The organism is Nocardiopsis sp. CC223A, from assembly GCF_030766825.1.
GTDB lineage: Bacteria > Actinomycetota > Actinomycetes > Streptosporangiales > Streptosporangiaceae > Nocardiopsis.
Genome location: NZ_JASFDV010000003.1, coordinates 1 through 115,343 on the forward strand (window position 1 = coordinate 1; position 115,343 = coordinate 115,343).

Sequence of the window (115,343 nt, forward strand, 5' to 3'; positions counted from 1 at the left end):
ACCTATTCAAGACTAGATTGGGACTAGACTTGGGAGTGCGGGAGGTCAACGGTTCTCGTCGGCCGGGGTCACAGGGAAGCCGAGAAGTCCCTGAGGTGGTCGCGGCTGGCCGTCTCGTCCAGGGCGTGCTCGGTGAGGACGGTGTGAATGTCGCGGTACTGGCCTACCTCTTCGGGGTCGGTGATCGCCAACTCCCGGGTGAACGTCTCGACGATGACGGTGGGTTCATCGGGGATCTCGAACAGCAGGAACCCGTTGCTCTGGAGATGGCCGAAGGGCGAGGACAAAGGGAGGACCCGCAGCGCGACGTTGGTGAGCGTGGCGACCGAGAGCAGGCGGTCCACCTGGGCGGCCAGCAGGTCGGCGTCATGGGGATGCCAGCGCAGCGCGGCCTCGGTGAGGGTGAACTCGAAGCGTCGCCCGGAATCGTAGAGGGCCTCCTGGCGACGCATCCTCGCCGCGACGGCCTCGGGTACATCACGCCGCCCGGAGAGGTCGACGGCGCTGAGCACCTGCCGTGCGTACTCGGCGGTTTGCAGCAGGCCGGGCACCAGGGAGGGCTGGAAGGAGCGAACGACCTCGGCGCGCTGCTCCAGTGCCCGAACCCCGGCCTGGCCGGCACGCAACCCGCGGGCGTGCACCGCCCTCCAGTGGCGGGATTCCACCAGTGCGGCCTCGGCCAGTTCGGAGCTGCGCCGCACCATGTCCGCCGAGGCGCGGCAGGCGTTCGACCAGGCCTTGACATCGTCGGCGGTGGGTCTGGTACGGCCGTTCTCGATCTTGGAGACCTTCGACTGCGACCAGCCCAGGGCGTCGGCGAGCTCCTGCCCGGACAGGCCGCGGTCCAGTCGGGCGGACCTCAGCAGGGAGGCGAGCTCTTTTCTGGTGCTGTCGGCCCTCTTGCCCCGGGGCGTGGACTCCTTCATGATATTCCTGTTCAAGTCTTACTAGTCTGCGCTATTGATCGAGATGCGAGGTGTACAGACTAACGTGCATACGGCTGCCACCGACCTTGGGAGCCCACAGTGGTGAACGTGCTGGCGATGCCCGACTTCCTGCGGACCTTCGACGACTTCCACACCCAGGTCTTCCGGATGGAGACCCTGGACTTCTACGACTCCCCGAGCGAACGCGTGCCCTTGGCTGACTTCCGGGAGGGGCGCCCCCAGGACGCCTCCTGGCTCGGGCCGTGGTCGGAGCGGGTGCGGTCCGCGCGGGACCGGGGCGCCCTGTTCCGCCGCGTCCACGTGGTGGACGAACCCCTGTCGGAGTACCTGGTATTCGAGCTGACGTGCGCCTATCCCTCGAACATCAGGGCGGGGGAGGAGATCGGGATCCTGTCGCGTGAGATCGCGAAGGAGCTGGACGTCCCGGATGAGGACTACTGGCTGTTCGACGATGACCGCACCGGGATCATGCTCTACGGCGACGACGGCGCGCTCAGGCACGTGGAGGTCACCACGGACCCCGTGGTCGTCGGCGAGCACGTGCGCCGGCGCGAGGCCGTTCTGGACCGGATGATTCCTTTGCAGCGGTACATGGCGGAAGCAGGGCTCACACCACAGGTCTGAGCGGCTCAACGCATCCTGGAGGCAAGAGATGAACCCCCCGTTCAATGACATGGACTTCCGCAAGGCCAGCGGAAGCGGAAGCGGTGACTGCGTCGAGGTCGCCATCACCGGGCACACCCCCGACACGATCGGCCTGCGCGACTCCAAGAACCCGCGGGAAGCCCTGGTGCTGCTCACATCCGCGGAGTGGCTCGCGTTCACGCGGGTCACGGCGCACGACTACTCCATGACCTCCTGACCCGCACGGTCGTCACCTTGGATCAGTGCCTGTTCCCGGACCGTTCGTGAGGCTGCGCCCCACCTTTCGGTCGGCCGTGCCGGGTTTCCGACCCGGCATGGCCTTCACCTGTACACAGGGGGGCGGGCCCCACCTGCCGGAAGGCCGCAGACAGGGCTTGGCGGTGCTGCCGCCCGGGTCAGGCGCCCTTGGCGGTGTCGAGGAAGGCCTGCCACTCGTCGGCGGCGAAGAAGAGCGCTCCCAACTCCCGGTGCTTGGTGTCCCGGACCCCGGTGACCGGCCCCTCCGAGACTTCCACACAGGCCCCTCTGTCATTGGTATAGCTCGCCTTGTGCCACGGATGCGCGGGAACGAAGGACGCGTTGGTGGTCGTGCCCGGAGTCATGACGGCCTTCTGTACTCGGTGATCAGCGTCTTGAGGAAGGTTCGGGTCTCCGAGGTGGAGAGCGCGGACGCCTGTAGTTGGTCAAACGCTATCTCGTGTTCCAACAAGTCCTCCTGGTCCTCGAAGAACAGCCCGTTCGGAGGGACGTCCACGAACAGCGCGCGGTCGGTTTCATCGAAGGTCAGCAGCGAGAAGCCGTAGGTGCGTGACATGCCCACCGCCGCCGGGAGCACCTGGACGTTGATAGCTGGCCGGGCGGCGAGTTCGAGCAGGTGGGCGAGCTGCGCGGCCATCACCCCCCGGTCGCCGATGATGCAGCGCAGACAGGACTCGTCGAGGAATGGGAAGAGGCCGAACGCGGTCGGGGCCTGCTCCTCATCGACGCCCTGGCCACCTGCTGGGGGTCCCGGGCCGTGGTGGACTTCCCCTTCTGCGCGGGGCTGGGCACCGCGGTCTGGGCTGAGTTCACCCTCCCGGTCCAGGCCCGGGACACATCCCGGTGAGCGCCGAACCGCTCTCCTCCGGGGTGCGCGCCGTGCTGGGCACATCCCGAGGGCGCCGCTTCTCCCGCCCGGGAACCCCATCCCCCGCTCTGTCCACTCGGGAGCAGCGCCTCCTCACCCAGATGCCCGACAACCCCCGGGTCGCTTACCGTCAGGCCCGTGGCCAGAGCCCGCCCTGGATGGACCTGCACTTCGCCCGCATCACCACAGACGACACCCCGCGCCCGGTTCGCCGACGCGAACCCGCACCGGCCCCGGAGCACGCCCCGACACCCCGGGTTCCGCGCCCCCGGCCCGCCACGGACGACGGCCCGGCCAGGCCACGCCCGCGCAGGGAACCCCCGCCACTGCCACGCCGTCGCCCGGGCCGTCCGCACAGCCACCGCAGACCCCGAAAGCGCGGCCGCACCGCCTGGCGCCTGACCGCCTACACCCTCGCCCACCACCTGACCGCGCCCCTGTTATAGCCACCCATGACCACCCCCGCCCCGGTGGGAGTGGTCCGCCCCACCCGTGGTTCCGCACAGCCTCTCGCCCCGGAGTGCGGTCCCGCCGCGCTCCTCACCACAGTTCCGATCCATGACGGATTCCCCCACCGCACCGCCGCGGACGATGATGAACTCCTGGAGAGGCTGCACGCAGGTGCGCGGGAGGGGAGACACGATCCCCTCCTCTGGGCACCTCCCGGACGAACCCTTTCCGCCTCTCACGATGGCCGAGGTCGAACAGGCGGAACACAAGCCGGGGTCCGCCTTCTTCAGTAGGCCGTTCAGGCCTGGCGCCAGCGGAACCTGCTGTCCGTGGCCGTCGTCGTGCACTGCATGAGGGTGCCCGCGGACGTGTAGCCGAACTGCCAGTGCTCAGAGCAGAATGCCCCGGGGTGCACCCCTTGTACGTGGGACGGCGCCTCCGGTTCGGGCTCCGGCTCCGGCTGGGGGGCGGGTTCAGGCTCCGGCTCAGGTTGCGGGGCCGGAGCGGGTTCGGGCTCAGGTTCAGGTTCCGGCTCGGGGCTCGGGTCCCCGATCTCCTCAGGGCACTCCTCGTCGGGGCCGACGACGTGCACCTTCACCACCATGGAGTCCCGATAGGGCGCCGTCGCCTCGTCCGGGGACTGCGCGCACACCAGGTGGTCAGCGGCCTCGTCCGCGTCGGGATCGTCGACGTCACCGAACGCGGAACGCACATCGACGCCGGAGATCCCCGCGTCCTCGCTCCATTCCTGCACCTCGGAGACCGTTCCGCCGACGAAGTCGGTCAGGGCCGGCCATTCCTGCACCGCCGCGGTGTCGTCTGGACAGTCGGTGCCCTCCGGGACGACGCTCAGGTCCACCACGGTTCCGTCGGCCCGCTGGAAGCACACCAGCATCGCCGAGCGGTTCCATGCCGACCCGTCCTCCGCGGTGGCGAGCACGACCTCGCCCAGGGTGAAGTCGGCGTCACCGAGCTCGTCCTCCGCGTCCGGCAGGGCGAGGCCGATCACGTCGGGGTCGGCGGGTGTCGGCGACGCACTGGGGGACGGCGACGGGGCGGCCGCCACCGGTTCCGTTTCCGGAGGAGGGCCCAGGAGCGCTCCGAGGAAGATCAGAAACAGAAAACCGGCCATGGCCACGGATGCGCATCCTCCGCATCCGATACCGATCTTCGCAAGGGTCGACCCTCTCGGCTTCGGTGCCGGTGACAGGGAGGGGTGGGGGATGGTCATGTGCACTCCGGGATCCACGTGCGGCAGGGCGGACGGGCACCAGGAGAGGGGAGCGCGGGCTGGTGCGGTCGACGCGTGTGAAGCTACACCGATCAGCCATCCGATTTGCGAGAAAGGTAAGAAAAATACCTATCGTCACGTGAAGGTTATGCGGACCGCCGCGACATGCCGCCGTCGAATCGAGGCAGGGGAGCATCGGTTGCACGGCCTCGCGGGGCCTTGAGCGGAAGTGACTTCTCAGGGGTGGCCCTGCCCTTCACAGCCACGGGTCGACCCCTCCGTGAAGGCTCCACGGCCCCTCTGGAACAGCGGGCGACCTCTGGAGAACCGCCGGTCCTCCGGGACGCCTCACCGGAGGACCGGTCCACCTCGACCGAGACGCCCGATCAGCGGAAGCCTGCCAGTCTGGGCACCGCGGAGGCAGGGTACTCACGCAACAGGACCGCCCCCGGTACCGCTCGGAAGGTCGAGGGCCCGACCTCCTGGTCGACCTGCGCGACACTGAGAATCTCGGTGGTGTCGACACCGACGGGAACCGTGACTCTGTACTCCTCCCCGGACTCCCAGTCGAACACGGCCATGTCCTGTTCCTCTCCTTCCTCTACCATCCGGAGTTTCAGCAGTGCTTCGTCCAGAACGAGGAAGTTGTTGACATGGCCCCGGGCAACGTCCGTTGTGGTCTCCAGGCGGTTGCGCACCGTTCCATCGAATTCCCGGAACTCATAAGTGACCGGGCCTTCTTCCGCACCTGCGGAGATCGCGGCCAGGTATCCATCGGGGAGCACTCGCAACAACGCGTTCTCCGGTGTACTGGGCAGAGCGTCGGCCACCACGCGCCCGGCCTCGGCGTTGATCACCACGGTGCCGCGTTCATGCGAGATGTTCTGTAGGACCAGCAGATCTCCCACGGCACCGAAGCCGAGGTCTTCCGACGAGGCGGGGGGAAAGACTGCACCCCCGCCGTGGTAGTCCCGGCCTTCCCGGAACCGCCACATTTCCTCACCGTCATCGAGGTCGAGCCCGACCACGGTGGAGCTCTCGCCGGGACATTCGAATACCACGGCCGCCTGCCGTGCGGTGACCACACCGGACGAGATCACGGCCTGTTGTGAGTCGGAGCAGGCGGGAAGTGTGTTCTCCCAAGCCGTCGTGCCCTCTTCCCAGGAAGTCAGTGTCACGCGCAGCTCCGGCCCTGCCTGTGCGGTGAGTAGACCTGTGGAGTGAACGAGACCTGCACCGTCGATAGAAAAGGATCCGGTTCCCGTGCCGTCGCGGTCTGAGCGGAGGAGTTCCTCCCCCGTCGCGGTGTCGAGCAGGACCAGCGCACGCCCGGCAGTGAAGGCCGCTACGGTGCCGTCCGGGGACACGGCCGCGTCGGTACCCACGTCATCTCCGGATACCTCGGGAAGTAGGAAACTCCAAGCCGTTTCACCGCTCAGGGTGTCCAAGCCGATGACACCGTTGTCGAGTTCCAACACCGCACCCGAGGGGGTCGCGTGCACGGCCAGGAGCCGGGAGGTTTCCGGGCCTTCCCACACCCATGCTGCTTCGGCCACGGTCGCCGGCACCTGGAGATCACCGGGAAGAGGGGGTGCGGTGCGATGCTCGACTTCGTAGCCGGCGAAGGGAGCAGAGTCGGGATCGTTCTCCTCAGGCTTTTCGTCGAAGTGAGAACACCCGGTCACGATCGTGCATACGATGACCAGGAGTACGGCAGGAAAGCGAAGGCTGAAGTTCATGGTCTCTCTGAGAACGGTATATCTTTTCTTGCCCGATCGGCCTGGTCAGTCCTCGTTGTTCTCTTCGTTCATCTTTTCTCGGGTGTCGGAGTAAGCTTCTGTGAAAATGCCCATGGCGTCACTATAGTTCATTTCCCCATGTGGCCATTTGTCCTGCGAAATAGTAGTCCATGCATCGTCCAGTGCAATGGATTCGAGGCCGGGTTCGAATTCCCAGTCGCTGGGGTTGACCGGAATAAATTTCTCCCCGTTTCTTTCGGCCACCATGCCTGAGGGCATATCTGCCAACCTTGGATCGCCAGATTCAAGAGATCCAAGGGTGAGGAGTTGGAAGTTCTCCTTTGCCTCCCAGGTCCCGGTGGCGTTTGTTAGATTCTGTCCGGCGAACACGGTCTCAAACTCTGCGTTTTCTTTAAGGGAAACCTTGATCCCCTCTGAAAGGACGGAAGCCCCAGGGTAAGGAATTTCTGAAATTGCAGATCCGAGCAAATCAATCCCGTTGGTGGTGACTTTCTGTTCGTAGGCATTGTCCTGATTGTTCTTGGTCTCTCTGACTGCTGCCTCCTGTTCCAGTGCTCTATCGATGAGACCTCTCAAAACGCCTGACTCAACTGCCCCTTCGGTGCTGGTCCCATTCTCCCCCTGGATGAATTCATCAATTCTTTCCATGTTGAAGTTTATGCTCTCGGCGTATATGTAGGATGCGGCATCACCGTCTCCCATTGCCAGCTGAAGAAAGCTTTCTCTCTGGTGAGGATCGAGATAGAGGCGACCGTCTTCCAGCTTGCTTCCGTCTCTTTGTCCGTCCGGAACTCCCGTGGATCCGATGTCCAGACCATATCCGCTGGAGAATTCATCGATATAGGCGACGAAAAGCTCAGACCAACCCCAAGCCAGTTCTGGGTTCACCAGCCCTGCGGAAGCGTCATGCCAAGTCCCATCCACCAACTCTCCCATTTCATTGGTGACTTTCCCTTCCACATCGTGCCCGGTTCCGCTAAGTGCATCTACAAATTCCGGAGAGTCAAAGAGTTCCATGAAAGAGGCCATAGCCTCTTTTGCGCGCTCCTGCTCCCAACCCTCGCCATCGGACTGCTGCCATATCCAGTCCGTGATGCCACTGGCGGCAGCACCTTCATCCTCCCAGTCAAATGTGTAAAGTCCGCGAAGGGTCATTTCGGGATCGAGTCCGTGCACGGGGTGCTCGTACTTCCCTTCTCCTGTCAAGATGGCGTGATTGGCGTCTTCATTCCTGGTAGAGACATCAATGAGGCTCTCGAGCCACCAGGAAGACATGTAAGGATGGTCTTCAGGCGAGCCATCGAGCGCATATCCAAGAGATTGTGTCAAATTAATAGAGAACTCTTCTCCGCCTTGGACGTGGGCGTTGGCGCTACCCAGAAGCCTTCCGAGTGTCGCGGCGTTGGCTTGCCATTCCGCAGAAGGAGAGTTGTTGTCAACGGGGCCTTCCACTGTTTCTCTGATGCTTAGTGGAAGATTATCGTAGCCGCCGGTCAGATTTTCATCCGAGAGAACAAGAAGGCCTCCTCCGAGTCCACTCAGAAGTTGTTCTCTGATGCTATCATCTATTTCCACATTATAAATGATATCATCGGTTATCTTCAAGACTCCAGGGGGTTGTCCCCCTTCCCCGACCGCTTCTTCAAGGCTCGCGTAGAAATCTCTCAGGAAGTTCAACTCTTCGCCCGTTAGTTTCTCGCCGTCATTCTTTTTGTCCACGGCAACAAGGGCAATATTATTCAGGATGGCGGACAGGGCGGTGATGTCGCCGTCGTATCCTTCGGGATCGTTCAAGTATTCAATGAGCTCATCAGACGCTTCTTCCGGGTCGAGATCAATCGGCAGGGATTCTATATCTCCACCCAAGTTGAAGTAGGACCACGTCATGTAGCCGTTATCGATGAGGCGTTGCACTGCTTCTGGAGTGGGGCCATCGTTGAGATCTCCTCTCAATTCCTCAGATCTTTCGTATAGAGAATTGAAAGCGGAAACCTCTTCTTCCTCAAGTTGCCCTTTGAGTTCTGAGAGAGCCTGGGAAGCCTTCTGGGAAGGTGTCTGCTGGTTGACGAAGCGGAAGGCTACCTCTGTCTTTTCCAGATCTTCCTCGTGTGTGGGAGCGATTTCATTCCATCGATTGATGATGCGTCGCCTCTCCTTCTTATACTCATTCACACAATCGGCCCATTCTTCTGTTATTGAAGCGCAGAATCTGAGTGCAGACGATACTTCCATCCAGACAGCAAGATCCTCCTGTCCGAGCCCGCTGATACTCCATTTGATCACCTCGGTGAACTCTTTTGCCGCACTGTCGATGTCGTCGTTCAATCCGTCTGCTCTTCCCAGGATCCTCCTCTCGAGCATCCTAATGTCCTCTGCGCTTTCTCGAATTTCTGAAACTTTCATTTCCGGATCGGGGTTGAGTGCGAGTGTGAAAGATCCAACGGAGACCGCATTAATGGTCTCCCCATTATATGTAACGGTTGAACCGGACATTTTTCAACTCCAGATCGGGGTGTCTCTGTCTTTATTGGTGTCAGAAGTTTATCTCTGGCATCTCATGCCAGGATTCAACGAATCCATCGCTGGATTCATGATCGTTCCTCGCGATCTCGGAAGCTCCTGATTGAATGCTGTCGGCCAAGGAGAGTCCATTTCTTTGGACTGTTGCTATTTCCGGCTCGAGTTCGAACTTGAAGTTCAGGTATCCAGAGGCTATCCAGCCAGCTTTTCCTGCGATGTCGTCCATGAGCGAGCTGAAAGTCTCATCCAGCCCGACCATGGCTTCGGCCAGCGCCGCTGCCTGCTCGCCTTTCGTCGCCGCTTCCCAGGTGTTGGCTCCGGTTCCTTCTGTGCTCATTTATCCACATACTCTCTTCTTGGTTTATGAATTGGATTTTTAATCCACGATTCAAAGGTCGTGTGTGCCTGAAGTTGGCGCTGCTGTAGGGGTCAGGGCGCTTCGTCATATCTTATTCGCTGATGACCGGCTTCGTTCTGGCCACATGTGGCCAGAACGGCCGGTGTCTGATGTGTCCGCTGATCAATTCTTCCTGGATCTGGGCTTTTGTGATTTTGGAGGAGTAGAAGATCTACCCGTGGTGAACCGCCATCTCATGTCAGTCCGAGAAAAATCAGGCTTCCCTTGTCGCTATTTTCTGAAGAATCGACGACGACGGATCTGTGAATGGCGAGCAAAGATACATCGGTCTCGTCGTCTTTCAGGCCTGCGCTGCTCACGTCGATCACTGAAGGCTCGGTGCCGCTTTCCCAGGACTGGAACCAGACCCGGACCTCCGAATTCTCCGAGTCTCGACCATGGCTGACGACACCGTCCTGCAAGGCCACCGGATATTCAGGACCGGCCCCGGGGCAATGGGTATCGCCTCCAGGACGTGCCCTGACGAGTCCTCTCTTCGATACTCGCCGCTCTCCGTGTACCGAACCACGACCGACTCGCCCTCCAGAACTCCGGCCACCGCCCCGTCCCACTCGCCGAGGGGGGCGCCACTCACCACATCGAACACCTGCGTGGGACCGTTCAGGGTCCGCACGGCCGCATGGCGATCAGTGAGGGGGGCATAACGGCGTTCAGGGGGGCCTAGGTCGGGGTCCGAGGGGCCGAATTGCTCCTCGAACCGCCAGATCTCCTCACCCGTCGACAGGTCACGGCCGAGCAGGCCGCCGCCGTCTTCGCCGCCGGTGCAGAAGAACCCCTCCAGAACCGTATCGCCGAGGAGCGTGCCCGCGGTGGTGTCCTTGTCCGGACCGTCGACCGTGGTGCACTCGGGTGGCTCTTCCCGAGTCCACAGGGCCTCTCCGGATCTCCAATGAGAGCGCTCTCAGTGCCGGATCGTCGAAGGGGTCGCGAGCAATCCTCACGCCATCCGCCACGTTCGGGCTGAAAGACTCCTCGTCGATGCCGCTCTCACTGCTGCTCGTCGTCCCGAGCGAGACCTCCTGCAGCACCTCGCCCGTGGACGGATCGAGTTCGATCAAGGCGGGTCCGTTCTCAGGGCTCCCGATCTGGACGGCCAGATAATCACCTAGGCGCGAGGCGTACGCCGCGCGGGAATGCTCTCCCACACGGTACTCCCACAGTTCCTCACCCGTGTTCCCCGCCAAAGTGACGAAGCCGTCGTTCAGGACGCGTCCGTTGAGGTCCTCGAAGTCGGTGGTCCGGGCCCGGATCAGGGCGGGGATCGCGTCGGTGGTGCGCAGGGTGAGGGAGAGGTCGAAAGAAGCCACGGGGGGTTCCTCATCGGGGAAGCGGGGTCGGGGGGAGGGGTCAGTAGAAGTTGACGTTGCCCAGGCCGGGCGGCACGTCCTGGGTGGCGCCGGACAGCTCCTCGGAGCTGTCCAGGTCGTTGAGGGCGATCTCGCTCGCCCCGGCCTGGATGTTGTCGGCCAACTGGAGGCCGTGCCCCTGCACGTCCACGAACCCCTGGAGGTGGTTCTCGCGGAAGGACCGCCATCCGGCCTCGACGTCCTCCTCGCCCGCCACCCGGATCGCGTCGTCGACCGTCAGGTCGAACGCGTCGGCGAGCCCGGCCATCGCCGTGGCCAGTGCCTCGGCGTCCTCACCGCCCTGGCGTGCCTCGTTCGGATTCGCACCGGTTCCACCGCTCATGCCAAGCGTGCCCCTTCCCAGAGCGCGGTTCGAGCCCTCGTGACCCTTGTGTCACGAGACTCCTGCTTGTCGCCATAAGTTACCGCTCTCCACTGAGAGCAATGGATCCGCCCTCAGGTTCATGGCTCGCGACCTGGGTTTCCAATGGAACTCATGACCACTTTCGGCCAGTCGAAGGTGCTCGGAGCAGGGAATCCACATCGGTTTACAGGCTTTGCGCGCTGGACTCGCGTGAGCCGAGTCCGACCTTGTGCGCCTCCAGGTACTGCGTGAGCAGGTGCTGTCCCGGGACCTGGGCCTGCTGTGGTGGCTGGAACGGAACGGGACCCCGCAGGGAGCGTAAAGCCCGTTGCGGTGGACCAGGGAGCTCATCGAGGGCCACCGGGAGCTGGTCGCCGCGCTGCGTCGCGAGAGCGCCGTCGCGGAGACGCAGGAGGGGGCGCTGTTGAGAGCCAGGGTCGAGGAGGCCCTGGCCCTGGTGGAGGACCCCGAGACCGCCGCCCGCTTCGCCCGCCACCTGGGCGACTACATCGCCCACGTCCCCGCCAGGCCTCCCGGTGGGTGAGGCGTGCGATCCACCCCCGGTTGTCCGCGACGGCTGACATCATGGCGGAAAGCCGTGTGCTCACCCCGCTCCCGCAGTACCACCCCCGTCCCCCGAGTGCACAGGAGACTTGGTGCAGTCCAACACCTACAGCCCGACCGCTATCTTCGGCAGCCACACACGGTACGTCGTCCCCCTCTTCCAGCGGCCCTACGTCTGGAACCGCGATGAGCAGTGGGAACCGCTCTGGCAGGACGTGCGATCGGTCGCCGAGCGACTGCTGGAGCCCCAGGCCGTGACCGCCCCTCCGGCACCGCACTTCCTCGGGGCCGTGGTCCTGGACCAGCAGAGCATCCCCACCGGGTACATCGCGGTGCGCCGGGTCATCGACGGGCAGCAGCGGCTGACCACCCTCCAGCTCCTCCTGGACGCGGTGCGCAGGGCCGTCCAGGCGCACGGCTTCCCCGCGGACGAGCCGGCGCTGCGGATCCTGGTGCGCAACGAGGCGCAGATCGCCGGAGACGCCTCCGAGATCTTCAAGGTCTGGCCGACCGACCGGGACCGGGACGGCTTCCGGGCGGCGATGGGGGAGGACGAGGTCCCCGGCCAGGAGGACTCCCCGCTGGTGCGGGCGCACGGCTTCTTCTTCGAGGAGATCACCCGGTGGGCCCTGGACGACGGTGAGGGGGTGCCCGGCGGGTCGCCGCAGGAGAGGCTGAACGCCCTGGTGCGCACGGTCCGCGACCACCTGCGCCTGGTCGTCATCGACCTCGAACCCGGGGACAACGCCCAGGTCATCTTCGAGACCCTCAACCACCGCGGCAGCCCGCTGCTGGCCGCCGACCTGATCAAGAACCTGCTCTTCCAGGTCGCGGAGCAGCAGGGCGCCGACGTCGAGCGCCTGTACCGGGACCACTGGGCGCCGCTGGACGGCGACCGGTGGCGGGAGGAGGTCAGCCAGGGGCGGCGCAAGCGCCCCCGGATCGACATGTTCTTCCAGGCGTGGCTGACCATGCGGCTGCGCCGCGAGGTCCTCCAAGACCGGCTCTTCGTGGAGTTCCGGGAGCTGCTGGCCACCGGGGGGACGACGGCCGCCGCCCTGATGGAGGAGGTCGCCGCCGACGCACGGGTCTACCAGGGCATGGTGGACGCCCCCTACGACTCCGTCGAGGGCCTGTTCCACTACCGGGTGGTCCGGGCCCTGGACACCGCGGTCGTGGCGCCGCTGCAACTGTGGCTCATGCGCTGGGACGGGTCGGACATGCCCGAGGAGCAGCGGCACCTGGCACTGGGGGCGCTGGAGAGCTGGATCGTGCGCCGCTCCCTGTGCAGGGCGACGGTCAAGGACATCAACCGCCTGGTCGTCGTCCTCCTCCGGGCCGTGCACGAGGCGGGGCCCGCGCAGGCGGGTAAGGCGGTCCGGCGTGAGCTGGAGCGGCAGACCGCCTCCTCCCGGTACTGGATCGACGACGATCAGCTGCGGACGATCCTGCGGACCGCCCCGCTGTACCGGCAGCTCACCCGCCCCCGCATGCGCATGCTCCTGGAAGCGGTGGAGGACACCCTGCGCGGCCCGTGGGGCGAGGGGCAGCCCTGCCCGCGCCAGCTCACCGTCGAGCACGTGATGCCCCAGCAGTGGGACGAGCACTGGGGGGAGGACGTGCTCGGTGATCCGGAGGCGGAGCAGGCCAGGGAGGACCACGTCCACGTCCTGGGCAACCTGACCCTGGTCAACGACAGGCTCAACCCCGCACTGTCCAACCGCCCCTGGACCGACGAGACCACGGCCGCCCGGGGGATCAACGGCAAGGGCAAGCGCTCCCTGCTGCTGGAGCACAGCACCCTCAAGCTCAACGCGCTCCTGGCCGTCGGCCATGAGAAGGAGTGGACCGAGGCGGACATCGACCGGCGCACCGAGGAGCTCATCGACCACATCGTCCGGATCTGGCCCCGGCCCGAGCAGGAGGGTCCGGGCACCGCGGTGGTCACGGAGAATACCGCGGTGGGGGAGGGGCACGGGGCCTCCGGCCGGAACGCCGCCGCCGTGGACCACCACGGCAAGTACCGGGGGCTGTGGCGCTGGCTGCGGGACCAGGAACAGAGCCGGATTCCGATGGGCTTCTCCAAGGTGGCCGAGGTCGCCGGGGTCCCGCTGCCCGACTCGGCCTACAACCACATGCCCCACTGGTACTCCTACGAGGGGAGTGCCCTGTGCCGGGCCATCCGTGACGCAGGCTGGCGTGCCACGAAGGTGGACCTCGACGCCAGGACCGTCTGCTTCGTCCGCTCCGACCCGGAGGGGTGACTCCGACTCCCGCGGCCGGTGCTGCGACGGGTCCCTCGCGACCCCGGCCGCGGGAGAGCCTACCGGGCGCCCGTTCGGTGCACCGGTCCGATGCCGTGCCGCTAGGATCCGGTGGGTCCGCGGGAGCCGTCCCGCACAGGCCGCCGCGGCACCGCCCCTACCCCCCGACCGCAGGTGAATAGAGCTTTCAACGTGGATATCAGCGACCCCAGGGCGCGTAAAGCCGCGGCACTCGCCGAGGAACGCCTCCGACTGGCCCGCATCCGTGAGGAACGGGAGCGCGGGCGCAGGGACAGCGTCTGGCAGGAGTTCGGAGCCGAATCCGAACGGATCCCCGACCTCCGTGACACGGTCGAGGCCGTGGTCGCCGAATCGGGAGACGACGCGGGCGGCCCGGCTCGGGGGCTGCGGGCGATGCTGGAGGGGCGGATGTGCCCCGGGGCTCCCGGGCTGCTGCTGGAACTGCTGCGGGACCTGCCTCCCGGTGTCGCCGCCGGCCATCTGGCGCGCCTGCACGCCATCGGGGTGCCCGCACTGGCGAAGTGGACGCGTCTGGGTGAGCTGCTGCACGGGCAGCGTGAACCCTCTACGGAGGAGCTCCAGGGCCTGCCCTCACTCGATCCGGCGTTCAGCCTGTGGCGCGATGGCGAACTGCTGCGCCGGGGCAACAGGCTGCGGAGCCTGGAGCGGTTCCTGGAGAACGCGCCCCTCTCCCTGGTCGACGACCTCGTGGACCGGGGAACCGCCTTTCCCCTCGGCGGACAGGAGCGCTTGGACCCACAGGAGAACCTCTACCTGTTGGCGCGCCGCAGCCCGGAGAGGTTGACCGACGCGCAGGTCGAATCACTCGGATGGCCGGAGGAGGTGTGGCGCAGACGCCTCCTGGAGGATCCCGCATGCGAGGTGCCCGACGACGTGCCCGAGCCCGTCCGCGACCTCGCCGCCGTGGGAGGAGGCGACCCCGAGGCCCTGGCGAGACTCGTGCCCACCCTGGACGAGCGCTCCCGGCAACTGGTCCGCCAGGTCCTCGGTGAACCGGAGCGGCCTTCGGTCTGGCCCAGGGCACTGTTCAAGGACGCCGATCTGTGGCCGGTCCTCGAACGTCTGTGCGAGGGCTGGGTCCTCGAACCCTCGCAGGAGGCAGTGGTCCCGTTCGTCGCCTGGCGGGATCTGCGATCGGCGCACCGGGAACTCCTCGACGTGCGCCCCTCCGCATACGAGTACCTCGCCCCCCACACGTCCTCATCAGAGCCGTGGGTCCGGGAGGAGGCGGTGGCGATGGAGGTCTACCTCGATCTTCGCTTCTCCGAGAGCGGGGACTCCCAGGTGCTGCACAAGGCCCTGGAACGCCTGAACGCGCTCCCGGAGCGCAGCGCCGTCACCGAGGGCAATATCGCCTGGATCCACTCCCGGCTGGCCATGGACCGCAACAACCGCGGTCCGCTCTTCAACCCCTATCTGGAACTGGGCGTCGCCCACGGCTCCGACCAGCGCGTGTGGCGGGAGGCCTGGCGCAGCCTGCGCCGCCTCCTCCAGGGGCGCAAACAGGAACTTTCGGACATCAACCAGGCGCGTGACCTCATCCGCGACATAGAGGCCACCGGCGGCTTGGGGAACCACCCCCTCTACGTTCTCCCGGTGTTCCCCGACCGCCTCTTCCCCCGGCCGCGGGTCCCGCGGAGGTTCGTCGCCGAACCCCGACCCCTGGCGCGCCGGAGCGGGCCCGTGTCACAGGAGCTCAGGGAGCGCATACGTACCGATGCCATCACGGCACTGCTGAACCGAGCGGTCGCGGAGAGGACACCATGAGGCAGCGAGAGTACGAAGAAGACACCGACGAGAAGATCGAGCGCATCCTCAGGGAGCTGAGCCCGCAGGAGAAGGAACGGCTGATGGCCGTCGTGGCGGTCGGCGTGGAACCGAAGCGGCTCATCGCTCCGCTGACGGACCGGCTCGTCGAGGTCTTCCGGGAGCACACCGAACACGAACTGTCACCACAGCAGGCGCGGGAGATCGCCCGTCTGGCCCTGGTGGAGAACATGGGAGCGCGGCAGACGCACCTGTCCCAGCTCGCCCAGCTCCTCCAGGACGTCGAGAAGCAGAAGGGAGAGGGCGACCCGCGGGTCCTGACCCGCAGGATCCTCGACTTCTGCCGGGCCAGCGGACTGAAGAAGGTCACCGATACCGAGGACCTGTCCCGCTACCGGGTGATCGCCGGGCATCCGGGGCCCGGCACCACGGTCAAGGTCGTCTCCCCGGCCTTCGTGGACGAGATCAGCGGGCGCCTGATCGTCTCCGGGGAGATCCGCTTCCTGGAGGCGAAGTCCGAGAAGAGCGGCAGGGGGCGCGCATGAGCTTCGGCATCGACTTCGGAACCACCAATTCGGTCCTCGCCCGCTGGAACGGGGAGGAGGCCGAGGTGGTCGCGTTGGACAGCACCAACCTGGACCACTGGAACTACCCGGCGTTCGCGTCGCTGTTCCCCTCCATGGTCGGTGTCAGTTCGGTGCGGGAGGAGGTCCTGTTCGGCTGGGAGGCCAAACTCCGGTCCCAGCAGGCCACCGCGGCCGCCAAGCGCCTCCTGGCCGGTGATGAACACGTCCAGGTGGGGCAGCGCTCCTGGCACGCCTCCACCGTGGCCGCGGGCATCTTCCGGACCATGCGGGACCGGGCCGAGGAGGAGCACTTCCTGGAGCTGGACTCCGCGGTCGTCACCGTCCCGGCCAACTCCGCCGGAGCCGCCCGGTTCCGTACCCGGGCCGCGGCCCGCGAGGCCGGGATCAAGGTGGACTCGCTCATCAACGAGCCGACCGCGGCCGCCCTGTACTACAAGCAGCAGCTCGGCGACGACGGGCTGGAGAACATCGTCACCTTCGACTGGGGCGGCGGCACCATCGACGTCACGGTCATGGAGGCGGAAGGGGACGGCGGCCTGTTCGAGGAGCGGGCGGCCCGCGGCGTCCCCCGTCTGGGCGGCCTGGAACTCGACGACAGCCTGGCGCGCCTGGTCATGGCGAAGGCGGGCAGGCGTCCCAAGGGCCTCGCCGAGAGGACCGTGTTCGCCCGCGAGATCGAACTGGCCAAGATCCGCCTGTCGAACGAGGCCGTGGTCGCCGTTCCCGCGCCCGGCGGCAAGACCAACGTGGAGGTCACCCGCGAGGAGTTCGAGAAGGCCATCCGCCCCGTGGTGGAACGGGCGGTCGAACCGCTCCGCCACTGCCTGGCCGACCTCGACCTGGTCCCGGAGGACGTCGACTCGGTCCTCATGATCGGCGGCAGCAGCCAGATCCCCCTCGTCCGGCGGATGGTCGGCGACATCATGGGAGACCGCATCGTCTCCTCGGACCTGTGCGACCCCATGACCTCCGTCGCCCAGGGCGCCGCCGTGGCCGCCGCCATCAACGGCGGTGACGTCGACATCGACCTCGCCGTGGGCACCACGCATGCCCTGGGCACCGTTTCCACGCGCAGGATCGGTCCGGGTGAGGAGGTGCGGTCCTTCAGCCAGATCATCCCCCGCAACGCCACCCTGCCCCGGTCACAGGAAAAGAACTACCGGCCCAACGGTGTCGGACAGAAGCGCATCGGCGTCGAGATATGGGAAGGGGACCCCGCGGACCCCGTCTCCGCCGAGACCGGAGCCGACAACAGGTCGAACATCTGCCTGACCAGGCTGCCCATCGACCTGCCGCCGTTCCGGGACCCGGAGGAGGCCTCCTTCACGCTCACTTACACCTACGACCTCAGCGGGCTCCTGGGCGTGCGGGCCGTCATGGACCGGGACGGCACCGTCCTGGTGGACCGTGAGATCGACGCCTTCGGCCTGTCCACGACCGGTGTGGGGGTCAGTGCGGCGAGCCTGCGCGAGTTCCTCCAGACCCGCCCCCGGATTCCGGGCGACGACCGGATCGACGAAGGGGCGGTGCCGGTCGCGCAACCGACCGCGCAGCCCGCCGTGCCCTCTCCCGTCCAGGTGGCCGCCGCCGTCGGCGGGCCCTCCTCCGAGACCGCCGGCATGCCTTCGGGGACGACCGCCCGCGGACACGGGTCGCTGGTGGTGGACGGCTCCAACCTCTCCTACAGCGGCCGGGGTGAGGCCAGCCTGGCGCGGTTGCGCTCGGCCCTGGAGGAACTGCGGGTGCAGAACCCCGGGGTCGAGGTCGTCGTGGTCGTGGACGCGAACTTCCGGCACGTCGTAGCCGAGGAGGAACGGTCGGAGGTGGACCGGGAGGTCACTGCGGGGACCCTGCACCGGGTGCCGTCCAGGACGGTGGGCGGGGCCGACGTCTACCTGCTGGAGATCGCCCGACGCAAGGGCGGGACCGTCGTCAGCAACGACGGTTTCCGCGAGCACACCGACCACCACTCCTGGCTGTCCGAGCCGGGTCGGCTGCTCGGCGCCGAGGAGATCGCCGGGATGTGGGTGTTCAAGGAGCGCCGCCCCGCCTCCTGAGGCGCTCTTGGGGGTACGGGTGGTCTCCGGAGCTCACCGGAGGCCGCCCGTGCCGGACCGGACACGGCAACGGCCCGGGGAGGTCCCCGCCGTGCAGCGGCGCGGTTCGGATGTTCGCCTCACAGGAGGGGGAGTTCGCCCTGGCCGTGGCGGGGCGGGGCCTTGCGCGCCTCCCGGTGGACCGGGAGGACCTTCGCTTCGGTGAGCTCGTCGGTCGTGATGAGCGGGGAGGACCGGATGCGTTCGAGCAGGTCCGCCTGGGCCGGTTCCAGGTCGGTGAGCCGGGTGAGTACGGTGACCAGCCGCAGGAGCTGGTCGGTGAAGGCGGGGGTCCAGCGCTCGGGGCGGATGTCGTCCAGCGCCGACCCGCGCCGGACGTGCCGGGGATTGCGCCGGCGGGCGGTGAACCACTTGCCGATCACGTGCATTCCGCCGACCCGGTAGTTCCAGGCGGCCGCCTCCACGGGCGCGATCACGCCCTCGCCCACGTACAGGCGGCGGCCGTCCGAGCCCTCGTCGCCGTCATGCCGGATCAGGTCGGGCAGGCGTCCCCTGCCGTCGGGGATCTCGACCAGGACCTGGGGGCGGCGGTCCGGCGGAAGCCGCGGGAAGCGGGCGGGTCTGTCCGCCGCGGGGTCGTGCAGGCGGGTTCCGTAGGTGTGCAGCCACACCACCTGACGGCCCAGCCCGACCGCCTCGTCCCACAGTCCGGGGGCGGCGGTCAGGGGGATGCGGATCCCCGGTGTCTCCAGTTCTTCGGCGAACGCGGCGGTGTAGCCGGGGTGGGCGGCGATCGCGGCCAGGTAGGCGACGACGTCCTCCGGTGACACCCGCCGTCCCAGCCGTGCGGAGAGGTGGTCCAGGAGCCGGGGCGCCAGGTTGGGGGAGAAGGCGTCGGGTGTGCGGTACAGCGGTAGGGCGCGTCCGCCGCGGCCGTTGAAGTAGTGCATGTCCGGCGGGTGGGAGGTGAAGAGCAGGCCGGGGCCGTCGGAGATCGCATGGGCGTGCTGCTCCACCACATGGATCTGCCTGTCGTCCTGAGCCGCCTGTAGGGAGGCGCGTTGGCGATCGACGTATCGGATGTCGTCCACGATGTACTGCTGGTCGAAGGCTCGGAAGAGGTACGGGGTGGTCCTCGGAGGGACGCGGTCCTCGGCGATGGTCGGCATTCCGGGGAAGCGCCGCGTGGTGTCGCGATCCCCGGTTGCCTGGAACAGTCCGTCCTGTTCGGCCGCGGGAGCGACGGCCAACCGTTCCCACCGGTTGCGCAGGGTCTCCCGGTCCGGGGCGATGACCCAGGTCCGATGCGGGGCCACCCCCGATGACTGCCAGGGCATCAGGTCGGAGAGCGCCGGAGAACGCAGCCAGTCGTGCTTGCCGGGCAGGAACGGGGCGGCCCACTCGGGCGAACACTCGATCCACTTCTCCCCGTCGAGGCGCAGCCCCGTGTCCTGCGCCAGAGCCGCGAACTTGTCCGCCTGGTCTCCCTGTACAGCGCAGTGCCACACCCGTGCGGGCGTTTCCGGCCGTGCGGGGCCGTAGCGCGCGAAGATCCCGATGCAGACCGGGTGCTGGACCCCGCCGAAGATCCGCGAACCCCCGGACGCACGGTGCCCCTCCGGGGAGAGGTCGACGATCCAGCCCTCGTCGGCGGTCCGCCGCAGGTAGCGGCGCATGCCCGCGAAGGACCCGCTCGTCAGGTAGGCGGAGGTGCTGACGAAAGCGACCACGCCGCAGGGCTGGTCGGGGTGGGCGTCGAATACCTTCCAGGTGGCCCAGCGCCAGAAGTACAGGCTTGCGGAGGAGAGCTTGAAGGCGAGCCGTCCCGAACCCGGTTCCCGGAACTCGTCCATGGACGGCCTCGCCCGGACGGGGTCCCCGGTGGCGGCGCGTCTGCGCTCCAGCCAGGGGGCGGGGTCGCGCTGTTTGGCCCGCTCGATGTAGGGCGGGTTGCCGAGCACCACCATGACCGGGGTGGCCCTCTTGATCCGGTTGGCCTGTTCCCGGAAGGCCACCAGCTCGGCGTAGCGCCTGCCGAAGATCTGGAAGTGGTGGTCCGGGTCGTCGAGGGTGTTGCACAGGAACCTGCTGTGCTCCTCGGGTACCTCGGCGCCGTACCCTTCGCGGAGCTGTTGGTGCAGCCGCAGCTCGGAGACGGCGAAGGCGGCGGTGCTGCGCTCGAAGCCGACCAGGCGGCCGCGGTACATGTCCTTCAGCCAGGTGCGGCCGTGGATCTCTCCGTACTCGTCCGCCAGTGTGGCGGCCGCGCGGTCCATGACCGAGGACAGGAACGTTCCGCTGCCCATCGCCGGGTCCAGGGTGGTCACCGAGGGTTCGGCGAGGCCGAGGGGCAGCCCCATGCGCGTGCGCAGGACCGAGTCGGTGAACCCGGCCATGTAGTCGGCCACGGCGGCCGGGGTGAAGTAGGCGCCCGAGCGGCGGCGCAGTTCGGGGTCGTATCGCGCCAGGAAGGTCTCGTACAGGTCGACGTGCGCCCGCGGGTGCTCACGCATCATCGCCGACCAGTCGACCGGTTCCAGGACCCGCACCAGGGTCGCCAGGATGCTGGGGTTCCTCTCCTCCTGCTCCTCCTGGCGGCTGAACTCGGTGAGCAGGCCGAAGGCCTTGCTCAGGAACCTGTGGTGCTTGCCCAGCAGCTCGCCGATCTCGTGCAGCGGGCGTCCCCGGAAGCCCACCCCGGCTTCCCGGGCCAGGATCAGCGAGAACGTGACCGCCTGTGCGTACACGTCGGGGAAGTCACGGTCCGTTTCGAGGTTGGGGAAGAGCAGGTCGCGCCATTCCTCGGAGAGCCGGGTGAACTGCTGGTCCCGTCCCCGGTACTTCTCCGCGGCGAGGATGTCGGAGACCTCGTCGCGCAGTTGGGCGCACAGGTGCGCGACGAGGGTGATCAGCCGGTCGAGGCCGGGTGCCGGGTCCGGGGTCCAGCAGAGGAAGTCCTCGATGAGCCGGGAGAAGGCGGGATCGACGGGCGGAGCTTTGCGTATCCGCCGCACGAAGTCGGGAGTGGTGGCCGTTCCCCGGTGGTGGCCGTTCTGGAACAGCGACCACTGTGTCCCGTTGGTGTACAGGATATTGGTGAGGTTCTGGAATTTCTCCCACTGCTCACGGTCGCGTTTTCCGCTCATGACCGACGGGGGAATGGGGTGTCCGGGGCGTTTGATCTCGATGTACCCGACACGGCTGTGCGGGCCCTGCCCGATCCCGGTCAGGTCCACGCCGTAGTCGGGCCTCGCCCGCAGCCAGGGCAGGCGCACCTCCCCGTAGGCGACGACCGGCAGTCCCATCGCCGCTCCCAGTGCCTGGACGAGGGTCTTCACCGGGGTGCGCAGCTGGTCCTCCTCTGCTCCGCCCCGCCCCAGCGCTTCGGTGACCTCGTTGACGAAGCCGCGCATCAGGCCGTCGACGGTTCTCGGGGAGAGGGAAAGGGGCTTCCGGGTTTTCAGGGGCTCATGAGGCTCGTGGGGGAGAGCGGACATCGAACCTCCGAAAAGCGAGGAATCGTCACCTGGTCCAAGGAGACAATTAAATGTAGATATAGGTCAAGTTTTCTCTTTTCTATAGATCAGGGTGATCGCTCCTGGGGAGGATTTTCTTCGAGAGCCCGATGGGATCGGGTGGCTCGGGGTGGGATCTCGTGAATCCGCCCGCGGTCGGGGTGCGAGCGGTTAGCCTTCCCGGGTGACGACCTCCGAGGCCGCCGGCACCGCACCGGCCCACGACCCCGCAGTCATCGGCGAGCTGCTCGACCGGGCCGTCACCCGGTTGAAGGCCGTCAACGCCCTGTGCTCGGAGGAGGTGGAACGCGCGGTGCGGGCCGTGCCCCGCCACGCGTTCGCCCCGGAGTTCCCGGTGGCGGAGGTCTACGACCCCAAGACGGTGCTGCGGACCCGCTATGCCGAAGACGGCACCGCCACCAGCTCCGTCTCGGCGATGTGGGTGCACACCTTGATGCTGGAGCGCGCCCGCCTCGCCCCCGGCATGCGGGTGCTGGAGGTGGGCGGCGGCGGGTACAACGCCGCCCTGGTCGCCGAGCTCGTCGGCTCCGGCGGGGCCGTCACCTCCATCGACATCGACCCCGTCGTCGTCCGACGCGCGCGCACCTTCCTGGCCGGGACCGGCTACGCGGACCGTGTGCAGACGGTCGAGGGCGACGCCGAACACGGCCACCCGCCCGGCGCACCGTTCGACCGGATCATCGTGACGGCGGCGGCGGGCGATGTGCCCCCGGCCTGGACGGAGCAGCTCGTCGACGGCGGCCGGCTCGTCCTGCCGCTGGAGGTCCGCGGGTACCAGCGGATCTACGCGTTCACCAAGCGCGGCGGCGACCTGTTGGTCGGGGAGACCGGTAACCACGTCGGATTCGTGCCCATGCAGGGTGCGGGCGCCCCCGATCCCCGACGGGTGCGGGTGACCGGGACCGTGGAGCTGGCCACCGACGCCGATCCGGTGCCCGCTCCCGGAGCCCTGCCCGACGTGTTCGCGCTCCCGGCGCACCAGGAGCCCACCGGGGTGCGCATCGGCGGGATGGAGCCGTTCAGCACGCTCCAGATGTGGATGACCGGGCTGTCCGGGTTCGGCCTGCTGACCGGGACCGCCGAGGACTTCGTCCACCGTCCCATGGTCTCGAACACCACCCCGGCGGTGTGGGACGGCGCCACCCTGGCCTACCTCCTGCTCCCGAGGGTCCCCGGTGATACCGAGGTGTACGAGTACGTGGCGTGCGGACACGGACCGCGTGCGGAGGAGGCGGCCGCCTCCCTGGCCGACCATGTCCGGGTCTGGGGCCGCGACCACCGGCACGGCCCCGGCCCGAGGTTCCTGGCGCACCCCGCCCTACCCGAAGCCGACCGGGTCGTCCGCACCCGTCATACGGGGCTGCTCGCGTTGTGGGACCGGACCGAGGCTGATCACGGGTTGGACTGGGCGGCCGACGCCCGGGAGTGACCCGACCGGGGACCGGCCGTACGGAGGGTCGCGAACGCTCCTGGGCGGTCGTTCCCTCCACCGAGGCCGTCGACCGGGTTCTCGGTCGCTCCCGCCACCTGCCGTGGTCCGGGACGCCCGGGTGCGGGGGTCAGATCAGGCCGTGGTCGCGGGCGTGGACGGCGGCGTGGGTCCGGTCCCGCAGGCCCAGGCGGGTGAGGATGCGGGAGAGGTGGTTCTTGACCGTGCCCTCGCTGAGGTGGAGGGCCACGGCGATCTCGCGGTTGGTCGCGCCCCGGGCGACGAGCCGCAGCACCTGGACCTCACGGTCGGTCAGCCCGCCCGCGGAGCGGGGGACGGTGTCCCCGCGGTCGGCGGTGACCGCGGGGGAGGGGCGGGCCAGGGCGGCCGCCAGCCGCTGCACGGCCAGCGGGTCGAACTGGGCCACGCCCGCGGCCGCCAGTCGCACGGCCTCGGCCAGTTCACGGGCCGGAAGGTCCTTGAGCAGGTAGCCCGAAGCACCCGCCCGGAGCGCGTGCACGACGTACTCCTCGTCGTCGAAGGTCGTGAGCATCACGACCCGGCAGCCGGGGGCCCGGCCGCGCAGGACGCCGACGGCCTCGACCCCGTCCATCCGCGGCATCCGCACGTCCATCAGCACCACGTCGGGTGCCAGGGCGAGGGCCCTGTCGACGGCGTCCGCACCGTCCACGGCGGTGCCGACGACGGTGATCCCCGGCTGGATGCCCAGCAGCGACGCGATGCCCTCGCGGACCAGCCGCTGGTCGTCGACGACCAGTACGCCCACCGGCCGGTCTTCGGGGCCGTCCCCGGCGTCCTCGGCCCGGCGGTCCGCGCTCATGCCGGGCTCCGCGTGCTCGTGTCCGGGAGCGGCCGGAGGCCGCCGCGGGGGACCGTCACCGACACCCGGGTGCCCTCCCCCGGTCCGCCGTGCAGTTCCACGCTCCCGCCGACGAGCGCGGCCCGCTCCCGCATGCCCGTCAGCCCGAGGCCGGGGGAACGGGAGAGGAGTTCGGAGGGCGGCCCGGGCGGTCCGACCCCGTCGTCCCGGACCACCAGCCGTGCCTCCGTTTCGTCGAAGACCACCGTCACCGAGACGAGTCCGGCTCCGGAGTGGCGGCGGGCGTTGGTCAGCGCCTCCTGGCAGGCACGGTAGAGCGTGGTCAGCTCCGCGTCGCCGAAGCCGTCCTCCTCACCGGTGACGGACAGGGTGACGGTCGGCCGACCGCGCCCGGAGTCCCGGACCAGGTCGGCGAGGGCCGGGCGGAGCCGGAACCCGGTGCCGCCGCCGCGCAGGGTGCGCACCGAGTGGCGCACGTCCTCCAGCGCGCTCCGGGTCGACCCCCGGGCGTCGGCGAGCGCCTGCCCCGCGGCCCGCGGGTCCAGGTCGCGGAACTCGGCGGCCTTCTCCAACTGGACCGCGATCGCGGTGAGGTGGTGGCCGAGGCCGTCGTGGATGTCCCGCGCGACGCGGTTGCGTTCGGCCTCCGCCGACAGCTCCGCGACCCGGTCGGCGTAGGCGGTGAGCCGGGCGTGGGACCGCTCCAGGTCGCCCAGGGCCTCCTCCAGGCGGGTGCGCCCCTGCTGTTCGCGGACGGTGATCCCCGCCATGGCGATGGCCAGCACCAGCCCCACGGAGAACATCAGCACGTCGGAGACGTAGGTGGCATCGGTGTACCAGTCGGGCACCCACACCGCGTAGCCGCCGAGGAGCAGGAGCAGACACAGGGCGCCCAGTGTCAGGCTCACCGTCCGGCCGAACGCCAGGTACGCGGAGAAGGGCACCAGGACGAACAGCACCCGCGACAGGCCGGACGGGTCGAGCGCGGCCGCCGCGACGAACAGCGCCGGCCGGGCGGCGAGGAACGCGATCGCCGGGCCGGTCGGGGTGCGGACGGGGAAGAGGCGCCGTTCCGCGAACTCCAGCGCGAACAGCAGCCCGATGCAGGCCGTGAAGCCGACCAGGCGCAGGGGCTCGGCCGGGCCGTCGCCGCCGAGGCCGACGGCGGCGTAGTACAGGCCGGCCGCTCCGACGACGCCGTACACCGCGGCCGACACCCAGGCCACCGTCCGCACCGGCGGGCCGCCGCCCCGCACGGTGACCGCCGCCTCGTCCATACGCCCTCCCACGCTCGTACGCGATGGGCAGCGCCCATACGGACGAGCGTAGGCGGGCGGCGCCGGTTCCGGCAGGCCCGGTCCGCGTCTGTGGACGGCGGGCGCCGAATGTGGCCGACCGGCACGTGCCGGTCGGGCGGGAGTGTGGCCGACCGGTACTTCCGGGCCCTGAGCCGCCGTTCCTAGGCTCGCCTCATCCGGTGCCGCGGCCGGTCCGCACGCGGCGAACCCCCCGACCCGTAGGAGGACCTCGCATGTACTCACCAGCCCTGTTCCGGGCCGGCGCCGTTCTCGGCGTCGTCGCCGGCGTCTTCATGGCCGTCCCGGCCGCCGTCGAGACGGTGACCGGGGGGACGGCCCTGACCGGTCTCTTCCTGGGCCTGTCCCCGGCCCTGGCCGTTCCGCTGCTCGTCGCCCTGCACCTGCGGCAGAGCCGCGCCGCCGGAGGGTTCGGTGCCGCGGCCTACCTGGTGAACCTGCTGGGCCTCGGTCTGTTCGGCGCCGTCGCGTTCAGCCTGAACATCGTGCTGTTCCGCCTCGACGGGGAGGTCCTCGCCGAACTCCTGGGCGGCGTGGTGGGTGCGGTCGTGCTCGGCGCGGCCGTCGTCTTCGCCCTCGGCTCGGTGCTGTTCGGTGTCTCGATGGTGCGCGCCCGCGTCCACCCGCGTATCGCCGCCTGGGCGTACACGGTGTTCCCGGCCGCGCTCGCGCTCGCCGCGCCCCTTCCCGACACGCTCGTGACCAGCGGGGTCCACGTGGTGGCTGGTGCGTCGCTGGTCCGGCTCGCGGTCTCGCTGTGGTCGGCGGGCCCGTTCGATGGCACCGCCGACGTCGGGGCCCGTAGCGGTGGGGACACGACGGCGCTCGGGTCCCCGGCCGTCCCCGGGGCCGAACTCTGAGCCAACGCCGCCCAGGGCCGGTCGCCCGGTCCCGACACGGCGGGGCCCGGGGCGGCGTTCCCGGGGTCACGTCCCCGGGTCCACATGGACGGCGGGGCCGCCGAACGGCACCGCCAGGGGGCCGCCCCAGGTGCGGAAGACGGGACAGGGCGGTGCGGGATCTCCGTCCAGGAACCGGTTCGCCTCCTCGTAGTAGGCGTTACTGGTCGGCAGCAGGGCGTGCGGGGCACGGACGGGGCAGGCGTCGCGGTCGACCGGCAGCCGCCACCCCGAGGGCATCAGCGGCAGGTCCGCGGTGGACACCACGCTGAGCGCGCGGGTGCGTTCCGGCAGCGGGAGCGCGAAGACCTCGGCGGGGGCGTCCGTGGTGCCGAGCAGCTCGTAGCCCGCGGGGGAGTCGGTGTCGAAACCGAACCCGGCCACCCGGCTCAGCGGTGTCAGCACCTGGAGCAGGTCCGACGCGGGCCGCGCCCGGCCGGGTTCGCCCACGGGCCGGTAGCCGCCGGTGCTCTCGGGGAACGGGCCGATCAGGATCAGCGTGTCGACCCGGGGCGCGTGGCCGCCGGCCACGGCCAGCCACGCGATCCACGCCCCCTGGGAGTGCCCGGCCACGACCAGCGGGCGCGGCAGGTCCGCGGTCTGTTCCGCGAACGTCCGGACCTGTTCGGCGACCGGTCGCTGGGTGTGCGCGCTGGTGTAGGGCGCGCCGGTGCGGATCGGGCACAGTGCCTCGCCTCGGGGCTGGCCGTCCCCCCGGCCCGCGTAGGAGAAGTAGTGGGTCTGGTCGCAGTCGTAGCCGAGCAGGTCGGTGCGGCTCCGGAACGCGTTCCCGGTGCCGGAGTGCGAGTCGATGCCGGACATCACCAGGATCGACCCCGGCCGGGGCCGGGCGGGGTCGGGGGGCGGTGCCTCGCGCGTGGCGGCCCACCCCCAGCCGAGCAGCACCGCGGACATCGCGGTCGCCGCCAGGCGTCGCGGCCCGCCGGGTCGGGCCGGGCGGGTCAGGAGGGTGAGGGCGGCGGCGGTGGCCGCGGCCGAGACGGGGACGAGGGCGACCGTCAGGCCGGGGTACAGGTGGGCGAGTGCGCCGACGCCGGTCACGGCGACGGCGTAGCCCAGGGTGACACCGACGCGGAAGCCGTCGTGCCACGCGGTGGCCAGGGCCTCGCGGATCCCCCCGTTCCCCGCCCGCCAGGGCAGCGGCGCGAACACCAGGACGAGCACCGCGACCGCCGCGGCCCCGCCCCAGAACAGGCGCGAGTACAGGAGGGTGCCCGCGATGTGGACCGCCTCGGCCGCCAGGAGCGCCGGCACGAGCAGCACCCCGTAGAACGCGGCGGCCAGGGCGAGCCGATTTCGGGTGAGCCCGCCCGCCAGCAGCGCCAGGAGGGTGATGCGCACGGCCAGGACCGCGACCAGCAGGGCGGTGAAGGACACGGGGCCCGAGGTCGAGGTCAGCAGGACGCGCATGTCCCCGAAGAGGTCCAGCGGCGGCAGCGCGACCAGGTGCACCAGGCCGGGCCAGGTCGGGACGGCGCCGGTCGCCGCCAGGGTCATCACCACGGCGGTGAGCGGTATCAGGAGCAGCAGGCGGTGCCCGGCCGCTCCGGTTCCGGCTTCGGTCGTCCCGCCTGCCACAGGTCGGCCTCCGTAGGGTCGGCGCGTCGCTTGCCGATGCCCTACCCGCGAGCGGACCCCGGTGCACCGGCGTGTGGCGGGCGGGACGGAGCCCGGCGTGCGGTGGCGGTGCGGCCGCCGCCCCGCCGGAGGGGACGGTGGCGGAACCGGTGCCCGCCCACCGTTCGGGGGCGGGAGCCGCCGGACCGCCCCGAGCGCCCCACGGATCCCCCCGGTTCAGGACACGGCCGGGCCCCGGTGCGGGCGGACGGTGGATCCGCCCCGCACCGGGGCCGACGGGTGTTCCGGGTCAGCGGCCCACCGGGGTGACGTCGCGCGAGGCGAGGAACTCCGGGCGCGGTGCCGGGGCGCTGAACGGTTCCGCACACGCGTTCTCGACGCTGTTGAACACGATGAACACGTTCGAGCGCGGGAACGGCGTGATGTTGCCGCCCGATCCGTGCATGCAGTTGGAGTCGAACACGGTCACCCCTCCGGCCCCGCCGGTGAGCACGTCGATGCCGTGCCGTTCGGCCAGGCGGGACAGGGAACCCTCGTCCGGGGTGCCCACGTGCTGGCTCTTCAGCGAGGCCCGGTAGTGGTCCGCCGGGGTCTCGCCCACGCACGACACGAACGTCCTGTGCGAGCCCGGCATGATCATCAGGGCGCCGTTGTGCGTGAAGTTGTCGGTCAGCGCGACGGAGAAGCTGCACGCCCGCATCCGGGGCATGCCGTCCTCGGCGTGCCAGGTCTCGAAGTCGGAGTGCCAGTAGAACGAGCCGCCGCCGAATCCCGGCTTGTAGTTGACGCGGCTCTGGTGCACGTACACGTCCGAGCCGAGGATCTGGCGTGCGCGTTCGACCAGGCGCGGGTCGTTCACCAGGTCGGAGAACACCGTGCTGATCTTGTGCACATCGAAGACCGACCGCACCTCGTCGGAGGTGGGCTCCACGATGAGGCGCTCGTCGCCGCGCAGGGCGGGGTCGTTCGCGAGCCGGTCCAGTTCGGCCCGGTAGGTCGCGACCTCGGCGTCGGTGACGAACGCCTCGATCTGTGTGTAGCCGCGCCGGTCGTAGCCCTGGAGTTCCTCCGCGGAGAAGGGGCCGTCGCCGGAGCCCCAGACGACGGGGTCCTTACGGTCGAGCAGCGCTGGTTCGGGGGCCTTGCGGGTGGGGTACTCGTCGGCGGTCGATGCCGGAAGATCCATCTGCAGAGTCATGGCCGAATCCCCTGGCGGGGTCTCATCCTCTCCGAAGTCGACGGTTTTTCCTGCCGACACCGGAACTTAACAAAGATCCGGGCCTTCCTTAGGTCACCCTTACAGTCGATGTGTTTAATGGGCGGACGATTCGGGTAGGGCTCCTTTACTATATGGGCGGAAATTCTTTGGGGCCGCCTTTTTCCCTTCCCCGTTCCCCTGTTCTCCCTGGTCGTCGATCGGCTTACCTGCGCTGGGGGACTCCGGGTGGTGAAATGGGCACCTGGGGTCATCACTCCAGTTCGTCGCCTCGGAGGCGGCCGATCGCGGGTGCCTCAGCGCCGATGCACACTTGTGCTATGCGCTAGTTCACACGAATCTGATGCAGTGCGTGGTGCATATCGCCGGTGGCGGGCGGACGCCCCTCGGCGGCCTTTTGCGTTCCCCCGTCCTTTCGGGTGCCCCGCACAAAGCGGCATGCCCCGGTCGGGTGCTCCGGGCCGGACCGAAGCCGCGTTCTCCGCCGTCGGCACCGGCCCGCGCGCCGACCGCGGACACGGGGAGGGCCCGACGGGCCGCCCCCGCCCGGTACCGGGCGCCGCGCCGCCGACGGCGCCTCCCGCGGAGCCGTCGGCGGCGGTGTCGGTGCGGTGTGGTTGGCTCATCCCATGGGTGTGGAGATCGAACGGTTCCTGCGGTTGGCGAAGGCGCTGCCCGAATGCGAGCCGCAGCAGGGGGAGAAGTACACGACCTTCCGGGTGCGCGGGAAGCCGTTCGGCTACCTGTGGCCCCGCACCGCGACCGTGGGGCTCAAGCAGACCCTGCTGGAGCAGGCCGCGCTGGTGGCCGAGCGCCCCGAGGTGTTCGAGGTGCAGTTCACCGCGGGCGGGTTCGGCTGGGTGGTCGTCCACCTCGACGGGATCGCACTGGACGAGCTCAGCGAGCTGCTCCTGGAGGCCTGGTTCCACACCGCGCCCGAGGATCTGCACCCCGTCCAGCCCTCTCCCGAGGAACTGGTCGTGGCCTGACCGCCGTGGCGGCCGCGGCCGTCACCTGCCGGGGACCACGCGCAGGGCGGGGCGCTCCCGGTCCCGCCTGCCCCCGGTGCCGCCCCCGCCGGTACGGGCGGTGAAGGACAGTCCGAACATGAGGGAGTCGAGCTCCGAGAGCGGGATGCTAAGTTCCTCGGCCACCCGGCCCGGTGTGGTGCCTCTGCGGCGCAGCAGGGAGAAGACCTTGGGCAGGATCTGCGAGGTCTCGCGGGCGATCCCGTCCGGTTCGGCGGTGCGGTAGCCCATCTCGGCCAACTGACGGCAGGTGGACCGGTACTGCCAGTCGGTGAGCAGTTCCAGGTCGTGCAGCCGGTGGGCCAGGGCCATGGCCGAGACCCGCCAGATCGACTTGGCCTTGAGGATCTGGTCGACCTGGGCGCCCGCGGGCATGCGGCCGATGACATCGGCCCGGGGCATGAGGAAGGCACTGGCGAACCGGTTGGCCTCGCGTTCGGCCTCCGGGCCGCTGAGCGGCCGCTCGTCCCCGTGCATGACCAGGTGGCCGAGCTCGTGGGCGCAGTCGAAGCGCCCGCGCTCGCCGCTCTTGGCGGTGTTGAGGAAGACGTAGGGCACCGAGTCGCGCCAGAACCCGAACGCGTCCACCTCGTGGTGCTCGGTGTCCAGGGAGAACACGCGGATCCCCTGCGCCTCCAGCAGGTGCACCATGTTCGGGGCCGCGGTGTCGCCCAGCTCCCACAGCGCGCGCACGGTCTCGGCGCAGTCCTCGGGGGAGGGGCGGCCGTAGGTGGGGACGTTCGGCGCGGGCAGCGCGAAGTGCGCGACGAGCCAGTCGTTGAACTCGATCGCCAGGGCGGCCTGGGAGCGGACGGCCTTCTGCTTGCGCATCGAGGTCTTGGTCCGGGCCCGGAACGCCACCGCCTCGGAGGCCACCTCCTCGACCTCGTCCGCGCTGAAGAAGCCCACCGGGAACCCCAGGGCCCCGGCGATCTTGCCCAGGGTGTCCTCGGTGGGGGTGGCGCGGGCGTTCTCGTAGTTGGACAGGCTCTGCTGCGATACCCCCGTCAGGGCCGACAGCCGCGCCAGGGTGAGCGCCCTGCGCTCCCGTGCGAGTCGGATGCGTGACGGCGTGACCATGGTGTGCGCTGCCCTGTCGGTTGTGGGCCCGGCGGGGCCGCCGCCGGGCGTGATCGTCGCTAACGGAAGCCGACGGGGATGTCGATCGGCTCCATCCCCTCACCGTCCTCGGGGAAGACCACGCTCCCGATCTCCAGGTCGGGGAACAGGATGCGCTCATGCCAGGAGGTGAGGTACCCCTGCTCGTCGGGCGGGCCGGGGCGGGACAGTTCACTATGCCACTTCGCGGGACCGCTGTCGGTCTCGGGCTTTCGGTAGGTCAGGAAGACCCACACCTGAAGCCCGTCGAGGTCGGAGGGCTCCGCCGGGCGCGGGAGGAGCTCCGTCGGCAGCCCGGGCAGGGAGAGCTGCTCGAACGGGTCCTCGTCGGTGAGGAGGTGGCGCCCGTTGGGTCCGCGCGGGTGCTGGCTGCGCGGCACGGCACCGGTACTTCCGGTGTTGGCGTCGCCGCTCAGCGTCTGGATGCCGATGGTGCGCTCGGGGTTGACGGTGAGGTCGATCTGGAAGCGGCTGACGTTCTCCCAGCCGTACCGGACCTTCTGCTCGGACCGCAGGGCGGCGAGGCGTTCGTGGTAGGCGTACTGGCCCGAGGCGGTGCGGCCGTGGCTCTCGGTCACCCGGCGCAGACCCGCCTCGCTCATGCGCAGGGCCTTCTCCATGACCGGCCAGGAGGTGCCCAGGAGGGCGAGGCGGTCGTCCCGTCGGGGGAGTTCGTGTGCGGCGATCAGCAAGAGACACCTCTCGAAGTCCGTGCACTTGAAGAAACCCTACCGCGATCGTGGTCGGATTTCTTCAAGTCGAAGATGGGTCGGGGATGCCGGTGCCGTCCATGGTGCCCCGCGCCTCGGACGTTCCGCGGTGCGACCGGAGCGTTGCGCCGGGGCCCGGGTCAGGGAGCGGCACGGCACCCGGGTTCGGCGCGGCCGACCGCCGGCGCGCTCGCGCGGCGGGACGTGGCCGCGCCCGGACCGCGGTGGCACCGGCGCCCCGGAACGGCCGCGGAACCGACGGAGCGTCGATAGCCTCGGGTACATGGATCGCCTGACCTCCCTCGAACGGCACATACGCTCGCTGGACCCCGATGACGTCGCCTGCGTCCTATCGGCGCTGCCCTCGGACCTCCTGGAGTCCGTCGAGCGCCGGACGCTGCCGGAGGTGCTCGCCACGGTCTTCCCCGAGACCCTGGAAAGGCTCGACCTCGCCGAGATGGACCTGATCGCGGCCGCCGTGGACGTGGCCGAGCACGCTCCCTCCCCCGACTCCCACCGGCTCTCGTTCTTCGGGCCGGTGAACGACGCCCGGGTGGACGAGGCGGTGCTGCTGTCCCGGATCGGCGCCACCGCGGACGGGGAACGCGAGGCGGCACTGGCGGCCCTGGAGCGGCTGGGGCGCAAACTGCTGTTGTGGCCCGATGGGAAGGGCGGCCACCACCTGGCCTCCGGACTGGTCGAGGCGATCGCGCCCGAGGTCGGGGTCCCGGGCGTCGACGACGCCCTCACCCGTTCCTACAACCTGCCCGAACTGCGCAGGATCGCCCTGGCCCTGGGGCTGGACCCCACCGGGCGGCGTGCGGCGATCCAGGCCGGGATCACCACCGTCCTCACCGACCCGCAACGGGTCCTGGACCTGCTGGAGCAGGCGCCGCCGGGCACGGCGGAGTTCGCCTACCGGCTCACCGGCCGCGGCGCCGTGCTGGGCACCTACTGCTTCGAGGGCGGAGGGCTCTTCGGGGAGAAGTTCCGCTTCCGGCCCGAGGGTTCCGGGGACCCCGACACCGACTGGCTGGCCGAACGGGGGCTGCTGGTCCCGGTCGCCCCCGAACGGGCGGTGCTCCCGCGCGAGGTCGCCGACGCCATGCGCGACGGCGCGGTGATGCGCTTCTCGGCCCGGCCGCCCTCACCGGCCGGGGTTCCGGTGCAGGAGCGGAACGTCGCGGAACAGGCGCAGGTGGCGCTGATCGCCGCCCTGAACACGGCGGACCGCCTGGTCGCCGAACTCGCCGAACGGCCTGCCGCGGTCCGCAAGAGCGGCGGCCTGACCGTCCGGGACCGCAAGCGGCTGACCGGTATCACGGGGGACCACCTGCAACTGTGGCTGGAACTGATGGTGGCCGCCGGCCTCCTGGAACAGCGGGACCGGCAGATCGCGGTCGCACCGCGGGGCGCACGCTGGCGCGTCCGGGAGCACACCGAACGCCTCGCCCCCCTGATCGAGGCCTGGTCGGCCCTGCCCGACGTGCCCTCCTGGCAGCCCGACGAGCGGGACCCGGCCACGCCCGGGGAGTCCTTCGTCCCCGCCGCGGTGCCCCTGCGGGAGGGGCTGCTCGCCGCTCTGGCGGCGCTGCCGCCGGGGCGGGGCGGCGGGGTGCTCCGCCAGAGCCTCGACGACGCGGACGGGGACCTGCCGCCGCACGTGGGCGAGCTGCTCGAAGCACTGCTCTGGCACCGGCCCGCGGCCGCCGGTGTCGAGGAACTCACCCCGGTCCTCGCCCACACCCTGGAGGAGGCCGAACTCCTCGGCGTCGTCGTCCACGGAGCCGCCACCCCGGTGGGCCGGGCCCTGGCCGGGGGCGGCGGCCGGGTGCCGCAGGCCCTGGCGGACCTGCTGCCCGCCGCGGAGAGCACGGCCTACTTCCAGGGCGACATGACCGCCACGGTCACCGGTACGGCCGGTGCGGAACTCCAGGAGGTGCTGTCGCTGGTCGCCGACCGCGAGAGCGGCGGGCACGCGGCCTCCTGGCGGCTGACCGCCGGATCGGTCCGCCGGGCCCTGGACACCGGGCGCACCGCCGATGACCTGGTGGCGCTGCTCTCGGGGGTCGCCTCCGGCGGGTCCCTGCCGCAGACCGTGGAGTACCTGATCCGCGACACCGCCCGCGGCCACGGCCGGGTGCGCACCATCGCCGCCGGATGCGTGCTGGCCTGTGCGGACGCCGCCCTGGCCCGGGAGCTGGCCGGTCACCGCGGCCTGCGCGCGCTGGGACTGCGGGCCGTGGCCGACACGGTCCTGCTGAGCCCCGAACCGGAGGCGACCGTCCTCGCGGTCCTGCGCTCCCACGGCTACGCGCCGGTGGCCGAGGATTCGGACGGCGCCGCGGTCGTGGACCGGGCCGGAACGGTGGACGGGGACGTGCCGGACCGCCGCGAGGAGCTCCGGGCCCTGGCCCGGGAGCTGACCGGCCGGGTGTGAGGCGGGGCTCTCCGCAGACGGCACCGCGCAGGCCGTGTCCGGGTCCGGCGGATCGATACTCTCGGAATGCGGCACCCCGTTCTCCCAAGGGATGAATACTGACAGCGATGACTTCCTCCCCCGAATACGAATCCGGAGCCGCGGCGCGGGGCGGCGCACCCGCCCCCGGTGGTGCCCGATACGAGGTCTTCGCCCACCTCACCGCACCCAACAGCGTGCTGTACCGGGCGGTGATGGGCGTGTTCGTGCGGGCCAAGGAACAGTTCCGGGTGCACCTGCGCCCCGAGGAGGTCCACGCCGGGCTTCCCGAGGCGGTCCGGCCCACCGCGGTCGACCCGGTCGCCGAGGCGCTCACCCGGCTCCACACGTGGGGCAACCTGCGCGAGGACCCCGACACCGAACGCGTCACCGCCGTGGAGGACTTCTACCGGCGCCGCCACATCTACCAGCTGACCCGGGAGGGCGAGGCCGCCGAACGGGCCCTGGCCGTCTACGACGAGGCCCTGGGCGCCACCGGCGCGCTCCAGGCGGTCGCCCTGGCCGACATCGCCACACAGCTGCGCGCACTGCTCAAGGAGTCCTGCCGGGAGTCGCCCGACGAGGCGGTGGTGCACCTGACCCTGCACGGCCTGGTGGCCCGGTTCGGGGAACTGGCCGACAACGCCAGCGCCTTCATGGGCTCGCTCCAGCGGACCATCGACCTGCACGACGCCGACGTCGACGCGTTCCTGGCCTACAAGGACCACCTCATCGCCTACCTGGAGCGGTTCATCGGCGACCTCATCACCCGCGGCAGCGAGATCGCCTCCCTGCTCATCGAGCTCAACGGCGACGGCGGGGACACCTCGCCCGCCGCGGAGCTGGTGCGGATCGCCGCCCGGCGCGAGGCCGCCGACGCCGCACCGGGGCGGGCCCCCGAGACGGCGGACACGCCCGCCGCCGACCGGGCCCTGGAACGCGCCCTGGAACAGTGGCGGCACCGCTGGGCCGGGCTGTGCTCCTGGTTCCTGTCCACCCCCGGCGCCCCCGCCCAGTCCCACCGGCTGCGCAGCGCCGCCCGCACCGCCGTTCCCCAGCTCCTGCGGGTGGTGGCGGTCCTCAACGAGCGCCGCACGGGCCGCTCCGACCGGTCGGCGGACTTTCGGACCCTGGCCCGCTGGTTCGCCCAGGCCCCCGACGACGACGCCCGCCACCGGCTGTGGCGCACGGCCTTCGCCCTGCACCCCTCCCGGCACCTGGTCGTCGACCCCGACACCGCCGAGCGGCGCGAGCGCGATCCGGTGCCCCCCGGCACCTCCTGGGCGCAGGACGAGCCGATCACCATCAGCCCGCGCCTGCGCCGCACCGGCTCCTACGAGCGCCGGGGCCGGGCCCGCAAGGTCATCGACCGCAGCGCCGAACGCCGCTATCTGGCCGAGCTGGCCCGCAAACAGGCCGGGGAGGCCGAGGCGGCCCGCGCCCGGCTCGCCACCCGGGGCCCGGTGCGCCTGTCGGACCTGGGCGAACTCGACCCGGCCGCGTTCGGACTGTTCCTCCAACTGCTCGGCGACGCCCTCGCCCGTTGGGGCCCCGGGACCACCCGCACCACGGCCACCAGCAACGACGGCACCATGGAGATCCGCCTGAGCGCCCTGCCCGACGGCCGAACCGCGACCGTGCACACACCCGAGGGCACCTTCCGGGGCCCCGACCACCTCGTCGACATCGTCGACCTGACCCGGGAGGGGCCCCGGTGAGCACCGCCGAAGGACTGCACCGGGCCGCCCGGGCGCTGCTGTCGCGCCCCCTGCTGCGCGCCTCGGCCCACCCGCAGGAGTTCCGCCTGGTCAGGGAGCACCTCCACGAGCTGCGGCGGTGGTTCGACCGCAATACCGGGTGGCGGCTGTACGCGGACGCCGAGACCGCGCGCCTGCACAAGGTGCCCGGGGACCCCGGCGACGCCACCCACCCCGCCCGGGAGGAGGGCCGCGGACGTCAGGCCTTCGACCGGCGCCGCTACGTCCTGTTCTGCCTGGCCCTGGCCGCCCTGGAGCGGGCCGAGGCGCAGACGGCCCTGGGTCGGCTGGCCGAACAGGTCGTCCTGGAGGCGGCCGCGCCCGACTTCGCCGACCTCGGCTTCACCCTGGCCGCCCGCGACCAGCGCATGGACCTGGTGGCGGTGGTGCGGCTGCTGGTCGAACTGGGGGTGCTCTCCCGGGTGGCCGGGGACGAGGGGGCGTTCGTCGGGCGCCAGGGCGACGCCCTCTACGACGTGGACCGGCGCGTCCTGGCGGCGCTGCTCGCCGGTGCCCGCGGCCCCTCCACCGTCCCCCACGAGGACCACGGCGAGCGGCTCGCCGCCCTGGCCGAGGACGGGGTCGCCCACCAGCTCGACAGCGACGACCTGCGCAACACGGCCGTCCGCCACCGGCTGACCCGGCGCCTGCTCGACGACCCCGTCCTGTACTTCGACACCCTCACCGAGGAGGAGCACACCTACCTCACCGGCCAGCGTGGAGCGATCACCCGGCGTATCCACGAGCTCACGGGCCTGGTGGCCGAGGTGCGCGCCGAGGGCATCGCCATGGTGGATCCCCGGGACGACCTCACCGACGTCCGCATGCCCGAACAGGGCACCACCGGGCACGCCACCCTGCTGCTGGCCGAGCACCTGGCCGCCGCCGGGCGCCCGCTCACCCTGGACGAACTCGCGGCCAGGGTGCGCGAGCTGGCCGACGAGCACGCCTCCTACTGGGCCAAGTCGGCCCGGGCGCCGGGGAACGAACCCGCGCTGGTGGCCGCGGCGGTGGAGCGCCTGCGCGCCCTGGACCTGGTCGAACCCGTGTCCGCGGACGGCGCCCCCGCCGTGCGGGCGCGCCCCGCGCTGGCCCGCTACGCCGTCGCCGACCCCGTCGTCACCACATCCCAGGGAGGAACCCCGTGACCTTGCCCGAGCCCGAGCAGGAGCGCTGGCAGCCCTTGCGCCTGGGCGTCGTCGACCTGTTCTACTACGAGAACGAGGAGTTCCGCTTCCGCGACGGGCGGCTGCTGCTGCGCGGCAACAACGGGACCGGCAAGTCCAAGGTGCTCGCCCTGACCCTGCCCTTCCTCCTGGACGGGGAGATCTCCGCCCACCGGGTCGAACCCGACGGCGACCCCAAGAAGCGCATGGAGTGGAACCTGCTGCTGGGCGGCGAGTACCCGCACGACGAACGGCTCGGCTACACCTGGATCGAGTTCGGCCGCCGCGCGGCCGACGGCACCCGCGAGTACCGGACCCTGGGCTGCGGGCTCAAGGCCGTGTCCGGGCGCGGCATCGCCCGCCGCTGGTTCTTCTCCACCACCCGGCGCATCGGCGGCGACGGGGGGCTCGACCTCCTCGACTCCGCCGGCACCGCCCTGTCCCGGGACCGCCTGATCGAGGCGATCGGGGGCCGCGGCATGGTCTACGACAACGCGGGCGACTACCGCCGGGCGGTCGACGAGGCACTCTTCGGGCTGGGGGAGGAGCGCTACGCCTCCCTCGTGGACCTGCTGGTCCAGCTGCGTCAGCCGCAGCTGTCCAAACGGCCCAGCGAGACCGCCCTGTCCGCCGCCCTCACCCAGGCCCTGCCGCCCGTGGACCAGGCGGTCATCGCCGACGTCGCCGAGGCCTACCGGGAACTGGAGGACGACGAACACGAACTACAGGCGATGGTCGACGCCGAGAGCGCCTCCACCGCCTTCCTCGGCCACTACCGCCACTACGCCCGGGTGGCGGCCCGGCGCGCCGCCCGGGCACCCCGCCGCGAGCACTCCCGCTACGAGAAGCTCACCGCCGACCGCACCGCGGCCGCCGCCGAGCACGGGGCGGCCGACGCCGACCTGGACCTGGTCGACTCCCGCATCCGGGAGCTGGACTCCCGGACGGCCCGGCTGAACGGCCAGGAGCAGTCCCTGCGGCGCAGCCCCGAGATGGACAGCGCCCGCGAACTGGACCGGGCCCGGGCCGACGCCGACCGTACCGCCGAGCAGGCCGGCCGTGCCGCCGCCGACACCGACCGGGTGGCGGAGGAGGCCGCCCGCGCCCGGAGCGGCCTCGGACAGGCCTCCCGGGACGCCGAGCGGGCCGAGACCGGGTTCGCCCGCGCCCGGGAACAGGCGGCCGGGGCGGCGGGGGCCGCGGGGATCGCCGAACGGCACCGGGACGCGATCGAGCGGGTCCTGCCCGGGCGGCCCGAGGACGCCCGCCGGGCCGCGGAGGAGCTGACGGGGTGGCGGGGCCGCGCCCTGGAGCACACGGACTCCCTGATCCGTGCCGCGGACGCCGCCCGCGAAGAGCACCGCAGGGCGGGTGCTCGGGTGGCGGACGCCGACGGCGAGATCGCCGAGCTGGAGGAGTCCCGCGCACAGGCGGAACAGGACCTCGACGCCGCCGTGCGGGGGCATGTCGCGGCCGTGCGCGGGCACGCCGAGTCCTGCACGGAACTGCGCGTCGACGGCCTCGCGGGGCTGCTCGACCGGCTCGCGGACTGGGCCGCCACCCTGACCGGACCCGACCCCGCACGCCAGGAGCTGAACCGGTGCGCCCACCGGATCGAAGCCGAACTGGTGGGGCGGGAGGCCGCACTGGGCCGGGAGCGCGAAGAGCTGCACGACACCCGCGCGGCTCTGGAGGACGAGCGGGAACGGCTTGAGAGCGGCCGTCCCGCACCGCCCCCGGTACCGCACACCCGCACCGCCTCCCGGGAGGCGGGTCGTTTCGGGGCACCCCTGTGGCGGCTCGTCGAGTTCGCCGACCACCTCGCGCCGGGTGAGCGCGCCCGGCTGGAGGCGGCGCTGGAGGCCGCCGGCCTGCTCGACGCCTGGGTGGGCCCCGACGGCTCCCTCGCCCCCGCCGGCGAACACGACGCCTTCGCCCTCCCCGGGGACCCGGTGCCCGGACCCCACTTGGGGATGCTGCTGCACCCCTCCATCGACCCGGACGACCCGGGCGCCCGCGCCGTCCCCGCCGACCGTGTCACAGCGCTGCTGGCCTCGATCGGGACCGCCGACCGGCCCGACGTCGCCACCTGGGTCACCGTCGGCGGTGACTTCCGGATCGGTGCCCTGCGCGGCAGCTGGACCAAGGAAGAGGCGCGCCACCTCGGCGAGGGTGCCCGGGAGCAGGCCCGCCGCGACCGCCTGCGCGCGATCGCCGACGAACTCGACACCATCGGGCGGCGGTCGTCCTCCCTCGACACCGCCCTGGACGCCCTGGCCGAACGCCGCGGCACCCTGCGTTCCGAGCTCGACTCCCTGCCCGACGACACCGGGCTGCGCGGCGCCCACGCCCGGGTGTCCGACATCGTCCGGACCGGGGTGCTGCTGGCCCGCCGCAAGAGCGAGCGGGAGCAGGAACGGGAGCGCGCCAGGGTTGTTTGGGACGAGGCCCGCGCCGCCCTCGACCAGGCCTGCGCCGAACTGGGCACGCCCGCCGACGGGCAGGCGCTGGCCGGGCAGCGCGAGGAGCTGTCGTCCTACCGGGTGGCCCTGGCCGGGCTGTGGCCCGCCCTGGACCTGCGCCGCGACACCCTGCGCAACCTGGAGGAGACGCGGGAGCGGGCCGAACGCACCGAGCACCACGCCGCCGAACTGCGGGAGCGCTCCGAGCGGCTGCACCTGGAGGCCGAGGAGGCGGCGGAGCGCCGTGCCACCCTCGCCGAGACGGTCGGAGCGGCGGTGGCCGAGCTCAACGCCAGGCTCGAACAGGTCTCCCGGGAACTGGCGCACTGCCGCGAGCGCGGGCGCGAACTGCGGGACGAGCGCTCCGCCGCACTGGAGCGGCGCGGCCGCGCCGCCGGTCTGCTGGAGCGCCTCGACGACGACATCGCCGAGTGCTCCCGCACCCGCGCCGAGGCGGTCGGGGCACTGCGGTCGTTCGCCGCCACCGGCCTGCTCGGTGTCGCCCTGCCCGACCTGGAGGTGCCGGACCCGGCCCGCGTGTGGGCGGCCGACCCGGCCGTGCGCCTGGCCCGCGCCGTGGACCGGGCCCTGGAGGGCACAGACGACGCCGACCAGGTCTGGGACCGGCTCCAGAAGAGCCTGTCCCAGCAGTTCAAGAACCTTCAGGACGCCCTGTCCCGGCACGGGCACAGCGCCGCCTCCTGGCCCGAGGCCGGCGCCCTCGTCGTCCGGGTCACCTTCCAGGGGCGCGAGCGGTCCGTCGACGGCCTTGCCGCGGCACTGGCCGAGGAGGTCGCGGCCCGCCGCGCCCTGCTCTCGGCCCGCGAGCGCGAAGTACTGGAGAACCACCTGCTCACCGAGGTCGCCGGGACCCTCCAGAGCCTCATCACCGCGGCCGAGGGCCAGGTGGAGCGGATGAACGCGGAGCTGGAGGACCGCCCCACCAGCACCGGTATGCGGCTGCGGCTGGTGTGGAAGCTGAACCGCGACGCCCCCGAGGGGCTGGCCGCGGCCCGGGGCCGCCTGCTGCGCCAGACCGCGGACGCCTGGTCGGCCCAGGACCGGGCAGCGGTCGGGGACTTCCTGCAACGGCTGATCGAGCGCGAACGCGACTCGGGCGCCCCCTGGTTCGACCGGTTGGCCAAGGCACTGGACTACCGCTCCTGGCACCGGTTCGCCGTCGAACGGCACCAGCACGGCCAGTGGAAGAGCGCCACCGGACCGGCGTCGGGGGGTGAGCGGGTGCTGTCGGCCTCGGTCCCGCTGTTCTCCGCCGCCTCCTCCTACTACGCCACCGCCGGCAACCCGCACGCCCCCCGCCTGATCATGCTCGACGAGGCCTTCGCCGGGGTCGACGACGACTCCCGCGCCAAGTGCCTGGGACTGCTGCGCGCCTTCGACCTGGACGTGGTGATGACCAGCGAACGCGAATGGGGGTGCTACCCGCAGGTTCCGGGACTGGCCATCGCCCAGCTGTCCCGGATGGACGGGGTCCCGGCGGTGCTGGTCACCCGCTGGGAGTGGAACGGCCGGGAGCGTTTCCGGGCGGCCGATCCGGGCGGGACCGCTGTCGGGGAACGGGAGGGGGCCGTCGTCGCCGCGGCGCCGGGGAACACCCGGGAAGGACTGTGGGAGTGAACGACCTGCCCCGGCTGCGGCGCCTCCTGGGCACCCCGGACACCGCCTGGCTGCTGGAGCGGGCCCGCCGCCGCCTGCGCGAGGGCAGACCCCTGACCGGGACGGTCACCCGCCAGGACGCGACCGACGGGGAGCGGTCGGCCCTCGCCGCCCTGGTGGGCCGCGCTCCGGGGCGCGGCGGCACCGTGAGCGTCCGCCTGGAGCGGGTCGACTCCCTGCTGCGGGACAGCGGCGCCTGCCCCGGCGGCCTGGCGGCGGCGGTCGAACTCCTCACCGGGCCCGTCGTCCCCCGCAAGGACGAACGGGCACGGGAGGAGGAGTCCTGGAACCGGGTGTTCGCCCCCCTGGAGGAGGCATGCGGCCCGCACCCCCTCCTGGCCGGGTGGTGTGCGCAGGTGCGCCGGGACGGGCGGGTCCGGCGGATGGCCCCCGACCCGGAGCAGGCACGGCCCCTGGTGGAGGCGGTCGCCCGGGTGGTGGCCGCCCTGCCGGCGGAGGGGGTGGCCCTGTCCCACCTGGCCGCGCGGGTGCTGGGCGACGCCCATGCCCTGGACGACGACCGGTCGGCGGCGACCCTGGTCCTGGGGGCGGCGCGCCTGCTGGGCGGGCAGGACGAGGGGAGCGGGGCCGCGTGGCGGCGCCGGGTGTGGGCCTCGGTCGGGGTGCTCAAGGACGAGCTGTCCTCCACGGTGTTGGTCCTCAATCTGCCCGGTGCCCCGGCGACGGCCACCGGGCGGGCGCTGGCCGCCCTGGCCGGGGCCGGACAGCCCGCGGTGCTGACCCTGCGCCAGCTCGTCGCCGAACCGGACTGCGTCCAGTGGTCGGGGAGGCGGGTGTCGGTGTGCGAGAACCCCGCGGTGGTCGCGGCGGCCGCCGACCGGTGGGGGGCCGCGTGCGCACCCCTGGTCTGCCTACAGGGGGAGCCGAGCGCGGCCGCGCTGACCCTGTTGCGGGGTGCCGCGGGCGACGGTGCCCGGGTGCGGCTGCACGCCGACTTCGACCCGGGAGGGGTGCGCATCGCCACCACGGTGGCCGGGCAGGTCGGGTGGGAGCCGTGGCGGTTCACCGCCGCCGACTACACGGCCGCCGCGGCCGCCGGGCCCGGGCGCCCCCTGGGCGGTGTTCCCGCCCCGACCCCGTGGGACCCGCCCCTGGCGGCGGTGATGGGCCGCCACGGGGTCCGGGTGGAGGAGGAGAACGTCCTTCCCGACCTGCTCGCCGACCTGGGGCCCGCCGCACCGTGATCGGCCCGGCCGGGTGGGGCGCCCCGGCGCGGCGCCGAGGACGAGGGGGCTGCCGTCGCGACCGCCGACCCGCCCGCCTGGGCCCGGTGCGCCCGGCCGGGCGCTCAGGGGCGGATGTCGCCGGCGAAGCGGTCCAGCGCCTCGCGCACCGGGTGCAGTCGGTAGGGGCCGACCCTCGGTGGGTCGGAATCGCGTAAGGGGTCCGGCATGGGCACCGCTTCCGCTCGGGGGCGGTCGGTCCCGGCCGGGGTGGAAGCCGCCGTCCTGCGAGGAGCGCCCGGCCGGCTCCGGCCGTGCCGGCGCGGGGCGTGCAGGGAGCGGCGGGCGCATCGCCGCCTCACCGGGCGTGGAAGGCGGACAGGTCGACGGCCGGGGCCGGGGCGAACTCCACCCCCCGCTCGGGCGGGACGGGCTCGCCGGAGGCGGCGTCGGTGCAGTGGGCGTCGAACAGCTCGGCCTCGTCGAAGGGGACGAGGGCGTGGTCGGCGATCCGCCAGCCGCGGACGACCTTGACCGGGATCGCCGTCCCGTTCGCGAGGGTGTGGGAGGTCTCCTCGGTGAAGCTGCGCAGGACCAGGGCGGCGCTCCGCCCGGCGGCCACGATGCCGGACAGCCGTTCCACCACCGGGGGGTGCTCGATGTCCCAGCCCCCGGTGTGCAGGACGACCGAGGTGGAGTCCGACCGGTCGGTGTGCAGGGTGAGGATGTGGTGTCGGCCGGGGAGGTCCCTCAGGAGGGCGGACAACAGGATGCGGGCGCGTGAGGTCAACATGGTCCGAGTATGTGCGCCCCGAACCGCCCGGAACGGGTTGTCCACAGGCCGGATTCGGGGGCCGCGCGGATCACGGGGGCCTTGCGGGAGGGGCGGCCGGCCGGGGCCCGGAGCGAGGTCGCCGGCCGGTCCGGGCCCGGTCAGGCGGGCTTGCGCAGGACGGTGATGCGGTCGCGGTACTTGGCGACGGTGTACTGGCCGCGGTCGCCCCAGGAGTCGCGTTGCTCGACGACCTCCAGGCCGTGGTCGGCGGCCCAGCGGGCGAAGGCCTCGGGGGAGACGTCGGAGCGGTTGCCGTCGTCGCGCCAGCGCCGCTGGCTGATCCAGCGCTGGGCGATGCGGCCCGGGCGGCCGGTGCGGCCTGTGGCCGGGGCCAGGCGCAGCGACCAGTCGGGTTTGCCGGCGTGGTGGACGACGGCGGTCGCGCCCGGGGCCATGACCCGGGACATCTCGGCGAGGTAGCCGGTGATGACGTCCGGGTCCAGGTGGACGAAGACGTCGAAGGACCACACGAACGCGATGGAGGTGTCCGGGACGGGGGCCATACCGCAGTCGTCGGTGCGGTGGACGCGCAGGCCGGGGCGGTCGGCGAACCTTTCCCGGCAGTGGTCGAGGCAGCTCTCGTTGACGTCCACGATCCACACGTGCGGGGAGTGCTCCAGCAGGTGTTCGGTCCAGCGGCCGTGGCCGGGGCCGATCTCCAGGGAGGGGCCCCGGGAGGCACCCGGGACGAGCAGGGTGTCGATGAGGGAGGTCTTCCACTCCTCGTAGGGCTGGCCGCAATAGGCGGCCATGAAGGACCACTCGTCGCCGTTTTTGTCCCAGGAATGCGTTTTGCCCCACGTCTTGCGATTCCATTCGACTGTCGGCATTTTCTGTGTTCCTCCTGTTCGGGTGCCCGGTGTGGGGCGTCGGTGATTTTCTCTGAAACGGAGAACTCGCTTTCCGAATCCTACTCCCGGATCGTTGGAGAGGTGCTTTCTCTTTTCTTTTCCCGGTGGGGGCGGGGTGGTCCGGGCTCGGGTTCGGTATGTGCGTTCGACGCCCCGTGGAGCGAGAACGGTTGATGGGGTTCACGCCGGATCGTGTGCGGTGGTACCGCTTCGAGGCCGTCCGGGGACGCCGGACGCGCGAGCACGCCCGCACCGCACCCGCCGGAGCCCCGGTGGTTCGCCGACCCGTCCCGGCCCGCCCCTGAAGCGCGCCCGGAGCGCTCTGTGGCGGGTCCGTCGCCCACGCCGACTCCGGAGCCGTTCGCGGGGCGGAGGCCGTGGGGGCGCGATGGCCCCCGGTCCGGGCGGACCGGTCGGCACCGCCCCCGGCGCCCGGTCGACGGAGCCGACCGGGCGGGCGTTCCAGGATCCGGCCGACCCGTGGTGGAGGGAGTGCGTGCGAACGGTCCGGGAACGGCGGGTGGTGGGGTCCGCGCCCCCGGGTGGGAAATGGCGTCCGCGTGCTCGAACGTACCGGGTCCGGGCACCTCGTGCCGGCTTTTCTCAAAAAAACAGAGAAAAATCCATGATCTACACTATAAAGGCCGCGAATCGGTTCTCTGGCGCATCACCGCGGGGCACCGGGACGAACGGCCGGGGCGGAGCCCGGTCCCCGGCGTGACCTGAACAGGGATCAGGTGATGGTCCATTCGCCGCAGCCGCTGGTCTCGAAAGCGACGTCCGTGGCCGGGACGGTGACGACTTGGTTCCCAGCCGTCCGGCAGGGCACGGAGAACGCGGGCGGGGGACGTGCGCGCCGGGTCAGTCCGTACGCAGGCGGGCGGCGGTGGCGGGGTCGAGGTCGCGCAGGGCCGCGAGGGACGCGGTGTAGGCGGCGGTGCCCTCCGGGCCCAGGGCGTCGGCGTAGGCGTCCGCGGAGACGGCGGGGACCTCCTGGCCGTTGGTCTGGGCGCTCAGCAGCCACCGGGCGACCTCGGCCGGGTCGATCCCGGCGCGGGCGCAGGCGGCGGCGTGCAGCGGGACCAGGGCGGCGGCCTCCGCGGCCGGGGCGCCGGGGTCCGCCAGCAGCGGGACGGTGCGGTCGATCAGGACGATGGCGCGGCGGGCCAGGGACTCGGCCGCGGCCCACTCGCCCAGGCCGGAGAGCGCCTCCACCTCGCCCACCAGGTCGCGGACGGCCGCCGCGTACTCCTCGGGGCGGTCGGGGACGGCGGCGGGATCGGCCAGCAGGGCCAGGGGGTCGGCGCCGGGGAGGAGTTCGTCGGGCAGGTCCGGGGAGTCCGGGAAAGAGGCCATGGTCCAGTGTCCCGCGGTCAGCCGCCGGACAGCACCAGCAGGAAGCAGACCAACAGGAGGACCTGCACCGCGACGAGGTACAGCACCCAGGTGGGGACGGGGACCTTCATGCCCAGGGACGCCCCGCCCACCTTCAGGTCCCTGCCGAAATCGGGTTGGTGGAGCCGGACGATCCGGGTGGCCAGATCGCCGACCAGGTCCGGGTCGCGGGCGACCGACAACTGGGCGGACAGGCGGTGCAGCTCCTCGCGCCAGGCGTCCTCGTTCCACCGGTCGGGGACGCCGGAGTCGCGGTGGGGGAGCGGAGGTCGGGGCCGGGGGTCCTGTTCCCGCGCAGGACCCGGGTGGGGGAAGGCCGGTCGGGGGCGGACGGTGGGGCCGGGGAGAGGACGCGGCTCCGGTGCCGACGGTGCGGGAACGGGGTCCGGGTCCGGGTCGCCGTCCGGCACGGTCTCGGGCCCGACCGCCGGGTCGGCGGCCGAAGGAACGGGGGGCCGGACCACGGCCGACCGTTGTACGGGGACCTGTTCCAGGAGTTCCTCGATGAGGCGTTCGTGGTGGCCGACCGTGGCCGATGCGGCGTACTCCCGCAGCCGGGGCAGGAATCCCTGGTCCTTCCTGCGGAGCTGGGTCACCAGCCACCCCGCGAGTTCCAGGTACTGGTCCTCCGGTTCTTCGCTCCACCAGGGCCCCGTGTCCCCCGCGGGTTCGATGTGGAAGGAGAAGCGGGGACGGCCGACGGCCGGGGGAGGGCCGGGTTCGCAGGTGCAGAAGGACCAGTCGTTGAACCTGCCGGGCCGCTGCCTCTCGGTGCCCAGAATGTCCCGCAGCACACCGTAGACCCCCCACAGCAGCACCAGGCGGTCGCGTTCGCGGGCCAGCGGTCCGGTCGTGGGGACGGGGATGTCGACGGGGGAGTCGGGGGAGCGCAGCAGGAGCGCCACCAGCAGGGGCAGGTCCTCCTGTTCGACCGCCTCCAGGTCGAACCGGCGGGCCTGCCGCCGGCCCTTCTCGTCCATGCGGCCGAGGTAGGGGGGCATGGCGGCCCAGTCCTGCAACCGGTGCGCGGGGGATTCCAGCCACGCGTGCAGGTCCGGCCAGCCGCCCAGGGCGGCGAACAGGGCCTGGCGCATCCGCAGTTCGGCCCCGACCACCGCCTGGGCGGCGCTGCGGCGGCCGTCGCCGGTCGTGGGGAAGCGCCGCAGCAGTGCCCCCTCCCCCGTGCCTTCGGGGACACGCAGGTACCGGTACCCGGGGTGGGGCTCTCCGCCGGGGAACACGGGGGCCACCAGGGGGGAGAGGCGCTTGTTCCATACCGACAGCCGAAGGTACTCGTCGGTGCCCAGGGAGGTGCCGCAGGCCGTGAGTCCCCGGGTGACGAGCCCGGGGTCGCCGAAGTCGAAGGAGATCACGTCGAGCTCGATCTCCCGTGCGGGTGTTCCGTGTACCGGGTCGTCCATCTCAGAATCCGATCCCCTGGACGTCGTCCCCTCCCTTGACCCCGGTCATCGCCATCAGGGTGAGGAAGGGCTGGAGGACCCGTCGGGGGCGTACCGGACGCGCGTAGCGGGTGTCGTCCAGCCGCACGGAGCCGGTGGCCGAGACGGCGTGGATGGCGGTCCGTCCGACTTCGAACCAGGGGCGCAGGTAGCCGCTCCCCTTGTCGTAGCGGTCGATGAAGGCGTACAGGTCCCGGGTCTCCTCCAGGATGAGGGCGGGGTCCAGCCCGGGGGCCCCTTCGCGCAGCCAGCGGTCCACCGGCGGCTCGAACCGATAACGGTCGGACTTGCCCAGCACCAGCACCGCCGCCTTCTCATGTTTGCCCTCGACCAGGTCCAGGACGGTCGAGAAGGTGATGTCCGTCTGGTCGTTCTCCAGGTCGTCGGGGGAGATGACGAAGAAGAACCCGTCGACCCGGTCGAAGAACGCCTGGTCGGAGACGTCCCCCGAGCTGGTCAGGTTCTCCCCGGAGACGTCGAAGAAGGCGACCGCCCGGCCGGGACCTTCGGGGTCGGCGGTGTCGTCGATCAGCAGGCCCAGGGCGAACTCCCACACGTTCTGGTTGGTGCGGGGCAGGACCCGGCCGCGGGACAGCAGTGGTTGGACGAGGGTGTTGGTGAAGCGTTCGTACTCGTCGACGTCCAGGGGGGACACCGAGAGGCCGAACCGTTCGAGCCCCTGTTCTTGGAGTGTGCCGACCATCGACGCCAGGAGGTGGGTCTTGCCGGAGGCCGGGGCGCCGACCAGGGCCACCACCACCGGTTCGCGTGACTGGTCGACGTAGCGGTAGGGCAGGTAGTGCTCGGGGTACTCGTCGATCCGGTTGGGGCACAGGACCTTGGCCCGGCGCAGCAGGCGCCGCCGCTGGTCGTCGGTGGCGTCGGGCGGGATGGTCAGGCGCCGGTACTCCAGGCTCTCCGGCGGGCGTATCCACAGCAGTTCGGGGTCGAGGGCGACCCGGCTCAGGCAGATCGGGCAGCGCACCGTCGGCTCGGTGTCGGTCATGGTCAAGGTCGCCTCTCGGTGCGGGGGCGGGTCATCCCAGGTAGATGAACAGGGCGACGGTCGCGGCCGTGAGGGCGGCCAGCAGCAGCAGGATGCGCCCCCAGGAGCGGGCGGTCGCGGGGGTGGCCGGCCCGGTAACCGTCGTGTACTCCGGGGGCGGGTCGGAGTCGGTGGCCGGTTCCGTCGGGGCAGGGCCCGGTCGTTCCTCGGCCTCGTCCGGGGGCAGTCCCAGGACCTCCCGTTTGTGGGCGCGGTCGCGCAGGAAGCGGGCGCGTCCGGGGGCGAGGTGGCCGTCGACGCCTCCGGTGAGCGGTGGTGGCTCCCCTGTGGTCCGGGTGAAGAGGGCGTCGGCGGTGGTGCGTTCCTCGGCGGCGCGCACGAGCACCGGGAGCAGCAGGGGTTCGAGGTCGGGGTGGTCCTGGAGCGGGAGGACGCCGTGTCCGGCGGCGTCGTATCCGGTCAGTGCCTGGAACAGGACGAGGCCCGCCGACCAGAGGTCGTCGCGGGGGTCGCAGCGGCCGGTCCCCTCACGCTGTTCGTGGGAGGACCAGGGGGCGGTCCCCACCGCGGTGCGGGGGGTGCCCGCGACGGTCGCCTCGGTGAATCCGCGGATCTGTAGGGTGCCGTCGCGTTCGTCCCAGTAGACGGTGTCGGGGGTGATGTCGCGGTGCACGACCCCGCAGGAGTCCAGGATGGTCAGTGCGCGCAGCAGGCCGTCCCGGAACAGCAGGCGTTCCTCCTCGAAGAGGCGCCGCCGGGTCGACAGAGCGGACAGGGGGATGCCCCGCGGTGGTTCCAGGAGGGCGAACGGCCTCTCCGGGTCGTCGTGGTGGCCGACCAGGCGGCTCAGCTCACGGGGGTGGGCGCCGCGGGTGCCGCGGGCGATGCGCGTTCCGGCGGCGATCTCGTTGTCCAGGGCGGTGTAGGCCTTGGCCCGGTCCTGGGGGCGCCGGTGGGCGTCGGGGTCCACCGAGAGCAGGAGCAGGTCGCATCGCCGTATCTCGTCGCGGACCGGGACGCAGGTCAGCAGTGGGTGCGGGGGGTCGCCGGGGTCCGTGTCGGGCAGGGGGACGAGGCGGCAGGGCACGGTCTCGTGGAAGGGGGTCAGGTAGAGGCCCTGCGGCTCGGACGTGTCACTCAACGGAAGTAGTCCTCCTCGGGGGGCGTTCCGTCGGGCGCCGGGCGCGGGTGGGCCGGGGCGGCGGCGGTGCCGTCTTCGGGGGGCGTGGCGACGGTGTCCTCGGTGTCGGCCATGCGCATGCCGTAGGGGCCGGTGGGTGGGGACGCGGGGGTGTCGGGGGCGGTGTCGGCCCCCGCGGTGTCGTCCCACCGGGTGCGCACCGTGCCGGTCCGCAGGGGGAACAGCCGCAGGACGCCGACCCAGCGGCCGCCGTGGGTCCATACCGTGTTCTTGGGGGCGGGGTCCTGCGCGGTGGGGGTGTCGAAGTGGTCGCGCAGGCCCAGGGGGGCGAAGCGGATCTCTCTGACGGTGGTGAGCGCCGTGCTCAGCAGGGGGGTCTGGTCGGGGTCGCACAGTTGCAGCATTCGCTCGTGGGCGGGGGTCCGCAGGGTGTGCAGGGCCCGTTCGAGGTCGAAGGCCCGGTAGGTGCGCCGGGTGCCGTCGCGGCGGGAGAAGTCGGGGGGTGTGTGCGGGCCGACCTGCTGCACGTGGTCGAGGTAGGCGTCGATCAGCTCGGTGATGGACGAGCGGGCGTGCCCGTAGGCGTCCTGTGCGGGGATGCCGCTGCGCAGCACGTTCCACAGTCCGCTCAGGGCGGTGGTGGTCAGGTCGGCGAGGTCGCGGGAGAGCACCGCCTCCAGTTCGGCGGGGTGGGTCGTGGGCGGGGGCAGGTCGCGTGCGGTCTCGGCGAGGGAGTCGGAGATGGCGCGCAGGGCCGCGGAGGCGGCGCGGATCCCGTCCGCCAGCCTTCTGCGCCCGGTCACGGTCCGCCATTCCTCGCGGGCCAGCAGGTCCACCAGGCGGGTCAGGTCGCCGACGGCGGTCTCGGCCTCGTCCAGTGCGGATTCCCTCCGCCAGCGGGTGATCAACGCGGACCAGGCGGTCAGGAGTACCAGGCCTCCGGTGATCGTGCCGACGATCAGGACCATCAGGGCCGCCAGTGGGGGCGGCAGCCAGGTGGGGAGGGTGATCACGGTGCTGAGCAGCAGCCCGGCGGCCAGGCCCGTGAAGCCCAGGAGGGCGTGCGCGCCCGTCACGGCGAAGGTGTCCCGGGTCGGGGCCGCCCGGTGCAGTCCCAGGGTGAGTGCGCAGACCCAGCCCACGGCCAGGGCGATCCCGCTCGCCAGCCCCCACACGCCCCCGATGAGGGCGGCTGCCAGGGGCAGCAGGAATGCGGCTGCCAGCAGGGGCGACACGATGCCGGGCGGGGTGGGGGGAGCGGGTGACTCCAGTGCGGCGATGAGGCGGTCGGGGATCCGCTCGCGGATGCGGGAGAGCGTGGGCGGTGTCGTGCGGGGGGCGATGCGTTCGGCCGCCCGGTCCAGCCAGGTGATGACGCCGTGCGGCGGGGTGCCCTGTCGGAGCCGGGTCTCGACCCGGTCGGCCACCAGGTCGAGGGCCTCGGTGACGTCCTCGTCGGAGGGCGGGAGGCCGCCGACGCCCCACCGGTCGAGTTCGCCGTGGACGCGTTCGTCGGGGAGGGAGTGGACGCGGGTGGCCAGTTGCTCGACCCGGGTGCGGTAGTCGGCCAGGGCGCGTCCGGCCTGTGGCAGTCCCTCTTCGAGGATGGTCGCGGGGGAGGTGTGCGCGGCGCCCAGGGGTGAGGCCGCCATCGTCATGAGGTCGCGGACCCCGGCGATCTCGTCGCGTGCCCGGGCCTCGTGGCGGGCCAGTTCCCCGTTGCCGGGGTCGTCGGTGCCGAAGGCGGAGCGGTGTGTTCCCTCCAGCAGGTCGATGAGGATGCCGGTGCTCCGTCCGGCGGACAGGGGCATGTCCGGGGCGGGGGCCGGTGCCGTGAAGCGCCGGAGGGCGCGGGTGAGCGCCGAGGTGACGGCGTCGGTGCTGCTGCCGGGGTCGGTGAGGGACAGGCCGGGGGCGGCGACGGCATCGGGCAGTTCCCGGCTGATCTCGATGACGCGGTCGAAGACCTCCTCCCGGACCAGGAGGTCGGTGAGGTCTTTCAGGCCCCGGTGGTCGCCCGGTGTCGTGCCCGGTCGGGTGCGCGGCAGGTCGGAGGGGCGCGGTCCCCATTCCATGCCGTCGCCGTCGCCGACCCACAGGGTGGCCACGTCGCGGTCGGTGCCGAGCGGGCCGGGTCGCAGGAGGATTCTGCGGCCGTCGTCGTCGGCGGTGACGGGCGGGCCGCACACGACGCACACCAGCCAGCGGACGCGGCCGCCGGTGAGCAGTTCCTCGTAGGCCCGGGTGTGTCCGGCGAGCAGGTCGGTGCGGTCCAGGACCAGGAGCCGTCCGGAGCCCAGGGGGGTGCCGGTGCCGAATCGCGCGCGGGCGGTCTCCTTGGCGTGCGCGGGGTCGCTGTCGCGCAGGTCGAGCAGGCGGACGTTCATCAGAGGCGTCCGCCTTCCCCTTCGCCGCGCTCGTACGGGAGGTCGTAGTAGGGCGGTGTGCCGGGGGCCGGCCCCCAGGGGTTGCGTTCGAGGGTGCGGGTGTCCTGCGGTGGCCGTTCGTCCTGCTGCCGCTTCCAGCGCGAGTGTTCGGTGAAGAGGGTCTGGAGGTCGTTGTAGGCGGGCGCCGACACCCCCCGGAACTCCAGGCGCAGGGCGGCGGGCAGGGTGCGCGTCCAGAAGTCGCGCAGTTGCAGGGCCCGGGTGCGCGAGGGGCCGCTGAGGTTCGCGGCGAGCCGTTCCAGTTCCTCGGCCTCCCTTCCGCCGCGGGCGAGTTCGTACAGGGTGGTGAAGAGGGGGTCGGGCGGCTCGGGGGTGCTCTCGATCCGGTGGGGCAGTTCGGCCATGAGCTGGGCGCTGAACTGGTTGGCGATCCCGTCCTCGGCGTTGAACGCCCACCGTTCGTACGCCTGGATCAGGGAGCCCCAGGAGGAGGTCCCGCGCAGGCCCACGAGTTCGAGGGGCATGGTCACCCCGCCACCGAAGGTGAAACTGATGCGGGTGGGGGAGGTGTCGTCCATGGAGGCGGTGGCCCGGCCGTTCCATAGGGCGTTGAGGAGCCGGTGCAGGATGTGCACGCGGTGTTCCTCCGTGGTGGCCAGGTAGGCGAAGTCGTGGCCCAGCCGCTGCCGCCAGGGCAGGTAGTCCTGGGCCTGGGGGCGGTCCAGGGCGCTGTCCCACAGCCGTAGGACGTCGCGGACCTCGGGCACCTCGGTGATGCTCATGGAGCTGCGGAACAGGACGACGCTGACGCTTTCGGTGCTCACCGCGCGGAACTCGTAGGTCTGGCCCGCACCCTGGGGGAGGTTGAGGGACTCCCGGAGGTAGTTCTCGACCTTGGGGTCGGGGGCGGCGGAGTGGTAGGTGATGAGGAGTTTGAGGGGGCCGTTGCCCTGGGGTGTGTAGCCGACCGGCAGCAGTCCGGCGATCTGGGACCGGAAGCGGGCCAGATCGGCGTCGGCGAGGCCCTCCCCGCCTTGCCCCGCCGCGTTGGTGAGCAGGTCGGCCAGGCGGGGGAGCAGTGGTGTGCGCTGTGCGTCGGTGTCGCGCAGGAAGCGTTTGATCTGGGACTTGAGGGTCTCGCGCAGGTAGCCGAGGGCTTCGCCGGGGCCGCGGTCCAGGCTGATGTCGAAGGCGGTGCGCCAGCTCAGCGGGCCGATGACGGCCTGGACCAGTTCGGCGTCGGTGGGGGAGACGTGCAGCCGTCCGGTCTCGTGCAGGTGGTGGATCAGGTGGTCGCGGACCCGGACGAAGAACGGCTCCAGGTCTCGGCCGGAGGGCGGCAGCAGGTAGGAGATCCCGGTGCGGGGGCGGTAGAGCTGCTGGGAGAGCCGCTCGAAGCGGGTGTGGTCGGTGCGGGCGTGCTCTTCCAGGCGTTGGGTCAGGGAGTTCAGTTCGCGGCGCAGCTGGGTGCCGGAGCGGCTCCAACGGGGGGTGACGGCGGACCAGGCCTCGGCCCACACCACCCTGGTCCGCCAGTCGTACCAGCGGTCCTGGTCGGCGCGGGCGGCGGCGACCGGCGGGTCGGTGTACTTCAGGCGCATGACGACGCCGAGCCGGTCGCGCAGTTCGGGCAGGGGCGGGGGCCCGGTGGTCCCCTCGGGGGGTTCGGGGACGTTGCGCCGCTGCTGGAGCAGGTTGAGCACGCCGGTACGGCCCAGGGGGTCGCTGCTCTGGGGGTCGCCGTTGATGATGCGCAGGGCGTGGAAGGGGTCGGCGCGGGTGAGCAGGTCGCGCACCCCGGCCCGGTGGTCGAAGTTCTGCGCCAGTTCGGGGACCTCGTAGGAGAGCTTGTGGCGCAGCGCCTCCAGGCTCTGTTTCATGGCGGCGAGCCGGTCGTACAGGGCGTGGCCGATCTCCCTGGCGCCGGTGGCCGGAGGGGGTTCGGCGAACTCCATGCCGGGCCGGGACAACAGGGGGTGCAGGTTGGCGGCGGAGAAGAACCCCTGGACGAGGGCCTCGGTGCGGGCGGGGTCGGGGTGCGGGGACGCCTGCATGTCCTCCACGGCCGAGCGCAGCAACCGGGAGCCGATGATGTCGGACAGTTCGTCGACGGGCACGGTGAGGGAGGCGACCAGGGAGGTGGACACACCGCGGTTGCCGATGCCGGTCTCGGCGATGGACTCGCGGTCGGCCTGGTTGTTGATGAAGCTGTCGGCGAAGGACTGGTGGTTCTCCTGGTGGGCGCCCCCGGAGTCGGGCCGGTGGTCGATGTCGGTGCCCGCCAGGGCGAGGATCAGCGAGGACACCGACCGGTGCAGGTCCTCGCGGTCGGTGCCGGTGGGGCGGCTGAACAGGAAGGCGGTCTGGACGGTGGAGGGCGGGATCCGGATGAGCCCCTCGACCGGGTAGACCACGGAGGTGTCGTCCGGGCCCGTGGGCGTTCTGCGGCGGTCCCCGACCAGTTCCAGCTCGGCTTGGCGGCTGTTCTGGTCGTCGACGAGGCGGAACATGTCGAGCAGGGCCCGGCCGGCGTTGAGGCGGGCGTTGCGTCCGCCGCCGAAGCCTTCGTCGAACGCCGAGGGCATGAGGATCAGCGGGTAGATCTTGATGCGCAGCCCCGAGCCTTCGAAGGCGTGCGAGATGAGGTGCAGGTAGTCGTAGAAGATGCCGGCGCCGGTACCGCCGGCCACGGAGAAGGACACGAAGACGTCGCAGGAGCGGGGCAGGGATCCGCCGAGGGCGGCCAGGTCCCCGGCGGAGGTGGCGATGCGGCTGATGGCGGCGCGCAGGGGGGCCACCGCGGGTCCGACACCGCCGCGGAAGGTCTCGAAGAGCGCGGCGCGGCCCACGGTCGGGAACTGCCCGGCGCCCCGGTCCAGGGGGGCGACCCGCGGTTCCTTGTCGGCGGGCGGCAGCCAGGATTCCACGGTGGAACCCGCGCTCAGCCGCAGGCTGCGGGCGGCCTCGGGGTAGGTGTGCACCTCCGGTACCAGGTCGCGGACGTAGTGGGCGGTGCGCTCGACGGCGGGGAGGTGCTGGCGGCCGGGGACGACGAGTTCGGGCAGGCCGTCGAGTTCGCTGCGGTTGACGTCGGCGTAGACGAACTGGGTGCAGGCGGGCAGCTGGTAGGGGAGCAGGTCGGCGCCGGGGCGCAGCTGCTGGAACTCGGTGCCGTCGGGGCCGCACAGTTCTTCGCGCATGCGTCGTTCGAGTTCGGCGCCCACCCGGCAGCCGGTGCCGCCGAGGCCGACGTGGAGCAGGGGTTGGTAGAGCTTCATCGCCATGGAGGACGGGCCCTTCGACGTTGCGTGCGGGGGAACAGTCAGTCGAGGCGGATGCCGCCGCCGCGGGGAGGCGGCCGCTCCTCGCCGAGGGGGGCGGTGCCCGGGGGGTCGGTGCGTTGGGGTCTTCGCCGGTCCGGTCGGGGGCCGCGCGGGCGGCGCTCGTCGACGAACGACAGGGCCAGGTCGGCGGTGACGGCGGCGGGTTCGGCGAACCGTACGGTGCGGGCGGGGCCGCGCGGGGGGCTCAGGCGCACCCCGTCGGGTCGGCGTTCGACGCGGTAGGCCGCGGCGGGTCCGCGTCCGGTGGCGTTCTCCAGGCGGGGCAGGGAGCCGTCCGGGTCGGTGATGGTGAGGGCGAAGGAGGAGGCCCGGCGGCTGGGGGCGCGCAGGTGGGGGCCGATGACCGAGCCGCCGCGGTGGAGGCGGACGACCAGTCCGCGGACGTCGCGGGCCTCCCTGCGCCGGATCAGGGCGAGGACGAGCAGGAGGCCGGCGGCGGCCAGGGCGAGGGTCAGCGCCGACCACAGCCACACGAACCGTTCCAGGATGCCGGGCGGGGTGCGCACCTGTACCTGGACCGGTTGCGAGACGGTCAGCCGGGTGCCGTCCGCGTTCTCGGCTCCGACGGTGAACGCGACGGGGGCGGAGGACGGCTCCGAGCCCTCGCCGACGCGGATGCCGAAGGCGGTCTCGCCGTTGCCCGGTGCGAAGGAGGTGGTGTCCTGTTCCAGTGAGGCCAGGAGCCCTTCGGGGGCGTCCAGGGTCAGCAGGACGTCCCGGGGGTCGGATCCCTGGTTGGCGACGGTGAGGGTCCCCTCGATGAGGGTGCCGGGCCAGACCTCGGCGGGCGGGTCGTCGATGGTGATCGCGGCCGACAGGTCCAGGGCCCCGGCGTCGAGGGTGTGGGGGACGGTGCGCACGTCGTCGGAGATGCCGGGGCCCTGGACGCGGCTGGTCACCTCGAAGGAGTCCGTGCCCTCGGGGATCTCGATGGTGCCCGAGTACTGTCCGTCGTGCTCGGCGTCGTCGGGCGGGGTGCCGTCGTCGCGCAGGGTGATGTCGGCGGTGTCGCCGGACGGGTAGGTCACCTGGGCGGTGAAGGTGAGGGTGGACAGGGCCTCGGGGTCGGTGACCGGGCCGCGCCGGGTGCGGATGTAGACGATGAGGTCGACCGCGTTCGCGTTCCCGGTGGTCTCGATGCCCAGGTGGGTGTTGATGAAGCCCTTCCACTGGATGCGCGCCGTCACGGGTTCTTCGGGGGTTCCCGCGGGTGAGGTGAGCCGGACCTGCCAGGTGCCGGGGTTCGGGTCGACCATGCGCAGGACCTCGACCGGGCCGTTGCGGCCGCTGAGGGAGATCGGGGAGCCGTTGTGCTCGTTGTGGGAGGTGTCCACCGTGGTGCCGTCGGGGTCGGTGTACTCGACGGTGATGGCGGGGTTGTTCTTGACGACCATGAGCGCGCCGTCGGTGGCCATGACCGGGACCTCGACGGAGAGGGTGACGGTGTCGCCGCCGGGCAGGGTGTCGCCGTCGGGGTCGCTCAGGGCGGAGCAGGTGGCGGCGGCCAGGGCCTCCTGGAAGGTGTCCAGGACGTCGGAGGAGTCCTCGACGACGCGTGCGGTGGGGGCGGCGACGTCCAGGTCGCTGCATTCGCTGTCGGCGCCGCCTGCGGCGAAGTCGTCGAGCTGGTCGCGGTCGATGGCGTCGCCGAAGCCCAGGGGCCAGACCTGTACGCCTGTTTCGCGGGCCTGGGCGAGGTGTTCGTCGATGAGTGCGGCGGCGTTCTCGTTGCGCCGGTCGGGCGGCCCGTGCCCGGGGCTGTCGCCGACGTCGAGGGCGCCGTCGGTGAGGAGGAAGACCAGCTTGGCCGAGCCTGCGGGGGAGTCCGGGTCGCCGAGCACGTTCAGGGCGGAGTCCAGGGCCAGGGCGTGGTCGGTGTCGTTGCCCTCGGTGTCGTCGCGCCGGTGGAGGTCGTCGGTGCAGTCGGCGAGGTACTGGCGTCCGACCTCCTCGTCGGTGAAGGTGGGGGCGCACACCTCCCGGGAGGCGATCTGGCCGGGGCCGTTGTTGCTGCCGAAGCCGAACACGGCGACCCGGGACCCGGGGTTGAGGACGCTCTGTGCCAGGGCGGAGGCGGCTTTGGCCTCCTCCGCCACGTCCTCGTCGGTGAGGGAGCCGGACTCGTCCACCAGGATCACGATGTCCAGGGGGGTGGGGTCCTCGTCCTCGGCGGCGGCTTGCGGAACCGGTGCGGGGGCGAGCGCCGCGGCGGGCGCGGGAACCCCGAGAAGCAGGAGTGGAAGGCAGACCACGGCGAGGGCGGTCCGCCGGGTCGGAGTCGCACGGGGGGTGTGGGCCACGCAACCCGTCCCTTCGTGATGTCCAGTTGTGGTGGGGAACGGTGATCGATATCCGTTCTCACGGTGCTGGTCGCACCATCCGAAAAATGTTAGGGGGCATCACTTTACTGGTTTCGGTGGGGCTCTTCAACGGATTTGCGTTGTTCGCTGATGAAACTGTGGGGCGGGTGTTGTTTCTGGGGTGCTCGTTGCTCTATTTCCGTTTTTGCTTTGTCGTACTTTTGTGATTTTTGTCCTTTTGGAGGCTTTTGTCGATCCGTTTCCCGGCCAAGTGCTCCTGCACTGTCGGCTCGCGAGGGAACTTGCCGGTCAGGTTGGTGATACGGACACCGAACGCTGCCAAGGAGCCTCGGCCGACGTCCAGGCCCAGGGCTCTGGCCAGGTCCAGGCCGTAGAGGTCGTAGTAGGACTCCATCAGATCGGCCAGGTGGGCGATCGCGTCCTCGGCCCGGATCCGGCCTGTTGTGTACATCACGGTGCCGGCCGCGGCCAGGAGCGCCGATGCCCAGGGGTCCCACGGTGCGACGGGCAGCGGCCACGAGGGGGCGGTGACCCCTAGGGTCAGGTGGAGTCCGCACAGTGCGGCGGTGGACAGGTGGAGCAGGCCCCAGCCGCTCAGGGTGCGGGCCCGGGTGAAGGCGTCCTCCGCGGCGACGAGGTCGTCTCTGGCCCGGTCGGGGAGCACCTGGAGGAGATGGGGCCATGACCAGTACAGATCGATCCCGTACCAGTGGGAGATCCGCGTCTGCACGGCGGCGAGGCGGTCGGCCATCCAGGTCGGGCGGCTCGGCTCTACCGGGCAGTACCGAGTGCTGCGGTGACGCTCGGGATTCAGCTGTGCGTGCTCCGGGACGGCATCGCGCCCTCCTTCGGCCGCGCGGGCCAGGCTCTTGTACTCCTTCTCCTCCTCCTTGCGGCGCAATCTCCGCCAGCGGCGCCTGCGCAGGGGTGTGTTCCAGGCCAGCACCCGTTCGTACACCCCCTCGGCCAACCAGCGGCGTCCGCACCGCGCACCCAGGGCCCGGGCCAGGTGGGCCGGGAGCAGCCCCGCGGCGACGAGGGCGAGGGTGACGGTCACGGCCACCGTGGCCGAGGAGGTGTACCACGACAACGCACGCCACAGCGGGGCGGCTTCGGCGCGCAGGGACGCGGTGTCGGTGAGGGCGCCCGTGTCCACGAGGGCGACGGCGGCGACGGCGAGGAGGAAGGCGACCCCCGGTAGCGCCAGATGGGGTTTCCAGTGGTCGGTGGCCTGTTTGCCGATCTCCAACAGGAGGGGGTTCACCGCTGTGGTGCCTTTCGTGTGCTCGGCCTCAGCCGGCCATGGGGCGTCGGGTGACCGGACAGATCACGTCCTCGGATCCGACGAACTCCTTCCGTAGGGAGCAGGGGTACTCCTCCACCGGGCAGGTCAGGCTGCGCCGGGGCGCCCGCCCGGGGCGACCCGCGAGCGGGCGGGAGACCGGTTCCCCGCTGACGCCGTGTGCACTCGTGTGGGCCCGGACCCCGGACTCGGCGGAGTGGCGGGGCTTGAGATGCGAGCCCAACTTTCTCTCCAGCTCCATCAGGCAGGACCAGGGGACGGCCCCTTCGGCGGAGATACGGCGGGCCAGCTCTTCCAGCAGGTCGACGGCTCGGGGGCCGTTGATGGGAGGTTCGCTCAGATCGGCCTCCCGCGCGGCCCGGAGATAGTGCTCGTACTGCGAGCACAGGTGTGCGGTCGCGTTCGGGCTGGGTTCGGTCGCCAACTCCCATAATCCTTGTCTGTGGCCGGGAATGGCGATTTTACAGGAGGAATAATGGTCGGAGGGGTTTGATGGGTTTATGGGCCACATGTGGTTTCAGGGAATAATGTCGCCCTATGGTGGTTATGGTCGGTTTTGCTTGGTGGTGGTCCTCGGGAGATCGGGCCCCAGGACCGTGGCGAGCATGTCGGACGTCAAGCCCCGATAATCGGCGACACGGGCCCGGAGGTCGACGCCGGACCGTTCGGGGGGCAGCATCATGGACTCGCCCTCGGCGAGGGAGAGGGCGCACGAGCGCAACCGCGCTCGAAGAACGGGGGAGTCCGCGGCATGCCATGCCTCCACCAGCGCCCGGACCGTCGCCCGGGCCGTGTCGACGATACTCGCGTACCAGGGTTCGTGGAAAGGAACGGTGATCCCGCCGACGAGCCGTACCACGTCCCCTGGACCGGTGCCGTCCACGATGATCAGGCCGGCCCTGCTCAGGTGGTGCCGCAGGGAATCGGGTGAGAACGTGTCGGCCTTCAGGAGCGCGGCCATGCGGAGGCGCAGCGCCCGGGTGCGCAGCAGCTCGCCCGGTACCTCGCGGCCGAGCAGTTTCAGGGCGAACAGCAGGTTGCGCGCGGCCAGGGAGCGCGCACCCTCCCTGGCCTCCCATACCTCTAGCGAACATTGCACCGTCCGGTGCAGGGTGTCGTCCACGATGTGGCCGGAGGTCTTCGCCCACCGGGACGCGTAATCCTCGGGTGGGATCCGGTACGTCGTGATGTGGGCGGCGGCGATGGTCAGGGACAGGGGGTGGCCTCGGAGCAGTGTGCCGAGGCCGTGCAGGTGCGGCGAACCCTTCCACGGGGTGTCGCCGAGGAGGCGCACGAGGTGGTCGGTCGCCTCCGCCGTATCGAAGGAGGGCACCCGGACCGGGAGGGCGGAGGCGGGGACCAGTTCCCGGTCGCGCGTGGTGACCAGCACGCGCCCGCGGCCGCGCGCCGGGGGAATGAGGTCCAGGGTCTCCCTGTGCGCCACACCGTCCATGATGACGAACCAGCGCCACGTGGTGCGCTGCGTCCAGGCGAGCAGATCGGCGACCTCGGTGTCGCGGTCCCGTGCCGGGGGGATCAGAATGGTCCCGGCGGCGTGGGCCAAGGCCTCCCGAGCCCGTTCCGGATGGGAGGCGTCGACCCACAGCACCAGGTCGAACGAAGGAGAACCGGCGGCCTGTCCGGCCAGTACCGCGGCGATGGTGCTCTTACCGGTCCCCGCGGGACCGACCAGGGCCAGGGCACCGCCGTCTGCGAAGGTCGAGATGACGGGGGCGATCCCATCTCTGGTCACGAACCGGGCCGAGGGCGGCGGGGCGGGCGGTGGCCAGGGCACCAGAGGCAGATGTGGGAGCGCGCGCGGCTCGCGCGGGATGCTTCCCTCCGCCGTGGGCTCCGTGCGGGGCCGGTGAGCCGAATCGGAGGCGGCCCCACCGCTCTTTCCCGTCGCAGCCCTTGTGCGCAGGGGGTCGGCGCGGCGCAGTAGGGGGACGACCCGCGGGTTGAGCAGGGCGACGGGTCGGCTGCCGGGCGGTACGGGACGGTCTCCCGCGGGGTCTCCGGGGAGGACGACGTCCGCTGTCATAGAGCGGCCGTGGGAACGTACGGCATCAGGACTGCGGGACAACTCGATGAGCCGGTGCGCGGTGTGGACCGCGGAGTTGCGCGGCAGTTCGGCCACCAGGGCCTCGGCGGCCCCTTCGATGAATTCGTAGGTCCTGGGCTGCCCGTCCACCGTCTTCAGAAGTCCGCTGAGCAGCACTTCGGACAAGATCCCCGGGTCCAGGGACGAGAGCAGCCGGCGTTCGACCAGCTCGGCCTGGATGAGCCGCATGATCGCCAGGTTCGGCAGGGACAGTGCGGTGTGCGCGGCAAGGAGGAAGGCCTCACGGGATGCGGTGTCCCGGAACCCGACCACCCTGTCCCGGATCCCCCGTCCCCGCTCGGTGGTGACCGTGGGGGACATCGAGTATCCGTCGGTGCGGTGTACATGGGTCACCGGCATCGAGACGGGGCGGCCCGAGGAGACGACCAGGTCGGCCCAGTCCTTCAGGCTCCCCGCCTCACAGCGCACCACCGGGACGGGAAGTGTTCCCGCGGGGGCGGGCAGGGCGTCTCCCGGTAGGCCCACGACGAACTCCCGGTTGGGGGCGCCGGGGCGCGGATTACGGACCAGGTGGCGCAGGGTCGGTGCGCCGGTGGCGCGCCACTGCCGTTCGGACAGTGGCTGTACGACGGCGGTGGGACCGCTGCCCGCCAGCAGGTGCAGGAGGGCGGCGGCCCGGCCCTCCCACCAGTGCGCTCCGGAGCAGTCGCTGAGGACCAGGGTCATCCTGCGGGCGGATGGATCCACTTCGGTGGCGGGATCCCTGGGCGGGCCGTTCGGTGACACTGCCAGGCCCAGCCCGCCCGTGTGCGACTGCGGGCTCCGGACGACATGGCGTTCGTGGATGACGCGGAACACGCCGACGTCGTCCAAGAGGGTGCGCAGTTCCCCGGCGAGGGGACGCCATACCTCCATCGACGGCCCGGTGTCGATGACCAGCAGGAGGCTCAGCCACCGTTCCCGGTCCGGGACCATGACGGGTAACCAGGGGAAATCGTGGACGAGGGCGTTCTCGGCGATTCCGCGGGCCGTCGCCTCTTCGTCCAGTGTCATCCGATGAGGTGCGGGAACGTGGCGCTTGAGGTGCCGCAACGCCTGTTGGAGCTTGAGCCGTTCGGTGATCATCGGAGGCAGCCCCAGCTGTAACCGGTGCGCGGGGCCGCCTTCCTCGCCATCGGGTCCCGAAGGCATGTGGATCTCCCCGGGCGCGGCCTCGGACACCGAGGTTCCGCCACCGGTGTCAGGGGGATCGGGAACACGGGTCGGGTGGGCTCGCTGTGCGGAGCCCCGCTCTGTGTGCACGGTCGGGGTCTGCGGTTCGTGCTCCGGTTCCCGGTCGGGAGTGGGCGGGGCGTCGGCGAGGACGGAATCCTCGGTCGCCGCCGGGTGGGGGGCGGCCGTCTCGGCTAGGACGATCTGGGCGCTCAGCCACAGCGCCTCGGCGCGCTCCTCGGGTGTGATGGGGGTGTCGGAGGCCCGGAGCCGGCAGGCGTGAGCGTACGCTTCCCCCCAGGACATGGTCACTCCTCGGAGTCCGTGAGAGATTGCAGCAGCCGGTCGGCCATGCGTCCCCTGGTCTCGGCGTCGGCCTGGGACATCTGCGTGTGCATGAACACCGTGTTCAGGAGCTGGTCGGTGGCCACCTGCCCGTCGGACCGGTGCTGTTCGAGGAACCGGGCGATGAGGCCCGCGGCGTCCCGTTTGGACGGGGTGGCGTCGCTGAAGTGGTTCTTCAGGATCGTGTACAGCTTGTCTTCGTCCTCGGGCAGTTCCAAGGACAGGCGGATACAGCGGCGCAGGAACGCCGGTGGGAAGGCCCGTTCCCCGTTGCTGGTCATGATGACCAGGGGGAACGCCTGGCATTGGACGCGGCCCCCGCGAATGGTCGTGGTCAGGGAACCGTCCGCCGTCATCACCTGGACTCCGGACGCGGGGACGTCCTCCCCGTCGCAGGACCTCCCCTTCTCCTTGCCCTCGGAGGAGGCCGGGGGCTCTGGATCCGCCCGCATCAGCTCGGGGATCTCGTAGTAGCCGCGCTCGAAGATGTTGAGCAGATCGTTGGGCAGGTCGATGTCGCTCTTGTCGACCTCGTCGATGAGCAGGACGCGTGGCCGTCGGAAGGGGAGGAGCGCCGTGCCCAGGGGGCCCAGGCGGATGTGGTCGCCGATGTCCTCGACCTCGGGCGGGGTCTCCTCGGAAGACCGGCGGGACCGGTGGTTCGCCGTGTAGAGCCGTCCGATGGGGTCGTAGCGGTACAGGCCGTCGGCGAGGGTGGACCGGCTGGTGATGGGCCAGTGCAGCACCGGTCCGAGGGAGAGTTCGTAGGCGACGGCTTCGGCCAGGGTGGATTTGCCCGACCCCGGCGGGCCGGTGACCAACAGGGGGCGGCGCAGGTACAGGGCGGTGTTGACCTGGTCGACGGTCTCCGGGGACGCGTCGTAGGAGCGAGCCGAGTGCCGGCTCGGGGTGGCCTCTCCTTTCTGCGATGTGGAATCGCCCGCGGCATTCCGGAGGGCGGTTCGATTCAGGGATTGGAAATATCGTTCATTGTCGATGGGGTGCTCGGCGTGGAAGTTCCGCCACGGTGGGGGGTCCGGAAGGCGGATGGCGATCTTATCGGAGTCGGGCTTTCTGGAACCCGTGAAAATCTTCCAGGATTTCGTGGTTTCTCGCATTATTCCATGAGTGTTTTCGGTGAGATGGAGTTTATTTCGATGAGCTCGGGTTTATTGATGATGAGGGACAGTGCGCGGCCGATGCGCTCTTCGTTCGGATGGGCGATGGCCGTCTGCCGCTCGTCATGGATCCTTGTGACCAGGACCTGGTCGACGGGGCCGTGGCCGGGGTCCTCCCGCAGGGCCTTGCGGACCAGGTTCGCCAGTTCCTGTCGGTAGGTCTCGCCCCGGCACCGGTCGTGCGCGGCGCTGTCGCAGTCGTCCCGGTGCCCCAGGAAGATCGGGACGCCGGACAGCAGGGCGCCGCGGGCGTAGGCGAGCGGTCTCCCGCTGCCGTGTAGGACGACGTGGCTGAGCACGAGTTCGTTCCTGGGAAGGTCGATCTCGGTGACCTCGTACGCCCTCACGCAGTCGACCGTGAAGAACTTCGGCGGGTTCGATCCCCCACCTGTGAGCTGTCGCCATTTCTCGGCGTTCTCGCCGAACGCTCCGCGGAAGGTGTGATCTCCTTTGCTTTTCTGTTCCCTTGCCTTCTTGATGCTCTTGTGAATATTGTTTTCTTTGTTCCAGAATTTCTCTTTGAAAATGTCTCGGTAGGGTTGGTGGAGTTCGAGATGTGAAATGACTACGGGATAGCGCCGGGACAGCACCTCCGAGTGATCGGTGCTCCATTGGTCGAAGGGCTCCAGGGACAGTGATGAGGGAACGATGAACTCCAGGGTGCTGCCGCCCGATTCGAGTTCTTCCCGGGTGAAGTCCACGATGGCCTTGGTGATTCTTTTCCTTGCCCTGTTCATCGGTTCGCTGCTCTTTTTCGGGGTGAGGGTGTCCCCGTCCACCTTGACCCCGTTCACTCTTTTGCTGAGGTGTACGTTCGCCCTTCCCGGTGTGCCCTCGATGATGACCGAGACATGAGTGCGTGGAGGGGCGGAGGGTGAGGGGAGGGGGACGCCCAGGTCGTGCAGCCAACGTTCGAGAATTCGCGCCGGGCGGCCCGACCTGCTCAGGTGGGAGGCCACTTCTCCGAGAAAGTCGAACAGGGGGGCCAGGCCACCCGACGCGGCGTGCTGTGGCCGTTCCTCGGCGAGATGGCGGATCCACTGCCAGGTGGACCTCGGGGTGGGGATGCGCTCGTCCACGTCGTGGACGTCGGTGAGCCCCATGGTGCGTAGGATTCCTTCGCAGTCCAAGTCCCCGGGCAGTTCTTGGACGACTTCCCGGAGCTCCCTGATCCCCTTTTGGTCCAGGGGTCCCCATTGGAGGTCCAGGAGGTCGTCGAAGCCGTCCCAGACGGCGCGGATGCCGTCCAGGGTCACCATCGTGCCGCCGCGTCCCTCGTGCTTTTTCGAGCAGATCATCCCGATGACCATCGGGTGGTCTCCCCGCGCGGTGTCCGGAATGTGGACCGGGCCGCCGCTGGATCCCTCGGTGATCGGTTGGGACTCCGGGAGCACCGTGAAGTCGCGCATGTACGGTTTCGACTCGTTTCGACCGACTGATTCCAGAGAGTACGGGATGTTGATGTCCATTGTGCTCATGACCGCCGTGGCGTCCTGTTCCGGAGACCGGTCCTCTCCGTTGTGTGCCACCTCCTGTCGGCTGGGAAACCCGGCGGCGCGGGCTTCGACGGAGTCGGCCACGATCGCCGATCCATTGCCCGCAAGGGATGGGAGGAAGAGGTCCTGGGCGTTCATCGTGGCGGGTGTCGCCGGTGTGACGGAAGGTTCTTTGATCAGCTTGAGCACGGCGACGTCGGGCTGGTCTTCTCCGGCGATGAGCTTGATCGTCGCCGGGAGGTCTTTTCCCAACTCTGGGATCCACACCCACACGACCTCCTGTTTCTCCGGGTCGAAACCCTTGAGGACGTGGCAGCAGGTGACCACGTGGCCCTCAGGGAAGAGGATGGCGGATCCTTGGATGCCCGTTTCGTTCTTCGGGGAGCGGATTCCGGCGCACCAGGGGAACCGGTCCGGCCTCATCGGCGGCCCCGTGCGGCCCGATTCGGAGTGGGAGGGCCACTACGGTCGGAGGAGGAGACTCCGATGCGGGTGGTGGGGAGATCGGTCTCGGGGGAAGCGGACACCTGGTTCTCCTGGGTTTTCCGAAGAGGCCTTCCGATGCCTCATGCTGTTGTCTCGGTCCGGTCGTTTCGTGCGGCACATGCAAGCATATTTGTGCTTCTACGGACAGATGTTGTCCGGGGTCCTTTGATGATGATCACTTTGTCGAACGGACGGCGTGGGTTTTTTGAGGCCCGGCTTCGGCGGGATTTTCCCTCGTGTCACAATTTTTAACAAATCGCCTAATTGGGCGATAACCTGGAATAAAGGGACAGGTGGCCGTCGGATCCTCTGGCGACACAGGGGTCGGTGAGAGCGGATCTCACCGTGTGGACGCGGTGTGCGGGGCGCGTAGCCGGCTCAGGAGGAAGGCGACCCCGGCCAGGGCGGTGGTCGCGCCCGAGCACACCATGAGGGTGCGGGCCCCGTCGGCGCCCGCGGCGGCGCCCAGCAGGTGGCCGGTGAGCAGGCAGCCGGTGAGCATCCACCGGAACGCCGCCCAGGCGCGGCCGTGCTCGGTCGGGTCGACCCGGGTCCAGATCACGGTCGCCAGTGCCGTGTTGAACACTCCGTTGGCCAGGCCGCCGACGGCGAACGCGGCCAGCGCGGCCCAGGGCAGGGGCGCCAGCGCGGGCAGGGCGATGGCCGCGCCCATGGCCGTGGCGGACAGCGGCATCGCGATCCGGCGGCGGACCCATCCGCCCGGCAGGGCGGCGCCCGCCATCACCCCCGCAGACCAGGAGGCCAGGGCCAGTCCGTAGCCGCCCGGGCCCATGCCGGTGAAACCGGTGAGGACGAACACGCCCGCGACCGCCTCGATGGAGGTGCCCAGCAGCACCCCGACCGTGCACAGGGTTCCGGCCGCGCCGAACACCGACGGGGAGAGCAGGCGGCCGAACCCCAGCAGCGCTGCGGTCCGCCCGGCGGGGGCCGCGCGGGCGATCACCGTGCCGCGGGCCACCGCCGCCGCGCACCCGGCAAGGACCAGCAGCGCGCACCCGGCGACGACGAGCAGGGTCCCCCGGCTGCCCGCCGCGAACGACACCCCGCCCAGGGCGGTGCCGACCACCGCCGCGGCCCCCGTGGCGGCGGTGTGGGCGCGGGCCGTCCGCTCCTCGTGGCCCCGGGCGAGAGCGCCCAGGAGTTTGCTCCCCACCGGGCCGAGCAGGGCGGTGACGCTCCCGTTGAGCGCGACCCCGGCGACCAGGTGCCAGGGGGTGTGCAGGTGGGCCAGGGCGATGAGCACCGCCGCCTGCACGGCCAGGGCCGCGGGCCACCACCACGTGCGCAGATGCCGGTCGGCGACCACCCCGCCGACCAGGCCCAGGAGCAGCTCGGGGACGGCCGAGGCGAGCAGGACGGCCGCGAGCAGTGCGCTGGAGCCGGTCTGCGCGGCGTGCAGGGCGAAGGCGATGTCGGCGAACCGGTCGCCGACGGAGGCGACGAAGAGTCCGGCGATGAGCAGGAGGGCGCGGCCTCCCATCGGGCACCGTCCGATCCCTCGGAGGCGGGACCCGGCGATCCTAACGGCCGCCCCCGCCGCGGGACGAGCGGATTTCCCGGCGTGCGCGGGGCACCACAATGGGAGGATGTCGCAGCGCAGAGAACGCACCAGCACCCGCCGCCCCCTGGACACCGACACCTGCCCCTGCGGGGGCGGGGAGTACGGCTCCTGCTGCGGCCCGGCCCACCGCGGGGACCGGGCGGCGGCCACCGCCGAGGCGCTCATGCGTTCGCGCTACAGTGCCTTCGCCGTCGGGGACCGCGCCTACCTGGAGCGCACCTGGCACCCCGACACCCGGCCGGCCCGGGTGGAGACCGACCCGGGCACCGAGTGGACCGGGCTGGAGATCCTGGAGACCGGCGGCGGCACCCCCTTCCACACCGACGGCACGGTGCGCTTTCGCGCCCGCTACCGGGAGGGCGGCCGGGACGGGGAGATGGTGGAGCACAGCCGCTTCGCCCGCCTGGGCGGCGCCTGGGTCTACGTGGACGCGCTGCCCTCCTGAGCGGTCACCCCGGGTGGTCCGGGCGGCGCAGTGCCCGGACCAGGAAGGCGGCGGTACGGGACCGGGCCGCCCGTTCGGGGTCGGGGTGGACGCGGCCCAGCGCCTCCAGGACCCGGACGGTGTCGGGGTGCTCGGTGCGGCGCAGCCGGTCGACGTCGTCCAGGATCAGGGACTCCAGCCCGCCGGTGGCCGGGGAGGCGAGGAAGTCCGCCAGACCGTCCTCACCGGCGGACAGCGCGGCGGCGAGCATGTCCACGATCACCCACGGGCCGCGGCCGGCCATGATCCGGTCGATCTCGTCCTGGCGCAGCATCCGCGAACCCAGCAGCACGATCGCCGCCAGGTGCGTCAGGGGCGGGCGGTCGCAGGTCAGCAGGGCGCGCAGTTGCGGGCCCAGGTGCGAGCTGGTCAGTTCCAGGACGGTGGCGCCGTCCCAGCGGCGCAGTTCCGCCCCGGGCCGGTCGACGGCCTCGCAGATCTCCCGCAGGGCGCGCGCCGGGGTCCGGGCGGCCAGCCAGGAGTCGATCGCGATGATCCGCCCGTCGGGGGAGAAGGACCGCAGCGAGTCGAGGAACGCACCGGCCTCCACCTTTCCGATGTCGTCGACGAGCGGGGCGGGGACCCCCACCGACAGCAGGATCTGGCGCACCCCGTAGCGGCCCAGCGGAGTGAGCCGCACCAGGCACGGGCCGTTCCCCGGGCGGCGGTGGTCGAGGTGGACCGCCCCGGTCTCGGCCAGCTGCCCCAGCATGTGCAGGAGCAGGCCGGGCAGGCGGCGGCGGATCCGCGCCGTCACCGGGACCGCGCCGGGGTCGGCCAGCAGCGCGGCGATCAGGTCGGTGAGGGGGACGCGGGAGCGGTCGGGCGCCTCGTACAGGCAGCGCAGCACCAGGGGGAGCAGGTCGGGGCCGGTGGTGCCGGGTTCGGTGGTGGTCAGGTCGCCGCGGGCGCCTTCGACGGTGGTCTCGAACATGTCGCTCCACCACAGCAGGATCTGTCTCGGATCGCGGGCCCGCTCCTCCAGGTCGGGTGCGGGGCGGGCCTGTCCGGCGGCGAGTTCGACCATGCCCAGCCGGACCGCCTCCCACCAGGGCAGGGCGAAGGCGGGGGCGGGCGGGTCGCAGGCCGGGTCGCCGCCCGGCTCGGCGGGGCCGTCCGCCGGGGGGTTCGCGGGCCGCAGGGAGAGGGTGCGCACGGCCTCGCGGATCAGCGGGGTGTCGGGGAAGCCGCGGGCGGTGACCGGGACGGTGGGCCCCGTCCAGCGGGCCAGGGCCAGGGCGTTGGCGTACAGGGGGCAGTGCGAGGCGGCGAAGGCCAGCTGCGTTCGCGGGTGCAGGCGCACCGGGCGGGCCGAGACCCGGGGCGGGTCCGGCGGGGGCGGGTGGTGAGAGGGCGTGTCCACTCCCGGATTCTCCTTACGAGGAGGGAACCGACGTCACCTTCTCTATCGCCCCGAGGCGGGGTCGCGGGCGGTTTTCCACGACATTGGTCCGGAAATCCCGGGCGGCGGGGGCGGCGAACGGCGCGTTCGACGGGAAAAGGGGCAGGGCGGCCGGTTCCGCCGGGTGCGGTCCGGCCCTTTCGGGTGTCCCGGCGGGCACGCCACCCCATCAGCGGTCTGGCCTTCCGGCCTACCGGCAGGGGCACGGTCTGACCCTAGAAGTCGGATGCTTCCGGGGCGGTAGTGCTCACCTGCCGGTGGCTACGGAGCCAAGTCTTACCGACCCGGCTTATCTCCCATCAGGGGGCGGGCGGGGCCGGGGCCCAGCGGCCCGCGATGAGGTCCACGCTCCGGTCGGCCAGTCCCTGGCCCAGGGCGTCCAGTTCGTGCAGGGCGTCGCGGAACCGCGCCACCTGCCGGAACATCTCCCCGTGGCGGCGCTGCTCCTCCACCGGCAGGACCGGCAGGCGCATCCGGGCCGGGTCCACGCGCAGGCTGCCGCGCATGCTGCTGCCGACCCGGGCGATGGTGCGGCTCTCGGCGGTGCTGGTGACGAACCCGGCCAGGAACCACGGGTCGACGGCGCCCGGGTTGGTGCGCACCACGTACAGGCCCGGCCCCGGGTAGGCGCCTGCGTCGGCCTCGGTGGCCACCCGGGCCATCGGGCGGGCGGTCACCGCGGGGATGAGCACGTCGCCCTCCTGCACCGGGGGGTTGCGCATGGGGTCGGCGTCGACCTCCTGGCTGCCCGAAGCGGGGCGGCCCCGGGCGACGTCCTCGCCGGAGATCACCCGGGCGGTGATCCGGGCGTCCCCGGTCCGGTGGTCCGGGTCGGAGCGGCGGGCGGCGGGGCGGCGGATCGTCACCGACCCGGCCTTGGCCAGCTCCGCCAGGGTGACCACCCGGGTGGGTTCGGGGCGGGGCTCCTCCTCGGGGGGGTGGGGCACCAGGGTGCGCAGAGTGCGCAGGGCGGACTCCACCCGGCGGCGGTCGCGGGCGAACGACTCCGGGTCCACGGCGGCGGTGCGGGGGAGGGGCAGGCGCGGGCGCGGGGTGAGGTCGACGTCCTCGTCCAGCAGGTCCACCACGTCCACGCTGCGGGCGACGCCGGGTTCGGCCACCGCGGCGGGGTCGTCGAGGAAGTTCCGCCACAGCCGGTCGACGAGGGCGACGACGGAGGCCTCGTCGCCGGGGGAGCCCGGGTCGTGGGGGGAGGTGTCGGCGAGCAGGACCGGCCCGGGGGCCCGGCCGGGTTCGGGGCGGCGCAGCACCCACAGTTGCAGGGGGACGGCGTAGTGGGCGGCCAGGCCGGGGGGCAGGGAGACGACGGCCCGGAACGCGCCCGCGCGCAGCATCTCGCGGCGGATACGGCGCCCGGAGGGGCGGGCGGCGGCGCCGGGCGGCATCACCATGACGACGGAGCCGCCGGGGCGGGCCAGGGCCAGGCAGTGCTGGGCCCAGGCCAGGTCCGATTCCAGGCGCGGGGGGACCCCGTACACCCAGCGTTCGTCCTCGGCGAGGTCCTCGGCGCCCCAGTTGCGTTCGCCGAAGGGCGGTGCGCACAGGACGGTGTCGGCGCCGTCCGCGGGCAGCGCGGGGGAGCGCAGGGCGTCGTCGACCACCAGTCTCAGGCGGCGGTCGAGCAGGTCGGCGAAGCCGGCGCGCAGGGCGGCCAGCCGGGCGGAGGGGGCGTCCCGGTCCTGTCCGTGCAGCGGGGAGCGTCCGGCCCGGCCCGCGGCGAGCAGGAGTTCACCGCGCCCGCAGGCGGGGTCGGCGACGGTGCCGTCGCCGCCCGCGGGGCCGGCCAGGCGGACCATGAGGTCGGCCAGGGCGGGCGGCAGGGTGTGGGAGCCGGAAGGGGCGCGCTGGTCCAGGCGGGCCAGCAGGCGCTCGAAGGCCCGGGCGGGGCTGCTGCCGTGGGCGGCGCGCACGGCGGCGTCCGCCAGGACGGGCCGTTGGGCGTCGGGCGGGGCGTCGGGCCCGGCCAGGTGTTCCAGGCCCGCGGCGGCCAGGGACGCGGCGAACCCGGTGCGGGCGGCGTCGAACAGGGCCGCGGGGTCGGTGGCCTCGGCGGTGGTCGGGCTGTGGTGGCGGTGCAGGTGCAGCAGCAGGACCCCGACCCAGGCCAGGGCGGACTCGGCGGGCATGGAGGAGCGCAGGGAGTCCACGGCCTGCCACAGGCGCTGGTCGGGGTCGATGGTGGGGGCGCCCCGGTGGGCGGACAGCCAGCGTTCCACCTCGGCGAGGTCGAAGCGGGGACTGCGGTCGGTGCCGCCGACCGGGCGTGGGAAGTCGTCGTGGCGGCGCCGCCAGTTGCTGACCGCTGTGGGTTTCACCCCGGCGATCCTGGCGATGTCGGCCGAGGTCACCTCCACGTCACCGGTGTCCATGAACCGTCCCATCCACGCTGGCGAACGAACAGGTCACGAGTGTACACATGCGGTTCCGAACACCGGTCCGGGCACATCCGAAAGCGTGGTTGATCGGATTCACATGCGGCGGTCCGGGTGGGGGATTCCGGAACCGGGGTCGGAGGCGTGGGTCCCGATTCGGACGAACACCCCACACGGCGGCCCCGCGCGGTCTAGCTTCGTTTCCATGGCCGATGACACGATCGGGGCGTCCTACCCCGCAACGGTCCCCGCAGCCCTGGCGGAGACCCTGGAGAAACTCGATCTGCGTGAGGGGCTGCTCCGGGAGTTGCAGTGCTACCCGGAGGAGGCCGGCACCATCCTGGTGGAGACCGCCGAGCACCTGCTGCACGAGGGCGAGCGCGAGCAGGGGCTGCGGCTGCTGGAGGCCCTGCGCGACCATCCGCCCACCCCCGAGGACGCCCAGTACGCCCTCATCGAGATCGCCCGCGACCTGCGCGACCAGGGACGGGCGACGGAATCGGAGCGGATGGTGGAGGACCTGCTGCGGACCGGGGGGCTACAGCCGGGCCCGGCCGGGCTGCTGGCCGACCTGTTCGAGGGCGACGGGGACCCGGTCCGGGCGCTGCACTGCTACAACGTCGCCGCCCGGGAGCTGCTGGCCCATCCGGGCGAGTCCCTGGCGGGGGCGAGCGTGTACGACATCGGTCCCCTGGTGGGGCGGGCCCGGTTGCGCGGCGAGGCCGGGCTGGAGCCGGACGGCCACGACCTGGTGGCGCTGGAGGCGGCCGGACGGTTCTGGAGCGAGCGCCAGGGGGAGGCGTGGCCGCCCCCCGGCGCCGGGGCCTGACCGCGCCGCCTCCTGTCCGGGGTCCCGGTCCCGGCCGGTGCCGGGCGGCCGGACGATTCCCCGGCACCGCCCCACGGCGTCCGCCCGTGGCCTACGATGCTGTCCTTGAGGGTGCGTGCGGGTGCCCGGAGGTTGCTCGTTGGAGGGGTCCGTGGCCGTCGCGCCGGGTTCGGGTGAGGGGCTCGTCCGCGTCGTCCCCGGCTCGCCGCTGGACGCCGCGCTGCCGGTGGAGGGCGGGCGGGGCCGGCTGGCGGTGCGCGACGGCGTCGAGGGTGTCCTGCACTGCGCGCTGGTGATGGAGGACGTGCGGCTCACCGCCTCCGAACGCGTCGGCCTGGGCTGGCTGCTGCGCGAGCACCAGGAGTTCACGGCCTCCTCCTTCGTGCCCGGGGACGGTACCGGGTTCGCGGAGCTGTGCGCCGGGCTGCGCGAGGGCGGCCCCGGCTGCGGGGTGGTCCTGGGCCTGCCGGGTGAGGGCCGCACCGCCACCGCGGTGGCCGCCCTGTCCCGGGCCGGGCTGGTGGTGCGGCCGCTGCCGGTCGACATCGACGAGGACGACCCCTTCCAGGGGGTGTGGCCGGAGGAGGGGCGCGGCTACCTGGTGGACGTGTCCGGGGCCGGCCCGCTGCCGGACGTGTTCCTGCGCGCGCTGGGGGGCTTCGCCGGGGTCGCCGCCCACGGCGGTGCGGCGCTGGTGGTGATCGCCGAACCCGGGCAGTGGGACCTCGCCCCCATCCCGGGTGCCGTGCACCTGCGGGCCCGGCCGCCCGAACGCCGGGAGGTGCTGGCCGCGCACCTGGGGCGCCTGCTGGGCGATCGCCACCGGGCGGCGCGCTGGGCGCGCGAGCTCGACGGGTGCGGGATGCTGCGCGGCGCGACCCCGGGGGAGGCGGCCGCCCTGGCCCGGAGCGCACACGCGGTGCTCACCGGCCGCGAGCGCGGGGCGGGCGAACGGGAGCAGGTCGCCCTGATCCGGGAGCGGCACCGGGGCGGCGGAGAGGTCGCCGCCTGGTTCGCCGGCACCACCGGGCCCGACGGGGTGTGGAACCGGGTGGTGGTCGCGGCGCTGGCCGTCCTGGAGGGGGAACCGGTCGAGGCCGCCCTGGCGGGCGCCCGCGGCCTGGCCGAGGAACTGGGGGTGGCGCCCCGTGAGACCGACGGCATCGCCGGGATCGGTGTCGGCCCCACCCTGGAGCGGGTGGGGGCGCGGCGCACCGCCGCCGGGGAGGTGCTCTTCGAGCGGGAGGACCGCGCCGACAGGGTGTTGGAGCACCTGTGGGCCGAGCATCCGGGTGTGCGGTCGGCCCTGGTGCGGTGGGCGGCCGCCGAGGCGGTGCGCCGCGGCGGGGAGACCGCGCACCGGATCGGGGCCCGGCTGTTCTCGCTGTTCGACCGGTGCTGCGCCCCGGCCGCGCTGGTGGGCCTGTTCGACGCCTGGGTGGGGGAGCCGGACCTGGTGGACGCGGTGGTGGCGCTGTCCTCGGCGGCGCTGGTGCACCCCCGGTTCGCGCGGGCGCTGCGCGAGCGCCTGTACGAGGAGGCCCGTGCGCCCGCGTCGGTGGTGACGGCCCGGGTGGTGGCGCGGGTGTGCGCCGAATACGGCAAGGCCGACCCGGTGGGCGCGCTGACCCGGCTGAAGTGGCTGGTGGAGGTGGACGAGGACGCGGAGGCGGCGCTGCGGGATCTGGCCCGCCACGAGGGCCTGCACCCGGCGCTGGTGCGGGCGGCGTTGGAGTGGATCGGCGGGGCGCTGCCCTGGAACACCCAGGCGACCTCGCCGGTGCGGGCCGACGCCGGGGTGCGCCTGTTGGAGGGCCTGGCGGCGGCCGAGGCCGACGGGGTGCCGGTGCTGCTGGCCCGGCACCTGCGCGAACCCGGGGAGGAGGGGGAGCGGCTGCTGGGTTCGGCCTGGTACGCGCTGCTGGAGTTCGGGGCGCACGAGCGGGTGCGCGGTGCCCTGCGGCCGTGGCTGCGGGCGGCGCTGGCCGACGACGCCGCGTTCGACGAGGTGGTGTACACACTGGGGTGCGCGGTGGCCGGGCTGCCCGGCGCCGATCCGGACGCGGTGGCCCGCCGGTCGGCGCGTCTGGACCGGGCGCTGGCCGAGGCGTGCGCCCGGGAGGGGCTGGAACCGGGCGAGGGGGAGCGGCTGCGGGAGGCCCTGGGGCCGGACCCGGTCCGGGACCGCACCGCCTGAGGGGTCCGCCGGGTCGGGGGGTCCGGTGCCGTGGCCGTCGGCGGGTGGGCACCGCCACCGCCGGAACCGCTGATGCCCCGCACCCCGGTGACGGTCCGGTCTGCTCAGTCGGGCAGCAGGGCTCCGGCGGCGGGCGGGGTCGGGTCGGCCCACGGCAGCGGGGCCTCGGCGGCGACCTCGCGCATGCGCCGGTAGGCCGCGTCGTCGGAGGGGCGCGGCGCCCCGTCCTCGGCCAGCAGGTGGGTCAGCGGCGGAGCCGTCCCGCCGCCGTCCAGGACCACCGTCTTCTGCCGGGCCCCGTCGCGCAGGGTCAGCCGCACCTCGGTGACGTTGTCCGCGCTGCGCAGGTGGAACAGCCCCGCCAGGTCCACCCGGCGGGCCAGGATCTGCTCGGTCAGCGGGGCGGGCAGGTGGCGCTGCCCCGGCGGCGGGGTCAGGACGTGCCGGAAGGTCCCCATCGGCCGGGGGTCCTCCAGGTTGAACAGGTCGGCGCCGCGGGTGACCTCCACGACCTCCACCTTCACGGCGTGGGCGCTCTCCAGGAACCTGCGGTAGGCGGCCGAGTCCGACAGCGGGGCGCAGCGCAGCGACAGGCGCCCGCCCAGCCGGGCGTCCACGCACCGCTTGAGGTGGTCCAGCAGGATGGTCCCGGCGCCGCGGCCCTGGTGGCGTTCGGTCATCGCCAGGGCGTGCGCGCCGCCCCGGGGCACCACCAGCAGGGCGCGCAGGTGGGTGGTGGCGGCCTCCTGCGCTCCGTAGTGGTAGGGGTCCCGGTCCTCGTCGACGCTGCGGATGGTGCCCGGGGTGCCGAACCTGCCGTAGTCCAACCGGATCTCGATCTCGCGGTCGCCGGTCCGGCGGTGGGTGCCCACCGACAGGTGGGAGCGGCGCTCGGGGTCGGTCACCGGGCTCTCCTGTAGTTCGTCCACGGCGCCGTGGAGGAGGTCGAGCAGGTCGGTTCCCTCGTCGTCGAGGCGGTCCACCGGAGGGTGGTCGTCCGGGCGGCCGGGCGGGGCCGCCCACAGCCGGTAGGCGGCGAAACCGTGTGTGGCCACGCGTGTCCGTTCGGGTCGTCGGTCCGGGTCGGGTGCGCCGCCCCGGGCGGGTGGCGCGAAAGACCAGGGTAACGGGGTGTGGGCGGCGGTGCGCGGTGCGCCGGGCGCACCGCTGGGGCGCGGGATCGGGCGGTGTTCGCACCGGGTGGGCGGAGTGCCGCGGGCGGGGGCGGGGCACAACACCGACCATGGGCGCATTGGTACTGGTCAGGCACGGGCAGACCGAGTGGAGCAAGGGACGGCGGCACACCGGCCGTACGGACGTCCCGTTGACGGGGGAGGGGGAGCGGCAGGCCGCGGAGCTGCGGCCGCTGCTCGCCGGGCGCGGGATCGGGCGGGTGATCACCAGCCCGCTGAGCCGGGCGGCGCGCACCGCGGAACTCGCCGGTCTCACCGTGACGCGGACCGACCCCGACCTACAGGAGTGGGACTACGGCGGGTACGAGGGGGTGACCACCGCGGAGATCCGTCGAGAGCGGCCCGGCTGGGACCTGTGGCGTGACGGGGTGATCCCGGGCGACGGTGACCATCCCGGCGAGAAGGTGGAGGAGGTGGCGGCGCGGGTCGACCGGGTGCTGGCGCCGCTGGCCGCGGAGGTGGGGGAGCCGGGGGCGGCGGACACGGTGCTGGTGGCGCACGGGCACGTGCTGCGGGTGCTCACGGCGCGGTGGCTGGGGCTGGACGGCCGGGCGGGGGCGCTGTTCTCGCTGGGGACCGGGGCGGTGTGCACGCTGGACCGGGAGCACGACCGGCCGGTGGTCTCCTCCTGGAACCTGGTGCCGTGACGGCCCGGGGCCGGGGATCGGGGACGTGCGGAGAGGGTGCGCCCGGGGACCGGAGCGGGGGAGGGACGGATCTCCCACCGACGGTCAGGACCGGACGGACTGGGCGCCCGGGGTGGCCGGTGGCCTGGCGCCGCATTCCCCGGTGAAGGGGTGGTCCTGTCAGGGGTGAGCAGGGGAAACTCGGGGCTCGACGGACCGGAATCGACGCCCGCCCTCGTGGCGGGGTCGGTCGTTTCTTTTGACGTGAGGTCTATGCCACCGGTTCCTCAGGGGCCACATGAGGCCACTGTGGAACCTTTTGCCTCAACCCGTGCGAGACGGGGACGGCCGGGTCCCCACATGAACAGGGGACATGGAGAAGACCCGACCGCCGGTGCCCCTTCTCCAGATGAGAGGGACGGTATCCGCCGGAGGTTCCTCACCGGTCCGGCGGACGATCCAAGGGTGCGCAGCGGCAGCGGCCGGGCGCGCCGCGTGCACCGTCGGTGGCAGGGTCTTCCATGAACGGGGGACACGGAGGACCCCGCCACCTCGGACCGCCCTCCGCGCGGGGGCTGCCGGAGGGCGGTCCGACGGTGGCGGCGGCACCGGAGGTGCGGGGCGCCGCCGCTCGGGGAAAGGTCTACGCGGCGTTCTCGCGATCGAGTGCCGCACCCGGTCTGAGGCCGAAGGGCACCCCGAACCCGGTGAGCCAGCCCTCGCGCTCCAGGCGTCCGAAGATCTCCTGGGTGACGTCGTGGTCGGGGGCGGACCGGGGCGGCCAGCCGAAGTGCCCGGCCACCGTCGACCAGCTCGGGCCGTGCCCGTGGTCGGAGCGGTATCCGCCCACCCAGTGGGCGACCTCGGCCGCCCGCCCGCCCAGGAGTTCGTCGGCGCGCTCGGCCACCGGGGCGTCCAGCGGTGTCGTCGCCGGGGAGGTCCGGGGCGGGGTCGGCGGGGGCGGGGCCAGGGGCGCCAGCCAGGCGGTGGTCTCGCCCAGTTCCGCCTCGATGACCGCGCCGTCGTCGCGGACCGACACGATCCACTCGATGCGCTCCAGCCACTCCAGCAGCTCGGTGAGCTCGTCGGGGCCCGACAGCGCACACGCCACGGTGACCTCCACCCGGGGGACCCGGATGCGGCCGCCGGGCAGGGCGCGCGACGCCAGGTAGGCGCCGGTCAGCCGGAGCCGGTTGGGCTTCTTGCGCATCTTCTTGTGCCCCATCGCCCGGCCCACCCAGCCCGAGGCGCGCGAACGCACCCCCTGGCCGATGTTCCAGGGGTTGCCCTGTAGGTCGGGCAGGTCGCACAGCGCCGGGTCGGAGGGGTGGGACTCGATCACCCGCTCGGGGGTGGTGACCAGCCAGCCCGAGGCGATCAGGTCGCTGAGCGAGGCGTGCGGATCCTCCAGGCGCAGGATCCGCATGTCCTGGCCGAGCAGGTAGACCGCGCCGCGGATCGCTCCCCGCAGGGCGCAGACCAAGGCGAGGTAACGGCTGTCGGGGTCGCTGCCCACCTGCTTGGCGGCGACGTAGGTCCACACCTCCCTCAGGAACTCCATCTTGTGCAGGGTGATGGGCAGGTCCCGGTTGGGGTGCGGGGTCGGCGGGGGCGGCCCCTCCCGGCGCTTGGGCGGCTTGGGCGGCCACCCCGGCGGGTTGATCACACCGTCCTCGTGGCAGCGGACGCATTCCATCGCCGCGGCCAGGTCCGGATTGGGCCTGTGGAACCGTGGTTGTTGGACCTGACCGGCGGGGGCCGTCCCCGGGGTCTCGTAGTGCTGCGTCATGGCAAGGAGACTAGCGGTATTCGTGGTGTCGGGGGCTGTTGTCGGCGGGAATCCCGGGTGCCACCCGTAATCCGAATAACCGTTCCGCCGGACCGGGGCGTCCGGTATAGGGCGCCGTGGGGGCGCCGGTCGTCGTGGTGGCGCGCGGGGCCGGGTCACGGGGACACGCCCTCCCCCTGCGGGCACCACCCCCGGTAGGGGCAGGTCCGGCAGGCCGGTCCGGGCACGGGAGCGTGTTCCCGGTCGCGGTGCCAGGGGGCGGCCAGGGCGTGAACGGTGCGCTCGGCGGCCGCCAGGGCCGATGGCGAGGCCGGGTCGATGACGTCGACGCGGGCGCCGTCGGGGGTGAGGACCTCCACCTCCACCGCCGGTTCGGGACCGGCGGAGATCACCCCGGAGGCGAACAACAGCACCCCCAGGGCGGCGCGCGGATCCTGTGCGAACAGTGCGGGTCCGGTCGCCTCGGGCGGACCCTCCTCCGAGATCAGGACACTGCGGTGGACCCAGGAGCCGCGCCGGTGGTGCAGGACGTCGGTGCGGTACACCACCAGCACGTCGGCCGCGGTGTCGTCGGCGGTCAGGGTGGGTCCGGAGCGCACGTGGTCGCCCGCGGGAAGGTCGCGCAGCGGGCACACGGGGATGTGCGCGGCGAGCACGGCGGCGGCCCGCCGGGCCCGCTCGCCGAACAGCCGCCGTCCGGCGCACGCCCATCGTGCGGGGTCCACCGGCAGGTCGGCGGGCTCGCAGGCCCGCCGTGGCAGCCGCTCGTGGGCCCGCTCCAACCAGGCCCGCACCGCCCCCGCCACGACCCCGTCCGCGCGCCCGCCCGGCGGCGGCTCCCCGCCGCCGTCCGTGCCGCCCGCCTCCGGACGCACACCTCCGGTGGTCTTCGCGGACACGCGTGCCCCCGGTGGTCCGGCGCCGGTCCCGGCCTGCCCGGATGCCGCCGGGGACACGGCCGCGCCGGCCGTACCGGTCGGGGCGGGGGGAAGGCCCAGGGTGCGGAAGTGGGCGCGGGCCGGGCAGAGGGCGTGTTCGCGGGCGATGGACGGGGACCAGGAACGGCGTTCCGGGGCCGGTCCCAGGCCCAGCAGTCCCGGGGCGCGGGGCAGTCGGCCGCAGCCGCTGCGGACACCGCAGGTCAGGCAGTCGGCGCCCGGGGCACGGGCGCCGCCGACCAGGGCGGAGCGCAGCCCCTCGCGGCCCCGGGCGGTGAACAGCGCCTCGGCGTCGGCGGCGGTGCCGTCGAACCGGACCTGCGTGGCGCCGTCCAGGCACGACACGCGGATCACCCGCACCCGCTCGGGCGGGTCGTCGCGGCGGCGCATCGGATACGGGACACCGCCGTGGAAGCGCTCCGGGGCCGCGGCGTAGGCCGCCCGGTCGACCGCCGCCCCTGTGGCCAGCACGTACGCGGCGACCGCGACCCCCGCGTCGGCGGGCGCCCGGCGCAGCCGGCCCGGTACCGGCACCCACAGTTCGCGGGCCGTGCCGAGGGCATAGCAGCGGCCGGTGGCGCGCACCTCGTACGGGCGGCGGTGCCGGGATCCGCGTTCGGGCATGTACTGGCGGACCCGGAAGTCGGGGACAGGGGTGCGTCCCGCGGTCGCCGCCAGGTGGGTGCGGGCGGCGTGGTGCACCCACCGGCGCACCCCCTCGTGCACCGGCGGCACCCGCTCGCCCAGCACGGTGACCGGCGGCCGCCCCGGCGGGGGCGGATGGGCGCAGGCCCGCTCCAACGACCAGCCCCGGTGCTCGACCAGGTCCAGGACCGCGTGCAGGACGGCGACGGGCACCTCCCGCGGCCGGTGGCGGGCGGGGCCCAGGGCGAGGTCCGCCCGCACCCGGCGGTGCGCCGGGCAGCCGCCGCGGGGGAGGACGGCGGTGTCGCTGAGGAGGCGGACGACGGGAGGGTGACCGGTGTCGGTGGTCATGTGCGGCACCTTCCGGAGGGCTTTTCCGGAAATGGTGGCACGGGTTGCGGGATCGTGCCGGAGGCCTGTGGACAACCCTCCCGGTCGCCGCCGCCGCGGGTCCCGCGCGGCACGGCCGCGAACGCGTTCCGTGACGGTCGCTCTCCCGTGCCGGGTGCGGATACCCCGTCCGAAGGGGGGACACGTGTGATCCGGGCAGGGGATGAACCCACGTAAAAAGTCACTCACGGTGACGTTTTCGGCGTCTTGGGAGGCGCGGCGGACCCACACCCCTGCCCCTCCGATCATGTTGAATGACGACCATGATCGTGCGTCGAGTACTTCCCGATGAGATGAGCGCCGTCAGCGAGCTGCGGGTGATCGCCTATACGGCCGACGGACTGTTGGATGTCAACCCGGTCTACGTCGATACGCTGCGGCTGCTGGGCGCCGACGGTGAGGGCGAGGTCCTGGTCGCCGAGGACGGCGGTCGCCTGCTGGGGACGATCATGTTCGAGCCCTGGTCCCCGCGCAGCGAGATCGCCCGGGGCGCGGACGAGGCGGAGATACGCGCGTTCGCGGTCGCCCCCCAGGCCCGGGGCCGGGGTGTGGGCCGTGCCCTGGTCAACGCGCTGGTGGAGCGGGCCCGTGAGGAGGGGGTCTCCCGGCTGCTGCTGTCCACCCAGCCGCAGATGCTCTCGGCCCAGTACGTCTACCGGGCCCGCGGGTTCGTCCGGGTGCCCGAACGCGACTGGTCGCCGTTGCCCGACGTCGAGCTGCTCACCTACGAACTGGTGATCAAGGACTGAGGCGGTCGGGGCCCGGGCACAGCGGCCCGGGCCGCTGCACCCGGCCGGTCAGTCGGCGCGCGCCCGGCGGGCCGCCCGGGCCAGGTCCAGCCCCAGCTCCCCGTCGGCCAGGCGGTCCAGGACGCCGTCGGCGGCCGGGTGCCCGGACGAGCGCACCGAACGGACGAAGCGGGAGGCGTGCGGGGCCAGCCGCTCCCGGTCGCCGGCGGGCAGGGGGAGCCCCGCCTCCGCGAGCGCGGCGTAGTCGTCCAGCAGAGCCCACGCGGTGACCGGGGAGGTCGGTGGTTCGGGGGGTCCCGGCCGCAGCCGCCGCACCCACCCGCCGAGCACCGGGTGGTTCAGGTGGGCGCGCAGGTCGGTCTCCGGGTCCGTGCCCCGCCCGGCCAGCAGCGCGAAGACCCGCCTGCGCCGGTGCCAGGCCCGGGGTTCGGTGCAGGCCTGGAGCAGTTCTCCGGTGACGGCGCCGATGTCGCGGTTTCGGGCCCACCGCTCCAACAGTCCGTCGGTGTCCACCGGGCGGCCCTCCTCCAGCAGGGCCAGCACCTCGCGGACGCCCATGTCGGCGATGGCGGGGGTCACCCGTACGGCGGCGCCCGCCCGTTGCAGCTGGCGCACCATGGCGTGGTCTCCCAGCCGGGCGATGCGGAACCGCCCGTCGGCGCGGTGCACCGCGCCGAGGTCGGCCAGCGCCTCCAGGGCCGCACTCACCTGCTCGGGGCCGGTCCCGCCCCGGTCGCGGTAGCCGGCGGCCACCTCGGCGGCGGTGCGCGCCCGGCCCGACAGGAACAGGTCGGTGAGCACCAGCAGCGCGGCGGTGCCGTGTTCCGCGGTCATCGCGGGCAGCGCGTCGGCCCAGGCGTCGGCGACCGCCCCGGGCACCCCCGAGGACCAGGCGTAGGCGGCGCGCCCGGTGAGCACCCGGGTGTAGGTGGTGCGCAGCAGGCGGGCGGCGCGGGCCACGGAGAACAGGTGGTCGATGTCGGCCGGTGACGTCTCCAGGTGCGCGGCGGCCGACAGCACGTCCTCGGCGCACAGCGCGTCGCGGCCCTCGGGGTCGGGGCGCAGCACCCTGCCCCGGTCGACCCACACGGTCAGGCGGGCGGCGTCGGCCAGGGTGCGGCAGCGGCGGGCGGCGTCGTCGAGGTCCCCTGGTTCGGCGGGGGTGACCGGGCGCGGTGGCGCCTCCTCGAAACGGTCCGCCAGCACCGGTGCGGCCGGCGGGACCGGTGCGGGTCCGGTGTCGCACCACGGGGCCAGGTCGACCTCCTCGACGGCGGCCCGCAGCCGCCGCGGGCTCTCGTCGGAGAGCAGACCGCCCTGGTCGACCAGGTGATCGCACCAGGCCAGCCAGGTCGAGCGCAGGATCTCGGCGCCCTCGTCCGGCCCGCCGGCGCCGTGCAGGCCGTCGAGGGGGTAGGCCCCGGCGCGCACCGCGCGCGCCACCTCCCGCACGTCGTCGACGGACCAGTCACCGGGGTCGGGCGCCCCGAGGTCCTGGTGGGCGGTGAGCAGCAGGGCCAGGGCGCCGGGATCCGGGGCGGGGCCGGCGTCGGTGTCCCCCGCCCAGTCGAGGCAGGCCCGCACCGCGGAGGCGACGCCCCGGGTCATCGCCCCCTCACCGAAAGTGGTGGTACTCACGGCTTCAGATTAGCCGTGCGCGGGACCTCCCGGTGCCGGGAACACCGAAAACGCACCGGTTCCGCGCACCGGGCCCGGCCCCTCAGCCGGCCACGGAGAACCCCGGGTCGGCGCTCACCCCCAGGCCGTCGACGTACCCGGTGATCCGCTCCACCGCCGCCCGGTACACCTCCCGTTCGTACTCGGTCGGGTCGGGCGAGGCCAGCTCGTCGGCCAGGTCCACCACGCGCAGCGGATCCAGGGCGATCCAGGTCGGCCGGATCTCCAACGCGGACGATTCCCACACCCCGGGTTCCACCTCGGTGAACTCCACCCGGGCCAGGACGCCTTCGCGGCGCGAGTCGATGGGCGGCGACGACTGCCCGGCGATCTGGTTGCCCAGCCCGTACACCACCCACTCGCCGCCGATCCGCTGCGCCGACTGCACCACGTGCGCGTGGTGGCCCAGGATCAGGTCGATGTCGGGGGAGGTGACCAGGTCGGACAGCCCCAGCTGGAGCTCGTCGGCCTGGTGCATGTACTCGGTGCCCCAGTGCATCGACAGCACCACGATCTGCGCGCCCTGCTCCCGGGCCAGCGCGGCCTCGGCGCGGATCGCCTCCTCGTCGATGAGGTCGGCCATCCACTCCTTGCCCTCCGGGGGCAGGAATCCGTTGAAGCCGTAGGTGTAGGACAGGTGCGCGACCGGTACCGGGTCGCCCCCGTCGGCGGGTTCCACCCGGTGGATCCGCGGATCCCGCGACTCCTCCTCGGTGCGGGCGCTGCCCGCCGCGCCCAGCCCGGCCGCCTCCAGGGCGTCCAGGGTGCGGACCACCCCGGCCTCGCCGTTGTCCAGGGTGTGGTTGGAGGCGGTCGAGCAGCCGTCGTAACCGGAGTCGGCGAGCCCCTGGGCGACCTGCGGGGGAGCACTGAACACGGGGTATCCGTCGAAGGGCCCCTCCTCCGGGGCCAGGGGCACCTCCAGGTGGCACAGGGCCAGGTCGGCGCCCTCCAGCGCGGGGGCGACGCCGGAGAAGAGGGGGGCGAAGTCGAACTCGCCGCCCCCGTCCCGCCGGGCCTGCTCCCAGACCGAGGGGTGCACCAGCACGTCGCCGCCGCCGATCACGCTCAGGGTGCGGGGGACGTGCGCCGAGGGGGAGGGGCTCGGTGGGGATCCGTCGGCGGTGTGTTCCGCCCGAGGGATGGCGCAGGCGGCCGGGGCCAGGGTCGCCGCGGTCAGCAGGGACATGATGCGCAGGCTGATCCGGGTCATCATCCCACGGTAGGAACGAAGGGGGTGATAGGGGTGGTCGGCGGTGTTATCGGTGGCAAAGGTATTAAGTATCTTTTAACGTGATGAAACCGTTCCAATAAAAGAGAAAGGCGAACGTTCTCCTTCCGCGCTCCCACCGGGGTGAGGTGTTCGCCGGTGCGGATCATCCGACGGCACCGTCCGAGAGCAAGGTTTGACCCCGCTCACATATGAGCACATAGGGAAGGGAATCGGTCCTGTTCCCCCTTTTCGTGTGCTTTTGCCTCAGGAGGACACCTCGTGGCCGACGACCTCGTCACGACAGCCCGTCCCCACCAGGAGGAATGGCCCGCCGGGCTGGACGTGCAGGACCTGCTCGCCCAGGGGTGGCGCCCCACACCCTTCCTCCAGTTCATCCTCAAGGTCCACAGCCGCTGCAACCTCGCCTGCGACTACTGCTACATGTACGAGATGGCCGACCAGGGATGGCGCCGTCAGCCGCGGCGGATGGCCCGGCCGATCGTCGACAAGGTCGCCGAACGCATCGCCGAGCACGCCCGCGCCCACGGCCGCTCCCGGGTGGACGTCATCCTCCACGGCGGCGAGCCCCTGCTGGCCGGGGCGGACCACCTCCGCTACGTCGCCGCGGCCCTGCACAAGACCTGTGACCCCGACGTGCACGTGTCCCTGCGTCTACAGACCAACGGCGTCCTCATCGACGACGCCTTCCTCGACCTGTTCGAGGAGGAGGGGATCCGCGTCGGCGTCAGCGTCGACGGTGCCGAGGCGGACCACGACCGCCACCGCCGCCGTGCCAACGGGCGCGGCACCCATGCCGAGGTCAGGGCCGGGCTGGAGCGCCTCAACGGTCGCCGCCTGCTCTCCGGGCTGCTCGCCACCATCGACCTGGAGTCCGACCCCGTCACCACCTACGAGGCACTGTTGGAGTTCGACCCGCCCGGTGTCGACCTCTTGCTGCCCCACGGCACCTGGGACGCGCCGCCCCCAGGGCTGACCGGGGAGGGCACCCCCTACGGCGACTGGCTGGTCGCCGTCTTCGACCGCTGGTACGGGGCACCCGTGCGGGAGACCGACATCCGCCTGTTCACCGAGATCATCCGACTCGTCCTGGGCTCCCACTCGCGGACGGAGACCATCGGCCTCTCCCCGGCCGCCATGGCGGTGGTCGAGACCGACGGGTCGATCGAACAGGTCGACACCCTCAAGGCCGTGGCGGAGGGGGCGGCCGCCACCCCCTTCCACACCCTCACCCACAGCTTCGCCGAGGCCCTGTACTCACCGGGCATCGTCGCCCGGCAGATCGGCCTGCGCGCTCTGAGCGGCACCTGCACGGCCTGCCCCCTGGTCCGCGTGTGCGGCGGCGGCCTGTACACACACCGCTACCGGAGCGGCACCGGGTTCCGTAACCCGTCCGTGTACTGCGCCGACCTGGCGCGCCTGATCACCCACGTCCACCGCACCGTGGCCGCCGACGTGGCCCGTGTCAGGGAGGAGGCGATCTGATCCGCCCCGTTCCCCCGGAGCCCGGTCCCCCCGAGCCGGGTCGTGCACCGGGACCGGCCGCGCGCCCCGGGACGCGCGGCCGGACCCGGGGTCAGATCGGGATGGGGTCGAAGTCGAAGTGCAGCCGCCGTCCGCTGAGGAAGGCCTGGGTGAACTGGTGCTCGCGCCCGTGGACCCGGACGAACAGCGGCTCGATCTGCTCGCGCAGCGCCTCGGCCTGCTCGGCCTCGTCCTCGGCCCGCAGGTCCAGGGAGAGGTTGGCGGCGCAGTTGAGGGCCAGCGGGTGCTCCTCGCCGAGCAGCGTGCGAAGCCGCCGCAGGGTGCCCCTTCCCAGCAGGGCCGCGTTCTTGGAGTCCCCGAGTTCGGCCAGGTCGCCGGCCAGGTTCAGGGCGACACCCAGGGAGAAGTGGTGGTCGCGGCCCAGTTTGGCCTCCAGGCCGGCCAGGGACTTCTCGTTGAGCTGCCGGGCGCGTTCGGGGTCTCCCAGCATCCTGTACAGGAGGGCGACGTTGCTGGTGCAGCCGTGGTTGTAGGGGTGGGCGGCACCGTAGACGCTGTCGTAGCGCCGGTCGGTGTCCTCGGCCAGTTGCAGGGCCTCGCTCAGCGCCCCGGACATGCGCCAGGTGTTGGCCAGGCACATCGCCGCGGCCAGCGTGTGCGGATGGTCCAGGTCGTACAGCCGCAGATGCCGGGAATGGCCGTCCTGGGCCAGGTCCAGGGCATGGTCCACGTCCCCCTGCAACCGCAGGGAGGTGGCCAGGTCGATCTGGACCCGGAGCGTGCGCGGGTGGTCGGCGCCGAGCTGATCGCGCCCGTAGGCCAGGGCGTCCTCTCCCAGGTCGCAGGCCTCGGTGTAGTTCCCCAGCAGGCGCATGACGATGGACAGGCCCGTGAGGTAGGCCAGCAGGATCGGTGACCCGGGCGTTCGCGTCTGCCGGTTGTGCAGCAGGTAGACGCGCTCGCTGAGTTCCCTGGCCTTCTCGAACTCGCTGGTGAGCGTGTAGTCGATGGACAGGTTGTGCATGGCGCGCAGGGTCGCGGGGTCGGTGGGCCCCAGGGCCTCCTGGTGGAGCTCCAGGGTCTGTTCGGCGTGGGTCCGCGCCTGGTGGAAGTCCCCTGCCGCCTGCATGTCGGCGCCCAGGCCCGAGAGCGCCATCAGGGTCAGGGGGTGGCTGCGCCCCAGGTTCTCCTCCGCCCGCCCCAGCAGTGACCTGTTCAGGTCGTAGGCCTCCTGGTACCGGCCCGACTCGCGCAGCCGGTTGCCGTACTTGATCTGGGCCTCCAGCACCTCCGGGATGTTCGGGCCGGAGTCCGCCGTCCAGCGGTCGATGAAGCCGCTCGCGTAGCGTTCGACCATCGAGTAGTTCCCCGAGGCGTACAGGAAGTCCAGGACGCCCAGGGCGAACTGGCGGACGTCGCGGAAGTCGCTCTCGGCGACGCCCGAAGGGTTCAGGTGCGGGATGAGGTCGAGATAACGCGCACGGGAGTTCGGGTCGACCAGGTTGGGCGGAGCGGCCGCCGCCAGCAGGACCCAGACCTCCTCGCGGATGGGACGCCGCTGCTCCTCGCTCAGCTCCGCGCGCACCAGCGCCTGGATCAGCCGGTGCACCTGGATGGTGCGGTTGGCGTTGTCCAGCCGGATCAGGGCGTAGCGGGCCAGGTGGCCGATGGCGCGGCTCAGCCGGATGGGGTTGTTCAGCAGCTCCGCCATCACCGGGCGGACCCGCTCGTCCTCCGTCGGGAAGAAGATGTCCCGGGGGATGGGGTCGGGGCCGAAGAACGAGCAGCTCCGGAGCAGCTCCGTGGCCTCGGGCAGGTTCTCCTGGAGCTTGCTCACCGACAACTGCCAGGCGGCGGTCATGGGCGCCGGGTACTCGGACGGCTTGCCCTCGCGCAGCAGGGAGGCGGGCTGGTCGGCGAGCAGCCTCAGGTACTCGGCGTTGGACATGCCCGTTTCCGCGCGCAGGGCGCCGGCCTGTTCCAGGGCCAGGGGGAGGTGCCCCAGCGCCTCCGAGAGCTCCTCGGCCTCCTTGCGGGTGATGCCGCGCGGGATGCGCTTCTTGAGGAACTCCACGCTCTCGGTCTCGGGGAAGACGTCGACGGAGACGGTCTCGGCGATCGCCTCCCAGCGGTGGTTGCGGGAGGTGATGAGCACGTGCCCGCTCTCCCCGCCCTCGGGGATGACGTTGTGCAGGTCCTCGGGTTCGTCGGCGTTGTCGTAGATCAGGAGCCACCTGCGGTGCGGCTCCCCCCGGCGGAGCGCGTCCAGGACGTTCTCGGAGGCCTCCTCGATGCCGGAGGAGTTCGCTCCGGGCAGGCCCAGGTAGGGGGCCAGGTGCGCGAGGGATGAGCGCACCAGACCCGGCTGGTCGGCGTTGATCCACCACACCACGTCGTATTCGTGCCGGTAGAGGTGGGCGTACTCCACCGCCATGAGGGTCTTGCCGACACCGCCGTAGCCGTGGAGCGCGTGCGGGACCACGGCGGTGATCTGGTTCATCAGCCCCGCCCTGAGCTGTTCGAGCTGCCGGGTGCGTCCGGTGAAGTTCTTGCTGCGTGATGGCACCCCGCCCCAGACCTCGGGAAGGCGTTCGGAGGTCCGGTTGCTCTTCGGCCTGTGCACATCTGTCACTCGGTTATCCTCCGGATTCACATATGTCACACCGGAAACTTCTCTTCTGATTCCGGTTTGGGGCGGGTCGTGGTTCGGTCGTTCCGATTCCCGGCGTATTGCTGAAGACAGGTGGACTTCAGGGTAGGACATCGACTACTGGAAGGACAGTGGGGAAGAGGGCTGGAAAGTTCACGGGAAGCACGCGACAATGGTTTCCGAAAGTCGTCGAACATCGCACTTGCCCAGGTGCGGGGAAGAGTGGACGGTGAGAATCCAGGAACCGGTCGGGTACCTGCCCGAGGTCCCCATCTCGGGATGGACCTTGCACGACGTGGACGCCTTCGGTGAGTCCGCCATCGCCGCCGCCCTGCGGACGATCCTCGACCCCGACGGGGCGGACGGCGAAGCCGTGGCCGCCTTCGAGAACGACAAGTAGGGGACGCGGCCCGCGCTCCGGGGCGGTGCCGGGCGGGCGGCCATGAGGATTCCGGTCCCGGCGCCTCCGGTCGGGGCGCCGGATTTCCGCGCGGGGACCGTTCCGGTCCACGGGATCGGCCGACCGGGATCGGCCCCCCGCTTCGCCCGGCTGCCTCCGGTGTTCTGTTCTCACTGGTCAGGGGTCATTCCATGAAACGATCCGGCATTGATCCGGAGAAGTCCCCCGGGCCGTTCATCGGTTCGCGGCCTTTCCGTGCCCGGGACCGTCTTTTCTTTCACGGGCGTGAGAAAGAGGTCGCGGAACTCGTCTCCGCGTGGCGGGGCCACCACCTCACCGTCCTGCACGGCGACACGGGGGTCGGCAAGACCTCCCTGCTGCACGCGGGTGCCGTTCCCGCGATCACCGATCGGGCCGGTGAGGTCCTGGCCGACGGCGGCTGGCGGTGGTCGGACGCGGGCCTTCCGGCGGCCGTCCTGCCCGACCAGAACCCCTGCACCCGCGCGCTGGTCTCCTCCTGGGACCCCGACGGTCCGCCCGGCCGCTCCGTCGCGGACCTGGTCCGCGCCCGGACCCGCACCGACCGCTACGGCCTCCCGGTCCCGGTGTTCGCCGTCGTGGACCGGCTCGAATTCCTCCTGCGCCCCGGGGGCGCGGACGAACAGAACCGACGCGACCTGCTGGAGGAGCTGTTCTCCTGCCTGGAGGAACCGGGGGAGATGCGCCTGCTGCTCTGCGTGCGCGCCGACCACTGGGACGAACTGCGCGGCCTGCTCGACAAGCACGCCCTGCGGTTCGCCGAGGTCGCCCTGGGGCCGCTCTCGGTCGGGGCGGCGGCCGACGCCGTCGACCGCTCCCTGGAACGCGTGGGGCACCGGCTGGATCCGGGGCAGGGGCGGCTGCTCGCCCGGACACTGGCCATCGCCGCCCCGGGAGGGGACGGCAGCGGTGGGACCGTGGACCCGGGGCTGCTCCAGATCGCCGGACGGGCGATGTGGGAGGACCGCGCCGACCGGGACCGGTCCCTCAGCGGTGATCCGGCCGCCGACACCGACCGGGCCCTGCGCGCCCACACGGCCCGTGTCCTGGCCGAGTCGGCGGTCGAATGCCTGCTGTCCCCGCGTGCGCTGTGCGGCTGGCTCGACCGCGTCCTGGCGTCGGGGGACCAGGGGGTCCGGCCCTTCCGCGGCGGCGAGAACGCCGCCCGCGCGCTCCAGGACCGGCACCTCCTCACCCGGCACCACGCCGACGGCGCCTACGTGGTGCGGCATCCCCGCCTGGTCGGGCCCCTGGCCTCCCCGGACCGCCTCCCCGAGATCCTCCGCGACGCCGGCGCGCACTTCTCCTTCGCGTGCCGCAACCGGGAGCGGGGCGATCTCCCGGTGGCCCGGGAACACGCGCGCAGGGCCCTGGCGGCCCAACCGCCGCCCCGGTCCGGCGGGCGCGCCCGGATCGTCTCCCTGCTCGGCGACCTGGCCTTCCAGGAGGGGGACCTCCCCTCCGCGGCCCGCTTGTACCAGGAGGCGGCCGGTCTGTGGGCCTCCGCGGGGGAGGGCACGGCCGTGGGGTACGCCCTGGTCGCGCAGGCCCGCTGCCTGCTCCTGGTCCGGAACCGGACCGCCGCACTGAACGTCCTGGGGGCCTCGGCCGGCCGGGCGGGCACCGACCCCGGGTTGCAGACGGGTCTGGGCCAGGCCCTGTGGCACGCGGGCCAGGCCGAGTCGGCCCTGGACGTCCTGGACCGGGTGCTGGCCCGCGACGCGGCCAGCACCGAGGCCCGCCGGACCCGGGGCGAGATCCTCGCCGACCAGGGGGCGGCCGCCTCCGCGCTGCGCGACCTGGAGCGCCTGCGGACCCCGGACAGCCCGTCCACCCGGACCGCCCGGGCCCTGGCCCAGGCCACCCTCGCCGGTGTCGGCACCTGGTCGGAGGAACTGGACGAGGCCCTGGCCCGGGCCTCCGACAACGGTCCGGTACTGCTGCGCGCGGCCCGGGTGCGCCGCCTGAGCGGGGACCGCGACCTCGCCGCCCGGCTGGCGGCCCGCGCGGTCCAGGCGCACCATCCGCCCCTGCCGCCGCACCAGGTGTCCGCCGCCGCCCGGCTGTCGGAGGAGGGGTGACGGGGGTCCCGGCCCAGCTGTTCGATCCGACCGTGCTCGTCGCGCTCATCACGGGGGTGACCACCGCGACGGCCACCATCACCGCCTCGGCCGTCACCGGGGGCCGTGCGGTCAAGGCGGAGCGCGAGCGGGCCCGACACGCCCTGGAGGCCGAGCGTGCCCGCTGGGAGCGGGAGGACCTGGACCGCGGAGCGGAGTCCTTCGCGCAGCGGGTCGACGACGTCCGCAGCACGGTGCTGCGCTTCAACGTGACCGCCCTGTGGATCCTGCACGTCCGCAGGGCGGGGCCCTCGGGGCAGGGCCGGGACGACCTGGTCGGACTGCTGGAGCGGCTGCCTGACGAGGTGTTCGCCGCGCTCACCGCCGTCGAGCGGCTGCGGACGGCCCTGCCCGAGCGGGAACGCGCACTCGCCGCGGAGCTGGCAGAGCAGGTGGAGGGGGTCTCGACCCGGGTGATCTCGCGGGAGCACATCACCCCCGACGAGATCAGGGAAGGGCCGGACGCGGCGCTGCGGCGCCTGCTGAACGCGGTCTCCCCGCCGCCCCCGACCGTTCCAGAGCGGGGAGCAGGAGCGTGACGGCCAGCGCGATCACCCCGACCCCGGCCAGCAGGATCACGGAGGTGGCCCGCGGGGACAGGTACTCCAGCAGGTAGCCGCCGCACACCATGCCCAGGGGCAGGGCGCCGCTGGTGAAGACCCGGTCGGTGCCGATGACCCGGCCCAGGAGCCGCCGGGGGACGCGCAGAGCGCGGTAGGTGCCGCGTGTGACGTTGATGTGGGCGCCGACGAACCCGATGGTCCCCCAGGTCAGGGGCAGCCCCAGCATGAGCCAGCGCGGGTCCAGGCTCAGGGCCAGGACCAGCACGGCCAGGGACAGCGACCAGGTCCACACGCACAGGACCACCATGCGCGGCGCCGAGAACCTGTTCACCAGGTGCGGCGCCAGGACCGAGCCGAGCAGCCCCCCGATCCCGGTGGCCGCCAGGATCACGCCGATGAGGTGGGGCGGCAGCCCCCGGTCGGTGGCCACCAGCATGATGACCAGCCACACCACCTGGAACACGGCGTTGGTGACGGCGCACACCACGAGCGTCAGCGTCAGCACGTGATCGCGGAGCAGCAGGGCCAGGCCGGCGGAGAACTCGCGGACCAGGGAGGGGCGCCGGCCGGGTGCGGGTTCGTCCTCCGGGCGCATCCCGCGCGGCAGGAGGACGGTCCCCGCCAGCACGCACAGCGATACGACGGCGTTGGACAGCACGGGCGCCCACGCCGCCAGCCCGAACAGGAACCCGCCCAGGGGGCGTCCGATCATCTGGGTGCCGTGGACGTGCGCCTCGTTCTTGGCGGAGGCGGCGGCGAGTTCGCTCCGGGGCACCAGGCAGGGGACGGCGATGGCCGCCGCCGCCTCGAACAGCGTCGAGCAGACCGCGTGCAGTGCCGTCGCGGCGGCGAGCAGGTGGACCGGCGCCGACCACAGGACCACCGGGGCCACCAGCAGGGCGATGACCACCAGGCGTCCCGTCTGGGCGGTCAGCATCATCCGGCGCGGGTCCCCGCGGTCGGCCAGGACGCCCAGGGGCAGGTGCAGCACCAGGTTCGGCACCAGTCCCGCCGCGGCGATCCAGGCCGCCGCCACGGGCGACCCCGTCTGGGCGAGGGCGAGCAGCGGCACCATCAGGGTGAAGGTCATGGTGCCCAGGCCGTTGAGCGCCCCGCCGCTCCACAACAGGGCGAAGTGGCGCCGCCACAGGGGGCGGGCGCCGGTGTCGTCGGGGACGGGAAGCGGTGCCGCGGTGCGGGTCCGGGCGGTCACCCCGTCCATGCGGAAGTCTTGCGCATGGCCTCGGAAGGAAGTCGACGTCGTTGTCCGACGGCGGTCGGGGATCCGGTGGCATCCCCGGGGCACCGTCTTTTCCTACCTGCCTCGGTGGCCGGATGGGCCGTGAGGCGGCGCCGCGGCCGTGTGTCGTCCGTGCGGCGCCGCAGTGGGACGGCGACAGCTTAATGCGCTATGGGAGCGCATGTGAGCGCAACACGTCAACAGCCGATGAAGACGAGGGTCGTCAGGGCCCGGTGCCGACGAGGGTGAGGCGGTGGGCCTCGGTCGGGTCCGGGTGCTCCCAGCGGCCGACGAGGCGGTCGATGACGGCCGCCGGGACGGGGGCGGGGCGGCGGTCCAGGCGGGTGCACAGCACCCGGGGCGGGGCCTCCACGGCGGTGATCTCCACACGGGCCCCGTAGGCGGCGGCCAGGCCGGTGCAGCGGTCGCGCAGCGAGCGGGAGACGTTGGTGGCGTTCCAGACGAAGGACCGGTGCGCCCGCAGGTGCTCGCGGGCGCGCTCGTGGGCGTCGGCCAGGGCCTCGCGCCAGCGCGGGGTGCGGCAGGTGGAGGGGCCGACCAGGGCGGTGAGGTCGGCCAGCCGCTCCAGGGGGCCGGTGTGCAGGACGGGCACCGACGCGACGGGCAGTCCGGCCAGCATCTCCCGCCGCGCGGGGGTGTCCAGGAAGGCGCCGTCGCGGGTGTCGAGGATGTCGAACTCGCAGAACAGGTGGGGCAGGGCGTCGTAGTACACGGTGTGCTTGGCGTACATCCACTCGCCGTACAGCACGTACCGGTCGCCCAGCCGTTCGTGCAGGCGCGGGGCCAGGGTGGCGGCCCAGGCCTTGAACGGTGCGAACTGCCGCTCGCGCGGGCCGCCGGTCAGGTAGTGCCCGCGGCTCTGGAGGAGCAGTTCGCCCCCGGGGCCGAAGCCGATCCCGGCGTTGGCGCCGTCGAGTTTCTCCTCCACGACCAGGTGCCGTCCGGCGATGGCGGAGAAGGGGGCCGCGGACAGGTCCCGGTCGCCGGGTTGCAGGCGCGATCCGTGGATGTGCCGGGTCCGCGGGTACTTGTGCACGGGGACCGTTCTATCGGGGCACGGGGCCTGCCCGCCAAGGCTTTTCCGGGGCGGCGGCCACGGCTCAGCGGTCGGTGACGGGGCGGCGTGAGCCCAGGGAGGCGGCGTCTGCGGCGGCCCGTCCGGCGTTCCACCCGTCCTCGCTGTAGGGCCCGCGCATCCGTGAGTAGGTGAGCTCGCCGAACGCCTGCTCCACGGCCTTCTCCACCTCGCGCTCGCGGGCGGCGAACAGCGGTACCAGGTCGCGTCCGACCTCGGCCTGTGCGGCGTCGCGGGCGCTGCGGGCGGCCTCGGTGAGGCGTTCGCCCACGCGCACCGCGAACGCCGACATGAACGAGGACCGGAAGTCCTTGCCGGCCCGGCGCCCGGACCGGTCGCGCACCGAGCTGCCCGCCCGCATCGCGGTCTCCGCCTGCACGAGCAGGGAGGTGAACAGCAGGTCCACGGCGTCGACGTCGTCGGGGAAGCCCATGACGGTGCACGTCTCCAGCTCGCGGTGCCATACCGCCCGGCAGTGGTTGGCCTCGGCGACCTCGTGCAGCAGCACGGCCTTGGACTCGTCGTAGGGGGCGTCCACGGGCAGCCGCCGGGCGTACCCGGCCTCGGAGGACTCCGCTTCGTCGGCCTCCACCAGCGCCCGGTCGATGCTGTGCCGGGCCATGAGCTCCTGGGCGCGGGCGCTGAGCGCTTCGGCCTCCTCGGGGAACTCGGTGGACTCGGCCTTGGCCAGCAGGGCCCGGACCCGGGCGAGCTTGCCCCGGTCGACCCCGGTGTGCGCGCGGGAGGGGCGGACCCGGCCGGGGCGGTGGGAGCCGGGCACGTCCATGAGGCGTTGCAGGGGCGGCAGGGCGCGCAGCGCGGCCAGGGTGCGCAGCACCTGTTCGACCGCCTCGAAGCGCAGCAGGCCGTGGGCCCGCACCAGGTGTTCCAGCGGGTCGGTGACGGTGTCCAGGGCCCGCACCTGCGCGGCCCAGGCGGGGTCGACGGTCGCGGGGGAGTGCCGTTCCAGGTCGGCGGCGGCCGCGTGGGCGCCCACCGCGGCGGCGGCCGGGCCCAGCAGGCGGCCCAGGCGGCGCACGGCCTCGGCGGGCTGCCAGCCGCGTGCCCACACCGACCCGGCCGCGTCGCACAGGGCGGCGGTCAGGGCCTGTTCGGCGGCGCGGGCCCGGGCCGGGTCCTCGGTGTCGGCGAGCAGCGCCGCCGCCAGGTCGACGCCTCCGCCGCCGCGTCCGGTGACGAGGGCGTCGACGGCTTCGGTGACGATGTCGGCCGGCGGGGACGCGGGCGCGGGGCCGTCCCAGTCGGGTACGGCCCGCTCGCGCGGCGCACGCCGCTGCTTCCTGCTCCCCACCGGTGGCCCCCGTGTCCCGTCGTGCGTGGTCGGTGGACGATCCTACCGAGCGGCGCAGGTGCGCCCCGCACGTGAGGGAACGGAAATACCCGGGAAAAACATCCGGGTCGGCGTGTCCTCGGCTTTGCCGGGTAAAGGGATCCGTGTCACGCATTCACCCGCGGAAATACCCCGTCCGCCGTGCGGACCGCGGTGCGGGGCCCGACTCGCCCGGTCAGCGGTGGCTCCGTGCGTCCGCGTCCCCGGTGGCCGGAACGCCACCGTTGATCCGCTGAAACGCCGGACACGTGCCATACCTCTCAATCCGGTCTCGCCCCCGACCGGGGCCGAGTGTCGGTCGAGGAAAGGTGGAGCTTTCCTCGCGGAAGCATCCCGGAAACATCCCGGACCTAGCGTCTCCTGCATCCGCAGCCACCGAGGAGTCTCCATGCACCAGGGAACCGGTCCCACCGACCATGAGGGCACCGCGGCCGGAGGTGCGGCCCGCTGCCCCTACAGCGCGAACGGGGCCCTCGCGCTGCACCGGGGCGGGCGACTGCCCTGGCGGGAGCTGCGCGAACGCCACGGCGGGCTGGTCCCGGTGGAGCTGGGGCCGGGCGTCCCGGGCTGGCTCCTGCTGGGCTACAAGGAGAACCTCCAGGTCCTGCGGGACCAGACCCACTTCTCCGCGGACCCGCGCCCGTGGCACGCGGACGGGACGCCTGCGCGCAGCGAGGCGCTGGGCCACGACGGGCCCGGGCACCAGCGACTGCGGGCACCCATCGTGGACGCCCTGGCCAAGGTCGGCACCCCGCAGTTGGTGCCCGTCGTGGAACGCGCGGCGGTCCACCTGCTGGGCCGGGTCACCGCGGAGGGCGCGGCCGACCTCATCGGCCAGTACGCGGCCCCGCTGCCCGCACTGGTCCTCAACGAGCTGTTCGGCCTGCCCGACGAGTACGGCCGGATGCTCGCCGACATCGCCGAGCGGTCCTGGAGCGGTGACCCGCGGGAGACGGCGGCCGCCGCGCGGGCGGTGCGCGGCTACTTCCAGGGGCTGGTGGAGCGCAAGCGCCGCGAACCCGGCGGGGACCTGGTCGGCCATCTGCTGTCCCACCCCAACGCGCTCACCGACGACGAGGCGGTCGAGGCGCTGTCCCTGCTGTGGGAGTCCGGGCACGAGCCCACCACGCACCTGATCGGCAACGCCCTGCTCAAACTGCTGGAGGACCCCGGGGTGTGGACCGCCTACCTGGGCGGCACCCTCACCCCGGAGGACTTCGTCGACTACGTCATGTGGACCGACTCGCCCCTGCAACTGATGGCGGGCCGCTACTCCACCATGGACCTCCGGTTCGCGGGGGCGCACATCCGCCGGGGCGAACCCCTGCTGTTCGGACTGGCCTCGGCGCACACCGACCCGTCGGTGTCGCGGGGCGGCGACGCGATGGCCCTGGCCGGGAACCGGTCCCACCTGTCGTGGGGCGCGGGCGCGCACCGCTGCCCGGCCACCGCGTTCTCCCGGGAACTGGTGCGCACCGCCATCGACCTCGCCGTGGACCGGCTGCGCGGCATGGTGCTGGCGGTGGAGCCGGCCGACCTGCGGTGGCGGACCTCGCTTTCGGTGCACGGGCTGGAGGAGCTGCCGGTGTGGTTCACCGCCACCGGTGAGCGCGCCGAGCAGGACGATCGGAACCGGGAGCGCAAACCGGCGCGCACGTGGATCCGCCGCAAGCGCCGCCCCGCGGCGCAGGGCGCCCGCTACCAGGCGCCGCTGGCCGGGTCGGGCGAGGGGGACGGGGAGCGGGCCGAGACGGCGGTCGTCGCGGCCCGGCCCAGGAGGCAACGGACACCGCAGGGTGCGGGCGCCCGGTACCAGGCGCCCTTCGCGGAGAAGGAGGCGGCCCCCGACCCGCTGGACCGGCTGCTGGCGACCTGGCGCCCCCAGGGGTGAGCGGCCGCCGCACCGGCTCGGGTGCGTCCCCGACCCGGTGCGGCGGCCGTCCTCAGGGACCGGCCTCGACCAGCAGCACCTCCAGGGTGCGGGGGCCGTGCACCCCCTCCACCCGGTTCAGCTCGATGTCGCTGGTGGCCGACGGGCCGCTGATCCAGGTCAGCGGGCGGGACGGGTCGAGCAGGCGCACCGCCTGGGGAACCCCGTCCACGACCTGGTCGGCGCGCACCACGCACAGGTGGTAGTCGGGGACCAGGGAGATGGCGCGCCGCCCCTGGTCGGGGCCGCCGTCCAGCACGATCGTCCCGGTCTCGGCGATCGCGACCGCGCACGCGGTGACCACCCCGTCGGCGGCGTCCAGCTCGTGCACCGCCAGGGGGGCCTCCCGCGAGTCGGTCCGGGGCTCGACGCCGACCTGTGCCGTCCACTCCCCGGGCAGCCCCGGGGGCACCACCACGCGGCGGGCGCCGCGCCGGGCCAGGGCCGCGGCCACCTCCGCGCCGATCCGGTCGGCGGGCACCCGGCGCACCAGCGCCCTGTAGTCGACCAAGCGGTCCTGGAGCACCTCCAGGGTGGGGCCGACCGCGTGGGAGTCCAGGTAGGTCCGTTCCCGCGGGCGGTGCACCGGCTCGTCGTCGGGCACGTCGGCCAGCGCGGCCCGCACCCGGGCCAGGATCGTTTCCCTGGCGCTCATCGGCCCTCCTCCTGTGCGCCGTCGCGCCCGTTCCACCAGCGGCGGAACGACTCCGCCGGGACGTCCGGGACGTCGCGCGTGTCGGTCCAGGCCCCGGCGGGTCCGGGCAGGTGCCGGGGGACCAGGCCGCGGCCCAGGCCGGCGGCGCGCTGGACCGCGCCCAGGGTCCGGGAGGAGGAGAACACCGTCTCCGCCCCCGCCATCAGAGCCTTCTCGCCCGCGTGGCCCTTGCGTCCGGCGACCTCCTCGCGCAGGTGCACCAGCACCTCGGGGATGTCGATGGCGACCGGGCACACCTCGTAGCAGGCGCCGCACAGCGAGGACGCGTACGGCAGGGCCCGGTCGACCTCCGACCCCGTCCCGCGCAGTTGCGGGGTGAGGATCGCACCGATCGGCCCCGGGTAGACCGAGCCGTAGGAGTGGCCGCCGGTGCGCTCGTAGACCGGGCAGGTGTTCAGGCAGGCCGAGCAACGGATGCAGCGCAGTGCCTGGCGGCCCACGGTGTCGGCCAGCACGTCGGTGCGGCCGTTGTCGAGCAGCACCAGGTGGAACTCCCGGGGGCCGTCGCCCGGGGTCACCCCGGTCCAGGTCGAGGTGTAGGGGTTCATCCGCTCACCCGTGGAGGAGCGCGGCAGCAGCTGCATGAACACCTCCAGGTCGTTCCAGGTCGGAACGATCTTCTCGATGCCCACCACCGAGATGAGGGTCTGCGGCAGGGTCAGGCACATGCGCCCGTTGCCCTCCGACTCCAGCACCACGAGCGTTCCGGAGTCGGCCACCGCGAAGTTGGCGCCCGAGACGGCGGTGCGGGTGCGCAGGAACCGCTCGCGCAGGTGCGTCCGGGCGGCCTCGGCCAGCGCCCGCGGGTCGTCGGTCAGCCCGGGCGGGGCGGGTGTGCCCCACTCGGCCATCTGCTCCAGGAAGATCTCGCGGATCTGGGAGCGGCCCAGGTGGATGGCGGGCACCAGGATGTGCGAGGGCAGGTCGTCGCCCAGCTGCACGATCAGCTCGGCCAGGTCGGTCTCGTAGGCGGTGATGCCCGCGGCCTCCAGGGCGTTGTTGAGCTCGATCTCCTGGGTGGCCATGGACTTGACCTTGACCACGTCGGTCTCGCCGGTGGCCTGCACCAGGCCGGTGACGATCCGGTTGGCCTCGGCGGCGTCGCGGGCCCAGTGGACGTGCCCGCCCGCGCGGGTGACCGACTCCTCCAGCTGCTCCAGGTAGTGGTCGAGGTGGCGCAGGGTGCGGTTCTTGATCTCGGCGCCCTCGGCGCGCAGCCGGGCCCAGTCGTCGCCCAGTTCGTCCACCACCAGGCCGCGCTTGTCGCGGATGGTGCGGGTGGCCCTGCGCAGGTTGTAGCGCAGCCGCGAGTCCTGCACGGCGGTGCGGGCCGCCTCGGGGAAGGGCGGCATGCCCAGGAACGTGGCGCTGCTCATCGGGCCGCACCCTCCTTTTCCGTTCCGGCCTTTGCGGCCCGTTCGGTCCCGGCGCCCTCGAAGTCCTTCTCGGTGCTCGCCAGGATCTCGGCTATGTGGGCGACCCTCATCCCGGCGCGCTGGCGCGAGAGGATGCCGCCGATGTGCATCAGGCAGGAGTTGTCCACGGCGCACAGCACCTCGGCGCCGGTCTCCAGGGCGTGACGGGCCTTGTCGGCGCCCATGGCGGAGGAGACGTCGCCGTTCTTGACCGCGAACGTGCCGCCGAACCCGCAGCACTCGGTGGCCCCGGGCAGTTCGACCAGCTCCAGGCCGCGTACCGCGCGCAGCAGCTCGTAGGGGCGGTCGCCCAGGCCGAGCATGCGCAGCCCGTGGCAGGTGGGGTGGTAGACGACCCGGTGCGGGTAGTAGGCGCCCACGTCGGTGACGCCCAGGACGTCCACGAGGAACTCGGTGAGGTCGTACACGCGCGGGGTCAGGGCCGCGACCTTGCGGGACAGGCGACTGCCGCGGCCGCCCAGGCGCGGGTAGTTGTCGCGGATCATCGCCGCACAGGAGCCGGAGGGCACCACGACCGCGTCGGCGTCCTCGAAGGTGCGCACGAACCGTACGGCGAGCCTGCCCGCGGGGCGGCGGTAGCCGGTGTTGTAGTGCATCTGCCCGCAGCAGGTCTGGTCCCGGGGGAAGACGACCTCGTGGCCGAGCCGCTCCAGGAGGTGCACCACGGCCCGGCCGGTGTCGGGGAAGAGCGTGTCGTTGACACAGGTGATGAACAGTGCGATCCGCATGGGCCTCCTTCGCGCCGCGCCGGACCGGCGGGCGGCCTGCTCGCCACAAGCCTCTTAGTGGTCAGACCACTTTGACACACGCGAACAAAAAAGGGCAAGAACCGGGGCTTTCATCCCTGTACCGAGGAGGCGATGGGGTGAATTGGTATGATCACTTGCCCGGGGTGGTCGATGAGGCGCGTCCCCGACACGGGAACTCACGAGGAGCAGAGGGGTGTTGCATGGACGACCGGACCTCGGTCACCCAGCGGGCCGTCGAGCGCATCAAGGAGATGATCTCCTCCGGTGAGGTCGGCCCCGGCCAGCGCCTGCCCACCGAACGCGACCTCGCCGCCCGCCTGGACATCTCCCGCAGCTCCATGCGCGAGGCCATCCGCTCCCTCACCACCCTGGGCGTCCTGGAGGCCCGCCACGGGGCCGGGGTCTACGTCACCGCACTGCGCCCCGCCGACCTGCTGGAGACCTTCTCCGTCCTGGCCGAGGTCTCCCGCGGCGACACCCTCCTGGAGGTCCTCCAGGTCCGCCGGATGCTCGAACCCGCCGCCACCGCCCTGGCCGCCGCCCGCGCCACCGACGCCGACCTGGTCCGCATCGGCGCGCTCCTGGACCGGATCGACGGCGCCCCCGCCACCGCGGCCGAGACGGTCACCGCCGACCTGGGCTTCCACCAGGCCATCGTCGCCAGCACCGGCAACGCCACCCTGGCCGCCGTCAACCAGGGCCTGTCCTCGCGGACCTTCAACGCCCGGGTGTGGGCAGGGCACCGCGAGGCCGGGTTCACCGACGAACTGCGCGAGGACCACCGGCGCATCCACGAGGCCCTGGTGGCCCGCGACCCCGACGCCGCCCGCGCCGCCGCCACCGTCCACGTCATGCGGGTGGAGCGCTGGCTCGCCGCCGACCTGGCCGACCGCACGGAGCACCCCGGCGCCTGAACCGCGGCGGCCCCTCACACACCGCGTTCGCGCAGCCGATCGGCGAACTCCTCGGCCCGCAGCACCCGGGCCAGCTCCTCGCGCCGGGGCCCGGGCGCCCTGTCGTCCTGCGGCTCGGGCACCTGCTCGGCGACCTCCCGGCGCAGCTCGTCGCCGATCCCCAGGGAACCGCGGTCCCGGATCTCCTCGATCCGCAGGCCGTGGGGGTGGTCGAGCAGGTACTCGGCCACCGCGCTGTCCTGGTCCGGGGCGCCCACGTCCATGTCGGCGTCCACGTCGTCGATGTCCTCGAACTCCCAGCGCTCCCCGTCCGACTCCTCGGTTGCTTCGGCCACGGGCGTCCCCCTCACCCTCGGTCATCCCCTACTTTCCGATCATGCCTGGTCGAGGCGGCGTATTCCAGTGCCGGAACGGACAGACCAGGGCAAGGAGGAGAACAGTGTCCGTTACGGACGGTAGGCTTTTTCGACCCGCACCCCCGACCTTTCCCCCAGGAACGGAGCCCCCTGTCCCGTGACACTGCGCCAACGGGTCCGCACGATCGTCGACGCCTCCTGGTTCCAGGGCGGCGTCGTCACCCTCATCCTCGTCAACGGCGTCATCCTCGGTGTGGAGACCTCACCGCGGATCATGGAGGAGCACGGGAGGCTCCTGCACGGCATCGACCTGTGCATCCTGGCGCTGTTCGTGGTCGAACTGCTGTTGCGGATCTACGCCCACCGGGCCGAGTTCTTCCGCGACCCGTGGAGCTGGTTCGACATGGTGATCGTGGGCATCGCCCTGATGCCCACCTCCGGGCCGTTCGCCGTCCTGCGGGTGCTGCGCGTGCTGCGGGTCCTGCGGTTGCTCTCGGTCATCCCCAGCCTGCGCCACGTGGTCGCCGGGCTGTTCCGGGCGCTGCCCGGCATGCTGTCGATCCTGTTCCTGGTCGTCCTGCTGCTGTACGTGGCGGCGGTGATGGCCACGCGGCTGTTCGCCGACGTGTCCCCCCAGTACTTCGGGGACCTGCCCACCTCGCTGTTCACCCTGTTCCAGATCGCCACCGCCGACGGGTGGGGCACCATCGCCAAGGACGTCATGGCGCACATGCCGATGGCGTGGATCTTCTTCGTCGTCTTCGTGCTGGTGTCGACGCTGGTCGCCTTGAACCTGTTCATCGCGGTGGCGGTGGAGGCGCTGGAGAAGGACGACGACCGGCCCGGGGGCGATGGCGAGGAGCCGGTCGGCGGCGGCCGGTCCGCCCCCGACGGGGAGGGACCCGACGGGCAGCGCCTCATCCTCGCCGAGCTGCGCGCCCTGCGCGCCGAGGTGGCGCGGCTGCGCCGCGAACGCGAAGAGGTCGGCCGGGGCTGACCCCGTCCCGTTCTGCCGGGACACGGAACAAGGCCGCCGGGGCCGGGGTTGTGGAAAACGCCGCGTCCGCCCGCGGACGTGGCAAGGTGGTCTTCACAGCCGCGGCACGGACGTGCCGGCACGGATCCGAGCCCCGTGCCGCCCGCCGCGCACCTGGACCTTACGGACGACGAGGAGCGACCGGATGTCTGCCACACCCCTCCCCCGCACAGAGGACACCGGAGAACGGGCCGGGGCGGCCCCGGCCCTGGACCGCCGGGACGAGTGGGCGGCCCTGGGCGAGCACCGCGAACAACTGGCCGGCACCCACCTGCGCGACCTGTTCGAGGCCGACCCCGCCCGCGCCGACCGGCTCACCCTCGACGTCGGCGGCCTGCACGTCGACTACTCCAAGAACCTCGTCACCGACGAGACCCTGCGCCTGCTGGCCGACCTGGCCGGGGCCACCCGGGTCGCCGAACTGCGCGACGCCATGCTGCGCGGCGACCACGTCAACCTCACCGAGGACCGGGCCGTGCTGCACACCGCGCTGCGCGCCCCCCGCTCGGCGGTCATCGAGGTGGACGGCCGCAACGTGGTCCCCGAGGTGCACGAGGTCCTGGACCGGATGTCGGAGTTCGCCGACCGGGTCCGGGCACGGCGCTGGCTCGGCCACACCGGACAGCCGGTGCGGCGGGTCGTCAACATCGGCATCGGCGGCTCCGACCTGGGCCCGGCCATGGCCTATGAGGCGCTGCGGCCCTACAGCGACCGGGGCCTGGAGTTCCGGTTCGTGTCCAACGTCGACGGTGCCGACCTGCACGAGGCACTGGTGGACGCCGACCCCGCCACGACCCTGTTCGTGATCTCCTCCAAGACCTTCACCACGATCGAGACCATCACCAACGCCAACGCCGCCCGCCGGTGGCTGGTGGAGGGACTGGGCACGGAGGAGGCCGTCTCCCGGCACTTCGTGGCGGTCTCCACCAACGCCGAGGAGGTGGCCCGGTTCGGGATCGACACCGGGCACATGTTCGGCTTCTGGGACTGGGTGGGCGGCCGCTACTCCTACGACTCGGCCATCGGCCTGTCGCTGATGATCGCCATCGGCCCGGAGCGGTTCCGGGAGATGCTCGCCGGGTTCCACCTGATGGACACCCACTTCGCGACGGCGCCGGTCGAGCGCAACCTGCCGTTCCTGCTGGGGCTGCTCGGCATCTGGTACGGCGGGTTCTGGGCGGCCGAGAGCCACGCGGTGCTGCCCTACAGCCACCACATGTCCCGCTTCGCCGCCTATCTCCAGCAGCTGGACATGGAGTCCAACGGCAAGTCGGTGCAGCGCGACGGGCGGCCGGTCGGCTGGGCGACCGGGCCGATCGTGTGGGGCACCCCGGGCACCAACGGCCAGCACGCGTACTTCCAGCTGCTGCACCAGGGCACCCGGTTCGTGCCCGCCGACCTCATCGGGTTCGCCGAGCCGGCCCCCGACCTGCCCAAGGCGCTGGTGCCCCAGCACGATCTGCTGATGGCCAACATGTTCGCCCAGGGGCAGGCGCTGGCCTTCGGCAAGACCGCCGGGGAGGTCGCCGAGGAGGGGGTTCCGGCCGGGCTGGTCCCGCACCGCACCTTCGCCGGGAACCGCCCCACCACGACGATCCTGGCCGAGCGGCTCAGCCCGTCGGTGCTGGGGCAGCTGGTGGCCCTGTACGAGCACAAGGTGTTCGTCCAGGGGGCGGTCTGGAACATCAACTCCTTCGACCAGTGGGGTGTGCAGCTGGGCAAGGTGCTGGCCAAGCGGGTCGAGCCGGCGCTGACCGAGGGGGCGCGGGTGGAGGGGCTGGACGCCTCCACGGCCGGGCTGGTGGCCCGGTACCGCACCCTGCGCGGACGCTGACCGGTTCCGGGCCCGGCCCGCGTGGCCGGGCCGGTGGTCCGATACCGCATCCTCCGCTCCCGGGAGAACGCCCGACGCAACGGGACAGGGACCAAGGAACTTTTCTTCTTCCGTGGGAGGAGGTATCCCTGGCGTTCATGAGCGATGGCAGACAGGTCACCTGGGAAGGGTTCTTCAACACCCGTGACCTCGGCGGCCTTCCCACCCGTCACGGCCGAACCACCCGTCCCGGGGCCTTCATCAGATCCGCTGATCTGCGTTTCGTCACCGTCCAGGGGTGGCGGGCCGCCTACGACGCCGGTGTGCGCACCGTCGTGGACCTGCGCAACCCGGACGAGGTCCGACCGGCCCCGGGCGAAGGCCTCACCAGCCGGGGCGGGTCCGCCGCGTTCCCCGCAGAATCGGCCCAGACGCCCCTCCCACCTGGGATGAGGCGTCTGGAGGTGCCCTTGGACGATGTCGAGGACGTCGAGTTCTGGAAGGACATCGACCGCAGGCGGCTGAACGGGAGCCCGCTTTACTTCCGGCCCTTTCTCGACCGCAAAGCCGAACGATGCGCCGCGGCGATCACCGCTCTGGCACGGTCCGGGCCCGGCGGAGTCCTGTTCCACTGCGGAGCCGGGCGCGACCGCACCGGCCTGGTCACCCTGCTGCTGCTCGCCCTGGCCGATGTCGACGCCGACGCGATAGCCGATGACTACGAACTCTCCACCACCGCACTCGGGCCTCTCTTCGCTGCGATGGGGAAGGAGGACCAAGGGCCGGTGATCGAGTCTTTACTGGCCGAGCGCGGACTGACACTGCGCGGAAGTGTCCTGGACGTCCTCAAGGATCTGGACGCGCGGGCCTACCTCCTGGCAGCGGGGGTCATCGAGGAAGACCTCGCCCGAGTCAGGGCTCGGCTCCTGGACTGATCGAACCTTTCAAAGAACCTTCGTTTTCTGAAGCTCTCGGCGGGCGGGCTCCGGAACCCGTCCGGAGCCTTCGAGAACCCCTCTAGAAACCGGTGGTGTTCAAGAACCCCCGCCGGCCGTTCTCCGCGAGGACCGGGGACATGGACCCGTTCCCGGGCCCGCTCGCGGCCGAACCGGTCGTGCCCACCGAGATCCGCAACGGTTCGGTGCCCGTTCCGCTGACACCCCCGGGTTCCGGCACTGATCTTGTGGACTGATCGCGAAGAGTCACGAGGGCCGTAGTCCTGGAACGCACAGGAACTCCGTTCGACTCCCGTCGCACCCGAGCTCTCGAACCCCAACTCGTGACGGACCGTCACCGCACCACAAGATCAGTGCCAGAACCCACCCCCGTGCTCGCCGCCGGTTCCGGCGCGGATGTTGGAAATCGGCACGCCACTCGTGCAAGCTCTACGTAGTCGATCTACTACGTAAAGCGATATGCGGGGGGCAGGGCCACACATGACCGCGCCGATGGACGCGCCCGAGTCGTCCCAACACGCCGAACCCGAAGCGGTGATCGCGGGGGCGAAGAACGCCGCCGGCCGTTCGCTGCGCCAGATCGCCTGGCAGCGGTTCCGCAAGGACAAGGTCGGCATGGCCGGCGGGATCGTCGTCATCCTGCTCATCCTCGTCGCGATCTTCGCCCCGCTGCTGACCGCCTGGTTCGGCTACCCGCCCAACCAGTTCAACCAGCAGCTCGTCGACCCCCTGACCGGCGGGGTCCTGCTCGACCCCGAGAACCCCGCCCTGGGCCTGGACCCGTGGGGCGGGATCAGCCCCGACCACCTCCTGGGCGTCGAACCCGTCAACGGCCGCGACCTGTTCAGCCGCATCGTCTACGGCGCCCGCACCTCGCTGCTGGTCGCCACCGTCGCCACCGTCGTGTGCGTCGTCATCGGCACCGTCCTGGGCGTCGTCGCCGGGTACTTCGGCGGCTGGATCGACACCGTCATCAGCCGGGCCATGGACATCTTCCTGGCCTTCCCGCTGCTGCTCTTCGCCATCGCCCTGGTCGGCGTCATCCCCGACGGGGCCTTCGGCCTCACCGGCAACGGGCTGCGCATCGGCGTGCTGATCTTCATCATCGGGTTCTTCAACTGGCCCTACATCGGGCGCATCGTGCGCGGGCAGACCCTCACCCTCAAGGAACGCGAGTTCGTCGAGGCCGCCCGCAGCCTGGGCGCGGGCAGCGCCCACATCGTGTTCAAGGAGATCCTGCCCAACCTCGTCACCCCGATCCTGGTCTACTCCACCCTGCTCATCCCCACGAACATCCTGTTCGAGGCGGCCCTGAGCTTCCTGGGAGTGGGCATCAACCCGCCCACGGCCACCTGGGGCGGCATGCTGGAGAACGCGCTGCGCTTCTACACGACATCGCCGCACTTCGTGATCATCCCGGGTCTGGCCATCTTCGTCACCGTGCTGGCGTTCAACCTGTTCGGCGACGGCCTGCGCGACGCCTTCGACCCGCGCTCCTCCGACTGACCTCCCCCGCCGGCCGCCGCCCGTCCGGGGCGGACCGGCTCCGGGCCGTGCATCGTTCACGGCCCCGCCCGGCAACCGATCCCGGTTCCCGCAGCAACACGATCCTGGAGGCAAGGTGAACACCCACCACCACGGCACACCCCGGGCACCCCGGGGGCGCCGGTACACGGCCCCCGCGGCCGTCGGCACGGTCCTGGCCCTGATGCTGACCGCGTGCGGCGGCGGAGGCGGAGGCGGCGGCGGAGGGGAGGTGGACGCCGAGTTCAACCAGGCCGAGACGGAGATGGTCAACCCGTCCGACCAGACCGGCGGCACCCTGCGGTACGCCATCTCCTCGGACTTCGACTCCCCGGACCCGGGCAACACCTACTACGCGTTCAGCTGGAACTTCACCCGCTACTACGCGCGCACCCTGCTCACCTACACCGAGGCCCCGGGGGAGGAGGGCACCGAGCTCCAGCCCGACCTGGCCGAGGAGATGCCCGAGGCCAACGAGGACTCCACGGAGTGGACCGTCCGCATCAAGCCGGGGCTGCTGTACGAGGACGGGACGGAGATCACCGCCCAGGACATCAAGTACGCGATCGCCCGCAGCAACTTCGGCGACCAGGCCCTGCCCAACGGCCCCAAGTACTTCCAGCAGCTGCTCGCGGACAGCGAGGACTACGAGGGGCCCTACGCCACCGACGGGGACCCGCTGGAGGGCTTCGACGGCATCGAGACGCCGGACGACCACACCCTGGTCTTCCACCTCAACGAGAGCTTCTCGGAGTTCCCGTACGTCCTCATCCAGCCGCAGACCGCGCCGGTGCCGCCCGACGCCGACCGCGGTGAGCAGTACCAGAGCCAGGTGGTCTCCTCCGGTCCGTACAAGTTCGACGGCGAGTACCGGCCCGGCGTGTCCCTGAACCTGGTCCGCAACGACCAGTGGGACGCCGCCACCGATCCCACCCGCCGGGCGCTGCCCGACCGCATCGAGGTGCAGCTGGGCGTCGACCAGAACGAGATCGACCAGCGCCTGGTCAACGGCGAACTCGACGTGGACCTGGCCGGTGTCGGTGTGGGGCCGGCGATGCGCGGCACCCTCATCACCGACGAGGCCCGGCGCGCCAGTGTCGACAACCCGCAGACCAACACCCTGCGCTACGTCAACATCAACACCGTGGTCGAACCGCTGAACGACCTGGCCTGCCGCGAAGCGGTCATGTTCGCCGCCGACCGGGACGCTCTGCACCGCGCCTGGGGCGGTGACACCGGCGGTGACATCGCGACCCAGATCATGCCCTCGGCGCTGCCCGGCGCCGACCCGAGCATCGACCTGTACCCGTCCGAGGACGACAAGGGCGACCTGGACATGGCCCGGCAGAAGCTGGAGGAGTGCGGGCAGCCCGACGGGTTCTCCACCTCCATCGGCGCCCGCGCCGACCGGCCCTCGGACGTGAGCACCGCCGAGGCCGTCCAGCAGGCGCTGGCCCGGGTCGGCATCGAGGTCGAGATCAAGCAGTACCCGTCCGACACCTACACCAACACCCAGGCCGGTTCCCCGGACTTCGTCCACGAGAACGACCTGGGGCTGACGGTGTACGGCTGGGCCCCGGACTGGGCCAGCGGCTACGGGTTCATGAGCAAGATCCTGGACGGCGACGCCATCCAGGACGCGGGCAACTCGAACATCTCCGAGTTCGACGACGACCAGGTCAACGACTGGTTCGACGAGGTCGTCACGATCGAGGACCCCGACGAGCGCGCCTCGATCTACACGCAGATCGATGAGCGGTCCATGGAGCAGGCGGTCATCCTGCCCGCGGTGTTCGAGCGGACCGTGATGTACCGGCCGCCGAACCTGACCAACGTGTACTACCACGCGGGCTACAGCATGTACGACTACATGTCGTTGGGCACCACCGACAGCTGACGGTGACCCGCACGGGGGCGGTGACCTGCGGCGACGCCGGTCACCGCCCCACCTGTGCCCGGGGCTCCCGCGTCGCCCGGCGCTCGGGGGCCGGGTACACGCCGCACTGCCAAGCGTGATCATTTAAATACACTGCGTTATCTTGGTCGTCTCAGGCCGAAACTTCGCGCCCCTGCCGATTCCCCTTCCAGGGCGGGCCCGACGACAGAAAGACACGCGCCTTGCTGACCTACATCCTGCGCCGTCTGGGCGCCGGTCTGCTGCTCCTGGCCGTGGTCACCATGGTCACCTTCGGCATCTTCTACGTGGTGCCCAAGTGGGCCGGGCGGACCACCGAGCAGCTGGCGACCATGTACGTGGGACGGGCGCCCACCCCCGAGGCGATCCAGGCGACCATCGACCGGCTGGGACTGGACAAGCCGGTCATCGTGCAGTTCGGCGAGTTCGTGCGCGGGATCTTCTTCGGCGCCGAGTACCAGTTCGGCCGGGACACCATCGAGTGCTCCGCGCCCTGCTTCGGCTACTCCTTCCAGACCTACCAGGAGGTCTTCCCCGAGATCGTGTCCCGGCTGCCGGTCACGTTCTCACTGGCCCTGGGCGCGGGCATCATCTGGCTGGTCGGCGGCATCGCCGTCGGCGTGATCTCGGCGGTGTGGAAGGGCAGCCTCTTCGACCGGATCGCGATGGCGATCGCCCTGGCCGGCGTCTCCCTGCCGATCTTCTTCACCGGCCTGCTGGTGCTGGCCTTCCCGGTGCACGCCTGGGGCTGGTTCCAGACCCCGCGCTACGTCCCCCTCACCCAGGACCCGCTGGGCTGGGCCGCGGGCATGTTCCTCCCGTGGCTGACCCTGGCGTTCCTGCACGCCGCCATGTACGCCCGCCAGACGCGCGCGGGCATGCTGGAGGTGCTGGGCGAGGACTACATCCGCACCGCGCGCGCCAAGGGGCTGAGCGAGCACAAGGTGGTGCTCAAGCACGCCCTGCGGCCCACCCTGACGCCGATCGTGACGATCTTCGGCCTGGACCTGGGCCTGGTCCTGGGCGGCGCGGTCCTGACCGAGCAGGTGTTCTCCCTCAACGGCATCGGACGCTACGCGGTGAACGCCATCACCCAGAGCGACCTGCCCGTGATCTTGGGCGTGACCCTGTTCGGCGCGTTCTTCATCGTTCTGTGCAACCTGATCGTCGACCTGATCTACCCGCTGATCGACCCGCGCGTGCGGGTCCACTAGCGGACCGTCTCCCCGTATCCACGATCCCGGACCCAGAGAGCAGAGGCCTCTCCTATGAGCGAATCCGCACCCGAACCCGTCGTCCGGGTGGACGACCTGCGGGTGGCGTTCCCGACCCTGGACGGCCGGATCCAGGCGGTGGACGGACTGTCCTTCGAGGTGTCCGCCGGGGGAGGGCTGGGCATCGTGGGCGAGTCGGGCTCGGGCAAGAGCGTGACCTCGCTGGCCCTGATGGGCCTGCACCGCGGCAGCCGGGCCGACATCACCGGCACCATCGAGGTGGCCGGGCAGGACGTCAACAAGCTGACCGACAAGCAGTTGCGGGCGATGCGCGGCAACGACATCGCGATGGTCTTCCAGGACCCGATGCAGTCGCTGCACCCGCAGTACACCATCGGCGACCAGTTGGTCGAGGCATTGCGCGTGCATCGGCCGGACGTGTCCAGGGCGGAGGCCCGCAAGCACGCGGTCGAGGCGCTGGACCGGGTGGGGATCCCCTTCCCGGGCAAGCGGATCAACTCCTATCCGCACGAGTTCTCCGGTGGTATGCGCCAGCGTGTGGTGATCGCGATGGGGCTGATGTGCGATCCCAAGGTGCTGCTGGCCGACGAGCCGACCACGGCGCTGGACGTGACGGTGCAGGCGCGCATCCTGGACCTGCTGGACGAGCTGCGCCGGGACCTGGGCATGGCGCTGATCCTGGTCTCGCACGACCTGGCGGTGGTGGCGGGTTCGGTGGACGAGGTCGTGGTGATGCGGCACGGGGTGGCGGTGGAGCGCGGTGACGTGCGCACGGTGCTGTCCGAGCCCGAGCACCCCTACACCCGGGCGCTGCTGGCCGCGGTGCCGCGGGTGGAGGTCTCCCGGGCCCAGCGCCGCGCCCAGGACCGCGCCGACCGGGCCGAACGCGAACGCGGGGAGCAGCGCGCCGCCGGGGCGGCCACCGAGGAGGCCCCGGCACAGGAGGAGTTCGCCGCGTTCGCCCCCCAGGAGCCGGAGGGTGAGCGGGAGGTCCTGCTCAAGGCCTCGGGGGTGGGTCAGCGCTTCAAGGTGCGCGGCGGGCTGTGGGGGCGTTCCACCGACTTCTGGGCCGTCAAGGGCGTCTCCTTCGACCTGTACAAGGGCGAGACGCTGGGCATCGTGGGCGAGTCCGGCTCGGGCAAGAGCACGCTGTCGCGGATGGTCATGCGCCTGCTGGAGCCCACCGAGGGCCGCATCGAGTTCGAGGGCGAGGACATCACCCACATCGCCGAACGCCGGATGCGTCCGCTGCGCCGGGACGTGCAGATGGTGTTCCAGAACCCGTACTCGTCGCTGAACCCGCGGGTCACCGTGGGCGACGCGATCGGCACGGCGCTGCGGGTGCAGGGCGAGCGCGACACCAGGAAGATCAAGCGCGAGGTGCAGGAGCTGCTGGACCGGGTGGGGCTGGAACCGAGCCACTACAACCGGTTCCCGCACGCGTTCTCCGGCGGCCAGCGCCAGCGGATCGCGATCGCGCGGGCGCTGATCCTCAAGCCCAAGCTGATCATCTGCGACGAGCCGGTGTCGGCGCTGGACGTGTCCACCCAGGACCAGGTGCTGCGGCTGCTGTCGGAGCTCCAGGACGACTTCGGGCTGACCTACATCTTCGTCGCCCACGACCTGGCGGTGGTGCGCCAGGTCAGCGACCGCGTCGCGGTGATGCGCAAGGGCGAGGTGGTGGAGCTGGGCGACAGCGACTCCATCTACGAGGACCCGCAGAGCGAGTACACCCGCCAACTGCTCAACGCCGCCCCCGTGCTCGACCCGGACCAGGCGCGCGAGCTGCGTGCGGAGCGGGTCCGCGAGCGCGCCGGGGAGGCCTGAGCCGGGTCCCGGCCGGGGCGGCGCCCCGGCCGGGACCACCGGTCGGAAGAGGTCGCGGCGCCCGGCCGGGGCGTCGATCCACCGGTCCGGTTCCCGGCGCCGGTCCGTCGCGGCGGCCTGCTCGTGGGTGACGCCGAAGCTCGTGAAGGTGTCGCGCCCCTCGGTGACTCGAAGCGTTGCCCCGGGACCAGGCGGGTCCGCCCGGCCGGACCCGGTGGAACTCCGTGTGGGAGGTGACCTCGCCGTCACCGGACTCGGACTCGACCGCGGCCTGTGGGCCCGCGGTGGGTTCTTCGACCTCTCGCTCGACGTCCCCGCCCTCGACCGGCACGGTGCCGCGCACCGTGCCGCCGGGGCGGGTCGAGGCCGAGTCCGGGTGGGTCTCGACCGCGGCCCCGCCGAAACCGATACCGGCGAGCAGACGCCTGAGAACCATGGGCCTTTCCCGTTCCGCCCCGGCGGTGCCCGTCCGGGCGGGGTGCTCGGGAGTGTTCGGGCGCGGGGGAGCGGCACCCTCGGGGACACGGACGCCCGGAGGCGGGTCCCGGTTCGGTCATGTCCCGTCGAGTGGTGTGAGAACACCGGCTGTCCGGACGAGGACGAGTCGCCGACCGGAGCGTTGTCGCCTTCGGTACCCGGGGATCGGACGAAGTCACACCACTCGGCGGGACACCACCCCCCGGTTCCCGTCAGGCGGCCAGTCCGCGCAGCAGGGCGCGCAGCCCGTAGTGGAAGCGGGCGGCGGCCTCCTCGGCGTCGGGGGCGTCCTCGTCGTCCTGGTGGCGGACCTGGTGGACGACCGCGCCCAGGCAGTGGGCGTACAGGGCGTCGGCGGCGCGGTCGAGGTCGTCCTCGGGCACCCCGGCCTCGGTGAAGGCGCGGTGGACCAGGGCGCGGGCGGCGGTGTCGGCGGGGGTCGCGGGGGCGCGGTGCACCAGCAGGGACAGGGCGCCGGAGTACTCCAGCAGGCGGGCGCGGTAGCCGTCGGCCCAGGAGGTCAGGCGCTGGTCCCAGGGACGGGTGTCGGCCTCCTCGGTGTCGGCTTCCCGCGGCTCTTCGCCGTCCTGCGGGACGGCCTCCTCCGGGAGCGTCTCGCCGGTGGCCCCGGGGGAGGTCACGTAGGCGGCGATGGCGTTGAAGAGCTGCTCCTTGCCCAGCGGGAAGTGGTGGTAGATGGCCATGGCCTCCACCTCCAGGGCGTCGCCCAGCCGCCGCATGGACAGTCCGCCCAGTCCGCGTCCGGCGATGATGTGGAGTGCCTCCAGGATGATGCGCTCCCGACTGAGCCCCGCGTAGTTCCTGCTCACTTGTGTCCTTTCGCAAGTTTTGTCGCCTAATGTGGCGTTTTTTGTGCGCGGAGGCCATCACCGACGCACGATCCGGCTCGCCTCATGATCCAAGTCACTATTACAGTGCTCTTGCAGACGGTGTACCAGGTAAAGGGATTCCGGGCCTGAAGGCCCGGGCTCTCAGCCCATCTGGCTGAGGGCCGCCTTTACCAGACCCGGCCATCACCTACAGGGAGGTGACCTTGATGGCTACGTTCCGCACAGGACGGCAGACCCACCAGGCCGTGCTTCCTCAGCGTCCCGCCCGTCGCCCTCCACCGCCCTCAACGGACGCCTCCGGCGCAGTCCTTTCTGTTCTGGAATCCGCGCCAGTAGACACTCCCCGGATCGGGAACGAAACGGGGCGCGGACACCACCGCACGACGGTGGTACCCGGTGCGGAACATGGTCGAGGGGAGACCACCGACATCTCACCCGGTGCCGGTGGCGTCACCCCCGAGCCCTCCGGGGCCGGGGAGCAGCACCGTGAGGTGCACACCAAGCAGTCCCAGGCGTACGTGTTCGTCCTCGACAGGCACGGCACACCTCTGCAACCCTGCCCACCGGCCAGAGCCCGCAGGCTCCTGGCCAAGGGCCGGGCCGTCGTCCACCGGCACACCCCGTTCACGATCCGTCTCAAGGACCGCACCATCGCACAGTCGCAGGTGGACGGCGTCGAGATCGGCATCGACCCGGGCAGCAGGCACACCGGCATCGCGGTGTTCACCTCCCGGCCAGGTGAGCGGCGGGGCCGGTACGCCCTCCGGCTCGACCACCGTGGCGCGCAGATCACGAAGAAGATGGGCCAACGGTCCGGGTACCGGCAACGGCGCCGGACCGCGAACCTGCGCCACCGCGCCCCGCGCTTTTCCAACCGCACCCGGCCGCGGGGGTGGCTGCCGCCCTCTTTGCGTCACCGGGTGGAGACCACCGTGGCGTGGGTGGACCGGCTCGCCCGGTGGGCGCCCGTCACGGCGGTGCACGTGGAGCGGGTCGCGTTCGACACCCACGCCCTGTCCGCCGACAAGCCCCTGGAAGGGGCCGAGTACCAGCAGGGCACCCTGCACGGCTACGAGGTCCGCGAGCACCTGTTGGCCAAGTTCGGCCGCACCTGCGCCTACTGCGGTACCACCGGCGTGCCGTTGAACATCGACCACGTCCGACCCCGCTCCCGGGGCGGCTCCGACCGGGTCTCGAATCTGGTCCTGGCCTGTGTCCCCTGCAACCAGGCCAAGGCCGACCGGCCGGTGGAGGAGTTCGCCACCGACCCGAAAACCCTGGCCGAGATCACGGCCCGCGCGAAGGCACCGCTGCGGGACGCCGCCGCCGTCAACACCACGCGGTGGGCGTTGTGGCGGGCCCTGGACGAGCGGCTCCCCACCCATACGGCCTCGGGTGGGCGCACCAAGTGGAACCGGACCCGCAACCGACTGCCCAAGTCCCACACCCTGGACGCCCTGGTCATCGGAAAGGCCGACACGGTCACCCGGGTCGTGGGCACGGTGCTGGTCGCGGGGTGTGCGGGGCGCGGCTCCTACGCCCGTACCCGCACCGACAAGTACGGGTTCCCCCGACTGCGGCTGCCGCGCACCAAGCGGCACTTCGGGTTCGCCACCGGCGACCTGGTCCGCGCCGTGGTCCCGACCGGGAAACGGCAAGGCACCCACACCGGTCGGGTCCTGGTCCGTGCCAGGGATGGCTTCGACATCACCACCGCCCAGGGCCGCCAACCCGGCATCAACCACAGGCACGTCCGCCTGCTCCAGCGAGCGGACGGCTATGCCTATACCACCAGGAAAGAGAAGGGTGTTTCCTCCCCGGTCTGAAGACCGGGGAGGAAACACCCAACAACACAGATGAACGGAGCGGGCGATGGGACTTGGCGGACGTGGCACGGCGCAGGCGCGGGAGAGCCTGATCGCCGACCGTGAGCGGGCCGGGCGGCTCGACGACCTGCTGCGGGAGGTGGCGGCCGCCCAGGCGGCGCTGGAGGACGCCCGCGAGTCGGGGGCCGGGGCGGCGGAGCTGCACGAGTGCGGGCTGGCGCTGGACACCGCGCTCACCGAGGCGATGCGGGCCGCCTACGCCCGGGAGCGCGTGCTCATCGGCGAGAAGGGCTACCGGGACCGCATCCACCGGCGCAAGAGCCTGGCCCGGCCCGAGGTGCGCGAGGCCACCGAGGTCGCCGAGCGGCTGCTCACCGCCCGTGAGGAGCACCGGCTGCACGGAGTGCAGCGGGTCCCCCGGACGGTCGGCGCCGCCTGACGTCCACGACGCCCCGCGCCCCCGCGGGCGCGGGGTCCGCACGCACGGTAGTTTTGGGCGCGAACGGGTATGGGGCCCGGAGCACGAACACCGAACGTGGGGAGCGCAGGAGGAGATGGCGGATTTCATCCGCGTCGACCCGACGTCGAAGGTACCGCCCTACGAGCAGATCCGGACGACCGTGGCGATGGCCGCCGCCGCCGGGGAACTCCCGGTCGGGTACCGGCTGCCGACGGTGCGGGCGCTGGCCGGGCACCTGTCGGTGGCGGTCAACACCGTGGCCCGCGCCTACCGGGAACTGGAGCAGGCCGGGGTCGTCGAGACCCGGGGCCGCTCGGGCACCTTCATCGCGGCCGCGGGGGACGACCAGCGAGCGGAGGCGCTGGCGGCCGCCCGCGCCTACGCCGAGGTGATCTCCCGGGTGGGGCTGGACCACGGTGAGGCCGTGGACATCCTGCGCGCCGCGCTGGACTCCGTTCAGCCCCCGGGCTGAGTCTCCCCGGGGCGGGCGCCGCTCAGCGGCGCAGGCCCGTCACGGAGATGATGTAGAAGAGGATCAGCCCCGCCCACACGGAGATGAGGGCGACCGGCCCGCCCACCAGGGACGCGGCGATCGCGGTGGCGGGGATGCTCACCCCCAGGCACACCAGGGACAGCACCATCCGCACCGTGTTGGAGGGCACCCCCACCTTGCCCTTGTGCTCGCGCTGTCGGTGGTCCAGGTGGCGCCGGACGCTGGTGTCGATGGCGTCGTCGATGCGTTCGACCAGGGACGCGGCCAGCGCGTCGTCGTACTCGGGCCCGAGCTCACGGCCGGCGCGCAGGGCGGCGGCGATCTCGGCCTGCCGCTGGGAGATGCTGTCCGTCATTCCCCCATGGTGGCACCGCCGGGCCCGTCCGCGCCCTTCCCGGCCCTGATCTCGGGGAACGTTCAGGGACATCCCCGACCGGCCCCGGACACGCCG

The 115,343-nt window shown here is 72.0% G+C and carries 86 protein-coding genes and 1 pseudogene; 37 read left to right on the forward strand and 50 right to left on the reverse strand.

The window, feature by feature from the left end:
* Nucleotides 1–68 precede the first annotated feature (68 nt).
* On the reverse strand, nt 69–926 hold the full coding sequence (locus tag QJS33_RS01870) for a helix-turn-helix transcriptional regulator (RefSeq protein WP_306366071.1): 858 nt from the start codon (nt 924–926) through the stop codon (nt 69–71).
* 117 nt (nt 927–1,043) lie between these two features.
* Here QJS33_RS01870 and QJS33_RS01875 point away from each other — a divergent pair, with 117 nt between their 5' ends.
* Together QJS33_RS01875 and QJS33_RS01880 are read left to right on the forward strand one after the other, a co-directional pair.
* Nucleotides 1,044–1,571: a DUF6879 family protein gene (locus QJS33_RS01875; protein ID WP_306366186.1), complete on the forward strand. Its 528-nt coding sequence runs from the start codon at nt 1,044–1,046 to the stop codon at nt 1,569–1,571.
* Nucleotides 1,572–1,599: 28 nt separating this feature from the next.
* Nucleotides 1,600–1,809, forward strand: a complete 210-nt coding sequence (locus QJS33_RS01880) for a DUF397 domain-containing protein (protein WP_306366072.1) — start codon at nt 1,600–1,602, stop codon at nt 1,807–1,809.
* Between the two features lie 178 nt (nt 1,810–1,987).
* Here the strand turns inward: QJS33_RS01880 and QJS33_RS01885 are convergent, their stop codons facing one another.
* Both QJS33_RS01885 and QJS33_RS01890 read right to left on the reverse strand, forming a co-directional pair.
* Entirely contained in the window at nt 1,988–2,194 is a 207-nt protein-coding gene (locus QJS33_RS01885) for a DUF397 domain-containing protein (protein ID WP_306366073.1), read from the reverse strand.
* Nucleotides 2,191–2,487, reverse strand: coding sequence for a Scr1 family TA system antitoxin-like transcriptional regulator (locus QJS33_RS01890; protein ID WP_306366074.1), 297 nt, complete (start codon nt 2,485–2,487; stop codon nt 2,191–2,193). Before QJS33_RS01890 ends, QJS33_RS01885 begins: the two co-directional genes overlap by 4 nt.
* Nucleotides 2,488–2,526: 39 nt before the next feature.
* Here QJS33_RS01890 and QJS33_RS01895 point away from each other — a divergent pair.
* A pseudogene (locus QJS33_RS01895) lies at nt 2,527–2,697 on the forward strand (ATP-binding protein); the annotation flags it as partial.
* 769 nt (nt 2,698–3,466) lie between these two features.
* Here QJS33_RS01895 and QJS33_RS01900 read toward each other — a convergent pair.
* The 7 genes from QJS33_RS01900 to QJS33_RS01930 form a co-directional block, all read right to left on the reverse strand.
* Nucleotides 3,467–4,300 carry a serine/threonine kinase gene (locus QJS33_RS01900; RefSeq protein WP_306366075.1) on the reverse strand — a complete coding sequence of 278 codons (834 nt, stop codon included), beginning with the start codon at nt 4,298–4,300 and terminating at the stop codon, nt 3,467–3,469.
* A gap of 485 nt (nt 4,301–4,785) precedes the next feature.
* On the reverse strand, nt 4,786–6,138 hold the full coding sequence (locus QJS33_RS01905) for a PQQ-binding-like beta-propeller repeat protein (RefSeq protein WP_306366076.1): 1,353 nt from the start codon (nt 6,136–6,138) through the stop codon (nt 4,786–4,788).
* 45 nt (nt 6,139–6,183) lie between these two features.
* Nucleotides 6,184–8,652: a hypothetical protein gene (locus QJS33_RS01910; protein WP_306366077.1), complete on the reverse strand. Its 2,469-nt coding sequence runs from the start codon at nt 8,650–8,652 to the stop codon at nt 6,184–6,186.
* A 40-nt stretch (nt 8,653–8,692) separates the two neighbouring features.
* On the reverse strand, nt 8,693–9,016 hold the full coding sequence (locus QJS33_RS01915; RefSeq protein WP_306366078.1) for a hypothetical protein: 324 nt from the start codon (nt 9,014–9,016) through the stop codon (nt 8,693–8,695).
* Between the two features lie 254 nt (nt 9,017–9,270).
* On the reverse strand, nt 9,271–9,504 hold the full coding sequence (locus QJS33_RS01920) for a hypothetical protein (RefSeq protein WP_306366079.1): 234 nt from the start codon (nt 9,502–9,504) through the stop codon (nt 9,271–9,273).
* 318 nt (nt 9,505–9,822) lie between these two features.
* Nucleotides 9,823–10,404: a hypothetical protein gene (locus tag QJS33_RS01925; RefSeq protein WP_306366080.1), complete on the reverse strand. Its 582-nt coding sequence runs from the start codon at nt 10,402–10,404 to the stop codon at nt 9,823–9,825.
* 40 nt (nt 10,405–10,444) lie between these two features.
* On the reverse strand, nt 10,445–10,786 hold the full coding sequence (locus tag QJS33_RS01930; protein ID WP_306366081.1) for a hypothetical protein: 342 nt from the start codon (nt 10,784–10,786) through the stop codon (nt 10,445–10,447).
* Nucleotides 10,787–11,135: 349 nt separating this feature from the next.
* Between QJS33_RS01930 and QJS33_RS01935 the strand changes: the two genes are divergently transcribed.
* From QJS33_RS01935 to QJS33_RS01955, 5 genes are all read left to right on the forward strand, one after another.
* The gene (locus QJS33_RS01935; protein WP_306366082.1) at nt 11,136–11,351 is read left to right on the forward strand and encodes a hypothetical protein; all 216 of its coding nucleotides are present in this window, start codon (nt 11,136–11,138) and stop codon (nt 11,349–11,351) included.
* Between the two features lie 112 nt (nt 11,352–11,463).
* On the forward strand, nt 11,464–13,635 hold the full coding sequence (locus QJS33_RS01940; protein WP_306366083.1) for a DUF262 domain-containing protein: 2,172 nt from the start codon (nt 11,464–11,466) through the stop codon (nt 13,633–13,635).
* A 192-nt stretch (nt 13,636–13,827) separates the two neighbouring features.
* Nucleotides 13,828–15,444: a hypothetical protein gene (locus QJS33_RS01945; protein WP_306366084.1), complete on the forward strand. Its 1,617-nt coding sequence runs from the start codon at nt 13,828–13,830 to the stop codon at nt 15,442–15,444.
* A complete protein-coding gene (locus tag QJS33_RS01950; protein ID WP_306366085.1) occupies nt 15,441–15,989 on the forward strand; it encodes a hypothetical protein in 549 nt (182 codons plus the stop codon). Before QJS33_RS01945 ends, QJS33_RS01950 begins: the two co-directional genes overlap by 4 nt.
* On the forward strand, nt 15,986–18,088 hold the full coding sequence (locus tag QJS33_RS01955) for an Hsp70 family protein (protein WP_306366086.1): 2,103 nt from the start codon (nt 15,986–15,988) through the stop codon (nt 18,086–18,088). The genes QJS33_RS01950 and QJS33_RS01955 overlap by 4 nt, the downstream gene beginning before the upstream one ends.
* Nucleotides 18,089–18,207: 119 nt before the next feature.
* On the opposite strand, the gene QJS33_RS01960 is transcribed toward QJS33_RS01955, so the two are convergent.
* Nucleotides 18,208–21,501, reverse strand: a complete 3,294-nt coding sequence (locus QJS33_RS01960) for a type ISP restriction/modification enzyme (protein ID WP_306366087.1) — start codon at nt 21,499–21,501, stop codon at nt 18,208–18,210.
* A gap of 286 nt (nt 21,502–21,787) precedes the next feature.
* Between QJS33_RS01960 and fxlM the strand changes: the two genes are divergently transcribed.
* The gene (gene fxlM, locus QJS33_RS01965) at nt 21,788–23,053 is read left to right on the forward strand and encodes a methyltransferase, FxLD system (RefSeq protein ID WP_306366088.1); all 1,266 of its coding nucleotides are present in this window, start codon (nt 21,788–21,790) and stop codon (nt 23,051–23,053) included.
* A 130-nt stretch (nt 23,054–23,183) separates the two neighbouring features.
* On the opposite strand, the gene QJS33_RS01970 is transcribed toward fxlM, so the two are convergent.
* Together QJS33_RS01970 and QJS33_RS01975 are read right to left on the reverse strand one after the other, a co-directional pair.
* A complete protein-coding gene (locus QJS33_RS01970) occupies nt 23,184–23,894 on the reverse strand; it encodes a response regulator transcription factor (protein ID WP_306366089.1) in 711 nt (236 codons plus the stop codon).
* A complete protein-coding gene (locus QJS33_RS01975; protein ID WP_306366090.1) occupies nt 23,891–25,171 on the reverse strand; it encodes a sensor histidine kinase in 1,281 nt (426 codons plus the stop codon). Before QJS33_RS01975 ends, QJS33_RS01970 begins: the two co-directional genes overlap by 4 nt.
* Before the next feature lie 254 nt (nt 25,172–25,425).
* Here QJS33_RS01975 and QJS33_RS01980 point away from each other — a divergent pair, with 254 nt between their 5' ends.
* Complete coding sequence (locus QJS33_RS01980) at nt 25,426–26,070, forward strand: hypothetical protein (protein ID WP_306366091.1); 645 nt, start codon at nt 25,426–25,428, stop codon at nt 26,068–26,070.
* 66 nt (nt 26,071–26,136) lie between these two features.
* Here the strand turns inward: QJS33_RS01980 and QJS33_RS01985 are convergent, their stop codons facing one another.
* Complete coding sequence (locus tag QJS33_RS01985; RefSeq protein WP_306366092.1) at nt 26,137–27,708, reverse strand: hypothetical protein; 1,572 nt, start codon at nt 27,706–27,708, stop codon at nt 26,137–26,139.
* Nucleotides 27,709–27,997: 289 nt separating this feature from the next.
* Nucleotides 27,998–28,906: an ectoine hydroxylase gene (gene thpD, locus QJS33_RS01990; protein WP_306366093.1), complete on the reverse strand. Its 909-nt coding sequence runs from the start codon at nt 28,904–28,906 to the stop codon at nt 27,998–28,000.
* 647 nt (nt 28,907–29,553) lie between these two features.
* Here thpD and QJS33_RS01995 point away from each other — a divergent pair.
* On the forward strand, nt 29,554–29,913 hold the full coding sequence (locus QJS33_RS01995; protein ID WP_306366094.1) for an MmcQ/YjbR family DNA-binding protein: 360 nt from the start codon (nt 29,554–29,556) through the stop codon (nt 29,911–29,913).
* Between the two features lie 21 nt (nt 29,914–29,934).
* Here QJS33_RS01995 and QJS33_RS02000 read toward each other — a convergent pair whose 3' ends face one another.
* Together QJS33_RS02000 and QJS33_RS02005 are read right to left on the reverse strand one after the other, a co-directional pair.
* On the reverse strand, nt 29,935–31,032 hold the full coding sequence (locus QJS33_RS02000) for an ImmA/IrrE family metallo-endopeptidase (RefSeq protein WP_306366095.1): 1,098 nt from the start codon (nt 31,030–31,032) through the stop codon (nt 29,935–29,937).
* Between the two features lie 59 nt (nt 31,033–31,091).
* Nucleotides 31,092–31,763: a hypothetical protein gene (locus tag QJS33_RS02005; protein ID WP_306366096.1), complete on the reverse strand. Its 672-nt coding sequence runs from the start codon at nt 31,761–31,763 to the stop codon at nt 31,092–31,094.
* Nucleotides 31,764–32,064: 301 nt separating this feature from the next.
* Between QJS33_RS02005 and QJS33_RS02010 the strand changes: the two genes are divergently transcribed.
* The 5 genes from QJS33_RS02010 to QJS33_RS02030 all read left to right on the forward strand — a co-directional run bounded on the left by QJS33_RS02010 (nt 32,065) and on the right by QJS33_RS02030 (nt 42,506).
* A complete protein-coding gene (locus QJS33_RS02010; protein WP_306366097.1) occupies nt 32,065–34,221 on the forward strand; it encodes a helicase-associated domain-containing protein in 2,157 nt (718 codons plus the stop codon).
* A 107-nt stretch (nt 34,222–34,328) separates the two neighbouring features.
* Entirely contained in the window at nt 34,329–35,957 is a 1,629-nt protein-coding gene (locus QJS33_RS02015) for a TIGR02677 family protein (RefSeq protein WP_306366098.1), read from the forward strand.
* The gene (locus QJS33_RS02020; RefSeq protein WP_306366099.1) at nt 35,954–37,144 is read left to right on the forward strand and encodes a TIGR02678 family protein; all 1,191 of its coding nucleotides are present in this window, start codon (nt 35,954–35,956) and stop codon (nt 37,142–37,144) included. The genes QJS33_RS02015 and QJS33_RS02020 overlap by 4 nt, the downstream gene beginning before the upstream one ends.
* Nucleotides 37,141–41,262 (forward strand): TIGR02680 family protein, encoded by a 4,122-nt coding sequence (locus tag QJS33_RS02025; protein ID WP_306366100.1) that lies wholly within the window; start codon nt 37,141–37,143, stop codon nt 41,260–41,262. The genes QJS33_RS02020 and QJS33_RS02025 overlap by 4 nt, the downstream gene beginning before the upstream one ends.
* A complete protein-coding gene (locus tag QJS33_RS02030) occupies nt 41,259–42,506 on the forward strand; it encodes a TIGR02679 family protein (protein ID WP_306366101.1) in 1,248 nt (415 codons plus the stop codon). The genes QJS33_RS02025 and QJS33_RS02030 overlap by 4 nt, the downstream gene beginning before the upstream one ends.
* A gap of 337 nt (nt 42,507–42,843) precedes the next feature.
* Here QJS33_RS02030 and QJS33_RS02035 read toward each other — a convergent pair whose 3' ends face one another.
* The 15 genes from QJS33_RS02035 to QJS33_RS02105 all read right to left on the reverse strand — a co-directional run bounded on the left by QJS33_RS02035 (nt 42,844) and on the right by QJS33_RS02105 (nt 66,811).
* Nucleotides 42,844–43,278: a hypothetical protein gene (locus tag QJS33_RS02035; protein WP_306366102.1), complete on the reverse strand. Its 435-nt coding sequence runs from the start codon at nt 43,276–43,278 to the stop codon at nt 42,844–42,846.
* 140 nt (nt 43,279–43,418) lie between these two features.
* Entirely contained in the window at nt 43,419–44,150 is a 732-nt protein-coding gene (locus QJS33_RS02040; protein ID WP_306366103.1) for a class I SAM-dependent methyltransferase, read from the reverse strand.
* Nucleotides 44,151–45,032: 882 nt separating this feature from the next.
* The gene (locus QJS33_RS02045; protein ID WP_306366104.1) at nt 45,033–45,527 is read right to left on the reverse strand and encodes a hypothetical protein; all 495 of its coding nucleotides are present in this window, start codon (nt 45,525–45,527) and stop codon (nt 45,033–45,035) included.
* Nucleotides 45,528–45,544: 17 nt separating this feature from the next.
* Nucleotides 45,545–46,987 (reverse strand): hypothetical protein, encoded by a 1,443-nt coding sequence (locus QJS33_RS02050; protein WP_306366105.1) that lies wholly within the window; start codon nt 46,985–46,987, stop codon nt 45,545–45,547.
* A 1-nt stretch (nt 46,988) separates the two neighbouring features.
* Nucleotides 46,989–48,032, reverse strand: coding sequence for a hypothetical protein (locus QJS33_RS02055; RefSeq protein WP_306366106.1), 1,044 nt, complete (start codon nt 48,030–48,032; stop codon nt 46,989–46,991).
* A 31-nt stretch (nt 48,033–48,063) separates the two neighbouring features.
* Nucleotides 48,064–49,173 (reverse strand): hypothetical protein, encoded by a 1,110-nt coding sequence (locus QJS33_RS02060; RefSeq protein WP_306366107.1) that lies wholly within the window; start codon nt 49,171–49,173, stop codon nt 48,064–48,066.
* Nucleotides 49,170–51,560 carry a hypothetical protein gene (locus QJS33_RS02065; RefSeq protein ID WP_306366108.1) on the reverse strand — a complete coding sequence of 797 codons (2,391 nt, stop codon included), beginning with the start codon at nt 51,558–51,560 and terminating at the stop codon, nt 49,170–49,172. The genes QJS33_RS02060 and QJS33_RS02065 overlap by 4 nt, the downstream gene beginning before the upstream one ends.
* Nucleotides 51,560–54,844: a tubulin-like doman-containing protein gene (locus QJS33_RS02070; RefSeq protein WP_306366109.1), complete on the reverse strand. Its 3,285-nt coding sequence runs from the start codon at nt 54,842–54,844 to the stop codon at nt 51,560–51,562. Before QJS33_RS02070 ends, QJS33_RS02065 begins: the two co-directional genes overlap by 1 nt.
* Nucleotides 54,845–54,882: 38 nt before the next feature.
* On the reverse strand, nt 54,883–57,204 hold the full coding sequence (locus tag QJS33_RS02075; protein WP_306366110.1) for a vWA domain-containing protein: 2,322 nt from the start codon (nt 57,202–57,204) through the stop codon (nt 54,883–54,885).
* Between the two features lie 193 nt (nt 57,205–57,397).
* Nucleotides 57,398–58,489, reverse strand: a complete 1,092-nt coding sequence (locus tag QJS33_RS02080; RefSeq protein ID WP_306366111.1) for a hypothetical protein — start codon at nt 58,487–58,489, stop codon at nt 57,398–57,400.
* Nucleotides 58,490–58,517: 28 nt separating this feature from the next.
* Nucleotides 58,518–58,952 carry a hypothetical protein gene (locus QJS33_RS02085; RefSeq protein WP_306366112.1) on the reverse strand — a complete coding sequence of 145 codons (435 nt, stop codon included), beginning with the start codon at nt 58,950–58,952 and terminating at the stop codon, nt 58,518–58,520.
* A 120-nt stretch (nt 58,953–59,072) separates the two neighbouring features.
* Complete coding sequence (locus tag QJS33_RS02090; RefSeq protein ID WP_306366113.1) at nt 59,073–62,111, reverse strand: SAV_2336 N-terminal domain-related protein; 3,039 nt, start codon at nt 62,109–62,111, stop codon at nt 59,073–59,075.
* 2 nt (nt 62,112–62,113) lie between these two features.
* Nucleotides 62,114–63,268, reverse strand: a complete 1,155-nt coding sequence (locus QJS33_RS02095) for a MoxR family ATPase (RefSeq protein WP_306366114.1) — start codon at nt 63,266–63,268, stop codon at nt 62,114–62,116.
* Nucleotides 63,268–65,247 (reverse strand): trypsin-like peptidase domain-containing protein, encoded by a 1,980-nt coding sequence (locus QJS33_RS02100; RefSeq protein WP_306366115.1) that lies wholly within the window; start codon nt 65,245–65,247, stop codon nt 63,268–63,270. Before QJS33_RS02100 ends, QJS33_RS02095 begins: the two co-directional genes overlap by 1 nt.
* 403 nt (nt 65,248–65,650) lie before the next feature.
* The gene (locus tag QJS33_RS02105) at nt 65,651–66,811 is read right to left on the reverse strand and encodes a hypothetical protein (protein ID WP_306366116.1); all 1,161 of its coding nucleotides are present in this window, start codon (nt 66,809–66,811) and stop codon (nt 65,651–65,653) included.
* 106 nt (nt 66,812–66,917) lie between these two features.
* On the opposite strand from QJS33_RS02105, the gene QJS33_RS02110 reads away from it, so the two are divergent.
* Nucleotides 66,918–67,337 carry a YchJ family protein gene (locus tag QJS33_RS02110; RefSeq protein WP_306366117.1) on the forward strand — a complete coding sequence of 140 codons (420 nt, stop codon included), beginning with the start codon at nt 66,918–66,920 and terminating at the stop codon, nt 67,335–67,337.
* 4 nt (nt 67,338–67,341) lie between these two features.
* On the opposite strand, the gene QJS33_RS02115 is transcribed toward QJS33_RS02110, so the two are convergent.
* Nucleotides 67,342–68,739: a hypothetical protein gene (locus QJS33_RS02115; protein WP_306366118.1), complete on the reverse strand. Its 1,398-nt coding sequence runs from the start codon at nt 68,737–68,739 to the stop codon at nt 67,342–67,344.
* 338 nt (nt 68,740–69,077) lie between these two features.
* Complete coding sequence (locus QJS33_RS02120) at nt 69,078–71,168, reverse strand: N-6 DNA methylase (protein ID WP_306366119.1); 2,091 nt, start codon at nt 71,166–71,168, stop codon at nt 69,078–69,080.
* 208 nt (nt 71,169–71,376) lie between these two features.
* Between QJS33_RS02120 and QJS33_RS02125 the strand changes: the two genes are divergently transcribed.
* Together QJS33_RS02125 and QJS33_RS02130 are read left to right on the forward strand one after the other, a co-directional pair.
* The gene (locus QJS33_RS02125) at nt 71,377–72,000 is read left to right on the forward strand and encodes a hypothetical protein (protein WP_306366120.1); all 624 of its coding nucleotides are present in this window, start codon (nt 71,377–71,379) and stop codon (nt 71,998–72,000) included.
* 151 nt (nt 72,001–72,151) lie between these two features.
* Complete coding sequence (locus QJS33_RS02130) at nt 72,152–74,197, forward strand: hypothetical protein (RefSeq protein WP_306366121.1); 2,046 nt, start codon at nt 72,152–72,154, stop codon at nt 74,195–74,197.
* Nucleotides 74,198–74,301: 104 nt separating this feature from the next.
* Here QJS33_RS02130 and QJS33_RS02135 read toward each other — a convergent pair whose 3' ends face one another.
* A complete protein-coding gene (locus QJS33_RS02135) occupies nt 74,302–75,252 on the reverse strand; it encodes a hypothetical protein (protein ID WP_306366122.1) in 951 nt (316 codons plus the stop codon).
* A gap of 188 nt (nt 75,253–75,440) precedes the next feature.
* On the opposite strand from QJS33_RS02135, the gene QJS33_RS02140 reads away from it, so the two are divergent.
* Nucleotides 75,441–76,037: a histidine phosphatase family protein gene (locus QJS33_RS02140; RefSeq protein WP_306366123.1), complete on the forward strand. Its 597-nt coding sequence runs from the start codon at nt 75,441–75,443 to the stop codon at nt 76,035–76,037.
* A gap of 622 nt (nt 76,038–76,659) precedes the next feature.
* Here QJS33_RS02140 and QJS33_RS02145 read toward each other — a convergent pair.
* Nucleotides 76,660–77,805 (reverse strand): hypothetical protein, encoded by a 1,146-nt coding sequence (locus tag QJS33_RS02145; protein ID WP_306366124.1) that lies wholly within the window; start codon nt 77,803–77,805, stop codon nt 76,660–76,662.
* A 155-nt stretch (nt 77,806–77,960) separates the two neighbouring features.
* Nucleotides 77,961–79,739 carry a hypothetical protein gene (locus QJS33_RS02150; RefSeq protein WP_306366125.1) on the reverse strand — a complete coding sequence of 593 codons (1,779 nt, stop codon included), beginning with the start codon at nt 79,737–79,739 and terminating at the stop codon, nt 77,961–77,963.
* Between the two features lie 332 nt (nt 79,740–80,071).
* Here QJS33_RS02150 and QJS33_RS02155 point away from each other — a divergent pair, with 332 nt between their 5' ends.
* The gene (locus QJS33_RS02155; RefSeq protein WP_306366187.1) at nt 80,072–80,527 is read left to right on the forward strand and encodes a GNAT family N-acetyltransferase; all 456 of its coding nucleotides are present in this window, start codon (nt 80,072–80,074) and stop codon (nt 80,525–80,527) included.
* 48 nt (nt 80,528–80,575) lie between these two features.
* On the opposite strand, the gene QJS33_RS02160 is transcribed toward QJS33_RS02155, so the two are convergent.
* Together QJS33_RS02160 and QJS33_RS02165 are read right to left on the reverse strand one after the other, a co-directional pair.
* A complete protein-coding gene (locus QJS33_RS02160; RefSeq protein ID WP_306366126.1) occupies nt 80,576–82,165 on the reverse strand; it encodes a hypothetical protein in 1,590 nt (529 codons plus the stop codon).
* 82 nt (nt 82,166–82,247) lie between these two features.
* Entirely contained in the window at nt 82,248–83,417 is a 1,170-nt protein-coding gene (locus QJS33_RS02165) for a CapA family protein (protein WP_306366127.1), read from the reverse strand.
* A 279-nt stretch (nt 83,418–83,696) separates the two neighbouring features.
* Here QJS33_RS02165 and QJS33_RS02170 point away from each other — a divergent pair, with 279 nt between their 5' ends.
* Nucleotides 83,697–84,920 (forward strand): FxsB family cyclophane-forming radical SAM/SPASM peptide maturase, encoded by a 1,224-nt coding sequence (locus tag QJS33_RS02170; protein WP_306366128.1) that lies wholly within the window; start codon nt 83,697–83,699, stop codon nt 84,918–84,920.
* Between the two features lie 91 nt (nt 84,921–85,011).
* Here the strand turns inward: QJS33_RS02170 and fxsT are convergent, their stop codons facing one another.
* Complete coding sequence (gene fxsT / locus QJS33_RS02175; RefSeq protein WP_306366129.1) at nt 85,012–87,552, reverse strand: FxSxx-COOH system tetratricopeptide repeat protein; 2,541 nt, start codon at nt 87,550–87,552, stop codon at nt 85,012–85,014.
* A gap of 247 nt (nt 87,553–87,799) precedes the next feature.
* Between fxsT and QJS33_RS02180 the strand changes: the two genes are divergently transcribed.
* From QJS33_RS02180 to QJS33_RS02190, 3 genes are all read left to right on the forward strand, one after another.
* The gene (locus QJS33_RS02180) at nt 87,800–87,970 is read left to right on the forward strand and encodes an FXSXX-COOH protein (protein ID WP_306366130.1); all 171 of its coding nucleotides are present in this window, start codon (nt 87,800–87,802) and stop codon (nt 87,968–87,970) included.
* Nucleotides 87,971–88,161: 191 nt separating this feature from the next.
* Entirely contained in the window at nt 88,162–90,090 is a 1,929-nt protein-coding gene (locus QJS33_RS02185) for a lipopolysaccharide assembly protein LapB (protein ID WP_306366131.1), read from the forward strand.
* Complete coding sequence (locus tag QJS33_RS02190; protein ID WP_306366132.1) at nt 90,087–90,668, forward strand: hypothetical protein; 582 nt, start codon at nt 90,087–90,089, stop codon at nt 90,666–90,668. The genes QJS33_RS02185 and QJS33_RS02190 overlap by 4 nt, the downstream gene beginning before the upstream one ends.
* Here the strand turns inward: QJS33_RS02190 and QJS33_RS02195 are convergent.
* From QJS33_RS02195 to QJS33_RS02205, 3 genes are all read right to left on the reverse strand, one after another.
* Nucleotides 90,577–91,914 carry an MFS transporter gene (locus QJS33_RS02195; protein WP_306366133.1) on the reverse strand — a complete coding sequence of 446 codons (1,338 nt, stop codon included), beginning with the start codon at nt 91,912–91,914 and terminating at the stop codon, nt 90,577–90,579. The two genes, QJS33_RS02190 and QJS33_RS02195, sit on opposite strands and share 92 nt — an antisense overlap.
* A gap of 241 nt (nt 91,915–92,155) precedes the next feature.
* Nucleotides 92,156–92,989, reverse strand: coding sequence for an RNA ligase family protein (locus QJS33_RS02200; RefSeq protein ID WP_306366134.1), 834 nt, complete (start codon nt 92,987–92,989; stop codon nt 92,156–92,158).
* 64 nt (nt 92,990–93,053) lie between these two features.
* Nucleotides 93,054–94,340, reverse strand: a complete 1,287-nt coding sequence (locus QJS33_RS02205) for a DUF2786 domain-containing protein (RefSeq protein ID WP_306366135.1) — start codon at nt 94,338–94,340, stop codon at nt 93,054–93,056.
* A gap of 427 nt (nt 94,341–94,767) precedes the next feature.
* Here QJS33_RS02205 and QJS33_RS02210 point away from each other — a divergent pair, with 427 nt between their 5' ends.
* Nucleotides 94,768–96,270, forward strand: coding sequence for a cytochrome P450 (locus QJS33_RS02210; protein ID WP_306366136.1), 1,503 nt, complete (start codon nt 94,768–94,770; stop codon nt 96,268–96,270).
* Between the two features lie 52 nt (nt 96,271–96,322).
* On the opposite strand, the gene QJS33_RS02215 is transcribed toward QJS33_RS02210, so the two are convergent.
* Genes QJS33_RS02215 through QJS33_RS02225 form a run of 3 tightly spaced genes read right to left on the reverse strand, consistent with a single transcriptional unit; the run spans nt 96,323 to nt 99,188 of the window.
* A complete protein-coding gene (locus QJS33_RS02215) occupies nt 96,323–96,964 on the reverse strand; it encodes a lactate utilization protein C (RefSeq protein ID WP_306366137.1) in 642 nt (213 codons plus the stop codon).
* Complete coding sequence (locus QJS33_RS02220) at nt 96,961–98,400, reverse strand: lactate utilization protein B (RefSeq protein ID WP_306366138.1); 1,440 nt, start codon at nt 98,398–98,400, stop codon at nt 96,961–96,963. Before QJS33_RS02220 ends, QJS33_RS02215 begins: the two co-directional genes overlap by 4 nt.
* A complete protein-coding gene (locus QJS33_RS02225; protein ID WP_306366139.1) occupies nt 98,397–99,188 on the reverse strand; it encodes a (Fe-S)-binding protein in 792 nt (263 codons plus the stop codon). The genes QJS33_RS02220 and QJS33_RS02225 overlap by 4 nt, the downstream gene beginning before the upstream one ends.
* Nucleotides 99,189–99,409: 221 nt before the next feature.
* Between QJS33_RS02225 and QJS33_RS02230 the strand changes: the two genes are divergently transcribed.
* Nucleotides 99,410–100,123 carry a FadR/GntR family transcriptional regulator gene (locus QJS33_RS02230; RefSeq protein WP_306366140.1) on the forward strand — a complete coding sequence of 238 codons (714 nt, stop codon included), beginning with the start codon at nt 99,410–99,412 and terminating at the stop codon, nt 100,121–100,123.
* A gap of 14 nt (nt 100,124–100,137) precedes the next feature.
* Here QJS33_RS02230 and QJS33_RS02235 read toward each other — a convergent pair whose 3' ends face one another.
* Nucleotides 100,138–100,458: a hypothetical protein gene (locus QJS33_RS02235; protein WP_306366141.1), complete on the reverse strand. Its 321-nt coding sequence runs from the start codon at nt 100,456–100,458 to the stop codon at nt 100,138–100,140.
* Nucleotides 100,459–100,636: 178 nt separating this feature from the next.
* Here QJS33_RS02235 and QJS33_RS02240 point away from each other — a divergent pair, with 178 nt between their 5' ends.
* From QJS33_RS02240 to QJS33_RS02270, 7 genes are all read left to right on the forward strand, one after another.
* The gene (locus QJS33_RS02240) at nt 100,637–101,476 is read left to right on the forward strand and encodes an ion transporter (RefSeq protein ID WP_306366142.1); all 840 of its coding nucleotides are present in this window, start codon (nt 100,637–100,639) and stop codon (nt 101,474–101,476) included.
* A gap of 184 nt (nt 101,477–101,660) precedes the next feature.
* On the forward strand, nt 101,661–103,349 hold the full coding sequence (gene pgi, locus QJS33_RS02245) for a glucose-6-phosphate isomerase (RefSeq protein ID WP_306366143.1): 1,689 nt from the start codon (nt 101,661–101,663) through the stop codon (nt 103,347–103,349).
* 137 nt (nt 103,350–103,486) lie between these two features.
* Entirely contained in the window at nt 103,487–104,263 is a 777-nt protein-coding gene (locus QJS33_RS02250; RefSeq protein WP_306366144.1) for a tyrosine-protein phosphatase, read from the forward strand.
* Nucleotides 104,264–104,764: 501 nt separating this feature from the next.
* Nucleotides 104,765–105,790, forward strand: coding sequence for an ABC transporter permease (locus tag QJS33_RS02255; RefSeq protein ID WP_306366145.1), 1,026 nt, complete (start codon nt 104,765–104,767; stop codon nt 105,788–105,790).
* Between the two features lie 202 nt (nt 105,791–105,992).
* Nucleotides 105,993–107,705: an ABC transporter substrate-binding protein gene (locus QJS33_RS02260; RefSeq protein WP_306366188.1), complete on the forward strand. Its 1,713-nt coding sequence runs from the start codon at nt 105,993–105,995 to the stop codon at nt 107,703–107,705.
* A 221-nt stretch (nt 107,706–107,926) separates the two neighbouring features.
* The gene (locus QJS33_RS02265) at nt 107,927–108,937 is read left to right on the forward strand and encodes an ABC transporter permease (protein WP_306366146.1); all 1,011 of its coding nucleotides are present in this window, start codon (nt 107,927–107,929) and stop codon (nt 108,935–108,937) included.
* A gap of 54 nt (nt 108,938–108,991) precedes the next feature.
* A complete protein-coding gene (locus QJS33_RS02270; protein ID WP_306366147.1) occupies nt 108,992–110,785 on the forward strand; it encodes an ABC transporter ATP-binding protein in 1,794 nt (597 codons plus the stop codon).
* Here QJS33_RS02270 and QJS33_RS02275 read toward each other — a convergent pair.
* Both QJS33_RS02275 and QJS33_RS02280 read right to left on the reverse strand, forming a co-directional pair.
* Entirely contained in the window at nt 110,703–111,221 is a 519-nt protein-coding gene (locus QJS33_RS02275) for a sporulation protein (protein WP_306366148.1), read from the reverse strand. The genes QJS33_RS02270 and QJS33_RS02275 overlap by 83 nt on opposite strands.
* A 253-nt stretch (nt 111,222–111,474) precedes the next feature.
* Nucleotides 111,475–112,092 (reverse strand): TetR/AcrR family transcriptional regulator, encoded by a 618-nt coding sequence (locus QJS33_RS02280; protein ID WP_306366149.1) that lies wholly within the window; start codon nt 112,090–112,092, stop codon nt 111,475–111,477.
* Nucleotides 112,093–112,604: 512 nt separating this feature from the next.
* On the opposite strand from QJS33_RS02280, the gene iscB reads away from it, so the two are divergent.
* The 3 genes from iscB to QJS33_RS02295 all read left to right on the forward strand — a co-directional run bounded on the left by iscB (nt 112,605) and on the right by QJS33_RS02295 (nt 114,871).
* Nucleotides 112,605–113,939, forward strand: a complete 1,335-nt coding sequence (iscB, locus tag QJS33_RS02285) for an RNA-guided endonuclease IscB (RefSeq protein WP_306366150.1) — start codon at nt 112,605–112,607, stop codon at nt 113,937–113,939.
* A 46-nt stretch (nt 113,940–113,985) separates the two neighbouring features.
* Entirely contained in the window at nt 113,986–114,378 is a 393-nt protein-coding gene (locus QJS33_RS02290) for a hypothetical protein (RefSeq protein WP_306366151.1), read from the forward strand.
* A 115-nt stretch (nt 114,379–114,493) separates the two neighbouring features.
* Nucleotides 114,494–114,871, forward strand: coding sequence for a GntR family transcriptional regulator (locus QJS33_RS02295; RefSeq protein ID WP_306366152.1), 378 nt, complete (start codon nt 114,494–114,496; stop codon nt 114,869–114,871).
* A 22-nt stretch (nt 114,872–114,893) separates the two neighbouring features.
* Here QJS33_RS02295 and QJS33_RS02300 read toward each other — a convergent pair whose 3' ends face one another.
* Nucleotides 114,894–115,247, reverse strand: coding sequence for a hypothetical protein (locus tag QJS33_RS02300; protein WP_306366153.1), 354 nt, complete (start codon nt 115,245–115,247; stop codon nt 114,894–114,896).
* Nucleotides 115,248–115,343: the final 96 nt, after the last annotated feature.

What these genes read in the sequence shown, in the direction of transcription:
- QJS33_RS01870 (WP_306366071.1), bottom strand. Translation starts at nt 926, where the DNA reads ATGAAGGAGTCCACGCCCCGGGGCAAGAGGGCCGACAGCACCAGAAAA.
- QJS33_RS01875 (WP_306366186.1), top strand. Translation starts at nt 1,044, where the DNA reads ATGCCCGACTTCCTGCGGACCTTCGACGACTTCCACACCCAGGTCTTC.
- QJS33_RS01880 (WP_306366072.1), top strand. Translation starts at nt 1,600, where the DNA reads ATGAACCCCCCGTTCAATGACATGGACTTCCGCAAGGCCAGCGGAAGC.
- QJS33_RS01885 (WP_306366073.1), bottom strand. Translation starts at nt 2,194, where the DNA reads ATGACTCCGGGCACGACCACCAACGCGTCCTTCGTTCCCGCGCATCCG.
- QJS33_RS01890 (WP_306366074.1), bottom strand. Translation starts at nt 2,487, where the DNA reads ATGGCCGCGCAGCTCGCCCACCTGCTCGAACTCGCCGCCCGGCCAGCT.
- QJS33_RS01900 (WP_306366075.1), bottom strand. Translation starts at nt 4,300, where the DNA reads ATGGCCGGTTTTCTGTTTCTGATCTTCCTCGGAGCGCTCCTGGGCCCT.
- QJS33_RS01905 (WP_306366076.1), bottom strand. Translation starts at nt 6,138, where the DNA reads ATGAACTTCAGCCTTCGCTTTCCTGCCGTACTCCTGGTCATCGTATGC.
- QJS33_RS01910 (WP_306366077.1), bottom strand. Translation starts at nt 8,652, where the DNA reads ATGTCCGGTTCAACCGTTACATATAATGGGGAGACCATTAATGCGGTC.
- QJS33_RS01915 (WP_306366078.1), bottom strand. Translation starts at nt 9,016, where the DNA reads ATGAGCACAGAAGGAACCGGAGCCAACACCTGGGAAGCGGCGACGAAA.
- QJS33_RS01930 (WP_306366081.1), bottom strand. Translation starts at nt 10,786, where the DNA reads ATGAGCGGTGGAACCGGTGCGAATCCGAACGAGGCACGCCAGGGCGGT.
- QJS33_RS01950 (WP_306366085.1), top strand. Translation starts at nt 15,441, where the DNA reads ATGAGGCAGCGAGAGTACGAAGAAGACACCGACGAGAAGATCGAGCGC.
- QJS33_RS01955 (WP_306366086.1), top strand. Translation starts at nt 15,986, where the DNA reads ATGAGCTTCGGCATCGACTTCGGAACCACCAATTCGGTCCTCGCCCGC.
- QJS33_RS01960 (WP_306366087.1), bottom strand. Translation starts at nt 21,501, where the DNA reads ATGCGCGGCTTCGTCAACGAGGTCACCGAAGCGCTGGGGCGGGGCGGA.
- QJS33_RS01970 (WP_306366089.1), bottom strand. Translation starts at nt 23,894, where the DNA reads ATGAGCGCGGACCGCCGGGCCGAGGACGCCGGGGACGGCCCCGAAGAC.
- QJS33_RS01975 (WP_306366090.1), bottom strand. Translation starts at nt 25,171, where the DNA reads ATGGACGAGGCGGCGGTCACCGTGCGGGGCGGCGGCCCGCCGGTGCGG.
- QJS33_RS01980 (WP_306366091.1), top strand. Translation starts at nt 25,426, where the DNA reads ATGTACTCACCAGCCCTGTTCCGGGCCGGCGCCGTTCTCGGCGTCGTC.
- thpD (WP_306366093.1), bottom strand. Translation starts at nt 28,906, where the DNA reads ATGACTCTGCAGATGGATCTTCCGGCATCGACCGCCGACGAGTACCCC.
- QJS33_RS01995 (WP_306366094.1), top strand. Translation starts at nt 29,554, where the DNA reads ATGGGTGTGGAGATCGAACGGTTCCTGCGGTTGGCGAAGGCGCTGCCC.
- QJS33_RS02000 (WP_306366095.1), bottom strand. Translation starts at nt 31,032, where the DNA reads ATGGTCACGCCGTCACGCATCCGACTCGCACGGGAGCGCAGGGCGCTC.
- QJS33_RS02010 (WP_306366097.1), top strand. Translation starts at nt 32,065, where the DNA reads ATGGATCGCCTGACCTCCCTCGAACGGCACATACGCTCGCTGGACCCC.
- QJS33_RS02015 (WP_306366098.1), top strand. Translation starts at nt 34,329, where the DNA reads ATGACTTCCTCCCCCGAATACGAATCCGGAGCCGCGGCGCGGGGCGGC.
- QJS33_RS02035 (WP_306366102.1), bottom strand. Translation starts at nt 43,278, where the DNA reads ATGTTGACCTCACGCGCCCGCATCCTGTTGTCCGCCCTCCTGAGGGAC.
- QJS33_RS02040 (WP_306366103.1), bottom strand. Translation starts at nt 44,150, where the DNA reads ATGCCGACAGTCGAATGGAATCGCAAGACGTGGGGCAAAACGCATTCC.
- QJS33_RS02045 (WP_306366104.1), bottom strand. Translation starts at nt 45,527, where the DNA reads ATGGCCTCTTTCCCGGACTCCCCGGACCTGCCCGACGAACTCCTCCCC.
- QJS33_RS02050 (WP_306366105.1), bottom strand. Translation starts at nt 46,987, where the DNA reads ATGGACGACCCGGTACACGGAACACCCGCACGGGAGATCGAGCTCGAC.
- QJS33_RS02055 (WP_306366106.1), bottom strand. Translation starts at nt 48,032, where the DNA reads ATGACCGACACCGAGCCGACGGTGCGCTGCCCGATCTGCCTGAGCCGG.
- QJS33_RS02065 (WP_306366108.1), bottom strand. Translation starts at nt 51,560, where the DNA reads ATGAACGTCCGCCTGCTCGACCTGCGCGACAGCGACCCCGCGCACGCC.
- QJS33_RS02070 (WP_306366109.1), bottom strand. Translation starts at nt 54,844, where the DNA reads ATGGCGATGAAGCTCTACCAACCCCTGCTCCACGTCGGCCTCGGCGGC.
- QJS33_RS02090 (WP_306366113.1), bottom strand. Translation starts at nt 62,111, where the DNA reads ATGTCCTGGGGGGAAGCGTACGCTCACGCCTGCCGGCTCCGGGCCTCC.
- QJS33_RS02095 (WP_306366114.1), bottom strand. Translation starts at nt 63,268, where the DNA reads ATGCGAGAAACCACGAAATCCTGGAAGATTTTCACGGGTTCCAGAAAG.
- QJS33_RS02100 (WP_306366115.1), bottom strand. Translation starts at nt 65,247, where the DNA reads ATGAGGCCGGACCGGTTCCCCTGGTGCGCCGGAATCCGCTCCCCGAAG.
- QJS33_RS02105 (WP_306366116.1), bottom strand. Translation starts at nt 66,811, where the DNA reads ATGGGAGGCCGCGCCCTCCTGCTCATCGCCGGACTCTTCGTCGCCTCC.
- QJS33_RS02110 (WP_306366117.1), top strand. Translation starts at nt 66,918, where the DNA reads ATGTCGCAGCGCAGAGAACGCACCAGCACCCGCCGCCCCCTGGACACC.
- QJS33_RS02120 (WP_306366119.1), bottom strand. Translation starts at nt 71,168, where the DNA reads ATGGACACCGGTGACGTGGAGGTGACCTCGGCCGACATCGCCAGGATC.
- QJS33_RS02125 (WP_306366120.1), top strand. Translation starts at nt 71,377, where the DNA reads ATGGCCGATGACACGATCGGGGCGTCCTACCCCGCAACGGTCCCCGCA.
- QJS33_RS02140 (WP_306366123.1), top strand. Translation starts at nt 75,441, where the DNA reads ATGGGCGCATTGGTACTGGTCAGGCACGGGCAGACCGAGTGGAGCAAG.
- QJS33_RS02145 (WP_306366124.1), bottom strand. Translation starts at nt 77,805, where the DNA reads ATGACGCAGCACTACGAGACCCCGGGGACGGCCCCCGCCGGTCAGGTC.
- QJS33_RS02150 (WP_306366125.1), bottom strand. Translation starts at nt 79,739, where the DNA reads ATGACCACCGACACCGGTCACCCTCCCGTCGTCCGCCTCCTCAGCGAC.
- QJS33_RS02155 (WP_306366187.1), top strand. Translation starts at nt 80,072, where the DNA reads ATGAGCGCCGTCAGCGAGCTGCGGGTGATCGCCTATACGGCCGACGGA.
- QJS33_RS02165 (WP_306366127.1), bottom strand. Translation starts at nt 83,417, where the DNA reads ATGACCCGGATCAGCCTGCGCATCATGTCCCTGCTGACCGCGGCGACC.
- QJS33_RS02185 (WP_306366131.1), top strand. Translation starts at nt 88,162, where the DNA reads ATGAAACGATCCGGCATTGATCCGGAGAAGTCCCCCGGGCCGTTCATC.
- QJS33_RS02195 (WP_306366133.1), bottom strand. Translation starts at nt 91,914, where the DNA reads ATGGACGGGGTGACCGCCCGGACCCGCACCGCGGCACCGCTTCCCGTC.
- QJS33_RS02210 (WP_306366136.1), top strand. Translation starts at nt 94,768, where the DNA reads ATGCACCAGGGAACCGGTCCCACCGACCATGAGGGCACCGCGGCCGGA.
- QJS33_RS02215 (WP_306366137.1), bottom strand. Translation starts at nt 96,964, where the DNA reads ATGAGCGCCAGGGAAACGATCCTGGCCCGGGTGCGGGCCGCGCTGGCC.
- QJS33_RS02220 (WP_306366138.1), bottom strand. Translation starts at nt 98,400, where the DNA reads ATGAGCAGCGCCACGTTCCTGGGCATGCCGCCCTTCCCCGAGGCGGCC.
- QJS33_RS02225 (WP_306366139.1), bottom strand. Translation starts at nt 99,188, where the DNA reads ATGCGGATCGCACTGTTCATCACCTGTGTCAACGACACGCTCTTCCCC.
- QJS33_RS02230 (WP_306366140.1), top strand. Translation starts at nt 99,410, where the DNA reads ATGGACGACCGGACCTCGGTCACCCAGCGGGCCGTCGAGCGCATCAAG.
- pgi (WP_306366143.1), top strand. Translation starts at nt 101,661, where the DNA reads ATGTCTGCCACACCCCTCCCCCGCACAGAGGACACCGGAGAACGGGCC.
- QJS33_RS02250 (WP_306366144.1), top strand. Translation starts at nt 103,487, where the DNA reads ATGAGCGATGGCAGACAGGTCACCTGGGAAGGGTTCTTCAACACCCGT.
- QJS33_RS02255 (WP_306366145.1), top strand. Translation starts at nt 104,765, where the DNA reads ATGACCGCGCCGATGGACGCGCCCGAGTCGTCCCAACACGCCGAACCC.
- QJS33_RS02260 (WP_306366188.1), top strand. Translation starts at nt 105,993, where the DNA reads ATGCTGACCGCGTGCGGCGGCGGAGGCGGAGGCGGCGGCGGAGGGGAG.
- QJS33_RS02270 (WP_306366147.1), top strand. Translation starts at nt 108,992, where the DNA reads ATGAGCGAATCCGCACCCGAACCCGTCGTCCGGGTGGACGACCTGCGG.
- QJS33_RS02275 (WP_306366148.1), bottom strand. Translation starts at nt 111,221, where the DNA reads ATGGTTCTCAGGCGTCTGCTCGCCGGTATCGGTTTCGGCGGGGCCGCG.
- QJS33_RS02290 (WP_306366151.1), top strand. Translation starts at nt 113,986, where the DNA reads ATGGGACTTGGCGGACGTGGCACGGCGCAGGCGCGGGAGAGCCTGATC.
- QJS33_RS02295 (WP_306366152.1), top strand. Translation starts at nt 114,494, where the DNA reads ATGGCGGATTTCATCCGCGTCGACCCGACGTCGAAGGTACCGCCCTAC.
- QJS33_RS02300 (WP_306366153.1), bottom strand. Translation starts at nt 115,247, where the DNA reads ATGACGGACAGCATCTCCCAGCGGCAGGCCGAGATCGCCGCCGCCCTG.